The sequence below is a fragment of the Streptomyces sp. NPDC006487 genome, assembly GCF_042870555.1.
Lineage (GTDB): Bacteria > Actinomycetota > Actinomycetes > Streptomycetales > Streptomycetaceae > Streptomyces.
This window is the reverse complement of sequence record NZ_JBIAHN010000009.1, coordinates 57,672-173,014: the sequence shown is the minus strand read 5'-3', so window position 1 is coordinate 173,014 and position 115,343 is coordinate 57,672. Positions and strand designations below refer to the sequence as shown.

Sequence of the window (115,343 nt, the reverse complement as noted above, 5' to 3'; positions counted from 1 at the left end):
GCTCGCGCCCGGCTCCGAGGAACTCGGCGATCTCCTGCGCGAGGAAGGTCTTGCCCGTGCCGGGCGGGCCGTAGAAGATCAGCTGCTTCTCGTCCTCGACGAGATCCCTGATCTCCTGCAGCCAGTCCACGTGATGGACGTTGAGTTTCTCCCGCAGTTCTTCCGTAGGCTGCGGCAGCTCCACCTCGCGGCGGGCGATGAGGGCCGCGGGCTCAGCTCCGGACTCGGCTGCGGTGTCCCGGGCCTCTTCTGCGAGCTCTTCATCGCTCACGCCCAGACCGTCGATGATGGCCTTGGACGTCGTCAGATCCACCACATCGTGCTTCAGCAACAGCCGCTGCCGGAGTTCCTCGGGCAGGCCATCCAGCGCGAAGCCCTCCCTGCCCCACTCCACGGGCCGCCGTAGATTGCTGCCGCCATCCTCGGCGACGCGCTGCTCGACGCTTCCGGTGACCTCTCCGATGTAGAGCCGGCCTTCGGAGACCGCGCACACCGTGTCCCCCGGCCTCATCCGGGAGAAGAAGGCATGCAGTTCGTCGACGAGCTGCACCTTCTCGTCGTAGGTCGCGGTCGACTCGTAGTCCTCGTCCACGAAGGTGCGCAATTGCTCCTTACTGACGCCCTGGACCACGTCCGGCCGCAGCCAGGGCGCGGCGAGCGTCACCCGGCCCTCGAGGAACCACACCCGCTGCACGAGGTCGGGGCCCACGGGGTGAGCACCCTTCACCAGCCACGCGCGGCTGGGGCCCGACCAGACCTGCTCGAGGAAGTCGGCGAGCGGTCGGCCGTCAGCGGTCTTCCACTCAAGCCACCCGTTGCAGCTGCGTCCCATGAGGATGTCGCCCGCGGCGGACGGCGAATTGCACTCGACGTCCTGAACGACCTCCAGCCAGCCCGGCCAGGTGCCGGTCTCGCGTATCGCCCCTTCCGCGATCAGCTTCTCCCGCAGCCTGTGCGAGGAAAGTGACCTCAGTGGAAAGGAAGGCACGACATCCGGGCGAGCCGGGGACCCGGCAAGCACAACCATCTTCTGGCTGCCATTGGTTCCCATCTCGGAGAGCAGCCGCCCGCGGGCCGTCGGCCCGCCGTGCGGCAGGCGCAGCTGGAATTCCGGGTAATCCTCGCCCATCGGGCTCCTCGTCCGTGTTGGTCTGGGTGACTCATTTGTTCGATCTTGCGAAGGGGCGTTGGCGCGGTGCCCCGGTCAGTTGGTCTTGCGTCTGCGGCCTGTACGGTCGGCGCTCAACTGGGGCAGCCAGTGATCGGGGCTTGGCTGAGAATGTGTGTCGGCCCGATCAGTTGTCGATCGGGGTGCCCAGGTCCGAGGTGCGGGGAGGTTGAGTGCAGCGCGGGCAGTATCGAGCATCGCCTCCGACGGATCGCGCACGAGCGTGTTGAGAACCAGCGGGTACCCCTCCCTGGTCCACAGCGGACTCCACGTCCGGGACGCGATCTGACAGTGGTCCCAGGCCTCGAAGATCACGCTCGCGCAGGCGCCAGTACCGTCGGCCGTATCCGCCAGCCACAGGAGTCGGTGGCCGGGTGCGAGCCGCTCCCTGCCGTTGAGGGCTCCGTTGGCAGCGCTCTGGGCCCGGTCGAGGTAGGGGACGGGATCGTCGTCGCCCCCGGGATCTCCATCGCTGAAGCCGGCCACCTCGGCAGCCTGTCCTGCCCCGTAGATCTCCAGCTGATCTCCGTCGGAATGGGCCTGCCAGAGATCGAGGACTTCCCATCCGCTTCCGGGGAGCGGCGAGGGCATCGCCAGCAGAACGAAGATCTGCCCAGCTTCCAGGGCGAGCGAAACCCGGTCGCCCCTCTTCACCAGGTGCCTGCTGGTCGGCTCCCACGCACCGATCCCGTTCACAGCGAGCACGCACTCGCGCACCGTCTCCACGGCCTCGCCGACGGAGACGGTGAAGAACTCCTTACGGGAGACCCGGTGGTCGGCGAGCTGCTGATGGACCATCCGCTCGACCTCCCTCCACCGCATGGTCAACGCCCGGAAGGAGACGCCGAACGGGAGCGGCACGCCCGTGGGTTTGGAGAGATCGTGTGCACGCTCCTCAGGCAGCTTCGTCGTGAACCCGATCTTCACCAAGTCCTGCATGGCCGCGTTCTGCATGACGTAGACGAAGCCGGTCTTATGGGTGGGCATGGAGGCAGTGTGGGGGCCGGATGATCCACTGCGGCGGGGAGTCGCCCATTTCCGGCCAACGAGGGCACCGGGGTGCCACGGGTTCCGGCCATGGATTGCCCCGGGCGGCAACCGCTGTCCATGATCTACGGCGAGAACACCGTCACGGCAAGGGGGAAACGGTGGGAATCGCAACACCCAACGGCACGGCCAGGCAGCCGCACACCGACGAGTTGGCCGCGGCCGTCTCCATGACGACCTCGCAGCTGGCGCAGGCGGTGGGCCGGTTCGACGGCGACAAGGCCGCCATGGTGCTCGCGGCCGTGCGCACGGCCGAGCGCGCCTTCACCGAACTCGATGCCTGCGACGATGTCATCGATGAGGCATGGAAGACGGGCCGTAGCATCGCTGACCGATTGAGCGAACTGCTCGCTGCCGAGGCGGTCGCCGACATCGCCCTCCAACTGGACGCGTTGGAAGCCACCTCGGCACGGGTACGGGGCACGGACGCGACGCGCACCCTGCTGAACCGCCTCCTCGGACGCGAGGAGGAAGTCGGTCAGACACCGCCGGCGGTCCCGCGTCTCACCGACGTCGACCTTCCCGACCTCCCCTCCGCCTACCGGGACGAGGCCGGTTTCGAGGACTTGATGGCCATGGCCGCCCGCGAGGAGGAATTGGCACCACGGCTGCGGGACGCGCACGCCGAGCGGCTCGACGGCGTGGCGGCCCATCTGGTCAGTGTGGTGCGACAGGCAGCCGCCGCCGGCTTCGCCGAGCGGGCGTTCGCCGTCGAGTCGGTTGCCGAGGCCCGCCGCGCGTACGAGCTCTGGCTCCAATGCCTCGCGGAACGCAGGCGGGACCTCGATTAGCCGGTCACGTCGCCGAGCGATCGTTTCCCCCGGCGGGTACGGATCCGTCCTCCGCTGGATACCGTGTCCCGTATCACCCGAGACAGACCTGTCCCGATGACACCTGGCCGAAGGCGAGGTCGGCCGTACGCGGCCCCGCCCTGGCTGTCCATTCTGTCGGCTCCGTCATCGCGCCCGAGTGGAAAGGCAACTCGTGCATATCGCACCTCTCAGCCCACACGACCCCACCGAGCTGGGCGGCTACGAGCTGCTCGGCCGGATCGGGCACGGCGGAATGGGGCAGGTGTACCTGGGCGAGTCCCCGGGCGGCGAACCCGCCGCAGTCAAGGTGATCAAACCGTCCGTCGTGGATTCCGAGACCCGGCAGCGCTTCGCCCAGGAAGTGGAGATCCTCAAGACCATCTGGGGCGCCCGGATCGCAGCGCTCCTGGACGCCGACCCGGAAGCCGACCGACCGTGGCTGGCCACCGAGTACATCGAGGGGCTCGACCTGAGCCGACACGTGACGAGCCACGGGCCACTTCCCTCCCTGCTCACGACCTCGCTTGGGGCGACCCTTGCCGAGGGACTCGCGACCGTGCACAAGCAAGGACTGCTGCACCGCGACCTCAAGCCCGCCAATGTGCTCCTGGGTCCCAACGGCCCGAAGATCATCGATTTCGGGCTCGCGGTCTTCGCCGAGTCGAGCGTGTCCCTGACCGCGCCCAACACCGTGGTCGGCACCCCGTCCTGCATGCCGCCGGAGCAGGCCAACGGGGAGAAGCCGCTGACCCCTGCTGTCGACGTGTACGCACTCGGCGCTGTGCTGCTGTTCGCCGCCTCGGGCCACCTCCCGTACCAGGCGGCCAACATCCACGTCCTGTTCCACCAGGTCACCGACCCGACCAAGGCCCCCGACCTGTCGGGGGTGCCGGACGAGCTCGTGCCGCTACTGGGAGCCATGCTGTCGCACCGAGCCCAGGACCGGCCCGCCCTCGACGAGGTGGTTAAGCAGTGCCGCGCCCTCATCGAGGCCCAGGGCTTCAAGGTCGCCCAGGCCCGACGCCGGCTGACGAGTCACACGGCTGCGCCCACGCAGCTGCTGGACGGGCTGCTCCCTCCTGCCGAGGCGGTGACCGTCCCCCTCTCCCCCGTGGGAGAGGCGAACGCCGGGACTGCCACGGCACCGCCCATGGCGACATGGGCCGAGACGACGCGCGTGCTGCCTCCCACCGGCCCAGAGCGCACCCCCACACTTATCGACTCCCCCGAGCCCGCGACCCCGGGCACGACAGATCCTGCCCAGGCCCCTCCCCCGGAGCCGCCCGTCGACTCGGACCAGGCCCCGTCCCCCCTCCCTGCGCCTGGTGCCCCGGCCAAAGGGCGCAGCGGACGCCCCGGCCCTTCCGCCCAGGCCCGGATCACCGCGCAGCGGCTGCGTGAGGTCTATGCCGCGGGCGCGACGTTCTAACACGCACGGACCCGCGATACTGGAGGACCTGCCCCATCCGCCACGAAACGCCACAGGAGGCCACGGGTGACCGTCGTCCAGACCAGCTCCGAGCAGAACGGCGGCGTGTCGGCTGAAGCAGGGCAGGAGCAGTTCCCGGCCGGCGCGCAGGTCCTCGTCCGCGACGAGGTGTGGCTGGTCAAGAGCTCCGTGCAGACCAAGGCGGACGGTGCCCGCGTGGAAGTGGTCGGTGTGTCCGACTTCGTCCGCGACCAGGAGGCGGTGTTCTTCACACGCCTGGACACGATCGAGCTGATCGACCCGCGGGAGACCCGGCTGATCGCGGACGATTCTCCGAACTACCGCCGCTCCCGTCTGTTCCTGGAGGCCGTCTTGCGCCGTACGGCGCTGCCTCAGTCGGAGCGCCGCCTGGCCCTCGCGGACTCTTTCCTGCTGGATCCGCTGCCCTACCAGCGCCGGCCCGCCGAGCTCGCCCTCTCGGGCGCCAATCTCCGCCCGCGCCTCCTCATTGCGGATGTGGTGGGTCTGGGCAAAACCCTGGAGATCGGTCTCACCCTCGCCGAGCTGATCCGCCGCGGCCGGGGGGAGCGGATCCTCGTCGTGACCCCCCAGCACGTGCTGGAACAGTTCCAGCACGAGCTGTGGACGAGGTTCGCGATTCCGCTGGTGCGGCTGGACTCGGTGGGCATCGAGCGGATCCAGCGGGAGATCCCGGCCGGCCGCAATCCGTTCACCTTCTTCAAGCGCGTGATCGTCTCCATCGACACCCTCAAGAACACCGATCAGTACCGGCACCACCTGGAGCAGATCCGCTGGGACGCGGTCGTCATCGACGAGTCGCACAACCTGATCAACCGCGGCTCGCTCCGCAACCAGCTGGCCCAGACCCTGGCTCCCCGCACGGACGCCCTGATCCTCGCCTCCGCCACTCCCCACAACGGCGACGCGAAGTCCTTCGCCGAGCTCATCAGCCTCCTGGACCCTGCGGCGATCCGCGATCCGGAGAACTACCGGGCCGAGGACATCGAGCACCTCTTCATCCGCCGTACGAAGGTCAGCACCGAGGTACGCGAGCAGATGAAGGGGCAGTGGGCAGACCGCGGCCCGTCGCAGGCGGTGCACTGCCCGGCCACCCCCGCCGAGGAGCAGGTCTTCGAAGAGCTCGCGGCGGTCTGGCTACCGCACGACGGCGGCACCTCCGTGAGCTCGGTACCGCTCTTCCCGTACACGCTCCTGAAGTCCTTCCTGTCCTCGCACGCGGCGTTCAAGGCCACCGTCGCCGCCCGCATCAAGACCCTGGAGAAGAAGGACGACCCGCGTGCCACGGCCGCCGAGCTGTCCGCCCTGCACCGCCTCGCGGAACTGGCCGCGGACATGACCGAGGCGGATTCGGCGAAGTTCGGCGCTCTGGTGGAGCAGTTGAAGGCCATCGGTGTCGGCCCTTCCTCCGATACCCGCGTCGTCGTCTTCTCCGAGCGCGTCCAGACCCTGGAATGGCTCGCCACCGTCCTGCCCGCCGCCCTCGGTTTCCGCGGCCGTACCGCGCAGGGCTGCACCCAGGTCATGCACGGCGGCCTCTCCGACGAGCAGCAGATGGACGTCGTAGAGAAGTTCGGACTCGCCGGCGCTCCGGTACGCATCCTGCTGACCGGCGACGTGGCCTCCGAGGGCGTCAACCTGCACCGCCAGTGCCACCAGCTCGTCCACTACGACGTCCCCTGGTCGCTGATCCGCATCGAGCAGCGCAACGGCCGCATCGACCGCTACGGGCAGGCCCATCAGCCGCAGTTCCGAGCACTGATCCTCACCAGCGAGGTCGAGGGCGCCAAGGACGACACCCTCGTCTCCGAGCGCCTCCTGGAGCGCGAGGACCAGGCATACCGCGCGCTCGGCACCGCGGAGGCCGTCAGCGGGCTCTACCGGGCGGAAGCCGAGGAGAAATCTCTGATCCAGGACCTGTTGCGCGGCAAGAGCGTGGACGAGTCACTGGACGGCCGGCAGCCCGGAGCCGACGCGGATGCGGCGGTGATGGACGACTTCCTCGCGGACTTCTTCGGCTCGGTCGGAGAGCACGTGGCGGAGGACGAGGACGACGCTCTGCCGGGTGCCGCGGAAGCACCCGCACTGGGAGCGCCCGCGAGCGGGACTGGCACAAGCAACGCCGTACTTCCCCGCCTCTTCGATTCCACCGCCCACTTCCTCGACGAGGCGCTGCGAGAGGTCTACCCCGACGCCCGGGAGCGGCTGCAGCTCGACCGCGACGACCAGTCGGGGCTGTTGTCGTTCAAGCCGCCCGCCGACCTTCTCCACCGTCTCAAAGCCCTGCCCGTGGACTACCTGCGCGAGCAGGGGCTGCGCGAGCGCCTACTGGTCACCTTCAACCGACGCCTCGCCCAACATTCGCTCCAGCGGGCCCGCGAGGCGGACTCCACGTCGAGCTGGCCGGAGATCTCGCTGCTGACCGATCTGCACCCGGTAGTCGAGTGGCTCACCGACAAGGTGCTGGTCCGGCTCGGCCGCCAGGAAGCCCCGATGATCACTGCCGGCGTCTCGGAGCCCACGTTCCTCGTGCAGGGCGTGTACTCGAACAGCCTGGGCAGGCCCACCGTCGTGAAGTGGATGGGGGTGACTCGGCGCGGGACGGTAAACGCGGACATGGTCTCCCTGCTGCGCAGCTCCGGCGTGGGTCCCACGATGGCGAACAAGCTCCGCTACGTCGACCCCGCCCCGCTGAAGGCCGCCATCCCGGAGGTGCTGACCGCTGCCGAATCCTTTATGGAAGAGCACCGCGACGCCTGGGACCAGCCGCTGCGCGAGTCCATCGCCCTGCACAAGGAGCGGCTCGGCGAGTGGGAGCAGCCCACCCTCGCCGGTGAACACACCAAGAAGCGGCTCACCGACCTCGCCGACGACCTGCTGACCACGGGACAGCGCCCGATGCTGCGCGTCCTCGCAGTCCTGCTTCCCGACCCCGACGCGCCACCTGCCGCGCCCGCGTCCCAGTCCGCCGCGCCCGCCGCACCGTGAGAAGAGCCCTGTCATGACGTACGACTCCCTCGTCAACCGCGGCGACTACTTCTCCGCGCACTATCTCGCCGAGGTGCTACCCAAGGACCTCAAGTCGGGCCTACTCCAGACCTGGAAGGACCGGGAGGAGGCCGCCAAGCCGTCGGGAGACGCGGCACCAGAAGCGGCCCCTGACGAACTGGGCGCGGTGCGGGAGCCCAAGGGCGTGGCGCTCCCCGTCACTCCTCGCGCGGGACTGCGCACCCTGCGCCGCGACTACTTCCGGGCACGATCCTTCTTCGCCCTCCCCGAGGACGCCGACGGCGCTGCCTCCGCACCCGACACCGAGGATGACTCGGTGACGTACGCGGACCCCGCTTGGCGGGAGCGGGTGCAAGCCCTCAACTCCGACCTGCTCCGCTCCCTCGGCTACGACGCCAAGCCGCGCACCATCACCGTGGAACGGGCCCGCCAGACCTACGAGATCCCCGTCGCGCACGCCGAGAAGGGTCTGGTCGCCGTGAACTGCGGCTGGGCAGCCGAACCCGACGCAGCCCTGGACCCCGAGGGTCCGGGCCGACTCCTGGATCCGGTGACCCTCGACAGCTCGCACACCCTGGCCACGGGTTCGAAGCTCGCCTCGTTCCTGTTCGCTTGCGAGGACGCACCGCGCTACGTACTGCTCCTCGTCGGCGGAGTCATCGTCCTGGCCGACCGCGCCGTATGGGGCGAGGGCCGCTACCTGGCGGTCTCCCTCGACACGGCCCTGCAGCGCAACGACAGCCGTGCGGGCGGCGAACTCGACACGGTCGCGGCGTTGTTCGGCGCGGACTCGCTGCGCACGCCAGAAGAGGGCGGCGAGAACCCCCTCGCCGAACTCGTCGGCAAGTCCACCAAGCACGCGGTGGGCGTCTCCAGTGAACTCCGCGACGGCCTGCGCACGAGCGTCGAACTGATCGCCAACGAGGTACTGGGGCGCCTGCGCGACCAGGGTGTAGCACCGCAGGACATCGGTGAACTCCCCGAACTCGGGAAGCAGCTGACCCGCGAGTCGCTGCGCTACCTGTACCGCATCCTGTTCCTCCTCTACGCGGAGGCCCGCCCGGAGCTCGGCATCCTGCCGTCCGACTATCCCGAGTACCAGATGGGCTACGGCCTCGGCCGGCTCGGCGAACTCGTGGCCGAGCGAGACCTCATCGACGAGAAGTCCCGCAAGGGCTTCTACCTCTACGAGTCCCTGGACCTTCTGTTCCGCAAGGTCCAGGACGGCTACCGGCCGCGGCGCACGCACGGGGCGGAGGCTGAGGCCATCGGGGGCAAGACCAGCGAGGACCTCGGTCTGCGCTTCGAGCCCCTGCACTCCAAACTCTTCGAGCGCGAATCGATCCAGCTGATCGGCTCGGACAGTGTCCCGGACCCGCGCCACGACGCCGACGAGGCCCTCGCCCGGGGCGAATCCGTCCGCTACCTCGACACCCGACTGCGCAACGCCACGCTGTACGAGGTCCTGCACAAGCTCATGCTCACCAAGGGCAAGAAGGGCGAGCGGGGCGGCTTCATCTCGTACTCGCAGCTTGGCATCAACCAGCTGGGCGCGGTGTACGAGGGACTGATGTCCTACTCCGGGTTCATCGCAGACGAGGAGCTGTACGAAGTCGCCAAGGGAGGCGACGCGAAGGACGGCTCCTGGCTGCTGCCGAAGTCGAAGGTCTCGGAGTACCAGGACTCGGTCTTCGTCAAACGGCCAGACAAAGACACCGGCGAGGAACTGCGGGTGCGGTACGTCCCGGGCTCCTTCGTATACCGCCTCTCGGGCCGCGACCGGCAGACCTCCGCGTCCTACTACACCCCGGAATCGCTGACGAAGGTCACCGTCCAGCTGGCGCTCCAGCATCGCCTGGACCAGGACGGTACGACCACCGAGGCACGGGAGCTCCTGGAGTGGAAGATCTGCGAGCCAGCCCTCGGCTCGGGCGCGTTCCTCAACGAGGCAATCAACCAGGTCGCGGCCGAGTACCTGCGCCGCAGGCAGCAGGAACTGGGCCGGCCCATCGACACGGAGCAGTACGCGGTCGAGCTCCAGAAGACCAAGGCATACATCGCCCTGCACAATTCCTACGGCGTGGACCTCAACGAGACGGCGGTCGAACTGGCCGAGGTCTCCCTGTGGCTCAACACCATGCACCCGGGCATGGAGGCCCCTTGGTTCGGCCTGCACCTGCGCCGCGGCAACTCCCTCATCGGTGGCCGGCGCGAGGTGTACTCGGCGGAGCGCCTGAAGAAGGGTGGCTGGCTGGGCACGACCCCGGAGCGCTACCCGCTGGCGGACGCGCAGGCGGGCACGCCGCTGCCCGAGGGCGCGGTGCACCACTTCCTCCTCCCGGCGAAGGAGTGGGGCGTGGTAGCCGCGGAGAAGGAAACGAAGGCACTCGCACCGGAGGCGACGAAGGCGCTGGCCACCTGGCGCAAGGCGATCACAAAGTCCCCGAACGCGAAGCAGACTGCCCGCCTGCAGGGCCTGGCCCGGCGGGCCGAGTACCTGTGGGACCTGGTGGTGCAGCGCCTGACAATCTCCGAGCGGGAGATCTCTCGGCGCGTCGACGTGTGGGAGGCGGAGGATGGCTGGCTGCGCTCCCCGAAGGAAGCGGTACCGAGGGAGAAGGTCCTGGCGGACCTGCTTGCCGTGGACACCCCCTACTGGCGGCTGAAGCAAGTCATGGACGCGTGGTGCGCGCTGTGGTTCTGGCCGGTTCAGGAGGTGGGGCTCCTTGACGGGACGGACGGACGGTACTCGCGCTCGGAGAACGTAGCCGAGCCAGGCACCGAGACCCCCGACGCGAGTGAAGTGATCCGGACATATGAGGAGATCGACCTCCTCGGCAACGTCACGGTCAAGGAGGTCAAGCGCAGCGACATCGACAGGCGCAGAAAGGGCACTCGCAAAGGAGAGCAGGCCTTCACCGAGCAACGTCGTGATGTGATCCCGCTCGCAGACCTCGGCGACTGGCTGGACTTCGCGGAAGCTCTACTCGGCACGCACGACGTGCCGGCGGAGTCGCTGGTCGCGTCGTTCGACTCGCTCGACGCACTGGAGCCGTACGAGGACCAGTTGCCCGACTGGATGGGAATGGACCGCTCGTACTGGCTGGAGAGCCGGTTCCCGTGGGTGGCGATGGCCAGTGACGTGGCCGAGCGCCTTGGGTTCTGCCACTGGGAGCTGGAATTCGCCCAAGTCTTTGGTGGACGAAGTGGGTTCGACCTTCAGGTAGGAAATCCCCCCTGGGTCAGGCCGCGGTGGCAGGAGGACGTGATTCTAGCTGAGCTAGAACCATGGTTCGTACTGACGGAAAAGCCAAGCGCGGCTGAATGGCGGCTGCGCCGGGACGAGATGCTGCAGGGGAACCTACGCGCCCAGAGGTACCTCCTCAATGAGTTGGCCACGCACGCGGGAATCGTCGCCATTCTCGGCAGCGCCGCCACTTACCCCCTACTGCTCGGCACCCAGGGCGACCTCTATCGCGCCTTCATGACGCAGGTATGGCAGCATGTCGCGCCGCTCGGCAGCGCGGGTCTGATCCATCCAGACACACACTTCGGCGGCCTGCGCGAGGGAACGATCCGGGCGGCGGCGTATCGACACCTTCGAGTCCACGCCCACTTCGTAAACTCGGCAAACTGGGCATTCGAAGATCTTTCTCGCGCTCAGGAATTCGGAATGCATATCTACGGCGAGTCGCGGGAGCCAGACTTTCTACACGTCAGCGAGCTCCGCGATGCGGAGGCCCTGCCCGAGTCACTCACACACAATGGACAGGGCGCCGCCCCCGGAATTAAGCACAATGGCTCATGGGATATCCGACCGCACCGCGAGCGCGTGGTACACGTCAACACCACTCGCCTTGCCAGTTGGCAAGCCTTGACGGAATCACCGGGCGGAGTAACGCAGACTCCTCTTCTGTACCCAGTCCTCAATGGCGAACAGGGAGCAATTGAGGCACTGGCCGCATACGACGTCAGCCTGGCCGACTATGCGCCGATGATCACCAGAGGTTACGACGAAACCCACGCCAAAAGGGAGGGGCTGATCCGCTGGGCAAGTCAGGCCGTCCCTGAACTCGCCGATGTCATTCTCCAAGGGCCGCACTTCGCATCCGCCCTCCCCCTTTCCAAAGAACCAAAGATCCCTTGCCGAAGCAACAGGGACTGGAAGTCGCTGGCGCCGACAGAAATTCACGAATCTCAGATTCCCGTGACTAATTACGTAAAGGCCGCGGACAACGCAACATATCTAGCAGCCCAGGAACTCTGGCTTGAGAGGCCGTATACAGAGTACTTCCGGCTGGCGTGGCGAGTTATGATCCCGTTTGATACAAGTCGCAGCTTGCAAGCAGCACTCATCCCACCTGGTCCCGCTCATGTCATTACGGTAAATTCAATGGCCATTGCAGATGACCGCCTGACCGTCCTAAACTCTGGTTTCTGGGCGACACTTCCACTCGATTACCTGCTACGGATCACCAGCCGCTCGCATCTCCTGGGCAGTGAGGCCCGCAAGATGCCCGCCCCTGACCCCAGCCACCCTCTCGCTCCCGCCCTCCTTCTTCGCGCCCTCCGTCTGAATGCCCTCACCACCCACTACGCCCCACTCTGGTCGGGGCTGTTCGATCCTCGCTGGGCGGGCTATGAGGACTGGGCCAACCCACACTGGCCGCATCTCAAGCCTCTTAGCGCCGGCCTGAAGCCGACCTGGGAGTACACCAGCCCGCTCCGAAACGAGCACGAGCGCCGGGCTGCGCTCGTAGAGCTCGACGCCCTCGTGGCTGTATGGATCGGCATCACCGCCGACCAACTCGTCGCACTCTTCAAGTCTCGCTATCCGCAGCTGTACGACTACGAGGCGCGGACCTGGTTCGACGCCAACGGTCGCAAGATCGCCGAGAACTTCAATACGTATGGCCACGGTCAGACCAAGCAGGACTGGCTCGACTTCGAGGCCCACCTCGACGCCCCCGGCGGCACTCCGCCTCCAGACGGCTACACCGCGCCCTTCTATAAAGCCGACCGTGAGGCCGAAATGCGGGCAGCACATGCACATTTCCAGGCGCGGCTGGAGGCTGAGATTACTGCCGGCCGGTGGACATCCCCGATTCGCGAAACGGTTGAGGCATGAGCCAGCGCAGCAAGAGCTGGTCAAGCGCGTAGCGCATAGGTCGGCCGCGGACACCGAAGCGTCCGCGGCCGACCGCCTGACCGCCTTTGGAGGAGGCCTACAGGGTCACAAATCCGACGAACGCGGTCCACGCGGACGCACCGACCGCAAGGCTCGGACGGGCTGTGCACTTCGAGTCACGGACGTGGGTGGCATGGGGGTATGCGGCCACCTCAAGGTATTCACCGCCGTCCCCAGCACTGTGGTTTGACTTGCGCCACTCCAAGGCAGTCTCGACTCATTCCCCGCCCGAGCCGGTGCTGTAGCTGCTCTTGAACCACACCAGCTGAGCGACGGTTCCGGCGGAGCTTTCTGCGTTCATGAGTCTCCCAGCAACCTCTCGACGAAGATCAGCGATGCGCGCGGAGTAAGCGCCTGAGCCCTGAGGATGCCGTACTGCTCTTCCAACTCCCGAACCGGCTTGCGGTCGGTGTGCAGCCGGCTGTCCTTGTGCCCCTCCACGTAGGCAATCCTCCGCCCGTCGTGTGTCTCGATCAAGGTGAAGTGGCCTTCAAGGCCGGCGTGCTTGTGGGCATCACCTGGAATTCGACGTTATGGCGCTGGCCGAGCAGCATGATCCGTTCGAGCTGTCCGCGCATGGCGCCCCACCCACCCAGGGGGCGTTGCAGGACCGACTCCTCGACGATGAAGCTAATTGTCGGCAGGGGTACACGCACGAAGATTTCCTGCCTGACCAGACGCGCCGCCACACCTCGCTCAACGGCCTCGTCCAGCAGGAGCGGGCGCGACATGACGAACACTGCGCGAGCGTACTCCTCGGTCTGCAGAAGGCCGGGCACGGCCTTCGTCGCGTACACGTGAAGCTCGACAGCCTGAGCCTCCAGTCCCGCCGCGTCGCGGAAGAGCGTCGGGTACTGCGCCCGCGCAACCTTCTCCTTCATCTCCTTGAGGACACCGTCCGCGTCGAGCAGCTCATCCGCCTGGTCGATCACCTCCGGCGGCTGAACCCTGCGCCCCTGTTCGTACGCGGCGATGGTGGAGACCGAGTAGCCCAGCCGCTCGCCGAACTCGGTGCGTTCCAGGCCGGCCCGCACGCGGAAGCGTTTGAGCTGACGGTCGAAGGCCCGCAGCACCCCAGCCCCTGAGCCAGGCTCAGGCCCTGGGTCCTCATCAGCCGATCGCGTCGGTTCGCTCATGCCCGGCATCACCTCCATCGGCCAACGCCGCTCCGCGTCCGCCGTCACGCTCCGCCCCGTCTACACCCGCAGACCGATCGCCTACCACTACCCGCTGTAAGCGCACCGTCCCTTTCCACGGTAGGGGCGTGGCGGAAGCGTCTACCCCATAAACAGCGAAACTTCTCCGGGGCCAAAGCCCTTGAGTTCTCGATGCACTTCGCCCCCTCACCCCGCGGCGCCCGCCTCGCCCGGCGGCTCGTTTCCCACCGGCTCGACACCTGGGGCACCCCTACACTTCCCCCGCCAACGAGACCCTGACGCTGATCGCCGCCGAGCTCACCGCGAACGCCGTGCGCCACGGCCACGTCGCCGGACGGGACTTCCACCTCCGCCTGGCCCGAACCACCGACATGCTCCGCATCGAGGTCACCGACACCCGTACCGAGCGCCTGCCCCTGCTCTCCCACCGCGAGCCGCCCGGGCACGCCGAGTCGGGGCGCGGGCTTCTGGTCGTGGCCCGACTTGCCGACCGTTGGGCGATCTCACCGCGCGCCAACGCCCCCGGTAAGACGGTGTGGGCAGAGCTGTGCGTTTCACGCCATTGACCAGCGGGTTTCAGCTACGCGCGGGATGTCGCGCGCAGCCCCCGATAGGCTCGTCGGTCCGTGTGTCCGCCACACGGGAACCAGGGGGGACAGTGAACGTGAGCACCAGCCACGCGGGCCCGGCCGGCTACCGCATCTCCATCGTCGACGAGGACCCGCTCCGCGCCCGGCGCGAAGCACGCGAGCTGCTCGCCGCCATCGCCGATACCGATCCGCAGGCCGCCCTCGACATCCCCGTCCCCCAGCCGCAGGCAGCCGACGACGGCTCCCTCAAGGGCGGGCCCGTCACGGATCTGATCGGGCTGGTGTTCAGCGGCGGTTCCATGGTCGCCGCCGGTGTCCAGATCTGGCTGGCCCGCGTACCGCAGCGGACCATCGTCGTCACCCGGCCCGACGGGGCCACGCTGAGCATCTCCGGCAAGCAGGCCCGGGCCGACGACCAGCAGATCGAGCGGTTCCTCGCCGGCGGCCCGGAGGACAGCCAGGCGGACGGACCGGCCGCGGAGTGAGTGACAACGACCGGTACGCCATGCTCATCGGTGTATCCACGTACGACAGCGACCGCTACCACGATCTGCCGCCCGTCCGGGCCGACCTGCACTACATGCAGGCAGTACTGGAGAGCACCGAGATCGGCATGTACAACGACTGCTCGATGGTCCCCGAGCCGACGCGCGCCGAGATGCTCCACGCCATCGAGGAGTTCCTGGAGGCCCGGCAGCCCAGCGAGACCGCCCTCCTCTACTTCAGCGGCCACGGCGAGTTCTGCGAAGCCGACGGCCAGCTGTACTTCCTCACCCGGGACGCCAACCCGGACAATCTGCCGGGCACCGCCGTGCCCGCCGAGTTCCTGGAGCGGATGCTCCAGTCGTGCCGGGCTTCCTCGAAGGTCGTGCTCCTCGACTGCTGCTCCAGCGGCTCGGTCGTCCAGGGATGGACGGCCAAGGGCGCGGCCGATACGACCGATCGGCCCGCGCCCAGCACCCTGCTGCGGCCGACCGGCGTCTACTTCATCACCGCATCCGACGCCCTTCAGACCGCCTCCGCCATGGCGCCGGCCGGGTCCACCCTCGGGACCTCGCGGTTCACCGGCGAGATCGTGGAGGGGCTGCGCTCCGGGCGGATCAAGGACAGCGGCTGGATCACTCCGGACGACCTCTTCGAGTACCTCACCTCGCAGATGGTGCGCAATGGTGTGCCCCAGGAACAGCGGCCGACCAAATCCACGTTCCGGGCAACGAGCTCACTGCCACTCGCCCGCTCCGTCGCGCGATCCGTGAATCTGCCCGCCCCGCGATGCCGCCGCCCAGGCTTCCCAGGCCTCGCCCGCCCTGCTGAAGGCACGGGCGCTGGCCGGGCTCGATGCCCGTGACGGCGTCGACTGGCAGCGACTACTGCGCTACTACGTGCACTGCCTGGGCACACAGGCCGCGTCGGGCATGCTGCCCGACCGGGACAGCGGCCGGGGCTCCGCGTACTTCGTGCTGGGCCAGGGGTCCGAGACGATCCAGTCCGGGCTCGGGGGCGCCCTACCCGCCCCCTCCCAGCTGCCGAAGCCCAAGAGCAGAGGCGCCCAGGCGGACGGGGCCGGGCTGCAGGAGTACTGGTACGGCTACCCGGCCATCACCCTTCCCGAGCGTGGCGGGGACGCCCGGCGTCGGACCTCCGTGCAGATCGCGCCGCTGCTGATCCAGCCTATGGAGCTGGCTCCCGACGAATCTGGGCGCGACAGGCTCCGTCCGAGTGGGGTGCCCTCCCTGCACACAGGGTTGGTCACAGAGCTGCTGGAGGACGACGCGGCCGCCGACCTCCTCGCGCGGTGGCAGCCGACCTGGCAGGAGGGCAATGGCACCCAGATGGTGAAGGCCATCAGGGAACTCCTGACCGAGCTCGGTGTTCCGGAGCTGGAGCCCCTCGACCTCTCGTCACTCAACGAGCGGTCCGTTATGGACTCGCTGCGGCCCGGTGCGCACAACGCCGCCGTCCTCCTCGCGCCCTCGGGCGTGGAGCGGGTAGCGACCGAGGCTCTCGTGGACAATCTGCTGCAGATGTCCACACGGACCGCGCAGATTTCCGGCACCGCGCTGGACGCACTCCTGACGGGCGGCGGAGACGACGACACGAACCGCGACACGCCCTACGTCCTTGCCCCGGGTCCGTGCAATGAAAGCCAGGAGCTGGTGATCTCATCGGCGATGACCCGTCCACTGACCGTCGCCACCGGGCCGCCCGGTACCGGGAAGAGCGAGGTCGTGACCGCTGTGGTCGCGACCGCGGTCGCCGCCGGTCAGTCCGTGCTGGTCGCGTCCACGAACAACGAGGCCGTGAACGTCGTGGCCGACCGCTGTGACGAGATCTCACCAGGGCTGCTCATGCGGACCGGCAATGCCGCGGCGCTGGAGCGCGAGGCCGCGAAACTGGAACGGCTGTTGGCCCAGCCCGTCGAGGCCGCGGGCCGGGGGTCGGCGACCGTGGCCGGTGAGCTGCGTAACCGCCACTCCCGGTCGGCCGCGCACCGGGCGGAGGCGGCGCGGCTGATCGGGGACGAGATGCGCCTGCTGGAGCTGCTGCGGCAGCGTGCCCGGCAGGCCGACGGGCTCGGGCTGCCGGTGGAGCTGCTGGAAGCAGCGTGGGCCGGCAACGAGGTCACGGCACTCTCACGTTGGGAGGACCGGGCCCGCAAGGCGGCCGGGGCCGGATGGTTCACCCTCGGCCGATGGCGCAGAGGACGAGCCCTTTCCGCATTCGTCGCCGCATCCAGTGCGGCTCCGGCCGCCCCGTGGCCGTCCTGGGCCTCGGCCCGGCCGGCTCCGCCCGAGCTCGTCCTCGCCCTGGCAGAAGCCGTGGCCGTGGAGGGCTCGGTGCGTGAACTCGTACCGCAGCTCCTCGGCCGGGACGAGGAAGAACTGAAGCGGGCACGGCTGGAGAGCGCCGCCGGATTGTCGGAGCTGTCCGGGGAGCTCGCCCAGGCCGCGGCAACCGAAGCCATGGCCCGAGGGCGGTCGCTCATGGGCCAGCGCCTCCAGGCGCTGCGCCAGCGTTCTGGCTTCCAGAAGAGTCAGCGCAATCTGATGGCGCACCTCAAGGGGTGGGCCATCAGCACCCACTCCGTACGCCAGCTGGAACTCGTCCCGAAACTCTTCGACCTGGTGGTGATCGACGAGGCGAGCCAGTGCTCGATTCCGTCGGTCCTGCCCCTGTTGTTCCGGGCCAAACGGGCTCTGATCATCGGAGATCCGATGCAGCTCGGGCACATTCCCGGGATCACGGCGCAGCAGGAACGTCAGGCACGGGTGCGGGCCGGGCTGAGCGCGGCGCAGCTGGAGGATCACCGGCTCGCCTACCACGTGTACGCCTCGTACCACGCGGCCGCACAACACGGTGAGGCGGCGCTGCTGCTGGACGAGCACTACCGCTGCCACCCGGCGATCGCGGACATCGTCAACGGCTATTGCTATGCGGGCCAGTTGCAGGTCCTCACCGATGTCCGGCGCCAGGTACGGGCGGTCGATCCGTTCGGCGCGGCAGATCCAGCGCCGGCACTGGGCTGGGTGGACGTGCCGCACGGCGAGTCCGCGCGGGGCGGCGGTGGCCAGTCCTGGCGGAACGCGGCTGAGGCGGAGCGAGTACGGGACACGGTGGACGCACTGCTCGCGCGGCTGCCCGAGGATGCCACGGTCGGGGTGGTGACACCCTTCCGGGCGCAAAAGGAGGCGCTGGCCCGCGTCTGGGCGGACGAGGACCGGGTCCGGGTCGGCACCGTGCACGCCTTCCAGGGCGGGCAGCGCGACGTCATGGTCCTGAGCCCGGTGGCCACCGGCAACACTCCGCCGCGTACGACGCACTGGGTGGCCGGCCAGGTCAACCTGTGGAACGTCGCTGTCACCCGGGCGAAGTCACAGCTGATCACGGTCGGCAGCCACGCATTCTGGCAGGGCCAGGCCGGACTCCCCGCTCTGCTCGCGGAACGGTCGGTCGTACTGGGTTCGGGAACGTACACCGACCAGGACACTGCCTTCAGGGCGGAGGCCGGCTCCGGGTTCCGCCAGGAGCTGTCCGACCGACTCCAGGAGTACCTGGGTGCACGCGGCATCACCGATCTGGAGCGGGCGGCCGTGGTCAGCGGCCACACTGCGGACCTGCTGTTCACCGCGGACGGGGCGAATACCGCGGTCCTGATCGACCCCGGCCCCCAGCCCGACCAGGATCCGGCACGCCACCTGCGGTTGCACCATGCGCGCGGCGACCTGCTGACGGGCCTGCCGTCGGGCGGTGCGGGGGCGAAGGCCGGGCCGGTGACACGGACGATCCGGGTCCCGGCCTGGCGGATTCTGGCCGGCGACGCGGTGCTGGATCCGCTGTTCGCCTGAGTCACGCCCCCAGGCTCCGGACGACGTACGCCATGTGCTGGACGTTGCCCACACGGAGCCAGACCGCGGCGTTGCCCGTGCCGGTCGAGCCGTGGCCGCGCGCACAGTCCCGCAGCCAGGTCTCACCTGCACTGGCCGTCGCACCGCGGAAGCCCGGCAGCTCCGCAAGCTGACGGGCTGCCGCCCGGTTGACGGCGGTACGGTCCTCGCCCCGGGCCAGCACCTTGACGAGGACGAAAGAATCCTCGGCGGTGTAGCGCAGCACTCCCCATGCCGGTCCACCGCGGCCGGACGCCGGCTCGCGGCCGATACTCCGGGCGGGCTGGATGCCGTAGTCGCCGTAGCTAAGCCAGGAGATGTAGTCGCGGCTGCCGGCGGTCAGCTCGCGCCAGACGTGCCAGTCCGTGCGGGGTTCAGCGCGCGGTCCTTGCTCCAGCATCTCGGCGGTCACCTCGGGAAAGCCGCCGCTCAATACCGCAGCGGTCCGCCAGGGTGTCAGCGGCATCAGGGCGTCGAGGGCGCGCAGTACTTCCTTCCCGGCGTCGGGCCGGTCCGCGCGGACCGCTCCCAGGTCGAGCAGGAGGTCGGTCTCAACAGCCGGGTCCACACGGGTGAGCAGGTCACGCACGGTACGGGCCGCCGCGTCGTCCCACTCACCCGGGAGCGTGACCCGTATACCGACACCACTCCCGCTGAGCCGGGCGGCCTCCAGTACCGTCGCCTGCTGGGGCTCAGGACGACCGGGACCGGTCACCGGCCGCAGCGGACTCAGCTCACCCAGATCGGACATCACTCCTGCCAGGACACCCAGTTGCGGCTCGTCCGCGAACGGGGCATCGAGCCAGCCCGGCCGATGGCGCTGCACCCTGCTCACTGCGTGCGCCTCGCGCCGTATGAGCGCGGTGAGCAGGTCCAGGGGCAACCCCGGATGCGGGGGGAGGTTCCAGAGCGGTATGACCGACCTCTGCACGGCCGGGCTTAGCTGCTGGTAGGCCGCGACAGCATGCGGACGGGTCGGCAGGACGGGAACGTACAACGGTCCGGACATGGCGGCTCCCCCTTGGCTCAGCCCGTGCCCTATCCCTCTCCCTTCAGGGTGTGCCACCTCGCTATTTCTCGGAATGATGCCTTTTCAGCCCACGTGGCTGGAACCGTCGAAGACCTGGTAGCGCTGTGACCAGCGAGGTACTGTTCGTGATGCTCGGCAGCCAAACGTTGCACGTGGGATATGTGTATGACAGTGCGTCTGCCTGGGAGACGCCTATCGATACCGGCCGCGCTGCGGTCGACCACTGCACGTTGGGGCTGGGTTGAACCACAGGATTCTCGGACTAACAGTGCGGAATTTCCGTACCTTGACCGATGTAAAGCTGCGTCTGGGCCCGCTGACGGTCATGGTCGGACCGAATGCGGCAGGCAAGTCGAACGTCCTGCACGCCCTGGAGCTCCTGGGTGACGTTTCCCGCCTGGGGATCGAGCGGGCAATCGAGGCACGGGGTGGGTTCGACGTGCTCGCCTTCCGTGGCGGCCGTAGGTCTGTGTCCCGCATCGCCATCGGCATCGAGGGCATCTGGTCGGAATTTGCCTCCGCGGAGTATCCGGACCGATACGAGCTGAGCGTGTCCCAGCGAAGGCTGCCTGAGCCGCGTGAGCACGATCGAGTTCTCTTCCGCCATGAGAAGTTCACCCAGCATCCGGGGCCGGGCGCCGCAACCTCTCTGGCTCTGGCGAGCGATCAGCTGATGTTAAACAGCTCGCTGGAGGACGATGGGAAACCGGGTCCCATAGACATTGAACGCATGACCTCAGTGCTCAACCAGCCCGCGCCTCTCCCTCGCACCAGCCCTTCCGCTCGTGCCGCGGCAGAGGTGACACGGCATCTTGAGCAGGTCCGGGTCTTCGACCCCGATGTTCGTCTTGCGCGGAGGCCGTCCCCTATCACCAGGTCGGGGCAGCGCCTTCACAACGACGCCTCCAATCTGGCCGATTTCCTGAAGAGCCTCTGGGAGCACAGAAGTACGCGCGAGGGCGAAGAAGGCCGTCGGTTCGTCTGGGAGGCGCTGCTTAGAGATGTCAGGGCAGTAGTGCCTCAGATCCACGACATCCATCTCGTGGATGCTCCAGGCCGGGCGGACTATATCTCGGTCGAGCTAGAGGAAACGAGCCTACGCGGACGCACTCGGTTGGAAGACGCATCCTTCGGAACGGTGCGACTCCTTTCCCTCTTGGCCATCTTTCACGACCCTAATCCCCCTCTCCTGACCTGTATTGAGGAGATCGACCACGGCATCCACCCACATGCGTTGGAGCTACTGGCGGGAAGACTGCGTGAAGCCAGCCGTCGGGCTCAGTTCCTGGTGACCACGCATTCACCGGCGTTCGTCAACGAGCTGGAACCCGATGAGTTCGTCGTTTGTGAGCGTGGCGAAGACGGAGCATCTGTCATCCCCGCCCTCACGGCGGATGAGGTCCGGCAAGTAATCGAAGCATCCGAGGGCATGCCCATGGGAGACCTCTGGTTCGCCAACACCCTTGGAGGCGGCCTGTGAGGCCCAAGGTAAGGGGGGCCAAGGGTAAGAGCCCGGTCATAGTCGTCGCGGGTGAAGGCGACAATGACCGGCAGGTCCTTCGGCACCTCATCGCTGCCGTCCACCCAGGGGCGAAGATCGTCGACGTCAAGAAGAAGACTGCCCTCAGCCAGGCGGACACGTCGCTCAGTCCCCGCGTAGCCGAGCTTCGCCGACTGTCTCAGGCGCGTTCGGTGGGGGCGGAGTTGGCCGGGATCGTCGTCCACGTCGACCTCGATGCCGTGGACGACGCAAAATACATCAGGGTCCGTCAGCGCATCAGCGCCGAGCTGCGCAAGGAGTTCAACTGCCCATCGGCGCTGGCTCTTGCCGCCTTCGAGATGGAGGCATGGCTGATGCAATTTCCCTCTGCATTCACCAAGGTCAACTCCCGCTGGATCCTCCGAGAAAGATACAGAGGCTGCGATCTCACCAAGGTGGACACGCCGAAGGAAAAGCTAAGAGATCACGGCTGGAACCCTCCATACGAAGAATCCTCCGCCCCTGAAATCATGGGGCACGTCTTCGGATCGAAGGACGGGCACATGGAACCGGATGGCAAGAACCGCTCCTATGAGGAGTTCATGGCCGAGCTGCGCTCCTGGTAGTCGGCTGTTCTGCCCTCCGCGCAGTGGCACAACGACTGGTCTCGGCGCCATCGCCCCACTTCACAGCACGTATACGGTGGTACCGATCATCAGGGCATAGGCAAGACAAAGGGGATCGTCGTGAAGCCCACCATGGCCGCCGCCCAGCTGCGCGGCAGTCTGACGCAGTACCTCACGACGACGTACGCCCTCGCCGACGAGGACACCCGCCGGGCGCTGGAGCGCTTCCTCGGCCACCCCGAGACGGGAATCTTCCGAGGCCCTTACCTCCGGATCAGGACCCCGTTCCACCGTGCCGACGACGGCTGGCAGCGTGAGCTCGATTCGACGGCCGGCTTCCCCGGCTTCGCGCCGTACCGGCACCAGGCCAAGGCATGGACACGGCTGTCCACCCTGCACGGCCCTGCCCAGCCGACGCTGGTCACCACTGGCACCGGCTCCGGCAAGACCGAGTCGTTCCTCATCCCCGTCCTCGACCACTGCCGCCGTCAGCGGGCTCAGGGCCACCGCGGCATCAAGGCGGTGCTGCTCTATCCGATGAACGCACTCGCCACCGACCAGGCCGGGCGTATCGGCGAGTACCTGAGCCGGCCGGAGCTCGCGCAGGTCACCGCGGGCCTCTACATCGGCGACCGACCCGACACCGACTTCCGACGGGTAATGACCCGGCGCGAGGAAATGCGTGTCACGCCGCCCGACGTGCTGATCACGAACTACAAAATGCTTGACCTCCTCCTGCAGCGCGGTGAGGACCGCTCGCTGTGGGAGGGAGCCGACCTCGCCTACGTCGTGCTCGACGAGTTCCACACCTACGACGGCGCCCAGGGCACCGACGTGGCGATGCTCCTGCGCCGCCTGGCCTCCGCGACCGGTGCGTCTCGGCCGGGCAGGCCGCTCGGGTCCATCTGCCCGGTGGCGACGTCGGCCACCCTCGGCGAGGGCACGGCGGGCAAGGAGGCCGGCGGCATTCTCGATGTCGCCGCGCGCGTGTTCGGAATGCCCTTCCCCGCCGACTCGGTCGTCGGGGAGGAACGGATGTCGGCCGAGGAGTTCACGGGCGCCGTCGACTACGAGCTTCCGGAACCGCCGACGCCCCAGGAGGTCATCGCGGTCTCCGGCGGTCCCGGTGTGGAGGCGCAGCCCGATCTGTTGGACCTGGACGGTCTGGCCGCCAAAATGCTGGGCCGCTCCGGCCTCGACGCATTCCGTATCGGCCGGCTCCTCAAGCGGCACGACTTCACGCACGGCGTCCTGTCGCTCCTGGGCGGGGAGCCGTTGGACGAGTGGGGGCTACGGGACCGGCTGGCCCGGTTCGGATACGCCTGGGGGCGTACCGCACGGGAGAATCCGCAACTGGTGCTCCAGGCCCTGTCTCGGTTTGTCGCCCTGCTGTCGGCCGCCCGTGACCCGGATTCCGATGAGCGCAACCCTCGCCCGCTCCTCCACATCGAAGCGCATCTGTGGGTGCGGCCCGTCACCCGCGTCCTGCGCGGCGTAGGGCCGTCCCCTGAGTTCCGCTGGTACGAGGACAACCGCACCGCAGCACGCCGGGCCGCTCTAAGCGCCGCTCCGCTCGCAGACGAGGAGCCCGACGGACCCTCCGGCGGCTGGCCGTCGACGATCCGGCCGCAGCCGCTGCCGGGAACGGACACGGCCATCCGCCCGGCCGAGGTGCACCTGCCTGCCGTGTACTGCCGCAACTGCGGGCGCTCCGGCTGGGCAGCTCTGTCCCCCGAGACGGATCCGCAGCGGCTGGTCATGGCGCAGGACCGGATCTGGCGGGCTGCCGTCGGGCGGGACAAGCGGCGCATCCGCTATTTCATCTCCGCCACACGGCGGGATCGGCAGCGGGTACTCGACGCCCTGACGGGAGCCCGGCCGTCGGACGGCGGAGTCGATCCCCTGTCGGTGGTGGTCCTGGACGGCGGCCAGGGCACGTACCGGTTGCCGGTGGCCGCGGACGCCTCGGAGCTGGTCGATGCCTGGTTCGCGCTGGCCCTGCTCGACAAGAAGACGGCCGACGGGGCTGCGAAGGACGACCGCTGCCCGGCCTGCCACACTGACAACAGCATCCGCTTCCTCGGTACCGCGCAGGCAGCCCTCGCGTCGGCGACGGTCACGCAGCTGTTCACCGGGGGTGACATCGCGCTCGTTCCCGAGGAGCGCAAGACGCTGCTCTTCAACGACTCCACGCAGGACGCGGCACACCGGGCCGGCTACGTGGCCAATGCCTCGTACAAGTTCTCGCTACGGTCCCTCCTTGCGCACAACCTGGATGAGTCGGGCGCACCGACCGCGCTCAACGACCTCATCGGTCACGTGCTGGAGTCCGTGGACGATCCCGAAGCACTGGCCGCCGTCGTGCCACCCGACCTGCACGACGAGCCGGGGGTCGACCGGCTGCTGTCAGGGCGAGGAACTGGCGATGCCCGCACGTGGAAGCTGATTGGCGAGCGCCTCGCCTTCGCCACCGTGATGGAATTCGGGCTGCGCAGCCGGATGGGGCGCACCCTGGAGCTCACGCGGACCGCCGCAGCCGAGGTCGTCGTGGAGGAGCCCGACCGGGTCACGGACATCGCCCGCGATCTCCACCTGTCCCTGCCGGGGCAGCTCCTCGCCACGGGCGGGCTGCCCACGCCCGAGCGCTACCTCGCCTACGTACGGGGAATCCTGGAGCGGCTCCGGTTGCGCGGCGGGGTGCACCACCGCTGGCTCGATACCTGGATGAAGGAGGCCGGCACCAACCGCTACCTCATCTCCGGCCGCAGGCCCGACGGCATGCCCGCCTTCCCCAACGGCGTCGCTCCGCCGCGCTTCCTCCTGGACGGGCAGAAGGACAAGTCCGAGTTCGACGCCATCACCGGGCGGCTGGGCTGGTACCAGGACTGGACGCGCCGGTGCCTGAACCTGGATGCGGCGGGCGCCACCGAGTACTTGCGCAAGCTGCTTCCCGCCCTCGCGGACGGAGGCGTTCTCGCGGCACGGACCACGAAGGACCGGCAGAGCAGGATCTACGGGCTGCAGCCTGGGCACATCCAGGCTCAGCTGCTCGACGACTCCGTCGTCAACAAGGCGTTCGTGAGTTGCGAGGACTGCGGCTGGCAACAGGTCGTGCCACCCGAGCGCTGCACCCGCTGGTACGGGCACCCTTGCCCCCGCTACCGGTGCAGGGGGCTGTTGACGGCACCCCAGCCTGGCATGCCACGCAGCGGATCCAGTTCTTCCGGCTTTGGTTCGTCCGTGCGCGAGCGTGACTACACCGGTGACTACTACCGCCGGCTCTACTTGACCGGCGGCACCTTCCGAGTGGTCACGGCAGAGCACACGGGCATGCTGAGCAGGCCGGAACGGGAGCGCGTCGAACGCAGTTTCAAGGCGGGCACCCACTACACCGACCCCAACGTCCTGTCGTGCACGCCGACGCTGGAACTCGGCATCGACATCGGTGAGCTATCCGCCGTCCTGCTCGGCTCGCTGCCCGCCGGGCCCGCCAACTACGTGCAGCGGGCGGGCCGGGCCGGACGCCGTACGGGCAACGCGCTCGTCGTCGCCTTCGGTGGGCGCAGGGCCCGCGATCTGTACTACCTGGACGAACCGCGCGAGATGATCGCCGGTACGATCCTGCCCCCGGGCTGCTACCTGTCCGCTGTCGAGATCCTGAGGCGGCAGTACACGGCACGGCTGCTGGACCTCGCGGCACGAGGCGAGCTGCTCACCTCCGATGGTGAAACGCTCGCTCCGGTCCCTCGGCTGTCCTCAGCGCTCTTCGGCACCACGGGCTGGTGCCAGGACCTCGCGGACGCGGCGCAGACCCACGGCGCCGTATTGGTCGAGGAGTTCCTCGGTCTCTTCCCGGACGGCGGCGGCCCCGAAGCCTCGGACGGCGCGGGGGTCTCCACGTATGCCGCCGCAGAACTGAAGGCTTACGCCACCGGCGGGATCGTCAGGACGCTGCAGGAGGCCGAAGAGGACTGGACGGGGCGGCGCGAGGAACTCCGCCGCAGGATTGCGGCGATCGACGAGGCCGCCGACCATTTGGTCCGTACGGACACCGTGCAGGACCGCGAGCGCCGCGAGCTGCTCGCGGAGCGGCGCAGCGCCGGGGACCTGCTCAGGGAGCTGAGCCAGTCGAGTGCCCACGGCACCCTGGTCGAGCTGGGCCTGCTGCCGAACTACAGCCTCACCGACACCACCACCCAGCTAGAAGCGACCCTGTACTGGACGGAGACTCCGGACGACGAGGAGGGCGCGCGGGCGGAGAATCCTGCTGCGGATGCAGCCGGTCGGGTTTACCGCAGTGAGACGCGCGACTACGAGCGCTCCCGAAAGCTGGCCCTGACCGAGCTCGCTCCCGGCAACAGCTTCTACGTCAACGGCTACCGGCACGTCGTGCGCGCGCTCGACGTCGGCACCCCGGACCGTCGGGCATGGTCGGTGTGGCGGCTCTGCCCGTCGTGCGGCTACGCCCGTACACAGGACGCTAAGGAAGATACGAGTCCGTGCTCCCGGTGCGGTGGTCGGGAAATCGCCGATGCCGGATGCGTGCAGTACGTGCTCCAGCCGAGACGGGTCATCGCTCGTGACAAGCGGGACGACGCCCGGGTGCGGGACGACCGCGACGAGCGGGACCGCCGGCACTACGCGGTGCTGACCACGGTCGACATCGACCCCGAGCGAATCGCCCCCGGCTCCTGGCGCCACGAGACGGCCGTGTTCGGCGTCGACTTCACCCGCCAGGCGAAGATCCGGACGTTCAATCTGGGGCTCGACCGCGAGGAAGGCAGCAGCACGGCGCCGGTCGCAGGTGTGGACGTACGGCTCAATCCCTTCTATGTCTGCACCAGTTGCGGAGGAGCAACGGCAGAGGGACGTCCCGTGGTGGACGTGCCTCAGCACGCGCTGACGGAATCCGGGGCAACAAGCACCCCGGCAGCAGCACACCATTTGCTGTGGTGCCCGCGCCGCCGGGCCAAGGGAACGTCCACCAGCGAACAGCAGGGCAAAGGCCAGGATGTCCCCCTGCTCCTGGCCCACGAGCTGAGCACCGAGGCCGTGCGTGTCCTGCTACCCGCCTCCGTAGCCCGGGTCAAGGAACGTCTGGCCTCGTTCACCGCCGCGTTGTTCGCGGGAATTGCCGCCCAGTACGGCGGCGACCCGGACCACATCGACATCGCCGAGGCGACGATGCCCGATCATGCAGGCGCTGACAGCTCGGACTGGCCCCGCCGGTTCCTCGTGGTCTACGACCGCCTGCCCGGAGGCACGGGCTACCTGCACCGGCTGGCGTCCGCCGAGGGCTTCCGGGACGTGCTAGTCAAGGCTCGCGAAGTCATCGAGAGCTGCACTTGTCGGGAGAAGGGGCTCGACGGCTGCCACCAGTGCCTGCTGCGACGCGTCCCGGCCGCCGACTACGACAAGGTCAGCCGCAACGAGGTGCGGCAGATGCTGGACGATCTACTGGGCGCGGACGGTGAGCGGTGGCAGACCGCTCCGGTCGAGACGACCCGGCACATTCCGCTGGAACGCCAGGCGGAGAGCGACCTCGAAATCATGTTCATCGACACGCTCCAGGACTGGGCCAGACTGTCCGAATCCCAGGCCTCAGCCGACGCGTACACCACGTCGGCGGGCACGTACGCGCTGGACCTGCGGCTGACGTCGGCCGAGGGTACGACCGTGAGCTGGCGTGTCTCGCAACAGCGCGCACTGGACGGCACACGGCCCGACATACTCCTCGAACGCCTCGATGCGCCGAGCCCGCGTGTCGCCTTGTACCTCGACGGATTCGCCTACCACGCGACCCCCGTACACAACCGGTTGGCCGACGATGCCACCAAGCGGACCGGGCTGCGCAGCGAAGGTCTGCGGGTGTTCCAGTTGACGTACGACGACGTCAAGGAATGGCGGGAGCGCGTACGCGACACCGGATATGCGGGGGCGGGCCCGGTAGACCCCGTCTGGGAACCGTACGGGTCGGATGCGCAGAAGCGGGCACGCGACTACTACAGCCGTGTCGGCAAGGGGCTGCCCGGCGAGCTGTCCGACACCGTGTGGGTCAACCCGGCCAGGCTCCTGCTCGCCTATCTCCGGTCGCCCGACGCTCTGCGCTGGCAGCGCCGTGCCGAAGCAGCTGCCGCTGGCCTGATCGGAACGGGGGGCATCAGCGGTACCGCTCTTGGCGCTGACGCCGTCGGTGCGGGCATCCGGGAAGCACTGCGCGCGAACACCATCGCCGTCCCTGCAGGGCCCATCCGAGTGGTCCACGGGCCAGACGCCTCCGGTTGCCACCTCGTGCTGGCCGCAGACGGCCGGCGCACACCGCCGGTGTGGAGCGCACTTGCGGTCCTGGACGACAGCGCGGCGGCCTTGGCCGACACGAAGCCGCATCGGCGCCGCTGGCGGGGCTGGCTGTACTGGAGCAACGTGCTGCAGTTCCTGGACCATGGCGGTGGCGACAGCGCGCAGCTCACCAGCAGTCTGCTCGACGGATTCTCCACCGACGTGCTCACCGTGACCGGTGGCGAGGGATGGCTGCCCTCCGCCCGGACCAGGATCCCGGAAACCGAGCCCACGGTGGTCGTCACCTCGACGACGGCTGCCGTCGAGGTCGGGGCTGTCCGCGACAGCGAACTGCGGATCGTCGAACCCGAGTCGCTCTCTGCCCCGTCATTGGGAAGGGATCCGGCGTGGGATCAGGTGCTGGAGTATCTCGATGAGGAGGAGGACGGGCTCGTCGACCTCTCCCGGGTGCTAGCCGATGCGGGAGTGTCCGCCCCCCAGGCCGGCTACGAACTCAACGAGCGCGGCTGGCAGGCTGAGCTGGCCTGGCCCGCCCTCCGCATCGGAGTGGTCCTGGCCCCGCGCAGCGGCGGCGGCCCTGATGCCACGGATCCCGACTACGAATCCGCCGACCGGGACGAAGCATTCGCGGCGGCCGGCTGGGACACCCGTCCTGCTACGGCTTGGTCGGCTGCCGAGCTGATTGCCGGGTTGACCGAACCGGACGAGAACCACAACAGCACCGACAACGGGGAGCACGGGCGATGAACACCTCGGGCGTGACGCTGCGCCTGCTCGACAAGGCCGACAAGGAGATCCTCAAGCTCCCCCGCACGGTCAAGGGCGCATTCTTCGACTTCCAGCACAGGTTCAAGGCGAATCCGCACACCACTGGGCTCAAACTCCAGCAGCTCAAGGGCGACAGCCGCCTGTGGTCGGCGCGCGTCAGTGCCGACTACCGGGCGCTGTTGCTGAGACTCGCCGAGGACGACTGGCTGATCGTCTCGGTCAAAGACCGCAAGGACGTCTACGACAGGCTGTCCTACGGGGTCAACCACATCACAGGCGGCATCGAGTACGTCGACCTGGAGGTGGTGGAGGAGAGCGTGCTGCGACGCCTCACCCCCGCACCCTCGACCCCTGCCTCCGCTCCCGAGCCGGTCAAGGCCCGCGAGCTGTTCTCCGACTGGTCGGATACCCAGCTGTCGGATCTCGGCGTCGCCGAACCACTGCTGCCGGTCATCCGGACTCTCACCACCGAAGACCAGTTGCTGGGACTGATCGAGTACGCCCCCCAACTCACGGGGGAGGTTCTGCTCGCGCTTTTCGACGGCAAGTCGTTCGACGAGGTGCTCGACCAGGTGACGGCTCCCGTCGCCGCTACCGAGCCGGTCGATACGGAAGACTTCCAGGCCGCTGCCCAGCGTCCGTCCACGGTGGTGACCACCTCTGACGAAGCCCTCCGAGAAGCACTGGAGGGTGGAGACTTCGGCCGCTGGAAGGTCTTCCTTCACCCGGCGCAGGCCAAACTCGTGGAGCGGCGCTACTCGGGGCCGGCCAGGGTCGGGGGCGGCCCCGGCACCGGCAAGACGATCGTCGCCCTGCACCGGGTACGCCATCTCGTACGGCAGCTGCCGCCCGGGCGTGACAAGCCGGTCCTCTTGACCACGTACAACAAGAACCTCGCCGCGGATCTACGCTCCCGGCTGCTGGAGCTGGGCGGCGAGGAACTCGTGGCCCGGGTCGATGTGAGCCATGTCGACCAGCTTGCACTGCGGACCGTGCGGGAGGCCGAACCCGGCAGTGGCAAGCAGGCGATAGACGACAGCCAGGCCGTGCGCGAGTGGCGTGCCCTCCTGGACGAGTTGGGGGCGGACGGCTGGGACCCGGAGTTCCTGCACGACGAGTGGACGCAGGTGATCCTCGGCCAGGCCGTCGCGACCCGGGCCGACTACTTCCGTGCCCGCCGTGCCGGGCGCGGCCGCAGCATCACCCGCGGCGAACGCGCCGAGATCTGGCAGCTCACCGAGCGCTTCGCTCAACGGCTCGACCGCCTCGGACGGCAGACCTGGGACCAGGTGGCGGAGCGTGCCGCGCGGCTGGAGATCGGGCGCGAACAGCGCATCCTCTCGATCGCGCGTCAGCGGGAAGAGGCGGGCGGCCTGGACAACATCCATCTCCAGGACGGCTCAGGAGGCTGGCTGCGCTACCGATACCGGCACGTCGTCGTCGACGAGGCGCAGGACCTGCGTCCCGCGCATTGGAAGATGCTGCGCGCGATGGTTCCCCACCAGACCGATGACCTATTCCTCGTCGGTGACACGCATCAGCGCATCTACAAGAACCAGGTGACGCTGGGAAGCCTGGGAATCAACATTCGGGGCCGGTCTTCGAAGCTGAGCCTCAGCTACCGCACCACGCGCCAGATCCTGCGCTCCGCTCTCGACGTACTGGGCGAGACGGAGTACGACGATCTCGACGGCAGCGAGGAGACACTGGCCGGCTACCGGTCCGTGCTCAGCGGTAGGCCTCCGGCGGGGCACTCGTTCGCGGACTGGGCACAAGAGCGCGAGGGTATCGCTGCGCTCATCAAGGAGTGGGATGACAACCCGGAGTTGACCATCCCACACGAGCAGATCGCGATCTGCGTTCCGACGAACCAGATGGCAGCCGAGGTCGGTTACACGCTCGGACTGCACGGCATCCGTCCGGTGGAAATCCGCGCTGATGGGCCCAACGGCGACGGCGGAGTGCACATCGGCACGATGTTCCGGTTCAAGGGGCTGGAGTACCAGCGAATGATCATTGGCGGCGTCACGGACGGTTTGGTCCCGCGGGATGCAGTCAACCAGCTGCGGACCAGTGATCCAGTCCGCTTCCGCCACGAGATGCAGCGAGCCCGGTCCCTTCTGTTCGTGGCAGCCACACGGGCCCGGGACAGTGTGGACGTTTTCTGGCACGGCGCACCCAGCCCGTTCCTGGGGTCCTCGCTGACGAGAGAGGGGTAGAGGCCGGACGGAACCCAGCGGGCGAAGCAACCACCGAAAGATCGGCGCCTGCAAACCCCTTGAACGACTTCTACCCCCGCCAGGCGGAGTGCGGCTGAGAGCATGCCTCTGAGGCATTTCGCACGGTGGGGAGTTCAGGTGCCACGAGAGCTAAACGAACGGCAGCAACAGGTACTGCAATGGGTCGGTCAAGGCTGCCCTGACGGCGTGTGGGAGGGGACCGCGCACAAACTCAGCTGCCAAGCCCTTCACAGCCGCGGAATGGTCAAAGTCTCCAGGCGTCAGGGGCGGTGGTCCGTCGCCCTCACCAAGGCCGGCCAGCAATACCTGGACGACGTATCCCCTCCCCCTGAACAGCCTCGCAGCGGAGACACCGTGCCCGCGCCACGGGCTGGAATCCAGTCACCTGATGTAGCCGAGGGGGAGAAGTCCAGCGTCAAGGCAGCCCCGCCTGTGGCATCGTCGAGAACCAGCCCCCTCCCGCGGAAGAAGGCCAAGACCGTCACGGAGCAGCTCCTGGAGGAGCTTGCCGAAGCCGGCGGCCGAATCGTGAAACGCGAAGCCACCGGTCGGGAGACCGAGAAATGGCCGATCCGTGTTGCCGCAGCACGGCGGTCAGGAAAGATCCCTGCGACCAAGGAACTGCACGCAGGCTGGTGCCGCGACGGATACGAAATCCGGCTGGTCGACACCCCAGCCTGGCGGTTGGCCGTGCTGTCACCCGTTTCGGTACCGGCACGGCTCCCCACTCCGCACCCCGTGGTGAGAGCTCTGCAGGCGCACCCCCAGCCCATGGCACTGACCAAAGCCGTGCAGGGCAGAGCCTTCCGCCTCATCCACGCACTGCTCACCGCAACGCAGAAGCTGGGGTATGTCAGCGCGTTCGGTACCGCCGAGAGTGCACCTGCCCCTCATCGCCGGCGCGGCGGCTCTCCCCACTTCACCATCACAGCCCAGGGCCAGCGATGCGATTTCCTCATCCTGCAAGAACAGGACCGGACCGACCACATTCCCACGAAGAAGGAGCTCTCGGACGCTGAGAAGCACTCCTGGGTGCGGATTCCTCGGTACGACTACTCCCCCGCTGAACGCCTGAGGATCTGCATCAGCGGCGGGTCACGACACAGGGCCGACGAGTGGGCTGACACGGCCGCACGCCCTCTTGAGCACCAGCTCGCCGAAATCGTGCAGGAAGTGGGGCTCAGGGGTGAGGCTGCCGAGCGCAAACGGCTGGCCGACCTGGAGGCCGCACGGGAGAAGCGGCTCCGGTGGGAAGCCGCTATGGACCAGGCAAAGATCGACTACGCCGAGGCAGTCCGTGTCCAGCGACTCGAAGGGCAAGAAAGGGCATGGCGTCGCGCAGCGGACCTGGCCGAGTACATCGACGCCCTCCGCCTCCACACGCAGAACCTGCCGACTGGTACGGAGAGGGACGGAGCCGAGGCATGGATCGCTTGGGCCTCGGGCCATGTGCAGCGGCTGGACCCACTCAACGGGACGCTCCGCCTGCCGGACATTCCCGAACCTCGCGCCGACGATCTCCAGCCGTTCCTGCACGGATGGAACCCCTACGGGCCCGGCTTCTAGAAGTAAGACACCTTGACAATGTCACGGAACGTGTTTGGCGCGGTCGGTCAGAATCTGGTTCCAACACGGACCGACTCGACTGCCCAACGCCAAGAAGGACACCTCCCTCGGCAAGATCACAAGCTGCCGCGGGAGGTACCCATCCATTACTGACGGAGCGTCAGGTTTTTCCGATCACGTGCGTCAAACGTGCGTCACGAGCGTCAAATCTGCGTCAAGATATCGCCCACAACGCCTACAACGCCCATAACGCACACTGCCCTAACCTACAGGTCAGAGACCCTTTCCAACGGGCTCAAGGATCGCGACGCACTCGACATGATGGGTCATCGGGAAGAGGTCGAAAGCGCGCAGGGTGCGGACCTTGTAGCCCGCCTCCTGGAAGTAGGCCAGGTCTCGGGCCAGGGCGGCCGGGTCGCAGGCCACGTAGGCGATGCGGCGCGGGGTGAGGCCTGCGACCTGGCGGACCGTCTGCTTGCCCGCGCCCGCGCGGGGCGGGTCCAGGACGACCAGGTCGCACTCGGTGATGCCGGTCTTCGGGAGGATCTGCTCGACCTTGCCCTGCTCGATGCGGACGCGGGGGAAGTCCGTGAGGTTGTGCCGGGCGTCCTCGACCGCGCGCTTCGTGGACTCGATGCCCAGGACCGCGCCGGTGTCGCCGAGGCGTTCCGCGAGGGCGCCCGCGAAGATGCCGACGCCGCAGTAGAGGTCGAGGGCCATCTCGCCCTTGCGCGGCATCAGGCCCTGCATGACGGCCTTGATCAGGGTGTCCGCGGCCTGCGGGTGGACCTGCCAGAAGCCGCCCATGCCGACGCGGTACGTACGGCCGTCCGCACGCTCGCGCACGAAGGGGCGGCCGTGGACGCGGTGGACCCCGCCGTCCTTCTCCTCGACGCGCAGGACCGAGACCGGCTTGTCGAGCTCGACGAGGGGGAGGCGGCCGCCCGGGCGGGGGGTCAGGACGACCTGGCGGTCGCCCGAGCCCGTGGCGGCGATGGCCTCGACGGTGGCCATCTGGGGCCAGTCCTGCTGCTCGATGCCGAGCTCGGTGACGCCCGGGGCCGCGATCATGCAGTGCTCGACCGGCTGGATGTCGTGCGAGCGGTGCTTGCGCAGGCCCACGACGCCGTCCTCGTCGATCGCGTACTGCACGCGGGTGCGCCACTGCGGGACCTGCCCGGCGGGCACCTTGTCGCCCTCGGCCGGCATGACCGTACCGTCCCAGCCGGCCTGCTCCGGGGTGAGTCCGGCGAGCCGCAGCAGCTGCTCGGCGATGACCTCGCCCTTGAGCCGGCGCTGGGCGCCCGGCTTGGCGTGCTGCCAGTCGCAGCCACCGCACGCGCCGGGGCCGGCGTAGGGGCAAGGGGCCTCGACGCGGTCCTTGGAGGGGTCGAGGACGGTGATGGCGTCGGCGCGCAGGAAGCGGGAGTCGACGTCGCCCTCGGTCACGCGCGCGATGATCTTCTCGCCGGGCAGCGTGTGCCGGACGAACAGGACACGGCCCTCGGCGGTCCGGGCGATGCAGTGCCCGCCGTGCGCGACGGGGCCGACCTCGACCTCGTACTCCTCCCCGACCAGTGACTGCTTCTCGTTCTGCTCGCTCGTCATGGTGGGGAGACTCCAAGGAGATGTGGATCAGAAGATCAGAATCGAAAAGGAACGGCCGGACGACCGACCCACCAGTTTACGTGGATCTCGTCCGGCCGTTCGCCAACCCGATGAGCGGGCTGCGGGACCTACTTCCCCGCCGGGTCCTTCGGACGCGGACGCGGGGTGTCGACCGGCCCGCGGCGCACCGCGCCCGGGGCGTTCCACTCCGCACGCTTCTTGGCTCGCTTCTTCGCCAGCTCCGAGGACTCCAGCTGGTAGGGCACCGAGGTGACCATCACGCCGGGGGTGAAGAGCAGCCGGCCCTTGAGGCGCAGCGCGCTCTGGTTGTGCAGCAGGTGCTCGTACCAGCGTCCGACCACGTACTCGGGGATGTACACGCTGACCGCGTCGCGCGGGTTCTCGCTGCGCAGGCCCTTCACGTACTCGACGACCGGGCGGGTGATCTCGCGGTACGGGGAGTCCAGGATCTTGAGCGGGACGTTGATGCCGCGCCGCTCCCATTCCTCGCGCAGTGCCTTGGTCTCGGCCGGGTCGACGCTGATGCTGAGCGCTTCCAGCCGGTCCGAGCGGGTCAGCTTGGCGAAGGCCAGGGCGCGCAGGGTGGGCTTGTGGACCTTGGAGACCAGGACGATGGAGTGGACCCGCGAGGGGCGCACGCTGTCGTCGCTCGGGCCCTCGGCGGCGGCGATCTCCTCGGAGACCCGGTCGTAGTGCTTGCGGATCGCGGACATCGTTCCGTAGAAGATGACCATGCCCAGCAGGGCGACCCAGGCGCCGTGGGTGAACTTGGTGGCCAGGACGACCACCAGCACCATGCCGGTGAAGAAGGCGCCGAAGGTGTTGATCGCCCGGGACCGGTGCATCCGGCGGCGGGCGGCCGGGTCGCGCTCCGCGCGCAGGTGGCGGTTCCAGTGCCGGACCATGCCGATCTGGCTCAGCGTGAAGGAGACGAAGACGCCGACGATGTAGAGCTGGATCAGCTTCGTCGAGTCGGCGTCGTAGATCCACACGAGCAGCATCGCGGCGCCCGCGAGGAGCACGATGCCGTTGGAGAAGGCGAGGCGGTCGCCGCGGGTGTGGAGCTGGCGCGGCAGGTAGCGGTCCTGGGCGAGGATCGAGCCGAGCAGCGGGAAGCCGTTGTAGGCGGTGTTCGCGGCGAGGAAGAGGACCAGCGCGGTGGCCGCGGCGAGCACGATGAAGAGGAAGCTGCCGTTGCCGAAGACGGCCTCGGCGACCTGGGAGATGACCGGGTGCTGGACGTAGCCGGTACCGACCGGGACGCCGTTCTCCAGCAGGTCGGTGGCGGGCTTCTCCGCCATCTTGACGTTGGTGGCCATGGCCAGGGCGATGATCCCGCAGAACATGGTGACGGCCAGGCCGCCCATGAGGGCGAGGGTGGTGGCCGCGTTCTTGCTCTTGGGCTTGCGGAAGGCGGGTACGCCGTTGCTGATGGCCTCGACGCCCGTCAGCGCCGCACAGCCGGAGGAGAAGGCGCGCAGCAGCAGGAAGACCAGCGCGAAGCCGGCGAGTCCCTGGTGTTCGGGTTTGATCTCCAGGCCGGCCGTCGGGGCCTCCATGGTGTCGCCCATGACCAGGCCGCGCCAGGCGCCCCAGGCGATCATCACGAAGACGGCGCCGACGAACACGTAGGTCGGGATGGCGAAGAGGTTTCCGGATTCCTTCACACCGCGCAGATTCATCAGCGTGAGCAGCAGAATCATGATCATCGCGGAGAGCACTTTGTGCTCGATGACGAAATCGACGGCGGATCCGAGGTTCTCGACTCCGGAGGAGATCGACACGGCGACCGTGAGGACGTAGTCGACGAGGAGTGCGCTCGCGACGGTGAGACCGGCCCTGGGCCCGAGGTTGGTGTTGGCGACCTCGTAGTCACCGCCGCCGCTGGGGTAGGCGTGGACGTTCTGCCGGTAGGAAGCGACCACCGTGAACATCAGCACGACGACCGCGACGGCGATCCAGGGGCTGAAGTGGTACGCCGACACGCCCGCGATCGACAGGACCAGCAGGACCTCGCCGGGGGCATATGCCACCGAGGAGAGCGGGTCGGACGCGAACACGGGGAGGGCGATCCGCTTGGGAAGGAGGGTTTCCCCGAGGCGGTCGCTGCGTAGCGCCCGGCCGATCAGGATCCGTTTGGGCACGTCGGTCAGTTTGGACACGCAGAGGATCGTAAGCGTTCGAAATCAGCCTGACGAACCCCCCACCCCTATACGCCGGGAAGTCCCACCTCATCCAGGGCGAAGGAGCGCCGCATCCAGGGCAAAGGAGCCCCGCCTCCCGCGCAAATGGTCACAGTGGTGACCGCCCGTGTGTAGCTTGGGCCATGGTCTGAGACCCTGTTAAGCCAGAGCAGCAATGAGGCTGGAATCCAGCGAGCCGCTGACAGCCGGAAGGACGGCCGTGCACATCGTCATTATGGGCTGCGGAAGAGTGGGCTCCGCCCTCGCGCAGACCCTGGAACAGCAGGGGCATACGGTCGCGGTCATCGACCAGGACCCCACCGCATTCCGCCGGCTGGGAGCCGGATTCGGCGGCCGTCGCGTCACCGGAGTCGGCTTCGACCAGGACACCCTGCGCGAGGCCGGCATCGAGGAGGCGGGCGCCTTCGCCGCGGTGAGCAGTGGTGACAATTCCAACATCATCGCCGCCCGGGTGGCCCGTGAGATGTTCGGCGTCGAGAACGTCGCCGCCCGCATCTACGACCCCAAGCGCGCCGAGGTCTACCAGCGCCTGGGCATCCCCACCGTCGCCACCGTGCGCTGGACGGCCGACCAGATGCTCCGCCGGCTGCTGCCTTCGGGCGCCGAGCCGCTGTGGCGCGACCCGAGCGGCGGTGTCCAGCTCGCGGAGGTGCACACCTCCACCGCCTGGATCGGCCAGAAGGTCAGCCGGCTGCAGGAGGAGACCGGCGTCCGCGTCGCCTTCCTCACCCGGCTGGGCGAGGCCATGCTGCCGACATCGGCGACCGTCCTCCAGGAGGGCGACCTCGTCCACGTGATGATGCGCACGGACGAGATCGACAAGGTGGAGGCCGCCTTCGCCGAGGGGCCTGAGGAGGCACACGCATGAGGGTCGCGATCGCCGGAGCCGGTGCGGTGGGCCGTTCCATCGCGGGCGAGCTCCTGGAGAACGGCCACGAGGTGCTCCTCGTGGACAAGGCCCCGACCGCCATCTCGGTGGAGCGGGTACCGCAGGCCGAGTGGCTGCTGGCCGACGCCTGCGAGATCACCTCGCTCGACGAGGCGGCGCTCCAGCGCTGCAACGTGGTCATCGCCGCGACCGGTGACGACAAGGTCAACCTGGTCGTCTCCCTCCTCGCCAAGACCGAGTACGGGGTCCCCCGGGTCGTGGCGCGGGTGAACAACCCGAAGAACGAGTGGCTCTTCAACGAGTCCTGGGGCGTCGACGTGGCCGTTTCCACGCCGCGCCTGATGTCGGCGCTGGTCGAGGAAGCCGTCAGCGTCGGCGACCTGGTCCGGCTGCTGCGCTTCAGCCACGGCGACGCCAACCTCGTCGAGCTGACCCTGCCCGCCGACTCCCAGGTCGCGGGCAAGCAGATCAGCGAGATCACCTGGCCCGAGGACACCTCGCTGGTCACGATCATCCGGGGCAACCGGGTGCTCACGCCGCACGGCGAGGAGACCCTGGAGCCGGGCGACGAGCTCCTCTTCGTGGCCGCCCAGGCCCGCGAGGAGCAGCTGGAGGACCTCCTCCAGGCCGCGGACTGACCGCGGTCCCGCCGAACCGCCGAAGGGGCGGCTGACCATCACGGTCAGCCGCCCCTTCTCGCATCCCGCCTACGAGGCTGCGCGCCGGTCCGGGCCGGCCGCGCCCGGGCTTCCGGGGCTCCGCCCCGGGCCTCGCGCCTCAAACGCCGGCGGGGCTGAAACGGCCCCGCGCCCGCAGCGGCGTACCGCTCAGACCCCCCGGCCCTCCGCGGCCTTCGCGGCGGCCTTGGCCGCCTTCTCCGCGGCCTCCTCCGCCTCCCACTCCGCGATCACGTTGATCGGCGGCGGCGCCTGCGCCAGGAAGAGCCAGGTGAAGTACACCGCGAGCACCATCGGCGGCAGCTTCAGGGCGATCAGCACCCAGCCGAGCTGCGTCGCGTCGCCCCACCAGTACAGCGGGAAGAGGATCGCGTACTTCGCGAGGAAGATCAGGCCCCAGGCCAGGCTGGCCTTGACGTACGCCTTCTTGCGCCCGGGGTTGCGCGTGCGCCAGGACAGGTTCTCCTTGAAGACCGGTCCCAGGATCACGCCCAGCAGCGGGAAGCCCACCAGCGCGGAGAGCGTGAAGGCCACGCCCAGGCCGGCGCCGTAGATCATGCCGGGCAGGTAGAACCCCTTCGCACTGCCCGTGAACAGGGCGAAGGCCACACCCACGCCCACGCCGAAGACCCCGCTGAAGGCGTGCTTGACGGTGTCCTTGCGCAGCAGCCGCACGATCACCAGCAGGACCGCGACCGCGCCCGCCGCGATGGCGGACAGCTTCACGTCCTTGTTGATCGTGTAGATCATCACGAAGAGCAGGCCGGGGAGCATCGTCTCCACGGTGCCCCGGATGCCGCCGAAGGCGTCGAAGAGAGCCGCCTGCGTGACGGCCTTCTGGTCCGCCGTCGGTTCCGCGGCGGGGTCCGTACCGGGCGTGGTCGGTTTGTCGAGTGACGTCACCGTCAGTGCTCCTGTCCGAGCGGTCGGAGTTCGTACTTCGGGTTGAAGAGCACCCGACGGCCGTGGCTCATCGAGATCCGCCCGGAGGCGATCATGCGACGGCCGGGTTCGATTCCCACGATCGAGCGACGTCCGAGCCAGACGACGTCCAGCGCGGCCGAGCCGTCGAACAGCTCGGCCTCCAGGGCGGGGACGCCCGCGCGCGGCCGCAGGGTGACGGTCCGCAGGGTCCCGGTCACCTTCACTATCTGACGGTCGTGGCAGTCGCAGATCCGCGTGCACCCCGCGGCTTCTGCGTCCTCCTGCAGCTCCGCCGAATGCAGCTCCTCCTGCGAGGTGGACAGCCGCTCTATCATCCGGCGGAACCTGCCCGCAGGCCTGGCGGGCTTCGCCGGCTTCGCGGGCTTCTCGGGACGCGGTTCAGCACTCATACAGGAAGCGTACCGGCGCCCCCGCTACCTCTCGAAGCGGTATCCCATGCCCGGTTCGGTGATGAAGTGCCGCGGGTGCGAGGGGTCTGCCTCCAGTTTGCGCCGCAGCTGGGCCATGTAGACCCGCAGGTAGTTGGTCTCGGTCCCGTACGAGGGTCCCCAGACCTCCTGGAGGAGCTGCTTCTGGCTGACCAGTTTGCCGCCGTTGCGCACCAGCACCTCCAGCAGGTGCCACTCGGTGGGCGTCAGGCGTACGTCGCGGCCGCCGCGCGCCGCCTTCTTCGCCGCGAGGTCCACCGTGAAGGTGTCGGTCTCGACGATCACCTCGTCCTCGCCGGCCCCGGCGCCCGGTTCCGCCCGCCGGACGGCGGCGCGCAGCCTGGCGAGCAGCTCGTCCATGCCGAAGGGCTTGGTGACGTAGTCGTCGGCGCCCGCGTCCAGTGCCTCGACCTTCTCGTCGGAGCTGTGCCGCGCGGAGAGGACCAGGATCGGGACCCTGGTCCAGCCGCGCAGCCCCTTGATCACCTCGACCCCGTCCATATCGGGCAGCCCGAGGTCCAGGACGACCACGTCGGGGTGGCGGGCGGCCGCCAGTTCCAGGGCGCTCGCCCCGTCGGCGGCCGCGTCGACCTCGTACTTGCGCGCCTTCAAGTTGATCACGAGGGCTCGGACGATCTGGGGTTCGTCGTCCACCACGAGCACCCGGGTCATTGAGGTCCTGCCTTCTGTCGTATCGAATCGAGATCAAAATCCGCGGGGTCCTCGTCCAGGCGGTCCCCGGCCCCGTCCGGCGCGCTGTGCCCCTCGCCGTCCACGCTCACGTGGATCCGCTGCCGCCCGCCGGTCACCGCCCGCAGCGTGAGCACCATCGTGAGCCCGCCCCCGGGGGTGTCCTCGGCCTCCAGAGTGCCGTCCATGGCCTCGGCGAAGCCGCGCGCGACGGCCAGCCCGAGCCCGACCCCGGCGCCGCGCGGGGCGTCGCCGTGCCGCTGGAACGGGGCGAAGATCCGGTCCTTGGCCTCGTCGGGCACGCCCGGCCCGCGGTCCACGACCCGCACCTCGACCCGGTCGCCGAGGAAGCTGGCCGCCACCAGCACCTGCTCCCCGGGCGGGCTGTACTTCACCGCGTTCTCCACCACGTTGGCCACGGTCCGCTCCAGCAGTCCCGGATCCACCGCCACCATGGGCAGGGTCTCGGGGACGTCCAGCAGCACGCTGCCCTCGGGTACGCCGCCCAGCGCCATCGGGACCACCTCGTCGAGGTCGATCTCGCGGATCAGCGGGGTGACGGTACCGGTCTGGAGCCTCGACATGTCGAGCAGGTTGCCCACGAGGTGGTCGAGCCGGTCGGCGCCGTCCTCGATGCCCTCCAGGAGCTCGGCGCGGTCCTCCTCGGACCATTCCACGTCGTCGGAACGCAGGGAGCTCACGGAGGCCTTGATGGAGGCCAGCGGGGTACGGAGGTCATGGCTGACGGCGGCCAGCAGCGCGGTCCGGATCCGGTTGCCCTCCGCCATCCGGCGAGCCTCCTCCGCTTCCCCGACCAGCCGCTGCCGGTCGAGCACGACGGCGGCCTGTGCGGCGAAGGCGCCGAGGACGCGGCGGTCCTCGGCGGGCAGCACCCGCCCGGACAGGGCCAGCGCCATGTGGTCGCCGATGGGCATGTCCACGTCGGCGTCCTCGGGGCGGGCGACCGGGTTCGGGCCGACGCTGCCGGCCGGCCGCCAGGGCTCCACGTCGCTCTCGCGCTCCAGCAGGGCCACCGACTCCATGGCGAAGGTCTCGCGCACCCGCTCCAGCAGCGCGTCCAGGGTGGTCTCGCCGCGCAGCACGCTGCCGGCGAGGAAGGAGAGGATCTCGGACTCGGCGCGCAGCCGGGCTGCCTGGTGGGTGCGGCGGGCGGCGGCGTCGACGACGGAGGCCACGGAGCCCGCGACGCCGAAGAAGACCGCGATGGCGACGATGTTCTTGGGGTCCGAGATGGTGAAGCGGTGGAGGGGCGGGGCGAAGTAGTAGTTCAGCAGCAGGGAGCCGACGGCGGCGGAGGTCAGCGCCGGCCAGAGCCCGCCGAGCAGGGCCGCGGCCACGGTCAGGGCCAGGAACAGCAGCATCTCGTTGGCGAGGCCGGGGTCGCTGTCGACGTGCGTCAGCGCCGCCGCGAGCAGCAGCGGCAGGACCACCCCGGCCACCCAGCCGGCCACCAGCCGGGTCCGGCCGAGCCGGGCCGCCGAGCGGGCCACGGGCCGCAGGCCCCGGCCCTTGGCCACCTCCTCATGCGTGACGATGTGCACGTCGAGGTCGGGCCCCGAGTCGCGGGCGACGGTGGCGCCCACGCCGGGGCCGAAGACGTACCTCCAGGAGCGGTGGCGGCTGGAGCCGAGCACGATCTGGGTGGCGTTGACCCCGCGGGCGAATTCGAGCAGCGCCTCGGGCACGTTGTCGCCAATGACGTGGTGAAACGTTCCGCCGAGGTCTTCGACCAGCGTCCGCTGGACCGCGAGCTCCTTGGGCGAGGCCGCGGTCAGCCCGTCGCTGCGGGCGATGTAGACGGCCAGGATCTCGCTGCCGGACCCCTTGGCCGCCACCCTGGAGGCGCGCCGGATGAGGGTGCGTCCCTCGGGCCCCCCGGTGAGGCCCACGACGATCCGCTCGCGCGCTTGCCAGGTGGAGCGGATGTTGTGCTCGCCCCGGTACTGCTGGAGGTACTCGTCGGCCCGGTCGGCGACCCAGAGCAGCGCGAGCTCGCGCAGCGCGGTCAGGTTTCCGGGGCGGAAGTAGTTGGACAGGGCCGCATCGACCTTGTCCGACTTGTAGATGTTGCCGTGCGCCATCCGGCGGCGCAGGGCCTGCGGGGACATGTCGACCAGCTCGATCTGGTCGGCGCGGCGCACCACCTCGTCGGGGACGGTCTCCCGCTGCCGCACGCCGGTGATCGACTCCACCACGTCGCCCAGGGACTCGAGGTGCTGGATGTTGACGGTGGAGATCACGTCGATCCCGGCCCGCAGCAGCTCCTCCACGTCCTGCCAGCGCTTGGCGTTGCGCGAGCCCGGCACGTTGGTGTGCGCCAGTTCGTCCACCAGGGCTATGGCGGGCCTGCGGGCGAGCAGGGAGTCCACGTCCATCTCGGTGAAGGCGGCGCCCCGGTACACGAGCTCCTTGCGCTCCACCTGCTCCAGGCCGTGCAGCATGACCTCGGTGCGCGGCCGCCCGTGGTGCTCGACGAAGCCCACGACGCAGTCGGCTCCGCGCTCGACGCGGCGGTGGCCCTCCGAGAGCATGGCGTACGTCTTGCCCACTCCGGGGGCCGAGCCGAGATAGATCCTGAGCTTGCCGCGTCCCATGCGCCCATTCTCCGGGACGTCCACCCCGTTCACGCGCCGATGACCGGGCCGCGGGCTGATCCCTGACGGTTCCCTGACACCTGACACCTGACACCTGGCACCTGGCACCTGGCACCTGACACCGACGCCCCCGGGCGCGGGCAGGGCCGTACGGCCGCGGACACGGCTGTGGGCCGCACCCCCGGAGGGGTACGGCCCACGACAGCGATCGATCGAGCCGGGGTCAGCGGACCTCGGTGATCTCCGGACCGCGCTCCAGCTGGCCCATGCCACCGCCGAAGCGGGAGCCCTCCTGGTCACCGGCGTCGTCGGTCTGCACGCCGTCCGGCACCATCTGCGCGTCGTTCGGCAGCTTCAGGACGATCGGGTCGCGCGGGGCCATCGGGCCCTCGCCACGGACCACGACGGTGTCCAGGAAGATCCGCTCCAGCACCCCGGCCGACTCCGGACGCACCGCGCCCTGGCCGGAGATGACACCGCGCAGGAACCAGCGCGGGCCGTCCACACCGACGAAGCGGACCAGCTGGGCGCCGGTCTGCCCGTCCGGCAGCGGTACGGGGACCTGCGCGCGCAGCTCCCAGCCCAGCGGACCCTCGACCTCGTCGATGATGCCGCCCTGCTTGGTGATGCCCTCGGCGATCTCCTCGCGGACCTCGCCCCAGATGCCTTCCTTGCGGGGCGCGGCGAAGGCCTGCAGCTGCACGGCACTGTCACCGAGCACCACGGTCGCGGCGACGATCGCGTCCCCGGCGACCTCGACCCGCAGCTCCATGCCCTCGACACCCGGTACGAGGATGCCGCCGAGGTCGACCCGGCCTTCCTCGGGGTTGCCGGGGACCTCGGAGATGTCCCACGGGCCGTCGGGACGCGGGGCCGGCGGCAGGTTCACCCTGCGCGGCTGAACCGCGTCGTTCTCCGTGCCGTCCTGCTCATCGGCACCGACGCCGTCGACGACCTGCTCGGCCGCGCCGCCGTCCTTGACGGAGTCGTTCTTCTTGCGACGTCCGAACACGTCACTGTCCTTCCCGGTCGGATACGACCGAAGCGTAGCCATTCCCACCCTGCTGACCAGCGCCGGATCCGGCCACGGCCGCATGACCACCGGTGGAGCCGAAACCCCCCTCGGCCCGCGCCGAGTCGGGAAGCTGCGCCACCTCGCGGAAGCGCACCTGCTCGACTCGCTGGACAACCAGCTGGGCAATGCGGTCGAAACGCTCGAACCTGACGCTCTCGCGAGGGTCGAGGTTGACCACGATCACCTTGATCTCCCCACGGTACCCGGCATCCACCGTCCCGGGGGCATTCACGAGTGCGAGCCCGCAGCGGGCGGCCAGGCCCGAGCGCGGGTGCACGAAGGCGGCGTACCCCTCGGGCAGCGCGATGGAGATCCCGGTGGGCAGGACCGTCCGCTCCCCCGGCTCCAGCTCCGCGGCCACGGTGGTGACCAGATCGCAGCCGGCGTCGCCGGGGTGCCCGTAGGCCGGAATGGGCACCTCCGGGTCGACGCGCCGGATGGCCACGTCCACGCCGGTGTTGTTGTCAGACATCAGGGGTTCACCTCGAAGGCGCGTGCGCGCCTGACCTGGTCCGGGTCGGCCATCGCCGCCCGGATCTCCTCGGGCCGTCCGTTGTCGATGAAGTGGTCGACCTTCACTTCGATGAAGAGGGCGTCGGCGCGCAGTGCGACCGGCCCCTGCGGTCCGCCTATTCGGCCGACCGCGCTGGAGTAGATCTTCCGGCCGGCGACGGCGGTGACCTCGGCCTCCAGGTACAGCACCGTGTCCACGGGCACGGGCCGGACGAAGTCCGTCTCCAGCCGGCCGGTGACGGCGATGACGCGCAGCAGCCAGTTCAGGGAGCCCAGGGTCTCGTCGAGCGCGGTGGCGAGGACGCCGCCGTGTGCGAGGCCGGGCGCACCCTGATGGGCCGCCTTGACGGTGAACTCGGCGCTGACGCGCACGCCCTCCCCCGCGCGGGCCTCCAGATGGAGTCCGTGCGGCTGGCCGCCACCGCAGCCGAAGCAGTGCTCGTAGTGCGCGCCGAGCAGTTCGCCGGGGGCCGGGGCATCGGGGTGCCGCACCGGCGCCGTGGCATCGGCGGGGGGCGTCAACGCTGTGTTTCGTCCACTCACAGCCGCAGACCTTACCCGCGCGGCTACCCGCCGGTCGCCTCGTGGCAGGCTTGGCCGCATGCAGCCCTCCCCCGCGCACCACGACGAACGCCTGACAGCCCCCCGTTCCTGGTGGGCCGTGGTCGCCCTCACCGGCCTGGCCTGCGCCCTGATGCTGTTCCCGCTGGGCACTCTGCCCCTGCTGGCCGGGCTGGTCGGGGGCACCGCGCTGACGGGGCTGATGGTGAGTTCGTACGGTTCCCAGCGGGTGCGCGTGGTGGGCGGCGCGCTGGCCGCCGGGGAGGCCCGGATCCCGGTGGCCGCGCTCGGCGACCCGGAGGTGCTGGACGAGGAGGAGGCCCGCGCCTGGCGCACGTACAAGGCCGACACCCGTGCCTTCATGCTGATGCGCAGCTACGTGCCGACGGCGGTGCGCGTCGAGGTGACCGACCCGGCCGACCCGACCCCGTACGTCTACGTCTCCACCCGCGAGCCGCAGGCCCTGGTGGCTGCCATCCGCGCGGCGCAGGGCCGGGACTGACCCCGGCCGGGCTCAGTCCCGGGGGTCGACGGCTCTCGGGTCGACGGCTCCCGGGCCGATCGCCCGCGGGTCGGTGGTACTCGGGTCGATGGCACGCGGGTCGAACACCCGGCCTTCGACGGCCGCCCTGGCCGCCTCGGGAAGGGCCTCGGCGGGCCGCTCCAGGGGCGGGAGCTGCGGCAGCGCGTTCCAGTGCACGGCGCGGGCCCGCAGGTCCGCACGCACCTTCTCGGCGAGTTTGCGGGTGTCGCGGCGGTTCATGACCGCCCCGACCGCGGCGCCGACCATGAACGGCATCAAGTTGGGCAGGTTGCGGAACATCCGCTTCATGATCTGCTGGCGCAGTTCGCGCTTCATCTGACCGCCGAGGGCCGCGTTCAGCGTGGTCGGCTTGGTCAGGTCGACCCCGCGCTCCTCCGTCCACGACGTGAGGTAGGCGACGCTGCGCTCCTTGAGGCCGCCGGGCGGTCGCAGGCCGTAGACCTCGTGGAGCTCGGCGATGAGCTTCAGCTCGATCGCGGCGACCCCGGTGATCTCGGCGGCCAGCTCGGCGGGCATGGCGGGGGGCACGGGCAGCATGGCGGCCGCGCCGATCCCGGCGCCGACCGTGGAAGTGGCGTTGGCGGCGCCCGAGATCAGCTTGTCGGCAAGCTGATCGGGCCCGAGGCCCGGGAACTGCGCGCGCAGGGTCGCGAGGTCCCGAACCGGAACGCGCGGTGCGTTCTCGATGACTCGGTCGGTGAGGTAAAGGGCGGCGGCCCTGGCATTTTCGCCGCCCTTGCGCACACCGTTCTTGACGGCTTGCAGCCGACGGACCCCGGAGTGTTTCCGGGGCCCCTCGCCGGCCTCGGAGGCCGACGGCACCGCCTCGGCGGTGTCGGGGAGCACGGCGGGTACGCCGGGGGCTCCAGGGCCCGTTTCCAGGCCCTCGGTTCCCTCGCGCGTCTCCGCCGGATCACCAGCTTTTCGGAAGCGCCGCTTCCTAAAGGGTGTCGAGCCAGTCACGGCCGACGCCTCTCAGTCGCATTCGCGGCAGATCGGCTGACCGTTCTTCTCGCGTGCCAGCTGGCTGCGGTGGTGCACCAGGAAGCAGCTCGTGCAGGTGAACTCGTCGGCCTGCTTCGGCAGGACCCGTACGGCCAGTTCCTCGTTGGAGAGGTCTGCGCCGGGCAGGTCGAGGCCCTCCGCGTTGTCGATTTCGTCCAGGTCGACGTTCGAGGACGACTTCTCGTTGCGACGAGCCTTCAGCTCTTCGATGCTGTCGTTGTCTACGTCGTCGTCGGTCTTGCGCGGGGTGTCGTAGTCCGTTGCCATAGTTCGCTCTCCCCCTCTGGGATTTAGCGGGTGTCTCAGCGCACGTAACGCGCGAGAGGCCGGACTTGTGCCCGACCTGAGGCGGAGATTTTGCCTCACATCAAGGTCTGTTACTCAATCGACACCCAGCCGCACATTCAGAAGAGCGATTGGCTGGGATGACGACCGGGACCGTACACGGTCCGGGGGCCGTCTTGCACAAACGCCACCCCATGTATTTCCCGCCGCTAGGGGGGCCGGAAACCCGGACTTCCCGGGCTTTCCGGCTCCCCCAAGGTCACCGAACGCATACGACCGGACACTCGACACTGTGATCGATCGCACAGAAGTCACTGCCTTCATGACCCAAGCATTCAGCCAGCAGCGAACACGGGGTGGTCGCGCTCACAAGGGCAGAGTGACGCGCATCACGAGGCCACCGCCCTCGCGCGGCACCGCCTGGATCCTCCCGCCGTGTGCGCGCGCCACGGAGCGCGCGATCGAGAGGCCGAGCCCGACACCCTTGTCGCTGCCCGTGCGCTCCGTACGCAGCCGCCTGAAGGGCTCGAAGAGGTTGTCCACCTCGTACGCGGGAACCACGGGACCCGTGTTCGATACCAGCAGGACCGCCTGCCCGTGCACGGCCTCGGTGGTGACCTCCACCCAGCCGCCCTCGGGCACGTTGTAGCGAACGGCGTTCTGCACCAGGTTGAGCGCGATCCGCTCCAGCAGCACGCCGTTGCCCTGGACGACGGCCAGCGCGCGCTCTCCGCGGATCTCCACGCCCTTGGCCTGGGCCTCCCCGCGCGCCTGGTCGAGGGCGCGCGAGGCCACCTCCGCCAGGTCCACGGGCTTGCGCTCGATGATCTGGTTGTCGCTGCGGGCCAGGAGCAGCAGGCCCTCGACCAGTTGCTCGCTGCGTTCGTTGGTGGCGAGCAGGGTCTTGCCGAGCTGCTGGAGCTCCACCGGAGCCCCGGGGTCGGAGAGGTGCACCTCCAGCAGCGTCCGGTTGATGGCCAGCGGGGTCCGCAGCTCGTGCGAGGCGTTGGCCACGAACCGCTGCTGGGCCGTGAAGGCCCGCTCCAGCCGGTCGAGCATCTCGTCGAAGGTGTCGGCGAGCTCCTTGAGCTCGTCGTCGGGGCCGTCGAGCTCGATCCGCCGGGTGAGGTCGGAGCCGACCACCCGGCGGGCGGTCCGGGTGATCTTGCCGAGCGGCGAGAGCACCCGGCCGGCCATCGCGTAGCCGAAGGCGAAGGCGATGATGCTCAGGCCCATCAGCGCCATCAGCGAGCGGCTCAGCAGATCGTCCAGCGCGTGCCTGCGCTGTTCGAGGATGCAGGTGTTGATCGCGGCGTTGAACTGGTCGGGCATCTGGCCCGTCCCGCTCACGCCGGGACAGCTGCTCGTGACCTGGATCGGGCCGCCGCCCACGATCGTGAACGGCAGCGCGTTGCCCTGCCGCAGCGCCTGGGCCGCCAGCAGGTAGATGATCGACAGCAGCAGGATCCCGGCGATCAGGAACATCCCGCCGTACAGCAGCGTGAGACGTATCCGGATGGTCGGCCGCAGCCAAGGGAAGGGACCCTCGGGCTGGCCGGGGTCCCAGGTCGGTTTCGGTGGCGCCGCCGGTGGCGCCGGGGTCGCGGCCACCCGCGTCAGATCCGGTAGCCGGAACCGGGGACGGTCACGATGACCGGCGGTTCCCCCAGCTTTCGGCGCAGCGTCATCACCGTCACGCGCACCACGTTGGTGAAGGGATCCGTGTTCTCGTCCCACGCCTTCTCCAGGAGCTGCTCGGCGGACACGACCGTGCCCTCGCTGCGCATGAGGACCTCCAGCACCGCGAACTCCTTCGGCGCCAGCTGCACCTCCTTGCCCTCGCGGAACACCTCGCGCCGGTTCGGGTCGAGCTTGATGCCGGCACGCTCCAGCACGGGGGGCAGCGCGACCGTGGTCCGGCGGCCGAGGGCCCGTACGCGGGCGGTCAGCTCGGTGAACGCGAAGGGCTTGGGCAGGTAGTCGTCCGCCCCGATCTCCAGGCCCTCGACCCGGTCGCTCACGTCGCCGGAGGCCGTCAGCATGAGCACGCGGGTGGGCATGCCGAGCTCGACGATCTTCCGGCACACGTCGTCGCCGTGCACGAGCGGGAGGTCCCGGTCGAGCACGACCACGTCGTAGTCGTTCACTCCGACGCGCTCCAGGGCCGCGGCGCCGTCGTACACGACGTCCACGGCCATGGCCTCCCGGCGCAGTCCGGTGGCCACCGCATCGGCGAGCAGCTGCTCGTCCTCGACGACGAGTACGCGCACGTCGTTTCCTTCCTCAGAGCCCGTCAGGGCAGGGGTGTCATGTGGCCTCCATCCTGCCCCTTTCGCCGGTAAACCGGCTGTAAGACGCCGCTCGGCGGTGGCCGGGGGGCGACTCGGGGAGTGACTCCGGGGGCGGAGGTGAGGATTCCCTCGTCTTACGAGGTTTCTGGGGCCAAGGCGGCGGGGAGGACGACTTCACACCCCGAACACCTCCCTGACGGCGCACTGCCACGTGCCGCCGCCGACCCACGAAGAGGGGGCGAACCCATCATGGACGCATTCACCGCGGGTCTCCTGCAGCGCATCAGGAGCACACAGTCGGACCTCAGGCAGGCTCGCGAGACGGGCGACGACTTCCTCGTGGAAGTGGAACAGGCGGAGCTGGAAGACCTCCAGCGCATCGCCGCCGATCACGGCGTTCCGGTCACCGTCTCCGCCTGCTGATTCCAGCCGCCGTACCCACACCCCCGGACCCCGGAGGCCGCCACCCGGCCGCCGGGGTTCCTTCATGTCCTGTGACGTGCCCCGGAGCGCCCTGGAACCCGTCCCCGGGGGCCTCGGGCGCCCGCTCAGTCGTGCCAGGCCCCGGCTTCCTCCAGCAGCGGCCGGAGCGAGGCGAACACCGCGGGGGTCGCGGCCAGCGCCAGCTCGCCCGAGGCGGGCTCTCCGGGCCTGCCGCCCGTGACCGCGCCGGCCTCCCGCGCGATCAGCTCGCCCGCCGCCAGGTCCCAGGGGTTCAGCCCGCGCTCCCAGTACCCGTCCAGCCGTCCGGCGGCCACGTCGCACAGGTCGATCGCCGCCGAACCGCCGCGCCGGACGTCCCGGACCAGCGGGATGATCCGCTGCGCCACGTCGGCCTGGTGCGCCCGGCGGCTCTGGACGTACGCGAACCCGGTGCCGATCAGCGCCTGGTCCAGCGGGGCGGCCGGCCGGCAGACGAGGCGGACCCCGCCCAGCCAGGCCCCTCGGCCCAGCACCGCGTGGTACGTCTCCCCGCGCATCGGCGCCGCCACGACCCCGGCCACCGTCTCGCCGCGGTACTCGGCCGCGATGGACACGCCCCAGGTCGGCAGTCCGTAGAGGTAGTTCACCGTGCCGTCGAGCGGGTCGATGACCCACCGCACGCCGCTGGTGCCGACCGATTCGGAGCCCTCCTCGCCCAGCAGCCCGTCCTCGGGCCGCCGCTCCCCGAGGATGCCGGTGATCAGCTTCTCGGCCGCGATGTCCATCTCGGTCACCACGTCGATCGGGCTCGTCTTGGTCGAGGCGACCGCCAGATCGGCGGGCCGCCCGTCCCTCAGCAGCGCGCCCGCCCGGCCGGCCGCCTCCAGGGCCACGTCCAGCAGTTCGGTCTTCAGCTCTTCGGAGATCACGCCCGGCTCCCGTTCATCGACTTCTGCGGACTTCTCGTACGGACTTCGCTGCACACACCGGCGGCTACGCGTACGGGCTGTCCACGCCCGCGGCCGCCGGCCGGGGTCCGCGCGCCGGGCAGCAGCCCACCGCGCACAGGTCGTGGCTCGCGCCGAGCAGGCCGAGCGCGCAACGCTCCACGGCCTCCCCGCGTTCCGCCGCCGCCCGCTCCAGCACGAGGTCCCGTACCGCCGCCGCGAACCGGGGGTCGGCGCCGACCGTGGCCGAGCGGGCGACCGGCAGCCCCAGCTCGGCGGCCTTCGCCGTCGCCTCCGTGTCGAGGTCGTACAGCACCTCCATGTGGTCCGAGACGAAGCCGATCGGCACCATGACCACCGCCGGGGCGCCCGCCGTGTGCAGGGCCTCCAGGTGGTCGCAGATGTCCGGCTCCAGCCACGGGACGTGCGGGGCGCCGCTGCGCGACTGGTAGACCAGCTCCCAGGGCAGCTCGGTGCCGGTCTCCGCGCGGACGGCGTCGGCGATCAGCTTCGCCACGTCCAGGTGCTGCTTGACGTAGGCCCCGCCCTCACCGTCCGCCGTGTGCTCCCCGACCGGACCCGAGGTGTCCGCGGCCGCGTTCGGGATGGAGTGCGTGGTGAAGGCCAGGTGCGCCCCGGCGCGGACCTCCTCGGGCAGCGCGGCCAGCGAGGCCAGCACCCCGTCGATCATGGGCTGCACGAAGCCGGGGTGGTTGAAGTAGTGCCGCAGTTTGTCGACCTTCGGCAGGTCCGCCTCGGCCACGCCCTCCTCGACCAGCAGGGCGAGCGCGTCCGCGAGGTTCTCGCGGTACTGCCGGCAGCCCGAGTACGAGGCGTACGCGCTGGTCGCGAGCACGGCGATGCGGCGCCGCCCGTCGGCGGCCATCTCGCGCATCACGTCGTTCAGGTACGGGGCCCAGTTGCGATTGCCCCAGTAGACCGGCAGGTCCAGCCCGTGCCCGGCGAAGTCCTTGCGCAGCGCGTCCAGCAGCTCGCGGTTCTGGCCGTTGATCGGGCTGATGCCGCCGAAGCCGAAGTAGTGCTGCCCGACCTCCTTGAGCCGCTCGCGCGGGATGCCGCGCCCGCGCGTGACGTTCTCCAGGAACGGCACGACGTCGTCGGGCCCCTCGGGGCCGCCGAAGGACAGCAGCAGGAGGGCGTCGTAGGGGGCGGCGGGGCCTTCGGCCGGGCCGGGGGCGAAGGCACGGAGCTGGTCAGACATGCTTCGAATCCTGCCACCCGCCGCCGCCCCGCGGAAAACAGGCCCGGGGTACGGGACCGCCCGGCCCGGGGTACGGGCCCCTCCGGCCGCTGTCCGGTTCCTCCCCGCGCGGGCGGCTTGGGTGCGGCCGTAACCTGTATGGGCCAATGACGTCCCTTACGGAGGGCACCTTGCCCAGTCCCTACCGCGCGATCTTCGCCGCCCCCGGCAGCCGGGGCTTCAGCGCGGCCGGCCTCATAGGCCGGCTGCCGCTCTCCATGGTCGGCATCGGCATCCTGACGATGATCTCCGAGCTCACCGGCCGCTACTCGCTGGCCGGCGCCCTCACCGCCACCCTCGCGCTCTCCGCCGCCGCGCTGGGCCCGCAGGTCTCGCGCCTGGTCGACCAGTACGGCCAGCGCCGCGTCCTGCGCCCGGCGAGCCTGCTCGCGGTCCTCGCCGTCTCCGGGCTGCTGCTGTGCGCGGCCAACCACGCGCCCGACTGGACCCTGTTCGTCTTCGCCGCGCTCGCGGGCTGCGTACCCAGCGTGGGCGCGATGATCCGGGCCCGGTGGACGGCCATCTACCGGGACTCGCCGCGCGAACTGCACACGGCGTACTCCCTGGAGTCCGTCCTGGACGAGGTCTGCTTCATCTTCGGGCCGATCCTGGCCATCGGACTCTCCACCACCTGGTTCCCCGAGGCGGGCCCGCTGGTCGCCGCGGTCTGCCTGCTGGTGGGCGTGTGGTGGCTGACCGCGCAGCGCGCCACGGAGCCGGCCCCGCACCCGCGCGGCGAGGACGCCGACCGGACATCGGCACTGCGCTCCCCCGGACTCCAGGTGCTGGTCGCCACCTTCGTGGCCACGGGGGCCATCTTCGGCTCCATCGACGTGGTCACCCTGGCCTTCGCGGAGGAGCAGGGGCACAAGGCGTGGGCCAGCTTCATCCTCGCCGTCTGGGCGGTCGGTTCCTGCCTCGCCGGCATCGTCTTCGGCCTGCTGCACCTCAAGGGCAAGGCCGAACGCAGGTGGGTGCTGGGCATCTGTGCGATGGCCGTGAGTATGATCCCCCTCCTACTGGCCGGGAACCTTCCGTTTCTGGCCGTGGCGCTCTTCGTTTCGGGCCTCGCCATCGCTCCCACGATGATCACCACGATGGCCCTGATCGAGGCGCACGTACCACGCGCGAAGCTGACCGAGGGGATGACCTGGACGGGCACCGGGCTCGCGGTCGGGGTCGCGCTCGGGTCCTCCGTGGCCGGCTGGGTCATCGACGCCGCCGGCGCGAAGACCGGGTACGTCGTCTCCATCTCGGCGGGGGCCGCCGCGGCGGCGGTTGCGTTCGCGGGTTACCGCCGGCTGACGAGGCCGGCGCAAGGGGAGGAGCCTTCCAACGATGGCGACGACGGGGACAGCAGGCAGCAGCGGGACACGGACCGCCGCGTGGCATAACTGGGCGGGCAACGTCAGCGCCACGCCCGCGCGCGTGGTCACCCCGGCATCGGTCGGGGAGCTCCGGGAGGCGGTCCGCCGGGCCGCCGGGGACGGGCTGAAGGTGAAGGCGGTCGGCACCGGCCACTCCTTCACCGCGGCCGCCGCGACCGACGGCGTACTGGTCCGGCCGCAGGCGCTGGCCGGGATCCAGGTGATCGACCGGAACGCCGGGACGGTCACCGTGGCGGCGGGCACGGTCCTCAAGGACCTCAACCTGGCCCTCGCCAAGGAGGGCCTGTCGCTCACCAACATGGGCGACATCATGGAGCAGACGGTCTCGGGCGCCACCAGCACCGGCACCCACGGAACCGGCCGTGACTCGGCCTCCATCGCCGCCCAGATCCGCGGCCTGGAGCTGGTCACGGCCGACGGCGGGCTGCTGACGTGCTCCGAGAAGGAGAACCCCGAGGTCTTCGCGGCGGCCCGCCTCGGCATAGGAGCGCTCGGCGTCGTCACCGCGATCACCTTCGCCGTGGAGCCGCTCTTCTTCCTGACCGCCCGTGAGGAGCCGATGACCTTCGACCGGGTGACGGCCGAGTTCGACCAGCACCACGCGGAGAACGAGCACTTCGAGTTCTACTGGTTCCCGCACACCGGCAACTGCAACACCAAGCGCAACAACCGCAGCCAGGGCCCGGCCGCCCCGCCCGGAGCGGTCTCCGCCTGGGTCGAGGACGAGCTGCTGTCCAACGGCCTCTTCCAGGCCGTCAACTCCTTCGGCCGCGCCGTCCCGGCGGCCATCCCCTCCATCGCCCGGATCGCGAGCCGCGCCCTGTCGGCGCGCACCTACACGGACATCCCGTACAAGGTGTTCACCAGCCCGCGCCGGGTGCGGTTCGTGGAGATGGAGTACGCCCTTCCGCGCGAGCGCGTCGTCGAGGCGCTGCGGGAGCTGAAGGCCATGGTGGACCGCTCCGGCCTGCGGATCAGCTTCCCGGTGGAGGTGCGGACGGCCCCGGCGGACGACATCACCCTGTCGACCGCCTCGGACCGCGAGAGCGCGTACATCGCGGTGCACATGTACAAGGGCACCCCGTACCAGGCCTACTTCACGGCCGCCGAGCGGATCTTCACCGAGTACGGCGGGCGGCCGCACTGGGGCAAGGTGCACACGCGCGACGCGGAGTACTTCGCCCGGGTGTATCCGCGCTTCGGGGAGTTCACCGCGCTCCGGGACCGGCTGGACCCGAACCGGGTCTTCGGCAACGACTACCTGCGGCGCGTTCTGGGGGACTGAGCTCGGGGCCCGGGGCCGGGGCCGGTTCAGGGGGTCGGCGTGGAGCCGGAGCCCGAGCCGGTGCCGCCCGCACCGCCGCCCGGTGTCGGCTGACCGCCGTCCGGCGCCGGGGACTTCGAGGGCGTGGTGCTCGGCGAGGGGTCGGGCTTCGGCGGAGTCGGGCTCGGGCTCGGGTTGGAGGACGGACTGGAGGACGGATCCGGGGACGGCGAGGCGTCCGGGTCGGTCCGGGGGCTCGGACTCGACTCCGGGTCCGGGTCCGAGGCGCTCGGAGAGCTGCCGGTCCCCGGCGTCTTCCCGCCCCTGCCCTTCTCGCCGGTCCCGTCCCCGTCCGGGGCGGGCCTGGCGTTGCCCGCCTTCTGGGTACCGCCGGAGAAGACGGTCCCGCCGCCCTTGCTGACGGAGGTGTCGGCGATGGCCTCGTAGGTCCCGATGCCGCCCAGGGCGATGGCGAACGCCAGGCCGGAGGCGATCGCGGTGCGCTTCCAGCCCCGTACCCGGCTGCCGTGCACGGTGGCCGCGCCGAACTCCTCCGAGGTCTCCGGGGGCGGGACCTGGCGCAGCATCATCGTCCCGTCGGGCGCGCGCACCTCGTGAGGCGCCTCGTGGGGACCGTGCACGGGGACCTGACGGAGCTTCGGGCGGGCCGTCTCGCGGAGCTGGTCGCCGGTGCGGCGGAAGAAGTGCTGGATGACGGGGCCGCCCGCGGTGGCCACGACGCTCACGACGCCGGCGCCGAGGATGGTCCCGTAGACGCCCATCTGCGAGGCCAGCAGGGCCGCCGCGACCGTGGCGAGGGAGGAACCCGCGACCTGAGCCGCACTCAGATCGAGCTTCTTCTCCTCCTTCTCCCGCTCCGGTTCCACGTCCAGCACCGTCTTCTGACCCATCGCCATCCCCTGCGTGTCCTGCCCCTCGCGCTCCAACGCCTTCTCCTGTTACTGACACATCAGCGAAACGGATAGTTCCGTTTCCGGAGATTCTGTGAAGCAGGACACCCGAAATCGGGCGCACACGCAGGTCCGGCCGGATGCGGACCCGATCCGGGGCAGCCCAACTCCCGCCGTCCGAGACAAGTTCGGCGGCGCGGCGGTCCACCCAGGTGGCCCGAATGGAGTACTGTGGCGAGCCCTGGGGCCGTCCTTCCTTTCGGATGTCCGGACTCGGGAGAGGGGGCCGGTTGATGGAAAAACGGCACTCGAGACCGGTGATGCCGCGGTGTTGCACGGGATCCTGCTGCGCACAGTAATCGTTCGGTCACTGTGCGTGCCCAACAGGTAACCGTGCCATAACAGCGATCAAGGGCGCATGCCCGACACGCCGGTTTAACTCGGCAAGGTAGTGGCAGGCTGCACCCGGGCAGGCCACACTCGACTAGCGGAAGCAGCGACGCACGTGACGTCGGCAGGCACCACCCGGGAGGTCCCCATGCCCGAACTGCGTGTCGTGGCCGTCTCAAATGACGGCACACGACTGGTGCTCAAGGCTGCGGACAGCACGGAGTACACGCTTCCGATCGACGAGCGTCTCCGGGCTGCCGTGCGCAACGACCGTGCGCGCCTGAACCAGATCGAGATCGAGGTGGAGAGCCACCTCCGCCCCCGCGACATCCAGGCCCGCATACGGGCCGGTGCCTCCGCGGAGGAGGTCGCTCAGCTCGCCGGCATCCCCGTCGACCGCGTACGCCGCTTCGAGGGCCCCGTGCTCGCGGAGCGCGCGTTCATGGCGGAGCGGGCCCGCAAGACCCCCGTGCGCCGGCCCGGCGAGAACACCGGTCCCCAGCTCGGCGAGGCCGTGCAGGAAAGGCTCTCCCTGCGCGGGGCCGAGAAGGAATCCGTCCAGTGGGACTCCTGGCGCCGCGACGACGGCACCTGGGAGGTCCTGCTGGTCTACCGGGTCGCGGGCGAACCGCACTCGGCGAGCTGGACGTACGACCCGCCGCGCCGGCTGGTCGTGGCCGTGGACGACGAGGCCCGCTCGCTGATCGGCGAGTCGGACGACCTGCCGGCGACCCCGGAGCCGAGCTTCCCGTTCGTGCCGAGGATCGCGCGGCTGCCCCGGGACCGGCCGCTGGACCGGGCGCTCGACCGTCAGATGGAACGCCCCGCGCCGCCCCCTCCGCCGGAGCCGGAAGCCGAGGAGGAGCGGGACACGCTGACGGCCCTGCTGGAGGCGGTACCGAGCTTCCGCGGCGACCTGGTGGTTCCGGAGCCGGTCACGGAGCCGGAGGTGGAGGAGCCGCCCGCCGCCTCGGCGTCGGCCGGTGCGGGTTCCGCGTACGCGGACGTCCTGATGCCGCGCACCGTGGCGGGTCACCGGGACCGGCTGACGGGCACGACCGACCGGCAGGCCGAGGCCGACGGGGTCCGGCCGGGCCGCCGCGCGGCGGTGCCGAGCTGGGACGAGATCGTCTTCGGCACCCGCCGCAAGAAGCAGGAGTAACACGGAGCGGCACGACCGGGCCCCGGCGGCGCAGGCCGCCGCCGGGGCCCGGGGCTAGCCCGGCAGTTCGCCGACCGCCACCTCGCGCGCCGGGTCCGCGGACCATTCCGACCAGCTGCCCGCGTACAGCGCCGCCGGGATGCCCGCCGCCGCCAGGGCCAGGACCTCGTGGGCCCCCGAGACGCCCGAGCCGCAGTAGACCCCGACCGGGATGGCCGTGTCGGCGTGTACGCCCAGGCCCTCGAAGCGGGCCCGCAGGGCGTCGCGGTCCAGGAGCAGCCCGTCGGGTCCCGTGTTCTCCGTGGTCGGTGCCGACAGCGCCCCCGGGATGTGGCCCCCGACCGGGTCGATCGGTTCGACCTCGCCGCGGTACCGCTCGCCCGCCCGTGCGTCCAGCAGCACACCCGTCCGGGCCAGCGCCGCCGCCCCGTCCGCGTCCAGCAGCCCGATGGCACCCGGATTTGGCTTGAAATCACCCTCGCTCACAGGAGTGACTTCGGCCGACAGCGGACCGTCACCGGCCGTCCACGCGGCCAGGCCCCCGTCCAGGACCCGTACGCGCGGGTGACCCGTCCAGCGCAACAGCCACCACGCGCGCGCCGCCGCCCAGCCCTGGCCGCCGTCGTACACGACCACCGGCACGTCCGCGGAGACTCCGGCCCGCCTCATCACCGCCCCGAACTCCTCCGGATCGGGCAGCGGGTGCCGGCCGCCGGAGCCCGCCGGACCTGCCAGTTCCGCGTCGAGGTCGACGTAGACGGCGTTCGGGAGGTGTCCGGCCTCGTACGCGGGCCGCAGGTTCGGGCCTCCGAGCTGCCAGCGGACGTCGAGGAGCACCGGCGGCAGCGGGCCGGCCAGCTCCTCCTTCAGGTCGGCGGCGGAGACGAGCGGGGAGCGGGGCGGGTTCGCAGTCATGCGGGCCATTTTGCTCCCCGCCACACACCCCGCGTAACAAGCTGTACATCGACGGGCCGGGACGGGCCGCACTGATCCGGTCATCTCTCCCGGCTCCGCCGAAACCCGGCCGGTCGGGGCGCGCCGGGCCCCCCGGAGTGGAAGCATCAGCTCCGGGAAAGGTCACGAGCGTGACGACGGAGGAGACGGCTGACATGACCGAGGCATCGGAAGCAACGCGGCGCACGCCCGGCACGCCGTGCTGGGCGAGCCTGATGGTGCACGGCCTCGGGACCACCGAGGAGTTCTACGCCGACCTGTTCGGCTGGGAGTACGAGCCCGGCCCCGAGCAGCTCGGCCCGTACGTCCGGGCCATGCTCGGCGGGCGGGAAGTGGCCGGCATCGGCGAGATGCCGCCGGACCGGCAGCTCCCGGTGGCCTGGACCACGTACCTGGCCACGGACGATGCCGATGCCACGGCCGAGTCCGTCCGTTCCTGCGGCGGCACGGTCGCGGTGGGCCCGCTCGATGCCGGGATCGCGGGACGGGTGGCGATCTGCTCGGACCCGCTGGGCGCGATCTTCGGGCTCTGGCAGGCGGCGTCCCACCTCGGCACCCGGCTGGCCGGGGGGCCCGGCACCCCGGTGTGGCACGAGCTGGTCACGCAGGACACCTCGACGGTCGGGAAGTTCTACGAGCACGTCTTCGGCCACGAGGCCCTTGCGCATCCCGGCGCGGGCGATGCCGCCGACGAATTCGACTACCTCACCCTGTCCCTGCAGGGCCGGCCGGTGGCCGCCGTGCACGGGGTCGGCCGCTCGCTGCCCCACGCCCGGGGGCCGCACTGGATGACCTACTTCGAGGTGGAGGACACCGACGCGGCGGCCGCCCTGGTCCTGCGGCTCGGCGGCCGGATCGTCCAGCCGCCGCGCGAGGGTCTGAGCGGCCGGCTGGCCGTGGTCACGGACCCGGAGGGCGCGGTGTTCACGCTCGTGCGCGGCCGGGGCTGATCGGCTACTACCGGGACGGCCCGACGGCCTGCGGAGCGTCGCTCCGCGAGGGCCTGGCGTTGACCATCAGGCCGGCGAGCAGGGCCGCGAGCAGCACTCCGCCGAACGCCCACCAGAGGGTGGCGGTGTAACCGCTCACCAGGTAGTCGTTCACCTCGTCGTACGACCGGGCCTGCTGGCGGCCGGCGAAGACGGCGGCGAGCACCGCGCCGCCGATCACCTCGCCCAGTTGGAGGGCCGTCATGACGGCCGCCGAGGCGGCCCCGATGTGCCGCGGGGCGACGCCGGTGGTCGCGGTGGCCAGGATCGGGGCGAAAGCCAGGCCGGTGCCGAGGCCGGCGAGGATGGTGCCGGGCAGCACCTGGGCCTCGTACACGCCGTTGACCTCCAGGCCCGTCAGGAGCAGCAGTCCGGCGGCCGTGAGCACCAGCCCGGCCGCGATCAGGACGTTGGGCGCGGCGCGGTGGAGCAGTCGGCCGGAGATCTGGGTGGATCCGATGACGACTGCCGCGAACATGGGGAGCAGGAGCAGCCCGATCACGCTCGGGGCGTAGCCGAGGACGTACTGCAGGTAGAAGCTCACGGACAGGAACAGGACCAGGAGGCCGGCCCCGGCCAGGAGCAGGGCGAGGAGGCTGCCGGCACGGTTGCGGTCCCCCAGGACGTACGGGGGCAGGAGCGGGTGCGCAGACCTGGTCTGCCGCTGCAGGAAGACCGCGAGCAGGACGGCGCCGACCGCGACGGGGAGCAGCACCAGGGGGGCGCCCCATCCGTGCGACTCGCTCGCGCCGAGGCCGTAGACGAGGGCGGCGACCGCGCCGGAGCCGAGCAGTACGCCGGGCACGTCGGGGCGGGCGCCGCCGGGGGCCGGGCGGTCGTGCGGCAGGGCGAGTGCGCAGATCAGGGCGATCACCGCGAGGGGGACGGCGGCGTACAGCGCCACCTCCCGGGCCAGGCCCTCGACGAGCCATCCGCTCGCGAACAGCACGAGCGCGGAACCGCCGCCGACGAGCGTGGCGTAGATCCCGAACGCCTTGCCGCGTTCCTTGGGGTCGGTGAAGCCCGCGGCCACCAGGGCGAGTCCGGCCGGTGTCACCAGCGCGCCGAAGACGCCCTGCAGGACGCGGGCCGCGACGAGCACCCCGCCGGAACCGCCGGACGCACCGCCGAGCGCGCAGGCCGCCGCGAATCCGACCAGGCCGATGAGCATCGTCCGCCGCCGCCCCAAGAGGTCCGCGAGGTGCCCACCGAGCAGGAGCACCGCGCCGAAGGCGACCGCGTACGCGATGAAGAAGGGACCCGGGCCGTCGATGCGGAGGTCCCTGTGAAGACCCGGCAACGCCGCGCTGAAGAGCGTCGCTTGGAACACCACCATCAGCTGCGCGAGGGCGGCCACCGCCAGGCCCCGCCAGCGTTTGGAGTGCGGGGAAGCGGACTCCCCGGAGGCCGTGGAGGGCGTCGCGGTCCAGGCACCGCCGGTGGGTACCGGGGGCGGCCCGAACCCCCGCGCGGGGCCGAAGTCCGCGGGGGCCGTGGGGGCGTACTCGGGCGGCGGGGGCACGGGGAGCCAGGGTTCGGGGCGCGCGGACGGGACGCGGGGGTCGGCCTGCGCGGCGGGGGGCCCGGCGGGCATCGCGGGGGCGAAGTCCAGCAGCTCGGCGGCGTGGCGGCCGAGTTGGGCGAGCACCGTGCCGGGAAGCCATTCCCCGGCCCGGTCCGGCGACGTGCGTTCGGCCACCTGCTGGGGCGTGGGCCGCCGGGCCGGGTCCTTGTGCAGGCAGGCGCGTACGAGCTCGACGAGCTCCTCCGGCACGCCGGTCAGGTCCGCCTCCTCCTCTGCGACCCGGAAGAGGTGGGCGTTCAGGCCGGTGTCCGCGGCGCCGAAGAGGAGCCGTCCGGTGGCGGCGTAGACGAGGACGGCCCCGAGGCAGAAGACGTCGCTGGCGGCGGTGAGTTCGAGGCCGCGGACCTGCTCCGGCGACATGAACCCGGCCGAGCCGATCAGCATGCCGGTGTGGGTGAGCAGGCTGTCCCCGGCGAGGCTGTCCATCGCCCGGGCGATGCCGAAGTCGATGACGCGCGGGCCGTCGACGGTGACCAGGACGTTGGAGGGCTTGAGGTCGCGGTGGATCAGACCCGCCTCGTGCACGGCCTGCAGGGCGAGGGCGAGCCGGTTGGCGAGGGTGCGCACCGAGTGCTCGGGCAGCGGCCCGAAGTCCTTGGCGACCACGGCGTGCAGGTCGGGCCCCGGGATGTACTGGGTCGCCACCCAGGGCACGGCGGCCCCGGGGTCCGCGTCGAGCACGGCCGCGGTCCAACTCCCGCCCACCCGCCGCGCGGCGGCCACTTCCCGGGCGAAGCGCCTGCGGAACTCCGGGTTCCCGGCGTACTCGGCCTGCACGACCTTCACGGCGACGGTGCGCCCGCCCTCGGAGCGGCCGAGGTACACCAGGCCCATGCCGCCGGCGCCCAGCCGGGCGATCAGACGGTACGGGCCGATACGGGTCGGGTCTTCGACGATCAGCTGATCCACGCGATGAGGATAGTGCGGCTATCCAATGCGTGCAGGCGCATTGACGGAATCGGCTGGGACCGCCGCCGCAGCCGCAGTGCGCCCCCCACCGCGCCGCGCGAAGCCCCGGACCGCAAGGGGATGCGGGACGCCGCGCTCGAACTCCGCCTGGTCGGCGGGCGCACCCACTGGTGCCCGGCGGACAGTGCCACGTGCACGGGCGGAAGAAGGGGCGACGTCCCGTCAGTCCTCGGCGCTGGGGCTGCGCTCGCCGTGCAGTCTCAGGACGTCCGCGTCGCTGCGGAAGCGGTGGGCCCACCGGCGGCCGTCGAAGACGCTCAGGCCCGGGATGTGGCGGGTCTCCAGCGCCAGGATCACGAAGGCCGTGGCCGCGGCGGCCAGCGCGAGGCGGCCCTGACCGGCGGCCGCGCCGATCGCGGCCGCGGCGAAGATCGCTCCGGCGGTGGTCACCCCGTGGACGAGGTCGCCCTCGGTGCGGCTCTGCCGGAAGACCAGGCCGCCTCCGATGAACCCGACGCCGGTGACGACTCCCGCGAGGGCGTTGGGTGCGCCGTCCAGGGCGAGGACGGCCACGAGGGCGGCGCCGACGCCGATCATGGAGAAGGTCCGGTTGCCCGCGGCGGCCCCCCTCAGGGTGCGCTCGAAGCCGAGGAGGTAGGTGAGGACGAAGGCCACCGTGAGGTGGCCGATCGTGACGAGGGTGGAGGTGTCCGCCTGCCGGTAGTCCATCGGCCGCCCTTCCCGGAGTCCTCCGCACGCGGAGGCACGGCTGTCCGTGCCAGTAGAGCGCGCGGGGGCAGGCCCGGGGCGCCGGGCGCGCCGCCGCGGGGGTCAGTTGTGCGGGGCCGTACCGCTGACCCGGTGGTCGGCGTGGCTGAGGGCTTCCAGGACGAGTCGGCGCAGATGCCCGTCGCGCAGGCTGTAGTGGATGCGCCGGCCCTCGCGGCGGGTGTCGACGAGGCCCGCCAGCCGCAGTTTCGCCAGGTGCTGGCTCACCGCGGTCCTCGACGCGGCGCAGCGCTCGGCGAGGGAGCCGACGTCCGACTCCCCCTGGGCGAGCAGCCACAGGAGGTGCAGCCGGGTGATGTCCGAGAGCATCGCGAAGACCTCGGTCGCCTCGGCGAGACGCGCCCTGTCGGGATCCCGTAGGTGCGCATCGGGTGCAGGTGGCTGAGGTTCGCGAGCTGGCATACCCCACAGGGTAGGTCGCTCCGGGGAGGCGCAGAGGGAGGGCGGAGTCGCAATCCACCAGACATGTGCGCAGGTGCGCATGTGTGGATACATTGGAGGCCTCGACCTCGTCCGTCACCCGGCCCGGAGGGAACCGCATGCCGAGCGTGCTGCGCGACCGCACCTACCGCCACCTGTTCGGCGCCCAGGTCATCGCCCTGACCGGCACCGGCCTGGCCACCGTGGCCCTCGGCCTGCTCGCGTACGACCTCGCGGGCGCCGACGCGGGTTCGGTGCTCGGGACGGCGCTCGCGATCAAGATGGTGGCGTACGTCGCCGTCGCCCCGGCGATCGCCGCGGTGGCCGACCGGCTGCCGCGCCGGGCCCTCCTGGTCGGCTCCGACCTGGTCAGGGCTGGGGTCGCACTGTTCCTGCCGTTCGTGGGTCAGGTATGGCAGGTCTACGCCCTGATCTTCCTTCTGCAGACCGCCTCGGCCGCCTTCACTCCGGCCTTCCAGGCCCTGATCCCCGACGTCCTGCCGGAGGAGCGCGCCTACACGCGGGCCCTGTCCCTGTCCCGGCTCGCCTACGACCTGGAGAGTCTCTTCAGCCCCGCACTCGCGGCCGCGCTGCTGTCGGTGGTCAGCTACGACCGGCTGTTCCTCGGTACGGCGGCCGGCTTCCTCGCCTCGTCCGCGCTCGTGGTGTCCGCCGTCCTGCCCCGGCGGGCTCGGTCCGTCTCCGCGTCGGGGCCGGGCGCGTACGCCAAGGCCACCGCGGGGACGCGGCTGTTCCTCCGCGCCCCGCAGCTGCGGTCCCTGCTGGCGATGAACCTCGCGGTCGCGGCCGCCGGAGCCGTGGTCACGGTCAACTCCGTCGTGTACGTACGGGACTTCCTCGGGCTGTCCGCCGAGTCGGTCGCCCTCGCCCTCGGCGCGTACGGAGCCGGGTCCATGGCCGTGGCGCTGACACTGCCGCGGATCCTGGAGAACCGCCCGGACCGGCGGGTGATGCTGACCGGCGCCCTGGTGCTCCCCGCGGCCTTCGGTGCCCTCGGCTTCATCACCTCGGCGCACACCGGCGGTTGGCGGTGGCCCGCGCTGCTGGGCACGTGGGCGGCGTTCGGGGCGGCCTGCTCGATGGTGCTCACGCCCGCGGGCCGGGTGCTCCGGCGGGCCGCGCCGGAAGGGGACCGCACCGCGGTGTTCGCCGCCCAGTTCTCCCTGTCGCACGCCGCCTGGCTGCTGACCTATCCGCTCGCGGGCTGGGTCGGCGCGAAGGCCGGGCTCGGGTGGGCGACGGCGGCCCTCGGCGCGATCGCCCTCGCCGCCGCGGCCCTCGCCGCCCGGCTGTGGCCGGCCGGGGCCGGGCGGCCCGGCGCCGCGGTGGCGGAGGCGGAAGCGGAGGCGGAGGCGGAGGCGGAGGCGGAAGCGGGCCGGGGGCACGTACACGAGCACGAGCACACCGGTCTGACGCCCGGGCATCCCCACCTTCACGGAGCCCGCCGGGCGGGGGCGGGGTGGCGGCACAGCCACCACCACTTCACCGACGAGCTGCACGCCGCCCACGGCTGACCTGGGAACGTACGACCGATGGACTGAATTCGATCACCCATTGGTCATAAAGGATCACGCCCGGTGCACCCTTCCTGACTATTTGTGTGAATAGATCACCACACTGGTCCTCCTTGGGCGAGTCGTCTCCCCCGAAGGGCACCCGATGCGACGTGTGGTGAGAAGCCGCGCCGAAGGCCTGTACCGGCACCGGCGCACGGTGACCGCCTTCTCCGTGGTGGCGGCCTGTTGCTTCCTCTCCGCGGCGCCTTCCGCGGCATCGGACCCGGCTGACCCCGGAACCGCCGCGTCCCCGTCGGAGTCCGCGCCCGAGTCCGCGCCCCCGGAACCTTCCGTGTCCGCCGTACCGCCGGCGCCTGCCGGCGGCACGGGGCAGCCTTCCCCGGGAACGGGAACGGGACCGGCCGACGGCACAGGGCGGGCGGACGGGCCCGGGCCGGGAACCGGATCCGCTGCCGGCTCGCGGCTGCGGGAGAGCGCGGACCTGGCGGTGTCGGGCGCGCTGCGGCCGGCGGCGGACGACGGCCCGGACGACCGCGACAACCGCGAGAACGCCGCCGCGGCGGGCCGGGAGACGTTCGACTACGTCGTGACGGTGACCAACCGGGGACCGTCCACCGCCCGGCAGGTGCGCGTCACCGACCGGTTGCCGCTCGCCCTGGAATTCGTCTCGTCCCGCGACGGCTGCACCGCGATCGGCCGGACGGCGGTGTGCGGGCCGTTGGCCACGCTCGCGGTGGGCAGCTCGCACGCGTGGGTCATCACGGTGCGGCTCGCGGCCGGCTACCGCGGAGACGGTACGGACATCGTCAACGAGGCGGTCGTCGACGCGGCCACGTCGGACCCGGACTCCCGGAACAACACGACCTCCCTGACCGGCCTGGAGATCCCGCCCAGTGCGCGGACCGCGGATCTGTCGCTCCGCAAGACGGCGGCGCTCGGAGAGGGACGGGAACACGTCCGGCCCGGCGAGAAGTTCACGTACCTGATCACGGTGCGCAACGCGGGCCCGGCGACCGCGCGACAGCTCCAGGTCACCGACCTGCTGCCGTCCTCGCTGACCCTGCTCTCCTCGCCCGACGACTGCGCGGTCGCGAAGGAGGGGGACCGGCTGGTGGTGTGTCCGCCGCTGGCGCGCCTGGCGGCCGGCGAGAAGGCGGAGTACCGGATCACGGTCCGTGCCGTCACCCGGGACCGGGCGGCCCAGCCCCCGCCCGAGAAGTGCACGCCCATCGAGAACGTCGCCCGTGTCACCTCCGCGAGTTTCGACCCCGACCTCTCGGACAACGCCAACCGGCCGGGGACCACCGGGCCGGGCGGCGGACGGCTGTGCCTCGTACCGGAAGGCCGCGGGGACCAGCACGACGGGCACGACGGCCGGGAGGACGGCCGGGAGGACGGCCGTGTGGACGGCCACGGGGACGGTCGTGGTGACGGACACCACGGCCGCGACGACCACCACGACGGCCGGCACGACGGCCGGGAGGAGCACGGCGGCCGCGGCGACCTGGCCGACTCCGGGGCCACGGTCCCCGCCTGGCTGCTGTGGACCTCCACCGCGCTGGTGGCCGCGGGAGCGGCGCTGCGGACGGCGTTCCGGGTGCGGCGCACGTGACCGGCTGTTCGCCGCGGCCCCCGCGGCGAACGACCTCCGCAAGCCCCACCGCAGCGCGAGAAGACGAGGAACGTTCGGTATGACGATCCCCCGGAGTGCCCGCACTGCCCGGTGGCGCCGGGCCGCCGCCGCCTTGCTGTGCACGGCGGTACTGGCCTTGCCGGCAGCCCTCGCCACGCCCGCGACGGCCGGCACGGCCGCCTCCACCGGCCCCTCCACCGGCCCCGCCGACGGCCCCCGTCCCCGCGCGCTCGCCTTTCCCGTCAACGAGACCTTCGACAGCTCCACCAACCTGGGCGGCACCAGCGGCAACGCGAGCTATCCGGACGGCGGCGGCTGGCTGCGGCTTACCTCCGCGAGCTCCGCCCAGGCCGGCACCTGGAAGCTGAAGGACTCCTTCCCCACCACGCTCGGCATCCTCGCCGAGTTCAGGTACGCCGGCTACGGGGGAACCGCCTTCGAGGGAAAGCGCGGTGACGGGCTGTCGTTCTACCTCGCCGACGGCGCGGCGGCCGACGGGACCGGCGCTTCCGGCGGAGCGCTCGGCTACGCCTGTTCGGGTGCGGCGGACACCTGTGCGGCATCGGGCGTACCGGGTGCCTATCTCGGCATCGGGCTGGACGAGTTCGGCAACTTCTCCTCGAACTCGGTCGGAAACGGCGGCCCGGGCGCCCAGCCCAACAAGATCGTGGTGCGCGGCGGAGGCACCGGCCGGACGGGGTACCGCTTCGGCACGTCCGCCGACGGGCCGGGCAAGACCGTGGAGACGGGCAGCCGCGCCAAGGAGCGCACGATCCGCGTGTCCCTGCTGCCCAGCGGTACGAAGATGCTGCTGTCGGTGTGGTCCGACAGCGGCCCCGGCACGGCCATGACCCAGCTGATCACCGACTTCGACGTCACGGGCATCACGGGTCAGCCGAAGCTGCCGGCCACTTTCAAGGTGGGGTTCTCCGGGAGCACCGGCGGTGCGACGAACATCCACGAGATCGACGACCTGCGCATCAACGTGCCGGCCGACCTGACCATCGCGAAGACGGGCTCACCCGCGAGCGTGCCCGCCGGCGGTGGCCCCGTGACCTACACCCTGACCGTCTCCAACAGCCAGGCCAACGAGGTCACCGGCGCCGCCGTGCGCGACACCGTTCCCGGGCTGACCGACGTGACCTGGACCTGCCGCGCCAACACCGGCGGGACCTGCGGGAGGGCCTCCGGCAGCGGGAACGCCCTGGACACCACGGCCGACTTCCAGCGGGGCGGCTCCGTCACCTACACGGTCACCGGTACGGCGCCCGCCCAGCCCGTCACCCTGTCGAACACGGCCACCGTGACCGCCCCGGCGGACCGTACGGACACCAATCCGGCGGACAACAGCTCCACCGCCGCCGCCACGGTGGTGACGGCGCGCGCGGACGTGGCCGCGGAGAAGGAGGGGGTCGGCCCCGGACCGGTGGTCCCGGGGCAGGAGTTCGCGTACCGGCTCACCGCACGGAACCTGGGGCCCTCCCACACGACCGCGATCCAGGTCTCCGACACCCTTCCCGGGCCGCTGCGGTTCGTCTCCTCCGCCGACGGGTGCACCGCCTCGGGGCAGCAGCTGTCCTGCCCGGTCCGCGAGCTGCTGGGCGCCGGGGCTCGCACCTCGTGGACCGTACGCGTACGGCTCGACCCGGCCTATCAGGGTGACGGCTCGGACCTCGGGAACGTCGCCTCCGTCCGGCACGCCCTCCCCGATCCGCAGCCCGCGAACGACACCAGCGCGGCCGCCGCCCCGCCGGGCGGAGTGGCGGCCCCCCAGGCCGACCTGTCGCTGGTGAAGGCCGCCGAGACCCGCTCCCCCGTGGCGCCCGGGGAGACCTTCACGTACACGGTGACCGTGCGCAACGACGGCCCGTCCGTGGCCCGGAAGGTCACGGTCGTCGACCCGCTGCCGACGGCGCTCGCCTTCGTCGCGTCGGCCGGGGGCTGCACCGCCGTCGGCCGGGACGTCACCTGCGGTACGGCGGCGACGCTGGACCCGGGCGGGGTCCGGTCGTGGACCTTCACCGTGCGCCTCGACCCGGCGTACACCGGTGACGCGACGGGCCCGCGGAACACTGCGACCGCCCGTGCGGACACGGCCGATCCGAACCCGCTCGACAACAGCGGCTCCGCCGGTGTGCCCGACGGGCGCGTCCGCCCGCCGAGCGCCGACATCGAGCTCGCCAAGCGCGCGACGGCGGGCTGACCGGGCGCCCGCCCGCTGCCCGCCCTCCCCCGAACTCCCGTACAGCTCTCCCTGTACGGTCCTCCCGCACGAAACGGAAACGATGCGCGATGACGACGACACCAGGCCGGCGGCCGGCGGTGTGGGCCGTGGCTCCGCTGCTCTGCGCCGCGGCCCTGTGGGCCGGACCGGTCCCCGGGGCCGCCGCCCTGCCCGGCGGCGGGTCTACGGTCGAGGTGACCACGTTGCGGGCCAAGGCCCCCGGTGACCTGATCACCTACACGCTGACCGCGAGGAACAGGGGCCCGTCGGTGGCCCGGAAGGTCATCGCCACGGACAAGCTCCCCAACGGGATCTCCTTCGTGGGCTCCTCCGACGGCTGCACCGCCGTCGCGCAGACCGTCACGTGCGGGCCCGAACCGCAGCTTGCCGCCGGGGAGACCAAGAGCTGGAGCTTCCAGGCCCGGCTGAGCCCCTCGTACCAGGGCGACGGTTCCGACCTCGGCAACAGCGCGACGGGCAGCTCCGAGGCCACCGATCCCGACCCCGCCAACAACAAGCCGGATCCGGTGCTGCCTCCGGGGCCCTTCGATCCCGTGTCGGACCTGGCCACGGTCAAGACCCCGCTGGGCGCGGGGCCGACGGTCCCGGGCCAGGAGTACGAGTACGAGGTCCGTACGACCAACAAGGGCCCCTCGGACGCGCGCAACGTCGTGGTGACCGACGCCCTGCCCGTCGGGCTGGCCTTCGTCTCCTCGGCCGACCCGTGCACGGCGTCCGGACGGACCGTCACCTGCGGTCCGCTGGCCCGGCTCGTCCCCGGCGGCGAGGTGGTGTGGACCTTCAAGGTGAAGCTGGACGCCGCCTACTCCGGTGACGGAAGCGACCTGCGCAACACGGCGACCTCCGCCTCCGCGTCCAAGGAGCCGGAGCCCGCCGACAACACCTCGCAGGCCGTGCTGCCGCCGGGCGGGGTCACCGCCCCGCAGGCCGACGTGTGGCCGACCAAGCGGACGGCCGACAGCACTCCCGTCGCCCCCGGACAGACCTTCGACTACGTGGTGAGCACGACCAACGAGGGCCCGTCCCGGGCCCTCGGCACCACCATCACCGACAAGCTGCCCGCGCAGCTCGCCTTCGTCTCCTCCCCCGACGGCTGTGCGGTCACCGACGGTACGGTCAGCTGCGGCCCGGTGGCCGTACTGGAGCCCTCGGCGTCCCGGACCTGGCGGTTCACCGTCCGTCTCGACAGCAACTACACCGGCAACGGATCCGACATCCGCAACACGGCGACCGCCGGCTCGCGGACCAAGGACCCCAAGCCGGAGAACAACACGAGCAGCCCGGCGGGCCTGCCCGGCAGCACCGTCAACAAGCCGACCGCGGACCTGGAAGTGGTCAAGGAAGCCGTCGGTACGAAGCCTCCGGTGCCGGGCGAGACCTTCGACTACCGGATCCGGATCTCCAACAACGGCCCGTCGGCCGACGCCTTCAACGTCAAACTCACCGACGCGCTCCCCGAGGGCCTCTCGTACGTGACGTCCTCCCCGGCCGGATGCACCGCCGCCGGACACCTGGTGGCGTGCAAGCGCACCAGCCCGCTCAAGGTCGGCGAGACGATCGAGTACCTGCTCACCGTCAAGGTGGACCCCGCCTACGCCGGAGACGGCAGTGACCTGAAGAACACCGCACAGGTGACGGCCGACAACATCGACCCGGCGAGCGGGAACGACAAGAGCACCGCGACCGTGCCCGGCGGGCACGTCACGGCGCCCGCCGCGGACCTCGCCATCACCAAGAAGCCCGTCCAGACCATCCCCGTGGCCCCGGGCGAGACCTTCGACTACGCCCTGACCATCACCAACAACGGCCCCTCCCAGGCCGAACAGATCACGGTCTCCGACACGCTGCCGACCGCGCTGAGCTTCGTATCCGGCGACGCCACGTGCACCTCCGGACGGACCGTCACCTGCGGCGCGCTGCCGCGGCTGGCGTCCGGAGCATCGATGACCTGGGTGATCAAGGTGAAGCTGGACCCCGAGTACACGGGGAACGGCTCCGACATCCGCAACACCGCCACCGTCGACTCCCTGACCGGCGACCCCAAGCCCGCGAACAACACGAGCGCGGCCGCCGGCCCGCCCGGCGGCACGGTCAAGGACCCGACCGCCGACCTGGAGGTCGGCAAGACGACCCCCTGACCCCGCAACCCGTACGGAAGGCCGGCAGGGCACCCCGCCCCGCCGGCCTTCCGGCGTACGCCCTCCGCGTCGGCCCCGCGGGGCCGGGCCCACCGCGGGAATTCACCCGAATGGCGGCGCTCGAATGTCCCCGTGCGCCCCCGCCACGGACGCTGGGCGCAGCGCAGGACCCTCGGCGTCCCGCCCGACGAAGGAGCCTCCCGTGGCACAGGCAACGCCCCCCAGCAGGGCCCCCAACAGCAGGTACACGGCCGACGAGAACCCGTGGGCGACGAGCGGCACCGTGTTCGCCGGTGTGCTGATGCTCGTGGAAGGCGTCCTCGGCATCCTGAAGGGAATCGTCGGCATCGCGAACGACGACGTCTACGCGAGGGTGGGCGACTACACCTTCAAGTTCGACGTCACGGCGTGGGGCTGGATCCACCTCATCCTGGGCATCGTGCTCGTGGTCGTGGGTGCCGGCATCCTCAAGGGCGCGGACTGGGCCAGGGTCACGGGCGTGGTGATCGTCGCGCTCGACATCATCCTCAACTTCCTGTGGCTGCCCTACACGCCGCTCTGGGCCCTCATCTCGATCGCCATCGGCGTCTTCGTCATCTGGGCCCTGTGCACGGACAAGAACCGCTTCACCGCCTCCTGAACGACCTACCGGGCGTCCTTCACGATCCGCTTGCCCGCAGGCGGTCGGGCGGGGTGGACGGGAAGGACGCCCGGGGAGGGCGCCTGGGAAGGGCGCCCGGATTCGGCGTCCCCGCCTCAGACGCCCGCCGAGTCCCCGGCGGGCGTCGGCCGCGCGCTCAGGGCGGCCTCGGCGGCGGTGTAGGAGGAGGCGAAGGTGAACGCGCGCGGGGACGGGCCGTGCGCCCGTAGGTCCGCCAGTTGCTCCAGGGCCTCCCCGACGGTCGGGAGGTGCCCGGCGGGAACCCACCAGAGCACCATGTGCGCCTCGACGTGCCGTTCGAACCATTCGCGGCGCCGCCGCATCACCTCCAGGTGGCCGCTGCGGTAGGCGAAGTCCCACAGGGCCTCCTGGGTCTCCCACACCGACAGGTTGACGATGACGTTCTCGCCCGCCGGGCGCAGGCCGGTGGCGTCGGCCTCCCCCTCCTCCGCGAGCCGCCACACGAAGCCGGGCGCGCCGTCGGCGGCGGTGTTGACCGGGTCGAGCATCTCGACGAAGGGCGCCACGCGCGGGTCGTCGAGCGGGTGGCGGAGGGTCGCGACGTTGAGCTGGGCGAGGTGGGCGGCATGCGGGGGCGGGGATGCGGTCATGGCCTCATCCCAGCACGAGCCGTTTTCTATGTCAATGATCATTAGTTTTAGAAGCTTCGACCACCACGCAGCACTCCCCCGGCCGGGCGTCCAGGCGAGCGCGTACGGGACCGTCCGCACCGAGCAGCCCCTCCAGCAACGCGAGGTTCATGCCGCACACGAGGGGCGGAAAGCGTTCGGCGACGGCGTGAAAGGGGCAGTTGCGCATGCGGACGACGCGGGCGGCCGCCCCGGGCCCGCCCTCGGCGCCCTCAGCGCCCTCAGCGCCCTCAGCGCCCTCAATGCCTTCCAGGTGCGGTTCGTAGCCGCGGGCGGCCAGCATCCCCATCGCCTCCTCGAGGCCCCCGCAGGGCGCCGCCGAGCCGCGCAGGACCTCGCCCCGGCGGCGGGCGGCCGCGCAGAGCCCGGCGTCCAGCCCCGCCTGCTCGGCGGCCTCGGCGAGCAGCTCGGCGACCGTGCGGTAGTCACGGGCGGGCAGCGACACCGACAGCTCGACCCGCGCCCGCGTGTACACCTTGGCGGGACGGCCCGCCCCCGGCCCCGAACGGCCCGTCAGCCGGCGGCTGCCACTCTCCAGCAGCCCGGCCTCGGTCAGCCTGTCCAGATGGTGCGCGGCGAGCGTGCGCGCCACCCCGGCCGCCTCGGCGGCCTCGTTGCGGCCGACCTCACGGCCCTGCGCCACCACGTACTCGTACAGGCGGCGCCGCACCGGATCCTGCAGCACCGCGATCACATCGATGTCCTCCACCCGGCCATTCTAGGAACAACGCAGGTTGGAGATAGAAAGGCGGACCGGCGTCCCGGGGCTGGTCGGGCCGGGCGATGATGGCCCGATGAAGCGATGGTTCCGCAGCTACTGGGGCGAGGAAGACACCTGGTTCTACTTCGAGACCGGCGCTGACGGGTGGGTGACCCGGCAGGTCGAGCTCCAAGGGGCCGAGCGGCGGCCCGTCGCCGCCGCCCGGGACACGGACTCCGACGCGCGGTACGGATTCACCGCCGAGTCCCCGGTGTCCGAGTGGGAGGGCTGCGTGCCCGAACCACTGACCGCGGAGCAGTTCGAGAGCACGTGGGCCGCGGCGCGGCATCAGCTCACGGCACGCTTCACCTGAGCCGGAGTCCGCCCCCGCCCGCCCCCGCCCATACGGAGGCGATCCGGGATGCGTTCATACCTCTGAGTGAGGTCGGCGGAGATCACGGGGGCGGGAGCGGACTTCTGCCTAGGGTGGCTTCCGGCGGCGCGCAGCCGCTCCGATCGGCGCGTCGACTCATACGGGAGCTTGTGTGGCGCAGCAGCACACGACGTCACTCCGGCTCCGTCTCCGGTACCGCTTCGACCATCTGCTCTCGGGCGGGACGACCGCACTCATCGGCTGGCTCGCCCTGGCCTGCCTCGCCGTCGTCGTTCCGGCCAGCGCGGTCCTCGTCTGGTCCGACCGGGCCGCCCCGGCCACGCTCTCCGGCCGGCTCACCGCCGTGTGGGTCAGCGTCGGCCAGACCCTGAAGATCGGGGGTGCGGTCGGCTCCCCGCCGTACGTGCTGGCCTCCGTATCGCTCGCGCTCGTGGCGCTGCTCTTCGTGTCGACCCTGGTCAGTCTGATCACCACCGGCATCAACCGGCGCATCATGCTGCTGCGGCGGGGCCACTCCACCGTGCTGGAGACCCGGCACACCGTCGTACTGGGGTGGTCGGACCAGGTGTTTCCCGTGATCGGGGAACTCGTGGCGGCCAACGCGAACCAGCGCCGCTCCGCCATCGCCGTGCTCTCCCCGCAGGACAAGGTGTGGATGGAGGAGGAGATCTCCGCCCGTGTCGGCGACGGCGGCAGGACGCGGATCATCTGCCGCAGCGGGAGCACCACCGACCCGGCCGAGCTGCGCCGGGTGAGTCCGCGCACGGCGAGGTCGGTGCTCGTACTGCCTCCCACCGGGGACACCGGGGACGCCCACGTGGTGAAGACCCTGCTCGCCCTCGACGCGGCCGTCCACGGCTCCGGGCAGGCGGAGGGAGAGCCGAGGGGGGCGAAGGGGGAGGCGGTGGTGGTCGCCGCCGTCCGTGACTCCCGCAACCACCTGACCGCCAGGCTGGCCGCCGGGCCGGCGGGGCACGTCCTGTGCGTGGACGACATCGTCGCCCGGCTCCTCGTCTCGACGGCCCGGCAGCCCGGTCTCTCGCTGGTCTACTCGGAGTTGCTGGACTTCGCCGGCGACGAGTTCTATCCGGTGGCCCCCGGGGACCTCGTGGGGCGTCCGTTCGGCGAGGCGCTGCTGTCGTTCGACACCTCCTCGGCGGTCGGCCTGCTGCACGGTGGCGGGACCGTCACCCTCAATCCGGATCCGGGGGCGATGATCGGCCCGGCCGACCGGATCATCGTCATCTCCCGTGACGACGACACGGCCGTACGCGCGGACGTGGCCGCCCACGTCGAGGACGACGCGATCGTGACGGCCGCACCCGCGACCGCCCGGGCCGAGCGCCTCCTCCTGCTCGGCTGGAACCGCCGCGCCCCGCTCGTCATCGAGCAGCTCGACCAGTACGTGGGCCCGGGGACCACCCTGGACGTCGTGGCGCTCGGCGTGCACGCGGCCACGGGCGGCGCCCGGGGCGTCACGGCCGCGCGGTCCCGCCTCGAAGTCTCCTTCCACGAGGGTGACATCACCGACCCGCTCACCCTGGCCAAGCTGGACGTGCCCTCGTACGACGGCGTGATCGTGATCGGCGAGACGGAGCCCGAGGCCGAAGCCGTGGCGGGGGCCGCGCCCCCGCCCTCCCTCGCTCCGGTGACGGATCCGCAGGCGCGGGCGGACGACAGGACACTGGTCACCCTGTTGCACCTGCGGGCCGTCGGGGAGGCCGCGCGGCGGGACATCGCGCTCACCACCGAGATGTCCGACGACGGCAACCGGCTCCTCGCACCGGTGCAGGACGGCGCCGACTTCATCGTGAGCGGCAGGCTGATCAGCCTGCTGATGACCCAGATCTCCGAGAGCCCGTACCTCGCCGCGGTCTTCGAGGAGTTGTTCGACGCGGAGGGGCACGAGTTCCACCTCAAGCCGGCCACGGACTACGTACGGGCCGGCCATGAGGTCTCGTTCGCCACCGCCGTCGAGGCGGCACGGCGGCGCGGGGAGTGCGCGGTGGGCTACCGGCTGCGGGCCCGGAGCACGGCGGGCCCCGACTACGGGGTGCGGATCAACCCCGACAAGCGCCTGCGCGTCAGCTTCCGCGAGGAGGACTCGCTGATCGTGCTCGCCGAGAGCTGACGCCGCCGTCGGGGCCGCCGCTACGCCGTGTGCACTTCCAGGGCGGTCCGCACCGCGGATTCCAGGGCTCCCTCGATCCACGCGGGCTTGATGGAGGTGTGGCATCCGGCGAAGTGCAGGCTGCCCTCGGCCTTGCGGACGTGCGGGAAGAGCTCGGTGTGCTGGCCGGGCAGCAGGACGGACGCCTCACCGTAGGCGTACGGGTCGCGCATCCAGGACTGGGTGCGGCCGACGCCGGTGTAGAACACCTCGACGCGCTGCCCGAACACCTCCTGGACTCCGGCGAGGGCGCGCGGGTAGCGCTCCTCGTCGTCCAGGGAGTCCCACTTCAGGGCGTCGTCCGCCCAGCTGTAGGAGGCGAGGATGACACCGCCGGCGCTGCCCTCGACGGGGTAGGAGGGCTGGAACATGAAGCGGTTGGGGTTGTCGGTGACCGAGCCGCCGCCGACGACGCGGGCGGCCTCGGGCTGATCGCGGGTGACCACGCGGCTGGCGGCGTAGTGGGAGCGCTGGCCCGCGGAGATGTGGCCCTCGGGCACGGAGGGGTGGGCTCCCAGCAGGGTTCCGTTCGCCGGGCTCTGCCCGGTCTGGTACTTGCGGTAGAGGCCGGGCTGTACGGCCTCCAGCTCGCGCTTCCAGTCGGCCTCGTCGAACTCCCACCAGCGGCGGCTGAATTCGAGCAGCACCTTGGTGGCGGCGTCGTAGTGCAGCTCGGTGACCGCGCGCCGCTTGCCGTACGAGAGCGCCGGGGTGACGGGGATGTGGCGCAGCCCCGAGAAGGGGACGGTGATGATGGCGATGTCGGCGGTGAAGGTCTCGCGCCGCACGGGGCTGCCGCCGCGGCCCTCGGAGACGGTCTCGACCGTGACCTTGCCGTCGCCGTGGACGATCCGGGTCGCCCGGCGGTCGAGGCGTACGAGGTCCTTGACCCGCGCGTACATCGCGTCGGCCAGGGTGGCGGTGCCGTCGGGCAGTTCGTAGAAGGCGGTGTCGGGGCTGATCAGCGAGGCACCGATGAAGCTGTGCACGAAGGCGAGGTGCAGGCGGGAGGTGAGGTTCTCGACCGTTCCGATCAGGTCGATGGTCCGCTCGTCGAGCTTGGCCTCCTCCGTCAGGAAGCGGTACATCGACATGTGTCCGTAGCGCTGGATGACGCGCGCCCAGCCCTCGACGAGGTCCCTGTCCTTCTTGCCCTCGATCTCCCGCCGCACGGGGGCGAAGGCGTCGCGGACGATCTGCGAGGCGGGCACGGACTCGTACGCCTGCGGCACTCCGAAGGAACGATTGAGCGCCTGCGGGGCGCGCGCGTAATCGGCCCGGCGGACGCGGAGGCCGTTGACGTGGATCCAGGTCCGGTAGGCGGGACGGCCGGCCGCGTCGACGTCGACCAGGTGGAAGCGCCTGCGCTTGAGGCCGAGACCGTCCATCAGCCCCGTGACCAGCGGGTGGCTGTCGGGGATGCGCATCGCGCCGGCCTCGGCGTACTGCTTCGGGTCGGCGAAGGCCGGTGCGGCGTTCTCGTGGCCGCCGGTGCGGAAGGTCTTGATCCGGCCGCCCACCCGGTTGGCGTTGGCCTCGATGACGGTGACCTTGTGTCCGGCCTCGCGCAGGAGGTGCGCGGCGGTGAGTCCGGCCGGCCCGGCGCCGACGATCAGCACCTTCTTGCCGGGCCGGCGCGAGCGGGGCAGGCCGTTCCTCAGCAGGATGTCGGCGTAGCGCGGTGCGAGCGGCTGGTCCTCCTCGTCCCGTACGAGGATGGCCCGGGCCACCGTCAGGCAGGTGTCCCAGTCGGCGACGGCGGCGCCGGGGACGGCCTGTGAGGTCTCGGCGGAAGTGACGGCCACCGTCAGCCCGCCGGCCGCCGCGACGGCGGCCGCGCCGGCGATGACGGTACGGCGGGAGGGCCGGCGGGAGGACGCCGGCGCGGGCTCGCCGGAGGTTCCGGAAGCTTCGGGGGCAGGGGAGTTGGCATCGGGATCCATGATCATGACTCAACTCTTGCCGCCCGCCCGGGCCCGAACGACCAGAAGGGGCCCGCACGGACAAGGACCACCCGGACGTGCGAAGCGCTTCGCCTCGCGCTGACGAACTGGGTTTCGTACGGACAACCGGCTGCCATCGAAGGGGTATCGGGGCGGGCGGTGACGGAGGCATAACGGATCGAAGGGGCGGGTTCCTAGGTTTCTCGTTGCCGGCCGAGAACGACCGGTTCGAACAGGCGAGACAGGGGCCGGCCGCAAGGGTCGGGACCGTGTGCCGCCGGTGACCCGAAGGAACCGAACGTGCGCAGAATCGCGCTTCCCGCAGTGACAGCACTGTCACTGGCCCTACTGCTCCCGCAGTCGGCCATCGCCGAGGACCTCCCCTCCCCGGCGCTGGAGGCCGGGGAGACCCGGCTGATCGGCCCGGGTACGTACCAGTCGGTCGACGACACCTTCCAGATATCCGAGAACGACGTGTCGTACGGCCTGATGAGCCGGACCCACACGGTGGACGGGAGCGGGGCGGGCGTCGCCCAGGCCCAGGACGCCCCGGCCGCCCGCGCCGACCTAGGAGTGTTCGGTCCGAGCTGGGAGGCCGAGTTCGTCGGCGGCCAGCTGAACCGCAAGCTGGTCCCCGGCTCCGGTTCGATCACCACCACCGACCTGGACACCGCCGAGTCCGTCCGCTACGACCTGACCGACTCGGTGGCCGGCGCCAACGGCGGCAGCACCAACTCCTACAAGGCGTCCGACGGTTCCACGCTCGTGGAGAGCGTGCAGTGGGACGACCTCGCCGGGGTGCTGAAGACCACGGTCACCGAGACGCTCAACGTCAACCTCACCCAGGCCGCCTCCGGTGACGACGTGCCGCTGGACTCCTCCGGGAACCCGATCCCGGCCGCCTCCCTGAAGCCGTCCTACACCTGGAAGCAGGTCGGCGGCAGCGGCGACCACTGGCGGGTGACGGCGGTCGGCAGCGCCGCCTTCAAGCAGACGACGGTCACCTACGACAGCACCGGCCGCGTCTCGACCGTCAAGGATCCGGCGCGCGCCGACGTCCCAGCGCAGACGGTCAAGGTCAACTACGCGGCGGCCACCACCGCCTCCGGACAGACCCTCGGCGATGTCGCGGGCCAGGTCAAGGACATCACCGTCACCGTCGGCCAGACCGTGCAGACCCTGGCCCGCTACTCGTACGACGGCTCCGGCCTGCTCCGCAAGGTCGACGACCCGGCGGCCGGCAGCCAGCTCAACACCTACAGCTACGACGCCTCGGACCGGGTGGTCGCCGCCTCCGCCGAGGACGGCGCGTCCTGGCAGCTGACCTACTCCGGTGACGTGGCCGCCCCGCAGTCGGTGGAGACCACCGGGATCCGCCCGGAGGCCGGAAGCACCATCCAGGGTTCCCCGAGCCTGGCCCAGCCGGAAGGGATCGCCCCGGCCGCGGAGGACTTCGCCGGCAGCGAGATCACCTCCCCGCAGGCCTACCCGAGCTACTGCTCCCGGCCCGAGTCGTGGATGTGGTACCAGTACAGCGGCTGCGCGACGAAGGTCGCCCACTACGGCTGGCACAACCCGATCTGGCGCAAGACCCCGACGGGCGCCTGGATCGTGGGCATCGACAACGACCACTGCAGCAACAGCCCCGACAAGCCCGGCGGCTGGGACTTCCGTGCCGCCTGCGACTCGCACGACTACGGCTACGGAACCATCGGCAACGCGTACAAGGGCTACCGCTACTACCTGGACACCAACAAGGGCATAGCCACCGACGTCGCGTTCTACAACATCCTGTACAACAACACCTGCCCGGCGTACTTCTGGAAGAGCGCCTGCCGGTCCACCGCGTACACGTACTACACCGCGGTCTTCTACAAGGGCCGCCCGAAGAACGGTGCCAACGCCACCTGACGGGCAGCGCCACCGCAGGGGGACCGGGCAGCGCGGCGAGCGACGCCGCCGCCCCGTCCCCCGCCCCCGGGGCCTGAGCACACGGCCCCGCCCCCTGAACTTCCGGCCTTTGACTCGCAGACCTCACGAGCGAGTTGCCACCACCGAACTTCCAGCCCTGAACTCGCGGGCTTCACATGCGAGTTGCCCCCTCCTCTCTTTCTTTGCCGCCGCGGCACCGCCCGCTCGGTGCCTACTCCCTGGAGCCTGTCGTGAAGAGATCTGTTGTGGCCGTCGCGATGGCCTCGGGCCTGCTGCTCGGTGCAGTGCCCGCAGGCCTGGTGCCCCTGGTCGGGACGGCCCCGGCGGCGGCCGCCGGCGAGGTCCCGGTGGACCCGGCGCTGGAGACCGGGACCGCGGGCGGCGGCACGGTCCGGGTGAACGTGGTGACCCAGACCCGCTCCGACGTGGCCACGGCCGCCGCGGCGGGCGAGACGGAGGTGGCGTACGACAGGCTGCCGATGGTCACCCTCACGGTGGGCCAGGCGGGGCTCACCCAGCTCCGCTCCAACCCGGACGTGGTGAGCGTGACGGAGGACGTCCCGGTCCCCGCGATGCTGGACAGCTCGACGGTCCGGATCGGCGCGGACAAGGCGTTCACCGCCGGCGCCACCGGGGCGGGCACCGCGATCGCAGTGATCGACACCGGTGTCGCGAAGAACCACCCCTTCCTGAGCGGCCGGGTGACGGCCGAGGCCTGTTTCTCGGTGAACGACGAGAGTTACGGCGCGACCAGCCTCTGCCCGAACGGCGAGGCCTCCCAGGAGGGCGCCGGCAGCGCCGACGCCGACACCGGCAGCTGCGCGGAACTGGGCGCGGCCTGCTCCCACGGCACCCACGTGGCGGGCATAGCCGCCGGCAACGGGACCGGCCTGAGCGGCGCCCCCAAGCGCGGGGTGGCCCCGGCCGCGAACATCGTGGCGATGCAGGTGTTCTCCCGCTTCGACTCCGACGACTACTGCGGCGCGGGCAACAGCCCCTGCGTGCTGAGCTTCACCAGCTCGCAGATCAAGGCGCTGGAGAAGGTGTACGCACTGAAGCAGGCCGGCACGGACATCATCGCGGCCAACATGTCGCTGGGCGCCGGCCGTTGGACCACCGGCTGCGACACCGACCCCCGCAAGTCCGTGATCGACAGCCTGTACTCGGTGGGCGTGGCGACGGTGGTCGCGGCCGGCAACAACGGGTACGGCGACGCGGTCAACGCCCCCGGCTGCGTCCCGTCGGCGGTGACGGTCGGCGCGACCACCAACGACGACCAGGTGGCCTCGTTCAGCAACCGCGGCCCGCTGCTGGACGTGATGGCACCCGGCGCGGCCGTGGTGTCCTCCGTCCCGGGCGGCGGCTACGCGGCGAAGAGCGGCACCTCGATGGCGGCCCCGCACGTGGCGGGGTCCCTGGCGGTGCTGCGCCAGAAGTACCCGGCGCAGAGCCTCCCGAACCTGGTGGCGATGCTGGGCACCACCGGTACGCCGATCACGTACACCGGCGCCGTCACCCCCCGGCTCGACCTCGGCAAGGCCGTCGTCGGCACGGCCGCCCCGGAGCCGCAGCCGGCCGCCCGGCCGCGTCCCTCCCAGGTCTTCGACGACACCGACCGGCCCATCCCGGACCCGGGCACCGTGGAGGCCCCGCTGACCGTCACCGGGGTGCCCGGCAACGCGCCCAAGGCGCTCCGGGTCGAGCTGGAGGGCACCCACCCCTGGCGCGGCGACCTCAAGATCGACCTGGTGGCCCCCGACGGGAAGCTGTACCGCCTGAAGTCCACCTCCGGCACCGAGGGGGCCGGCGCGCTCGGCGGCTTCACCGTCGACGCCTCCGCCTCCCCCGCCTCCGGCACCTGGAAGCTGCAGGTCCAGGACACGTCGGCCGGATCCAAGGGCACCCTCCTCGGCTGGTCGCTGAACTTCCCCACGCCCTTCGCCATGACCGGCAACCTGAGCGTCCCGGACGGCGGTTCGGTCACCTCCGGCCTCACCGTGGCCGGCATCGGAGGCCAGGCCCCGGCCGCCCTCCAGGTCGCCGTGGACATCACCCACGAGTGGCGCGGCGACGTCCGGATCGACCTGCTCTCCCCGGACGGGCGGACCTACCCGCTGCGTTCGGACTCCACCGCCGCCACCGAGAACGGCGGGGTGCTCCGCGAGACCTACCGGGTGGACGCCTCCGCCTCGCCCGCGGACGGCACGTGGACGCTGAAGGTCTCCGACCCGTACACCGGCTCCGTCGGCACCCTCAACGCCTGGTCGATGACGTTCCCCGCGTACGAGGTGCAGACCCCGCACTCGGTCCCCGACCCGGGCACCATCGAGGTCCCGGTCACCGTCACCGGCATCGCGGGCAACGCGCCGAAGAAGCTCCAGGTCTACCTGCACGCCACCCACACGTGGCGCGGTGACCTGGACGTCCACCTGGTCGCCCCGGACGGCAAGGTCTACCTGGTCAAGGAGTCCGTGGAGGAAGAGGGCAACGGCGTGATCCAGCAGGTCTACACGGTGGACGCCTCCGCCTCCCCGGCGAGCGGGGTGTGGAAGCTCCGGGTCGAGGACATCTCGGCCGGCTCCTCCGGGACGCTCGACCACTGGACCCTGAAGTTCTGACCGGTCCTGCCCCCGCACCACCGGAACCGCTCCCGAACGCCCGGCCCCCGGCTTCCACAGCCGGGGGCCGGGCCCGTTTCCGCAGGTGGGAGGGGCCGGGAAGGAGGAGCGATAGCGGTCCGATAAGGATACGAAGTCCCCCTCCCCTAACGTCTGTTGATGTCAGAGCGAGTCGCCCGGGGAACGGACCGGCAAGGGGCCGGAGTCCGGTGGGCGAGGGGTGAGAGGGAGTGGGGACATGGAGAACGGGCGTCTGGTCAAGGTGGTCGTGACGGTCGCGGCGGTCATCGCGGGTGTCGTGCTGGCAGCCGGTACCGCGGTGGCCGGCGGGACGACGGTGACGGCCGCGGCCGGTGGGACGACGGTCGTCGTGCAGACCGAGCCCTGGGACTGAGCGGCGGCCGGGTCAGGCCTCCTGCGGGAGCTCCGCGCCCGGTGCCCGCGACTCCTCGAGTTCGACCCGGAGCAGGTGCAGACGGTTCAGCAGGACGGCGCTGCCGGTCTCCTCGGCCAGGGCGAAGGCGGCGGCGAGGTCCTCGTCGGCCCGTTCGGCCCGACCGGCCCTCAGGCGGGCCTCGGCCAGACCCAGCAGGACGTAGGCCATGCCGAGCCGGTCGTGCTTGGCGCGGACGATCCCGGCGGCCTCGGTCAGGGCCTGCTCCGCCTCCGGCAGCCGCCCGGCCGCGAGCAGGGCCCGCCCCAGTCGGTGGAAGGCCTGGGCCGCGCCCCGGGTCGCGCCCAGCCCCCGGGCCAGCGCGACCGCCTCCCGGCCCAGGCGCACGGCCTCCTGCGGGTCCCCCGCGTCCAGGGTGATCTGGGCGAGGTTGTTGAGCGCGTGAGCCTGCGCGGAGAGGTCTCCGGCGGCCCGCAGCGCGGGCAGTGCCCCGTCCAGGAGCGCACGTGCCGCGCCCGCGTCGCCCCGCTGGCGGACCACGACGGCCAGCTTGCAGGCGTTCAGCGCGGCCCCGTAGACCTCGCCGCCGTCCCGCAGTACGGCGTCCGCCTCCTCCAGGAGCCGTACGGAGGCCTCCGACTCGCCCCGGTACAGCAGTGCGGCGCCCAGCTCGCCGAGCATCACGCCCTCGCCCTGGCGGTCCCCCGCGGCCCGGGAGGCCGCCAGGCCCTCCTCGCAGAGGCGGCGCCAGTCGTCGGTGTTGCTGCGGATCTCGCAGAAGCCGACGGTGGAGGCGGCCAGGTCCCAGGCGAGCGCGGCGAGTCCCAGCCGGGCGGACTGGGTGACGGCCGCCACCAGGCAGTGGCGTTCGGAGTCGAACCAGTCCAGCGGGCGGGCCAGCAGGTCGTCCAGGAGGTCCCGGTCGACGTGCGGACGGGGGGCCGGTCCGTGCACCACGGAGTGGTCGCCGCCGTACTCGCGGCGGTGGGCGGCCTCGGCGACGGTCAGCCAGCTGTGCAGCGCCCGGTCCCGGGCCGCCTCGGCGGCCGGGCGGTCGGGATCCTCCTGGGCGCGTTCGCGCGCGTAGAGGCGGAGCAGGCTCTGGAAGCGGTAGCGGTACTGGCCGGTGGCGTCCGGGCCGGAGACCTCCAGGAGGTGGGCGTCGGTGAGTTCGTCCAGGTACTGCTCGGCGGTCTCCACCGGGCAGTCCAGGAGGGCGGCGACGGCCCAGGCCGGCACGTCGGGGACGTCCAGCAGGGACAGTCGCCGGTACACGGAGGCGAGGACCGGCGACAGGCAGCCGTGGCTCAGTTCGAAGCTGGCCCGGACCCGGCTTCCGCCGATGCTGAGTTCGTCCAGGCGCCGGTGCTCGTCGGCGAGCCGGTCGGCGAGGCGGCGCACGGTCCAGTGGGGGCGGGTGGCCAGCCGTGCGGCCGCGATGCAGAGGGCGAGCGGCAGCCCGTCGCAGAGTTCGGCCAGCCGCGCCGTCTGGGCGGGGGAACCGGCGGTGCGGCCGCCGGTGACGATCCGGTCGAGCAAGGCGGTGGAGTCGGCCTGGTCCAGCACCCCGAGCGGCACCCGCACGGCGCCGTGCCGCAGCACCAGCTCGTCCATGTTCTCCCGGCTGGTGACGACCACGCAGCAGCCGCCGTTGGCCGGCAGCAGCGGGGCGACCTGCGCGAACGAAGAGGCGTCGTCCAGGACGAGGAGGACCCGGCGGCCGCGCAGCAGCCTGCGGTAGAGCGAGATCCGCGACGCCTCGCCGTCGGGCAGCCGGTCGTCGGCGCCGAGCGAGCGCAGCAGACGGCCCAGGACCTCGCCGGGGGTGGCGAGGTCCGAGCCCAGGTCCACGTGGAGGCAGCCGTCCGGGAAGGAGGCGGCCGCGCGGTGCGACCAGTGCACGGCCAGCGCGGTCTTGCCGATCCCGGCCACCCCGGTGACCAGGGCGACCCGGGGCGGCGCGCCGTCGGGGCGGCCGTCCAGCAGGGCGTCGAGGACCTCGGTCTCGCCGGAGCGGCCGGTGAAGGAGGGGATGTTGGGGGGCAGGTCGGACGGGGCGAGGGACAGGGCGGGGCGGCGGTCGGCGGGGGCCGCGAGAGGGGAGTCCGCGGGCTCGGTCTCCGGCTGGTCCTGCTGCTGGTCCCGCTGCCGGTCCTGCCGTTGGCCCTGCGGCTCCGGGTCCGCAACGGGTGCGGCGGGCGCGGCCGGTGCGAGGGCCGCGAAGGACTCGGGCACGGTCGTCGGGGCCGCGATGGCCGGGTCCTCGCGGAGGACGGCGTTGTGCAGCTCCCGCAGTGCGCTGCCGGGTTCGAGCCCCAGCTCGTCGACGATCAGCTGGTGCCCGGCGCGGAAGGTCTCCAGGGCGTCGGCGCGGCGGCCGGAGCGGTACTGGGCGAGCATCAGCGAGTGCCGGGTGCGCTCCCGCAGCGGATGCTCCCTGACCAGGGCCGCCAGTTCGGCGGTGAGCTCCTGGTGCCGGCCCAGGGCGAGCCGCAGTTCGGCGTGGCCGTCCAGCGCGGTCAGCCGCTGCTCCTCCAGCCAGCACGCCTCCTGCTCCAGCGCGTAGCCGGGCAGACCGTCCAGGGCGGGGCCCCGCCACAGGGCGAGGGCCCGCCGGTAGGCGTCCGCGGCCTCCGCCGGGCGGCCGGCGCCCGCCAGCGCGGAGACCTGCCCGGTCAGCGAGAGGAAGTCCACGAGGTCGAGTCCGTGGCCCTCGGTGCCGAGCCGGTACCCGGGGTGGGAGGTGACGATGACCTCGCCCTCGACGCCCGCCTCCCGGAACAGCTTGCGCAGCTGGGCGACGCAGATGGAGATCTGGGTCCGGGCGGTGGGCGGCGGCGAACCGTCCCAGACGGTCTCGGCGAGCTCGTCCACCGAGACCGTTCGGCCGTGCCGCAGCAGGAGCAGGGCGAGCACCGCACGCTGACGGGCCCCGCCGAGCCGGATCTCCCGGTCTTCGCAGGTCACCCGGAGTGTCCCGAGCAGACCGAACCGTATCGACGCCACCCCCGGGCCCTCCCCCTGAAAGTTGTCATGATCATAATCGGTGGGGCGCGGATTGGGCAGAGGAACGGACCGTCCGAATCGGGGGTACGGACCGCCGATAAGCAGCCGATATCAGGAGGATGCACCGCCCGCCTACGGTCGCTCCCCATGACGCACTTCCTGGAGACGACACTGCTCGGACCGGTCCGCATCCGGGCCGCGTCCGGGGACACGGAGAACGCGCTGGGCGGCGCGAAGCCCCGCACGGTCCTCGCCGCACTGCTGCTCGCCGAGGGACGGACCGTCCCCGACGGCCGCCTGATCCACGCCCTGTGGGGCGAACGCCCCCCGGCCCGCTCCGTCGCCCAGCTGCACACCTACGCCTCCCGGCTGCGCGCCCCGCTCGACGGGGCCGCCCGGCTGGAACGGGTGGGACGCGGCTACCGCCTGTCCACCGCCCCCGGACAACTGTCCTGCGACCACCACCTGTTCGCGGAGCGTGCCGCGCTCGGCGGCACGCTGCTGCGGCAGGGGGACGCGCGACGGGCCGCCGCCGTCCTGCGTTCGGCGCTCGACCTCTGGCAGGGCGAGGCCTTGGCCGACACCACCGAGCTGCTGGCCCAGGAGGAGCGCCCCTGGCTGGAGGAGGCCCGGCTGACGGCCCTGGAGGACCGGGCCGAGGCGGAGCTCGCCGCCGGGATGCCGCACGGCCTGGTCGCCGAACTGACCCGCCTGGTGGCCCGGTACCCGCTGCGGGAGCGGCTGCGCTGCCTGCTGATGACCGCCCAGTGCCGTGCGGGCCAGCCCGCGGCGGCCCTGCTCCAGTTCCACTCCGGCCGGGAACTGCTCGCCGACCGGCTGGGCGTCGGCCCCGGTCCGCTGCTCACCCGCACCTTCCAGCAGGCTCTGGCGGGTGAACTCGCCGCCTGAGCAGGACCGTTGACGCCTCTCAGCCGGGGATCAGGGCGAGTGCGGCCGGGGCGTCCGGCACGTGGGCGGGGTCTTCCAGCGCCGCCAGGACGGCGTCCACGGCCTCGTACGCCCACTCCGGGCAGCTCTCCCCGCCCGCCCGCCACAGCCAGAGGAGGGCGGCCCCGGCGTAGCAGAGCGCGTACCGGGCGGCGAAACGCCCGGCGGCAGGGCTCCCGGGGAGGTCCCCGAGCTCGGCCAGCTCCCAGTGCAGCCGGTCGGCGGCCCCGGTGAGCCGGTCCGCGCGGGAGGCCATCGCGCTCCCCGCCGACTCCCGGCTCAGCGCGGGCAGGGACTGCACCAGGGCGCAGCCGCGCCCGTCGTCCGCCCCGCCATCCGCCCCGCCATCCGCCTTATCGGCCGGGCCCGGGACTGCCGCCTCCCCGGGGAGTCCGGCCGCCGCGCGGAACAGGGCCCCACCGTCGGTCCGTTCGCCCGCGAAGCCGCGCACCAGCTGCGGAATCCGTTCCAGGAGGGCGGCGGGCGGCCCCTGAAGCACGGCGGAGGTCACCGCGGCCTGGCCGGGCAACAGCCGTACGGTGCCCGCGGCGTACTCGAATAAGGCGTCCCGCGCCGTCCCCATGCTCGCTCCTCCCACGGGCCCCGGGGTGCGGGGCCGAAGGACCAGCGTCGCGGAGAAGGCTGCACGGGTTCTGTATTTCCTCCGCACTCCCTGCTCCCTGCCTTCTCGGGCCGGTCCGCACCCGATGCCTCAGGGGGCGGGGACGGGGACGGCGGCGGTCAGGACGGCACCCTCCCCGGGCGCCGACTCGATGGTCAGGGTCCCGCCGAGCTGGCGCATCCGGGCCCGCATCGCCGGGACGCCGTGTCCGCGCCCGCCGGACGGGGCGCCGGGCAGGGCAGTGGGGTCGAACCCGTGCCCGTTGTCGGCCACATCGAGGACGACCTGGTCGTCGAGCCGGGTGAGGGTGAGCGCGGCGGTGGTGGCACCGGAGTGCTCCCGTACGTTGGCCAGCGCGCCCTGGGCGATGCGGAGCAGCGCGGACTGCACGCGTTCGGGCAGCGGGGCCAGGCGCCCGCCCGCGTCGATGTGGACGCGCACCGAGAGCCCCGCGCCGGACTCCCGTTCGGCGAGGGCGTGCAGCGCGGCGTCGAGGCCGCCGCCGTGGGCGAGGTCGGCGGGTGCGAGGTCGTGCACGAAGCGGCGGGCCTCGGCGAGGTTGAGCTCGGCGATGGACGCGGCGGTGCGGAGGTGACCGCGGGCCTTGGCCGGGTCGGTTTCCCAGGTCCGGTCGGCGGCCTGGAGCAGCATCTGCTGGCTGGACAGGCCCTGCGCGAGCGTGTCGTGGATCTCCATGGACAGCCGTTGGCGTTCGGCGAGGGTGCCTTCGCGGCGCTCGGTGGCGGCGAGCTCGCGGCGGGTGCGGACGAGGTCGCGGATGAGGGCGTGCTGGCGGACCGCCTGCCGCTGCATGTGGAGGAAGACCGCAGTGGTCAGCGCGGCGACGGCAGCCGGCCCGATCACCAGGTCGAGGTTGAAGCGGGGGGCCAGCGTCAGCTGCGCGAAGATCACGAAGAGCGTGAGGAAGGCGACGAGGACGTACGCGGCGACGGGCGGCAGCGTGCGCAGCACGGAGTAGAAGAGGGGAACCGCGACCCAGGCGAAGCTGGGCGCGAGAAGGACGAGGACGGCCCACGCGGTGACGACCATCCCGAGCCAGGCCAGCCGGGGGGCCGGAGGCCAGGGCACGCCTCCACGGCCCGGGTGCGCCTTGCCCTCCGTAGCCGGGCCCAGCAGGTAGAGGACGGCGAGCACGACGGCGAGGGCGATCACCCAGGGGGCGCGGGCCTCCTGGGTGTGCCGCTGAACGAAACGGACCATCGACGTGCCGATCAGCACGAAGAAGGTGACGCGCATGACCAGGGCCAGCCGCCGGTCGTCCGGATCGCTGCCGGAGTCGGAGGGATCGCTGGGGTCGGGCCGCACGTGCACCTCTTGACATCGGATCCCTGAACCGGACAAACAGTCACATTGTCGCCGACCGGGATCGTGCCGGGGTAAACCGATCGGATGACCCGCGTGTCCCCCCACCTACCCGCCGCACGCAGCCGGCCAGCCGACAGGTCGGGGCCGCCGCCGGGCCCAGGATGGATGTCAGAGCGGGGCGGCCGGAACGGACGGCGCCGCCCTCACCCCTCACCCCTCACCCCTCACCCCTCATCAAGGAGTCGGCACACATGAAGCAGGTCAAGATGGTCTCCCGGCGCACCCGTGCGATCACCGGCGGCGCCCTGGTCGCGGCCCTCGCCCTCGGCGGCTTCGGCGCCTACGCCGCCAGCGCCGCCCCGGCCCAGGCCCCGGCCCAGGCCCCGGCCGCCCAGGCCGGCGCGAAGACGGATGCCAAGAACAAGAACCTGACCCAGTCGACCCACCTGACCATCGACGCCGCCACGAAGGCCGCCCGGACGGCGCTCGACGCCGCGAAGAAGGAGAACCAGCGCGTCACCGTCGCAGTGGTGGACCGCAACGGCGACACCATCGTCACGCTGCGCGGCGACGGCGCCGGCCCGCAGTCCTACGAGGCCGCCCAGCGCAAGGCCTACACTGCCGTGTCCTGGAACGCCCCCACCTCCGTGCTGGCCGGCCGCCTCGCCCAGACCCCCGCCCTCAAGGACATCCCCGGCACCCTGTTCCTCGGCGGCGGCGCCCCGGTCACCGCGAAGAACGCCCCGATCGCGGGCATCGGTGTCGCGGGCGCACCCTCCGGCGACCTGGACGAGAAGTTCGCCCAGGCCGGTGTCGCGGCGCTGAACAAGTAGCGCCGGACGAGTCACGCCGGACACGCAACGGCCCCCACCCGAGGCGTGCGTACGAGGACGATGACGATGACGATGACGGCCCTGGCCGCGCTACGCGCCCTGACCCACCCGAGGAGCACCCTCATGACACCTGCCGACCGAGCCCTGCTGGCTGCCGCCGGCGAGGGCGACGCCGACGCCGTGAGCGCGGCACTCGCCGCCGGCGCCGGCATCGAGGCCCACGACGAACACCGCCGCACCCCGCTCCTGCTCGCCGCCCTCGGCGACCACGTGGCGGCGGCCCAGGTCCTCGTCGCCGCCGGCGCCGACCCGAACGCCCAGGACGATCGCGACGACAGCCCCTGGCTGGTCACCGGTGTCACCGGCAGCGTCCGCATGATGCGCACCCTGCTCCCGGCCCGCCCGGACCTCACCCGGCGCAACCGCTTCGGCGGCATCGCCCTGATCCCCGCCGCCGAACGCGGCCACGTCGACTACGTGCGGGCCCTGCTCCGGGAAACCGACATCGACGTCGACCACGTCAACCGGCTCGGCTGGACCGCACTGCTCGAAGCCGTCATCCTCGGCGACGGCGGCCGCGCGCATCAGGAGATCGTGGAACTGCTCATCACCGCCGGCGCGACGGCGCACCTTCCGGACGGCGACGGCGTGACCGCGCTCGAACACGCGGAACGCCGCGGATTCACCGGGATCGCCGGCCTGCTCAGGTCCGTGCGCCAGGCAGGGCGCTAAGCCGGGCGCGGTCAGCCGTGGTTGACCGGGAGTGAAGATCACGCCCTGCAGGAGAGAAGTGTGGCGCGCCTCGAACGGCTACTCGACCTTACGGAGGCAAACCTGCCAGTCCCCGGCCGGGTCGTCCACGTGGTCGAGCTTCCAGGGCTCTCCCCGGACCGAGAAGGTGTCGCCCGGCTCAAGGGTGTACTTCCGCTCCTCTCCGTCGTCCACCACCAGGCGGACCGTGAGGGGAAAACCAGGACGGGATTCCACCCGGATCACGCCGAAGAAGGCGAGGGCGGTTGGCGTCGGAACTCCACGCAAGACAAAGATCTCAGTAGTCACCTGATCACTCCAAGGTGGTGTATCGGGGCCGGATGTTGGCCTTGAACTGTGAAATTGTCAGGGGCTCGGGATGGTTCCTGTTCCAAGGATTGCGCAGGTGAATCCTTCCCCGGTCGTCCACTCTGGTCACTTCATACGCATGGGCCGGTTCCAGATCGTGCGACAGTGGGCCACCGATCTCCTTCTCGGAATGCGTACCGACCAGCACGGGCTTGTCTTCGGCGAGCCGCTGCCTGAGATCCCCCATGAGCTGCTTGTCGGGACTGACCCCGTAGCGGTCGTACTGTTGGGGAAAATCCCAAACGGCTGCGGGCCGGCCGGTAAGTTGAGTGAGAAGTTCAGCACGGCCCGAAGCGCCGCCCCCCTGGTCAAGCCGGACGTAGCCCTCGGGGACCACAGAGGCCCCCCGCATCTTCTGCCCCTCGGCCCATCGGTCGCGACGCTCTTCGCTCCAGGCCTGATCGCTACCCGCGATCGCCTTCTCCAGTACGGGCGCCCACGCCACCCCGGTGGCCGCGGAGTCCGCGAAGGCAGGTCGGTCAGGGCTGGAGTCGAAGACCGGGAGGTCGGGCTGTCAGCCTTGATTGACCGGGAGGACGTCCGGGGAGAGGGCGCCCGCCTGGGCGGAGGCCGAGGTCATCTGCTTGCGGTGGTGGCGCCGGCACAGGACCTCGTAACCGATCTCCTCCGCCGGGCGGTTCACGTCGCCGACCACGACCTGGGCGCCCTCGACGACCATCTCCCCGCCCACCGTGCGGGCGTTGTGCGTGGCGCGGGCCCCGCACCAGCACAGGGCTTCGACCTGGAGCTGCTCCAGCCGGTCCGCCAGCTCGATCAGGCGCTGGGAGCCGGGGAAGAGCTTGGTGCGGAAGTCGGTCGTGATGCCGAAGGCAAAGACGTCGAGGCCGAGGTCGTCGACGATGCGGGCCAGCTGGTCGATCTGGTCGGGCGCCAGGAACTGGGCCTCGTCCACGATCACGTAGTCCGCCTTGCCGCCCTTGGAGAGCTGGGCGACCAGGTACGCGTACAGGTCCATGCCTTCCGGCGCCTCGATCGCCTCCGTCACCAGGCCGAGGCGGGAGGAGAGCTTGCCCTCCCCCGCCCGGTCGTCACGGGTGAAGATCACGCCCTGCAGGCCACGCGCATCGCGGTTGTGGGCGATCTGGAGAGCCAGGGTGCTCTTTCCGCAGTCCATCGTTCCGGAGAAGAACACCAGCTCGGGCATGGGGAGTACAGGGCCTTTCGAAGGGAGGGGAAGGGGGGACGGCTGCGGCGTCAGGACCGGATCTCGAGCAGCGGGACGAGCTGTTCGGCCGGGGTCATGGAGCCGTGCATGCCCGCGAGGGCCGATTCGTTGGGCTCGGCGCGGGAGGCGGTGATCGCCACGTCGGCCTGGGCGGCGGCGATCACGTCGCCGATGCGGCCGAGGACCCGCTCGTCGCATTCGCCCGGTGCCCCGAACCAGCCCAGGTCCAGGGCTTCCGCCCGGCTCGCGACCCAGAAGCGGTCGCCGAGCACCTCGCGCCAGACGGTCAGGACGTCGGCCTCGGCGCCCGGTACGGCGTACACGTGCCGGGCCCGGCCCTCGCCGCCCAGCAGGGCCACGCCCGCGCCGAGTTCCCAGTCGTCGTCGTAGTCGATGCGGGAGTCCTCGTCGAAGGGGACGTCCACCATGCCGTGGTCGGCGGTCACGTACAGCGCGGTGCGCGGCGGCAGTTGCTCCGCGAGTCGTTGCACCAGCCGGTCCACGTACATGAGCTGGCCGCGCCAGGCGTCGGAGTCGACGCCGTGCCGGTGGCCGGCCCCGTCGAGCTCGCTGTAGTACGTGTACACGAGCGAGCGGTCGCCGGCCGCGAGCCGCTCGGCCGCGAGGTCCATGCGCTCCTCGCCGGTCATCCGGCCGAGGAAGGTGCCGCCGCTCAGCGCGACCTTCGTGAGCGGGGTGGTCTGGAAGGCCGGCGAGGACACCTGCGCCGTGGCCACCCCGGCCGCGTCCGCCTGCTGGAAGACGGTGGGGTACGGCTGCCAGGGCTTGGGCGGGGTCCACGGGTGCCAGCGGAGCTGGTTCATCAGTTCGCCGGTGGCGGGATTGCGCACGGTGTAGCCGGGCAGGCCGTGCCGTGCGGGCGGCAGGCCGGTGCCGACGGAGGCCAGCGACGTGGCGGTGGTCGCCGGGAAGCCCGCGGTGATCGGGCGGCCGGTGCCGCCGCGCGAGCTGCCGAGCAGCGAGGTGAGGTACGGGGCCTCGTCCGGGTGGGCCTTGATCTGCTCCCAGCCCATGCCGTCGACGAGGAACACGCAGTTCCGGTCGGCCGGGGTCAGCTCGGCGATCGAGGCTTCGAAGCCGGGTACGCCCTGGCCGGCCACGAGGGTGGGCAGCAGGTCGGCGAGCGAGCCGGTGCCGTAGTGCGGCACCGGGGCTCCGGCCAGGTCCAGCAGCTCGGGCTCGTCCTGCCAGCTCTGCGCGGCGGGGTACGACGCCATCAGCGGGCGGGGGTGGAGGTGGCCGCTGTCGCTTCGGAGAGCGCCTGGGCGAAGACCAGGGTCTGGCGGACCGCCTCGGGGCCGTCGCCGGCTTCGCTGACGCGCAAGCTGAGGTCGTCCGCGGTGGAGTTCCCGGTGTAGCCGTGGTCGGCGTCGCAATTGGCGTCGCCGCAGGCGGCGGGCTCCAGGTCGATGCGCGAGACCGCGCCCCAGCCGATGGTCAGGACGACCTCGCGGGGCAGGGTGCCGGGGGTGTAGGACTCCGGGTTGGCGACGACGCGGCTGAGCACCACGGAGGAGATGCTGGCCAGCTTGACCGACTCCGTGGAGGTGGTCGCGTACGGGGAGGGGGACCCGGCGTCGGCGGCCTGCTCGTCGGTGTGGCTGACGATGAAGCGGTTGCCGGTCAGGACCAGCACGGTGACGTGCCGGCGCACCTCGTTGGAGTCGAAGGTCGTCTCCTGGTGGACCAGGTACGACGAAATCGGCTCGCCGCCCACCGCGGCCTCCACGGCCTCGGCCACGAGGGCCGGGTAGTAGCCGCTGCGCTCGATCGCCGTGCGCAGCCCCTGGGTCGTCGTACCGGATTTCGCCATGAGGTCCATCCTAAGGCCCGTATGGGGCACCTCGGCCGCCCTGGGGCCCGTCCCCGGACCTCAGTAGCTGGGCAGGGTCCGCGGGCCGAGGTCGCCGCGGGCGGGCGGGTGGGCGACGCGGACGCTCGCGCTGAGCACGGACAGCCCCTCGGTGGCGACGACGACGGGCTCCAGGACGACCCCGACCACCTCGGGGTGGTCGTCGACGAGGCGGGAGAGCCGCAGGAGCAGCTCCTCCAGGGCGGGGGTGTCCACGGGGTCGCTGCCGCGCCAGCCGAAGAGCAGCGGTGCGGTGCGGATCGAGCGGATCAGGCTCGCCGCGTCCTTGTCGGTGGCGGGAACCAGCCGGTGGGCGGTGTCGCCGAGCAGTTCGGAGGCGACCCCGGAGAGCCCGAACGACAGTACGGCGCCGGCGGCGGGGTCGATGACGGAGCGGATCACGGTGTCGACGCCCCGGGGGACCATCGACTGGACCACCGGGAGCAGCTCCTGCGGCTTGCCCAGCGCGTGGGTCAGCTCCTCGTACGAGCGGCGCAGCTCGGCCTCGGTGGTGAGGTCGAGGCGGACCCCGCCGAGGTCGGCGCGGTGGCGCAGGTGCGGGGCGGTGGTCTTGAGCGCGACGGGGTAGCCGAGGACCGCGGCGGCGCGGACCGCGGCGTCCGCGCTGGGGGCCGGGAGGGTGGAGAGCACGCGGATCCCGTACCGGGCGAGCAGCTCGCGGGCATCGGGGTCGTCCAGGGTCGCCACCTCCTCCTCCCCCACGCCGGCCAGCAGGCGGGCGATCTGCCCGGCGGCCCCGGCCTCGTCGATGTCCTCGAACTCGGGCACCTGCCCGACCTCGGCGATGCCCCGGCGCCACTGCCCGTAGCGGACGGCTTCGGCGACCGCTTTGACGGCCCGCTCGGCGGCGGGATAGCTGGGGATCCGGGCGGTTCCGGGAGCGGGCGCGGCCGGGCTCCCCGCGGCGCCGGAGGCCGGCTCCGGCTCGGCGGCGGGGGGCGCGGGCGGCGCGGGGGCGGACACGGCGGCGGCAGCGGACACGGAGGCGGAGGCCGGGTCCCGGTCCGGGGCGGCCCCGGAGGCCAGGGCCGCAAGGGCCGTCGCGGGGGTCGGCAGCGTGGCGGGCGGCGCGGCCGCGAAGGCCGTCGCGGCGTCCGGTGCCGTGGCCGGTGCCGTGGCCGCCGAGAGGGCCTCCGCCAGGGCGCCCAGCTCCACGTGGACCACGGCGACGGGCTTGCCCGGATGCCCGGCGGCGGCCGCACGCAGGGCTTCGGCCAGGTCGTCGGCGAGCGCGTGCTCGCTCACCCACGGGATCGCGGTGACGACGACGGCGTCGGTGTCCGGCGAGGCCAGCGCCGCGGAGACGGCCGTGCGGAAGTCCTCCGGCGAGGCGGCCGTGGTCAGGTCGAGCGGCGCCAGCGGCCGCAGCCCCTCCGTCAGGCAGGCGTCGTAGGTGAGGACCCCGAGCGATTCGGAGTTTCCGAGGATGGCCACCCGCGGCCCGGCCGGCACGGGCTGCGAGGCCAGCAGCAGGCCGACGTCCACCAGGTCGGTGACCGTATCGACCCGGATGACGCCGGCCTGTCGCAGCAGCTCCGAGACGGTCGCCTCGGGCAGCCGCGTGCCGGGGACCACGTGTCCGGCGGGGGTGTGCCGTCCTCCCTTGGCGACGACCACCGGCTTGACGGCCGCGGTGCGCCGGGCGAGCCGGGTGAACTTCCTCGGGTTGCCCAGGGTCTCCAGGTACATGAGCGCGACGTCGGTGGCCTCGTCGTCGTACCAGTACTGGAGGATGTCGTTGCCGGAGACGTCGGCCCGGTTCCCGGCGGAGATGAAGGAGGACAGCCCCTCCCCGCGCCGCAGCAGCCCCGAGAGCAGCGCGATGCCGATCGCCCCGGACTGGGTGAAGAGGCCGACCCTTCCGCGCGCGGGGGCCGGAGCGGGGGCCAGGGAGGCGTTCAGCTCCACCTCGGGGGCCGTGTTGATCACCCCGAAGGCGTTCGGCCCGATCAGCCGCATCCCGTACGAGCGCACTTGCCGCACCAGTTCGCGCTGGCGGGCCAGGCCCTCGGCCCCGCTCTCCCCGTATCCGGCGGACAGGACGACCAGTCCCTGCACCCCGTGTTCGCCGCAGGCGGCGACCGCGTCCGGGACCCGGTCCGCCGGGACCGCGATGACGGCGAGGTCGACCGGGGCGCCGACGGCGCCGAGCGTGGGGTAGGCCCGTACGCCGTCGAGCAGATCGCGGGTGACGGCCTCGTTGACGGCGTAGAGGTGGCCGTGGAAGCCGCTGTCGCGCAGGTTGCGCAGGGCCGCCGCGCCCACGCCCGCGAGGGAGCGGCTGACTCCGATCACCGCCACCGAGCCGGGGGCCAGCAGCCGCTGGACGGAGCGGGCCTCGGCGCGCTGTTCGCGGGCGCGCTGGACGGCGAGGGACTCGGCGGTCGGTTCGAGGTCGAGGGTGAGGTGGACGGAGCCGTCCTCGAAGCTGCGCTTCTGCTGGTAGCCGGCGTCGGTGAACACCTTGATCATCTTGCTGTTGGCGGGCAGCACCTCGGCCGCGAAGCGGCGGATCCCGCGTTCGCGGGCCACCGCGCCGATGTGCTCGAGCAGGGCGGAGGCGACTCCGCGGCCCTGGTGCGCGTCCTGGACGAGGAAGGCGACCTCGGCCTCGTCGGAGGGTCCGGTGGCCGAGCGGCCGTCGGCGCCGATCCGGTCGTAGCGGACGGTGGCGATGAACTCGCCGCCGATCATCGCGGCGAGGCCGACACGGTCCACGTAGTCGTGGTGCGTGAAGCGGTGCACGTCGCGGTCGGAGAGCCGGGGGTAGGGGGCGAAGAACCGGTAGTACTTGGACTCGTCCGAGACCAGCTCGTAGAAGCTGACCAGCCGGCCCGCGTCCTCGGTGGTGATGGGCCGGATCCGGGCCGTTCCGCCGTCACGAAGGACCACGTCGGCTTCCCAGTGGTCCGGGTACGAGGGGTCGGACTCGGTCGTCATGGGGTCACCTTAAGGCTCGAACGGTTCGAGTGGCCTGGGCGCGGCGCACCGGGCAGGCTGACTCGAACCAGGGCAAGCTGGGGTAGGTCGAATGGCGGGAAACTCGGGCCGAAGGTCGGTTCGACCATTCCGGACGCCGTGAGAGACTGGTCTAGACAACCGTAAGAACCTGAAGGGCATCACCATGGCAGAGCGCCGCGTCAACGTCGGCTGGGCCGAGGGCCTGCACGCTCGTCCCGCCTCGATCTTCGTCCGCGCGACGACCGCTTCCGGCGTCCCGGTGACCATCGCGAAGGCCGGCGGCGACCCCGTCAACGCCGCCTCCATGCTGGCGGTTCTGGGCCTGGGTGCCCAGGGCGGCGAGGAGATCGTCCTCTCCTCCGAGGCCGACGGCGCCGAGGCCGCGCTCGACCGCCTCGCGAAGCTGGTCGCCGAGGGGCTCGAGGAGCTTCCCGAGACCGTCTGACCCTTCGGGTTCGACCCGCGGGACTCGCAGACTCGCAGGACTTGCACGGCGAAGCCGTTGCCCCCGACCGCCAGGGTCGGGAGCAACGGCTTCGCTGCGTTTCGCGCGGGAATCGGGAATCCGGCCGGCCCGCGGGTTCATCGGTTCGTCCGTGCGGGCGGAAATTCGGAAATGCGCACACCAATATTCCGGCACACCGAATCCGGCGGACCCGAATCCGGTGGACCAGATTCCAGTGGATCCAATTCCGGTGGACCCGATTTCGGTGGACCCGATTTCGGCGGCAGAACAAAGCGCAGGGCGCAGGGCGTCAATCACCCGCCCGGATATCCCACCTTTGTATACGGGGTTTGTTAATGCGGAACGCTTGCCGTGTTTACGGCAGGTTGCAAAGTCCTCACGCGCAGCCGATGAGCCCCCGCCGCCCGGTCCACGTGCACCGCGGTCAGCGCCCGGGCCCGCTCGGCGTCGCCCCGGGCCACCGCGTCCACGATCGCGCCGTGCTCCGCCCAGGACTCCACGGGCCGCACCGGGGCCTCCACCACGTACATCCACGCCACCTTGTGGCGCATCTGGGTGAGCAGTGCGATCAGCCCGGGGCTGCCCGAGGCCTGGGAGAGCGTCTCGTGGAACCAGCCGCCCAGGGAGCGCAGGTCCTCCCCCTGCCCCCTCCTGGCCCGCTCCTGGCCCAGCCTGACCAGGCCGCGCAGCACCTTGAGGTGAGCCTCGCTGCGCCGTCTGGCCGCCCGGGCGGCCGCGAGGGGCTCCAGGAGCATCCGCAGCTCCAGGAGGTCGGCCGCCTCCTGTTCGGTCGGCTCGGCCACGCAGGCGCCGGCGTGCCGCCTGGTGGTCACGAACCCCTCGGACTCCAGCGTGCGCAGCGCCTCGCGCACCGGGACGCGCGAGACTCCGTACCGGCGGGCCAGCACTTCCTCGGTCAGCCGGCCGCCGGGCCCGAACACCCCGGAGACGATGTCTTCGCGGATCGCTGTGCATACCGTGTGCGCGGGAATACGCAAGACCGGACCTCCGCCTTTTTCGTATGGCTGTGCGCGTCGCAACTCTATTGCAACACACGATAATTTCCGAGAGCGGCCGGAAATACGAAACATTCACACGGCGCGGAGCACGAAGCCCTCGGCGAGAAGGCCGCGGCGAGATGCACGAAGGCCCCGGCTCGAAGAGAGCCGGGGCCTTCGCGGAAGACGTGCGGTGGGGCGAGCCGGTCAGACGGTGACGCCGTGCGAGCGCAGGTACGTGACCGGGTTGATGTCCGAACCGTAGTCGGCGCCGGTGCGGGCCTCGAAGTGCAGGTGCGGGCCGCTGGAGTTGCCGGTGGAGCCCGACAGGCCGATCTTCTGGCCCGGGGTGACCTGCTGGCCGACGGAGACGCTCAGCGAGGACATGTGGCCGTACTGGGTGTACGTGCCGTCGGCGTGCTTGATGACGACGTTGTTGCCGTAGGCGCCGCCGTAGCCCGCCTCGACCACGGTGCCGAGGCCCACGGCGTGCACCTCGGTGCCGGAGGCGGCGTGGAAGTCGATGCCGGTGTGGCTGCCGGAGGACCACATGCCGCCACCCGCGTGGTACTGGGTGCTGACGTAGGTGTTGTCGAGCGGCGACACGAAGGTGTTGAGGCGCTTGCGCTCCTCTTCGCGGGCGGCGCGCTCGGCGGCCTCGCGCTCGGCCTTGGCCTGCGCTTCGGCCTTCGCCTTGGCCTCGGCGGCCCGCTGCCGTGCGTCGGCCTCGGCCTGCGCCTTGGCGGCGGCGGCATCGGCCGCGCGCTGCTGGGACTGGGCCTGGGCCTCGACGTCACCGGCGAGCTCGTCGGCCACGACGATGGTGTTGAGGGCGCCGGTGTCCTCGACGGAGGGGGAATGGTCCGCGGCGAACGCGGGACCGGCCAGGGAGCCTACGACGCCGGTGGCGGCGAGGGCGGCTATGCCGGCGTAGCCGGCGGTCCTGCGGCTCATACGGCTCGAACCACGGTGCTTGCCGGCGGCACTACTGCCAAACGCCATGAAGGGGCTGATCCTTTCCTTCCCTCTCGCCTACCGGGTTAGCTGACGGGTTCGGAGCAGGAAGGTCTCCTACGGGCCCCCTCTTGCGAGGCGGTCCGATTCACCCCAGGGACACAAGTGGGTCCCCGGCTCCCCAGGCTCGCGCCTGACGGGGACTCGGCGATCGCTGTCCGGTGCCGCGGACGCGGCGGTTACAACTGACGAACAGCACGGCCGACGCTAGGCGGATCATCAGCCAATCACCAAACAGACACGCCCTTTTGTTGCGTACGCCACACCGCATACAAGCAACCACAGCACTAAACGGACAATGCAGACGAAAGGAGCCCTGGCGGACAATCCACCAGGGCTCCTTGCCCGAGACCCATGTACGGGAGGTCAGTTGGCGACCCGCCGGCAGTCAACGGACGGTCAGTTGGTGACCACGGTCACTTCGCCGATCCCGAGGGCCCGCACCGGCTCCTCGATCTGCGAGGCGTCACCGACCAGCACGGTGACCAGCCGGTCCACCGGGAAGGCGCTGACGACCGCCGAAGTGGCCTCAACGGTCCCGGTTTCGGCGAGCCGCGCGTACAACTGCGCCTGGTAGTCGTCCGGGAGCTCCTGCTCCACCTGGTCGGCGAGCGTGCCCGCGACGGAGGCCGCCGTCTCGAACTTCAGCGGGGCCACCCCCACCAAGTTCTGCACGGCCACGTCCCGTTCGGCGTCGGTCAGGCCGCCCGCCGCGAGGGTGCGCAGCACCGTCCAGAGGTCGTCCAGGGCCGGGCCGGTGTTCGGGGTGTCCACCGAGCCGCTGATGGCGAGCATCGAGGCGCCCTTGCCGTCGGCGGTGGAGCGCAGCACCTGGCCGAAGGCGCGCACGCCGTACGTGTACCCCTTCTCCTCGCGCAGCACCTTGTCCAGCCGGGAGGTGAGGGTGCCGCCCAGGCAGTACGTGCCGAGCACCTGGGGTGCCCAGACCCGGTCGTGCCGGTCGGCGCCGATGCGGCCGATCAGCAACTGCGTCTGGACCGCGCCGGGCCGGTCCACGATGACCACGCGGCCCGTGTCGTCGGCGGTGATCGGCGGGACCGGGCGCGGGGCGGTGGTGTCACCGGTCCACGCGCCCAGGGTGTCGGCCAGGACGGCGTCCAGGTCGATTCCGGTCAGATCGCCGACGACCACCGCGGTGGCGGTCGCGGGGCGCACGTGGGCCTCGTAGAAGGCGCGTACGGCCGCGGAGTCGATGCGGGCGACCGTCTCCTCGGTGCCCTGGCGCGGGCGGGACATCCGCAGGGAGGCCGGGAAGAGCTCCTTCGAGAGCTGCTTGGCGGCGCGGCGCTGCGGGTTGGCGCTCTCGTGCGGGATCTCGTCGAGCCGGTTGCGCACCAGCCGGTCGACCTCGGCGTCGGCGAAGGCCGGCGCGCGCAGCGCCTCGGCGACCAGGCCCAGCGCCTTGTGCAGGCGGGAGGCCGGGACCTCCAGGGAGACCCGCAGGCCGGGGTGGTCGGCATGTGCGTCGAGGGTGGCGCCGCAGCGCTCCAGTTCGGCGGCGAAATCCTCCGCGGAGCGCTTGTCGGTGCCCTCGGACAGGGCGCGGACCATGATCGTGGCCACTCCGTCGAGGCCCTCGGGCTCCGCGTCGAGCGGGGCCGCGAGGTTGATCTCGACCGCGACCACCTGCTGGCCCGGCCGGTGGCAGCGCAGCAGGGTCAGGCCGTTGGCCAGTGCCCCGCGCTCGGGGGCCGGGAAGGCCCACGGCTGCGGCTCGCCGGCCTCGGGGCGCGGGTGGAAGGTCATCGTGACGGCTGCGGTGTCGCTCACTGCTCCGCCCCCTCGTTCTCGTCGCTCGCGTCGGTCTCTTCGATGTCATCCGCGGCGATGGGCTCGTAGACGAGCACCGCGCGGTTGTCGGGGCGCAGTCGGGCCGCGGCCACGGCCTGCACCTCCTCGGCGGTGATGTCGAGGACGCGCTGGACGGCGGTCAGGGCGAGCTGCGGGTCGCCGAACAGCACCGCGAAGCGGCACAGTTCGTCGGCGCGGCCCGCCACCGTGCTCAGCCGGTCCAGCCACTCGCGCTCCAGCTGGGCCTGCGCGCGCTCCATCTCCTCGGCCGTCGGGCCCTCGGCGGCGAACCGCGCGAGCTCCTCGTCGACGGCCGCCTCGATGGCGGTCACCTCGACCCCGCTGGAGGTCTTGACGTCCAGCCAGCCCAGCGAGGGCGCGCCGGCGAGGCGCAGCATGCCGAAACCGGCCGCTACGGCGCTCTGGTCGCGGCGCACCAGGCGGTTGTGGAGCCGGGAGGACTCGCCGCTGCCCAGGACCGTCAGCGCCACGTCGGCGGCGTCGCATTCACGGGTGCCGTCGTGCGGGAGCCGGTAGGCCGCCATCAGCGCACGGGCCGGGACCTCCTCGACGACCTCCTCGCGCAGCTGCTCCCCCATGATCTCGGGCAGCGAGCCGTCGCGCGGCGGCTGCTTGCCGTCGTGGCCGGGGATGGTGCCGAAGTACTTCTCGACCCAGGCGAGCGTCTTCTCGGGGTCGATGTCGCCGACGACCGAGAGCACCGCGTTGTTGGGCGCGTAGTACGTACGGAAGAACGTGCGCGCGTCCTCCAGGGACGCGGCGTCCAGATCGGCCATGGAACCGATCGGGGTGTGGTGGTACGGGTGGCCCTCCGGGTAGGCCAGCGCCGTCAGCTTCTCGAAGGCCGTGCCGTACGGGACGTTGTCGTACCGCTGGCGGCGCTCGTTCTTGACGACGTCCCGCTGGTTCTCCATGGACTCGTCGTCCAGGGCGGCCAGCAGCGAGCCCATCCGGTCGGCCTCCAGCCACAGCGCGAGCTCCAGCTGGTGGGTCGGCATCGTCTCGAAGTAGTTGGTCCGCTCGAAGCTGGTGGTTCCGTTGAGGGAGCCGCCGGCCCCCTGGACCAGTTCGAAGTGGCCGTTGCCGGAGACGTTCTGCGAGCCCTGGAACATCAGGTGCTCGAAGAGGTGAGCCAGGCCCGTACGTCCCTTGACTTCGTGGCGCGAGCCGACGTCGTACCAGAGGCAGACCGCGGCGACCGGGGTCAGGTGGTCCTCGGACAGCACCACGCGCAGGCCGTTGGCCAGCCGGTGCTCGGTCGCTGTGAGGCCGCCGGAGCCTGCGTGAGCTGTGGCCGTGTGACCCATGGGCATGTGGTCCCTTCGATCGCGATGCAGAGATTCCTGTCAGACCTGCCACTGTATGCAAGCGTGTCGGGGCGCGGAGAAGTTCCCGGCCCAGTCCTGGGTCGGAGTCGGCGTTGTCGGTGCCTCGGGCCACAATGGTCCGCGTCACCCCTGTCCGAAACCGCCCGCCCCCGTCCCAGCCCAGTCCCATCCCCACCCCGTGAGAGCTCAGCTCATCCCGATTCTTGGTTAAGGAGCCGCGCAGCGATGGCCCGCCGCAGCACGAAGACCCCGCCGCCGGAGGATTTCGAGGAGAAGATCCTCGACATCGACGTCGTCGACGAAATGCAGGGCTCCTTCCTCGAGTACGCGTACTCGGTGATCTACTCCCGCGCCCTGCCCGACGCCCGCGACGGCATGAAGCCGGTCCACCGGCGCATCGTCTACCAGATGAACGAGATGGGCCTGCGCCCCGACCGCGGCTACGTGAAGTGCGCCCGTGTCGTCGGCGAGGTCATGGGCAAGCTGCACCCGCACGGCGACGCGTCGATCTACGACGCCCTCGTGCGCATGGCGCAGCCCTTCTCCATGCGGCTCCCGCTGGTCGACGGCCACGGCAACTTCGGCTCGCTCGGCAACGACGACCCGCCGGCCGCGATGCGGTACACCGAGTCGAAGATGGCCGACGCCGCCTCGCTGATGACGGACGGGATCGACGAGAACACCGTCGACTTCGCCGCGAACTACGACGGCCAGGAGCGCGAACCGGTCGTCCTGCCGGCGGCGTACCCGAACCTGCTGGTCAACGGCGCGTCCGGGATCGCGGTGGGCATGGCCACCAACATGGCCCCGCACAACCTCGGCGAGGTCATCGCGGCCGCCCGCCACCTGATCCGCTACCCGGAGGCGGACCTGGAGGCGCTGATGCGCTTCGTACCGGGTCCCGACCTGCCCACCGGCGGCCGGATCGTGGGCCTCTCGGGCATCAAGGACGCCTACGAGAACGGCCGCGGCACCTTCCGGATCCGCGCCACGGTGGCCCTGGAGGACGTGACCCCGCGCCGCAAGGGGCTGGTCGTCACCGAACTGCCCTTCACGGTCGGTCCCGAGAAGGTCATCGCGAAGATCAAGGACCTGGTCGGCTCCAAGAAGCTCCAGGGCATCGCGGACGTCAAGGACCTCACGGACCGCTCGCACGGCCTGCGCCTGGTCATCGAGATCAAGAACGGCTTCCACCCCGAGGCCGTGCTGGAGCAGCTGTACAAGCTGACGCCGATGGAAGAGACCTTCGGCATCAACAACGTCGCGCTGGTCGACGGGCAGCCGCTGACGCTCGGCCTCAAGGAGCTGCTGGAGGTCTACCTCGACCACCGCTTCGAGGTCGTGCGCCGGCGCAGCGAGTTCCGCCGCGGCAAGCGGCAGGGCCGCCTGCACCTGGTCGAGGGCCTGCTCGTGGCGCTCCTCGACATCGACGAGGTCATCCGGATCATCCGGGACAGCGACAACTCCGCGCAGGCCAAGGAGCGCCTGATGGAGCGCTTCTCGCTGAGCGAGATCCAGACCCAGTACATCCTGGACACCCCACTGCGCCGGCTCACCCGCTTCGACCGGATCGAGCTGGAGTCCGAGCGCGACCGGCTGGCCGGCGAGATCGACGAGCTGACCGGGATCCTCGACTCCGACAGCGAGCTGCGCAAGCTCGTATCGGCGGAACTGGCCGCGGTCTCGAAGAAGTTCGGCACGGAGCGCCGTACGGTGCTGCTCGAGTCGGCGGGGACGCCGGTCGCGGCGGTGCCGCTGGAGGTCGAGGACACCCCGTGCCGGGTGCTGCTGTCCTCCACCGGGCTGCTCGCCCGCACGCCGAACGCCGACCCGCTCCCCGAGGAGGAGGGCGGCGCCCGCGCCAAGCACGACCTGATCGTCTCGCAGGTCGCCGCCACCGCGCGGGCGGACGTCGGCGTGGTCACCTCGTACGGGCGGCTCCTGCGGCTGGCGGTGATCGACCTGCCGCAACTGCCCGACACCCACGCCGCGCCGAACCTGGCGGGAGGCGCCCCGGTCACGGAGTTCCTCTCCGCGCTGGAGCCCGACGAGAAGGTCATCTGCCTGACCTCGCTGGACGAATCCGGGCAGGGTCTGGCGCTCGGCACCGAGCAGGGCGTGGTCAAGCGGGTCGTGCCGGACTATCCGGCCAACAAGGACGAGCTGGAGGTCATCACCCTCAAGGACGGTGACCGGATCATCGGAGCGGTCGAGCTGCGCACGGGCGAGGAGGACCTCGTCTTCGTCACCGACGACGCCCAGCTGCTGCGCTACCCCGCGGGCCAGGTCCGCCCGCAGGGCCGCCCCGCGGGCGGCATGGCGGGCATCAAGCTCGCGGACGGCGCCAAGGTGATCCACTTCTCGGCGGTGGATCCGGCGCGCGAGGCCGTGGTGTTCACGGTGGCGGGCTCGCACGGGACGCTGGACGACTCGATGCAGTCCGGGAAGCTGACCCCGTTCGACCAGTACCCGCGCAAGGGCCGGGCAACCGGCGGCGTGCGCTGCCAGCGCTTCCTGAAGGGCGAGGACATCCTGCTGCTGGCCTGGGCGGGCACGTCCCCGGTCCGCGCGGCGGCGGCGAACGGCACTCCGGCCCTGCTGCCGGCCGTCGACCCGCGCCGTGACGGCTCGGGCACGGCGCTGCCGTCCGTGGTCGCGGCGCTGGCGGGTGCGGCGCTGTAGGAAGGCCGCAGGCAGTACGGGGCCATTCGGGTGGTACGTCCGTGGGACGTACCACCCGAATGGCGACTAGTGTTTTCCCTCTTGGCACTGGTGGGTGGGGCGGGAGAACAGAGCTGATGAGCCGTCGATCGAGCAGCGGACTGATCGGGAACTGGGCGGAGGCGCAGCGCCGGCATCAGCAGACGCAGCTGATCCAGCAGCGCGAGGCCGATCGCCGGCAGCGGGCGTACGAACGGGACGTGGCCCGGGGGCAGCGCGAACAGCAGGCCGCCTACAAACAGCACCGCGAGGCCGAGGCACGGCGTGCAACCGAGCAGCTCGACGCCCAGGTCGCGGCCCTGCAGGGGCTGTTGGCCGCGGGTTGCCGGGCTCCGGCGTTCCGGCTGGCCGCCCTGGCCAGGACCGAGCGGATCGAGCCCTTCGATCCGGGGACCCTGGCGCACCCCGTGCCACTGCCGCAGCTGCACCACTTCCAGCAGCAGAGCAGCGGCTGGACGCTGGGCTCGAACCGGCGGGCGCAGGCGGAGAGGGAGGCGCACGCCCGATACACACAGGCTTGGCAGGCGGCGCAGGCCGCGGAGGCACAGCGGCAGCAGCAGCTCGCGGCGTACCGGCAGCAGTACGACCGCTGGGCGGCGGAGCAGCTCGCCGGAATCCGCGGGCACAACGGCGGGCTCACCGAGCTGGCCGGGGCGCTGCGCGCGGGCGACGCGGAGGCCGCGGTGGAGTACTTCTCGGCAGCCCTGTACGCCTCGGACGGCTGGCCGGAGAACCTCCCGCGACAGGTGTCGGCGGCCTACGACCCGGCGCGGCGCCAGCTGGTGCTGGACTGGGAGCTGCCCGGCTACGAGGTGGTGCCCGAGACCAAGTCGGTGCGGTACGTGCCGGGCACGGACCAGGACAAGGAGACGGCCCGCCCGGTCACGCAGCGGCGGGCGATCTACCGGGACCTGCTGGCGCAGTGCGTGCTGCTGGTGATGCGCGATCTGTACGCGGCCGACGAGTTCGAGGTACTGGAGTCCGTCGTCGTCAACGGTTTCGTGGACGCCCACGATCCGGCCACGGGTCGGGAAGCGCAGCTCGTGCTCGCCTCGGTGTCGGCGGCGCGGTCCGCTTTCACCGGGCTGCGGCTGGAGCTGGTGAGTGCGGTGGACTGCCTGGTGGAAGGGCTGGGCGGGCAGTTGTCGCCGCGGCCGGACCAGCCGGCCGCCGTGCGCCCGGGACGTCGGCCCGGTGAGGTCGGCGGCGTCGTCAGTCACGGAGTGCACGCGGGCCGCGACGAGGACGAGCCGGACCTCTTCGCGATGGACCCGATCGCCTTCGAGAACCTGGTCGCGGAGCTGTTCCGGGCGATGGGCATGGAGGCGGTGACCACGCAGCGTTCGGGCGACGGCGGGGTGGACATCGAGGCGAACGACCCGTCCCCGATCACGGGCGGACGGATCGTGGTGCAGGTCAAGCGCTACCGCAACACCGTGTCACCGACGGCGGTCCGGGATCTCTACGGCACGGTGCAGGACAAGGGGGCGAACAAGGGAGTGCTGGTCACCACCGCGACCTTCGGCCCCACGTCGTACACCTTCGCCAACGGCAAGCCGCTGGAGCTGGTTCCCGGGGCCGCGCTCGTGGAGCTGCTGCACCAGCACGGACTGCGCGGCCGACTCGGCCCGGGCACTGTGGCCTCGGTCCCGGCCCAGCGGACGGCCGAGCCGGAACCCGCCGCGGACCACAACGTGCTCGGCATGTCCTGGGCGGGGCCAGTCGCGCTGGACGTGTGCGCGCTGGTCTGCGAAGGCAGCCGGGTGCTCAGCGAGGACCACTTCGTGTTCTTCAACAACCCGAACACCCCGGACGGTTCGGTACGGACCCACGCGCACGCGGCGCCCGACAAGGCCGCACTGCGGGTCTCCTTCGACACGTTGCCGCAGCGTTCCGACCGGCTGGTCCTCGTCGCCGCGATCGACCCCGAGGTCAATCCGCACGCCGATCTGGCCGGCTTCACCGACGCCCGGATCCGGCTGCTGGGGCCTACCGGCGAGGAGTTGGGCCGACTGGAGGTCTCCGACGGCCGCGCCGGCGAAACCGCCCTGGTCCTCGGCTCCTTCCGGCGCCGCCCGGGCGGCGACTGGGACTTCGTCGTCGGCGGCAAGGGCTACCCGGGCGGCCTGGAACCCCTCCTCGGCGACTTCGGCATCGAGGTCGCCTGAGCGGCACCGGCTGTTCTCAGAAGCCCTCGGGGTCGGCGTCGGGCTCGAGCTCCGGGTCCGGTTCGAGCTCCGGGTCCGGAGCCATCTCCGCCGGGCGGTGTACGTAGCGCAGGACACCCCACATGCTCTCCGGGGTCCCCCGCCACGGCTCCGGTTCGCGGCAGGCCTCGAGCTCGCGGAGCAGGGCGGGGCCGTCGGTGCCCGAGCCGATCAGGACGAGCTGCGTCAGGCGCGGTTCGCCCCGGCCCCAGGGGTGCGGGGCGAAGCGGAGGAAGCGGCCGACCGCTTGGACCTCGTAGCGCTCCTCGTGGCCGGGGACGCCGAAGTAGACGGAGCCCTTGATCCGGTAGAGGCCGGCCGGGCGGCGGTCGAGGAACTCGATGAACCGGCGCGGGCCGAGGGCCTGCTCGGACACGAACTCCGTGCTCGCGTAGGCGGCGTGGACGTGGCCCGAGTGATCGCCGTCGCCGTCGTGGCCGTCGGAGTGGTCGTGCGCCTGCGCCAGCAGGTCCTCGAAGGAGAGCTGGCCGCGCGTCTCGGTCCACGGGCGGCGGTCGAAGAGCAGTTCCGGGTCGATCCGTCCGTGGTCCGCGCCGACGACCGGGATCCCCGGTGCGCAGAGCGCGGCGAGCGCGCCCTCGATCCGGGTGCGTTCGGCGGCGTCGATCCTGTCGGTCTTGTTGAGCACCACCAGGTCGGCGACGGCCAGGTGCCGGTCGGTCTCCGGGTGCTTGGCCCGGGTCGCCTCGAACTCCGCCGCGTCGACGATCTGCACCATGCCGCCGTAGCGGACGGCCGGATTCTCGTTGGCGACGAGCATCCGGACCATCTCTTCGGGCTCCGCCAGCCCGCTCGCCTCGATGACGATGACGTCGATGCGGTGGACGGGGTCGGCGAGCTTCTCCAGGTACGCGTCCAGCTCGCTGCCGTCCACCGCGCAGCACAGGCAGCCGCCGCCGAGGGAGACCATCGAGTCGCCGACCTGCCCGGCCACCGACATCGCGTCGACCTCGATGGAGCCGAAGTCGTTGACGACGACCCCGATGCGGGTGCCGCCCCGGTTGCCGAGGAGGTGGTTGAGGACGGTCGTCTTGCCCGATCCGAGGAAGCCGGCGAGGACGATGACGGGGATGCTGTTCACCCGGTCGATCGTAGCCAGTGCTTCGGCCGGGAAACCTTCCCGGCCACAGCACTGGAGTCAGCCGATCACCGGGACCGGCTGCGGCGGGGTCGGGCCGGTGTAGCGGGCGGCCGGTCGGATGATCTTCGAGTCGCCGGCCTGCTCCAGCACGTTCGCGCTCCAGCCGACCACGCGGGCCGCGCAGAAGGTCGGCGTGAACATCTCGCGCGGCAGCCCGCACAGCTCCATGACCACGCCCGCGTAGAACTCCACGTTGGTGTGCAGTTCCCGGCCCGGCTTGAGCTCGGCGAGGATCTCCTCGACGTGCCGCTCGACCTCCACGGCGAAGCCCACGAGCGGGCCGCCGAACTGCAGCGCGATCTCGCGCAGCATCCGCGAGCGGGGGTCCTCGGTGCGGTAGACGGGGTGCCCGAAGCCCATGATCCGGTCGCCCGCGAGGACCCGCTCGCGGATCCACGGGTCGATCCGGTCGGCCGTGCCGATGGCGTCCAGGGTGTCCAGGGCCCGGCTGGGTGCGCCGCCGTGCAGCGGGCCGGAGAGCGCGCCGACCGCCCCGGTGAGGCAGGCCGCGACATCGGCGCCGGTGGAGGCGATCACGCGGGCGGTGAAGGTGGAGGCGTTGAAGCCGTGGTCGATCGTGGAGATCAGGTACCGCTCGACCGCGCGGGCCCTGACCGGCTCGGGTTCCCGGCCGGTCAGCATGTAGAGGTAGTTGGCGGCGTGGGGGAGGTCGTCCCGCGGCTCCACCGGTTCCAGTCCCTGGCCGAGCCGGTACAGGGCGGTGAGCAGGGTCGGTACGGCGGCGCAGGCCGCCAGCGCGTCCGCGGCACGGCGTTCGGGGGTCAGGTCGTAGACCGGGCGGAAGCCGGCGCTGGCGCCGAGCAGCGAGAGCGCCGTGCGCAGTCCGGCGAGCGGGCCGGACAGGGCGGTGGCGCGGGCCAGCGCGGGCAGGGCGTCCCGGACTTCGTCGGGGAGCCGGCGCAGCGGGGCGATCTCGGCCGCGAAGGCGGCCCGTTGGGCGGCGTCGGCCGGCAGGGTCCCGCGGAACATCAGGTGCCACACGTCCTCGAAGGTGCGGCTCCCGGCGAGCTCGACGGCCGAGTACTGGCGGTAGTGGTAGAAGCCCTCACGGCCTCGGACGTCACCGAGCCGAGTCTCGGTGACCACGACTCCCGCGAGTCCGCGGGGGCTTTCGGCGGGTACGACGGTGCTGTTCATGGATCGACCATCCATGATGGACTCAATCACTGTCAATGTTGATCGGATCAATATATGTAGGGTGTGCGTCATGAACGACGAGTCCGGTGGGCGAAGGATCGGCACCCAGGAGGCGGCCCGGCTGCTGGGGGTGAAACCCGCGACCGTGTACGCGTACGTCAGCCGCGGCCAGCTCACGAGCCGCCGCGATCCGGTCGGACGCGGCAGCAGTTTCGACGCCCGCGAGGTGGAGGCCCTGGCCCGGCGCAGCCGGCGCGAGGCGGCCGGGCCCTCCGGCTCCGCCGCCTCCGCCGGAGAGCTCTCCGTACGCACCGCGCTCACCCTCATCGAGGCCGACCGCTACTACTTTCGCGGCGTGGACGCCGTGGAGCTGTCCTCGCGGTACCGCTACGAGGAGGTCGCCGAGTGGCTCTGGACGGGGACCCTGGTGCACGGGGCCCGCTTCACCGCTCCCCCGGAGTCCCTCGCCGCGGCCCGGCGGGCCGTCGCCGCGCTGCCCGAGCACAGCGGCCCCATCGACCGGCTGCGGGTGGCCGTCGCCGCCGCGGCGGTCGCGGACCCGCTGCGCTTCGACCTGTCCGCGGCGTCCGTACTGGGCTCCGCGCGCTCCCTGATCCCCACCCTGGTCGGCGCCCTGCCCGAGGTGGGCCCGGCGCAGTGGGGCGGGGACGGCCGCCTCTCCCGGCAGATGTGGCCCCGGCTCTCCGCCCTGGACCCCGATCCGGACGCGCTGGCCGTGCTGGACCTGGCCCTGGCCCTGCTGACCGACCACGATCTGGCCGCCTCGACCCTGGCCGTACGGGTGGCAGCGTCGGCGCGCGCACATCCGTACGCGGTGGTCTCGGCAGGGCTCGGCGCGCTGGAAGGCCCCCTGCACGGCGCTGCCGGGCGGCTCGCTCACCGGATGCTGACGGAGGTGCTGGAGCGCGGCGGCGCCGCCCCGGTGGTGGCGGAGTACCTGCGGGCCGGGCGCCGCGTACCCGGGCTCGGGCACCGACTGTACGAGGCCGAGGACCCGCGGGCGACGGCGCTGTTCGCGCGGCTGGAGCCACTGGCGCAGGCCGGTCCGGCGCTGGGCGCGGCGCGCGAGGTGGCCGGGGTGATGGCCCGGCACGGCGGCGGCCTGTATCCCAATGTGGACCTGGCGCTCGCGGTGCTGACGGTCTCCTGCGGTATGGCCCCGGAGGCCGGGGAGACCGTCTTCGCGGTGGCCCGTACGGCCGGGTGGATCGCGCACGCCCTGGAGGAGTACGAGGAGCGCCCGCTGCGGATGCGACCGAGCGGGCAGTACCACGGGCCCCGCCCGCCACAGCCGTTGCCGTGACGGGCGAGGTGTTCCCGGGTGTTCGGGGCGGCCGCCGCCGCCCGAGAACGCGGGGACAGGATGTTCCGGCGGTCCGGCTGCGGCGTCAGGTCCGCAGCCAGACCGCCGCGTCCTGACCGAGCAGCCCCTCCGCATCCAGGGCGGAGCTGCTCAGCAGGAGGCTCGTGTGGGCCGGCAGCGGGACCGGCTCCGGGGACAGGTTGGCCACGCAGACCAGCCCGTCGGGGCGGCCGAAGGCCAGCACCCCGGGCGGCGTGGGCAGCCACTCCAGGGATCCGCCGCCGAACCCGGCCGCGGCCCGGCGCAGCCCCAGGGCCGTCCGGTAGAGGGTGAGCATGGAGTCCGGGTCCCCGGCCTGGCGGTCCGCGGCGTACGCCGGCCAGTCCGCGGGCTGGGGCAGCCATGGCTCGCTCCAGGGCTCTTCGGTCCACGGCAGCGGGACCCTGCACCCGTCCCGGCCGGGGTCGGTGCCGCCGGACCGGAAGTGCATGGGGTCCTGGATCCGGCCGAGCGGGATGTCGGCCTCCGGAAGCCCCAGTTCCTCGCCCTGGTACACGTAGACGGCGCCGGGCAGGGCCAGGGTCAGCAGGGCGGCGGCGCGGGCCCGCCGGGTGCCGAGCGCCAGGTCCGCGGGGGTGCCGAAGGCCTTGGTGGCGAAGTCGAAACCGGTGTCTGCGCGCCCGTAGCGGGTGACCGTACGGGTCACGTCGTGGTTGCACAGCACCCAGGTGGCCGGGGCTCCGACGGGCGCGTGCTCGGCGAGGGTCTCCTCGATGGAGGTGCGCAGCCGGCCCGCGTCCCACGGGCAGCTGAGGAAGGAGAAGTTGAAGGCGGTGTGCAGCTCGTCGGGGCGCAGGTAACGGGCGAAGCGCTCGGAGTCCGGCAGCCAGACCTCACCGACGAAGATGGCCCCGTACTCGTCGGCGATGGCCCGCCACGAGCGGTAGATGTCGTGCAGGTCGTCACGGTCGATGTAGGGGTGGATCTCACCGGGCCCGGGCGGCCACGGCTCAGCCGAGCGGCCGGCCAGGTCGGGCAGGGCCGGGTCCTTGGCGAGCAGGGCCGCGGAGTCGATCCGTACGCCGGACACTCCCCGCTCGAACCAGAACCGCAGGACTTCCTCGTGTTCCCGGCGGACGGCGGGGTGGTCCCAGTTGAGGTCGGGCTGCTCGGGGGTGAAGAGGTGCAGGTACCACTCCCCGTCCGGTACCTGCGTCCAGGTGGCCGCGCCGTTGAACTGCGAGGGCCAGTCCCCCGGAGGCAGTTCGCCGTTCTCGCCGCGGCCGGGGCGGAAGTGGAAGAGCTCCCGCTCGGGACTGCCGGGGCCGGCGGCGAGGGCGGCCTTGAACCAGGCGTGCTGGTCGGACACGTGGTTCGGGACGATGTCGACAATGGTGCGGATGCCCATCTCACGGGCTTCGGCGATGAGCTTCTCGGCTTCGGCGAGGGTGCCGAAGGCGGGGTCGATGGTGCGGTAGTCGGCGACGTCGTAGCCGCCGTCGGCGAGCGGGGAGAGGTACCAGGGGGTGAACCACAGGGCGTCGACGCCCAGTTCGGAGAGGTAGGGGAGGCGGGCCCGGACGCCCGCGAGGTCACCGGTGCCGTCCCCGTCGCCGTCGGCGAAGCTCCTTACGTACACCTGGTAGATGGCGGCCGAGCGCCACCAGTCGGCGGCGTTTTCGGGCAGGGGAAAGTCAGCCACGGAGGGGTCCTTTCACGGCATTCTTTTCACAGCGGTCTTTTCATGGGGGCGACCGGGCACGGCGGCGGTGCGGGGTGGTGCTCACCCCTTGAGGGAGCCTGCCGTCAGGCCGCTCATGATGTTGCGCTGGAAGATCAGGAAGATGATGAGCGTGGGCGCCGAGGCCATCGCGAGCGCGGCGACGAGATGGTTCTCGGGCACTCCCCTGGAGAGCGAGTAGATGCCGACGTTGAGCGTCTGCAGGGCCGGGTCGGGGAGGGTGAGCATGGGCCAGAGGAAGTCCTTCCAGACCCCGACGATCGCGAAGATCGACACGACGCCGAGGATCGGCCGGGACATCGGCAGGACCACGGAGCGCAGGGTGCGCAGGGAGGAGGCGCCGTCGATGGACGCGGCGTCGAGGATCTCGCCCGGGATGGAGTCGAAGAATCGTTTCAGAAGGAAGATGTTGAAGGCGTTCGTGACCGAGGGCAGCCAGATCACCCAGGGCGTGTTGAGCAGGTTCCGCTCGATGAGCGGCATGTCCAGGACCGTGAGGTACTGCGGTACGACCAGGACGGTGGCCGGGATCATCAGCGTGGCCAGCATCATGCCGAGGACGGCCTTGCCGAAGACCGGCCGGAGCTTGGACAGCGAGTAGGCGGCGGCCACGTCGAGGACGAGCTGGAAGGCCAGGGCGCCGAACGCGTAGTAGAGGGTGTTGAACAGCAGCTTGGCGAGGTCCATGACCTCCCAGGCATCCGAGTAGTTGCCGGGGTGCAGGGAGTCCGGCACCACGGTCGGCGGGACCTGGGTGAACTCCGCGGTGCTCTTGAGGCCGTTGGCGACCATCCAGTAGAGGGGCCCGAGGAAGACGACCGTGAACCCGATCACGACCACGGCCAGAACGGTCCAGTAGGCGGCCTTGCCCCGGGGGCGGCCGAGTTGGGCCGGCGATATGAGCGTGCGCTCTGACATGTGAGGTGCTCCCGTCAGTTCTCGTTGTCGCGGCTCAGCCGGACGTACACGGCGGAGAAGCCGGCGAGCAGGACGAGCAGGCACAGGCCCAGGGCCGCGGCGCCGCCGTACTGGTTGAAGCTGAAGGCGTACTGGTAGATGAGGACGACGACGGTGGTGGTCGACCCCTCGGGTCCGGCGCCGCCCGTGAGCATGAACGGTTCGACGAACACCTGCATCGTCGCGATGATCTGCATCAGCAGCATCAGCGAGAGGATGAGCTTGGTCTGCGGGATGGTGACGTACCAGATCTTGCGCAGTACCCCGGCTCCGTCGAGCTCCGCCGCTTCGTAGAGCTCCCCGGGGATGCCCTGGAGGGCTGCCAGGTAGATCAGGGTCGCGCCGCCCATGTTCATCCAGGTGGAAGCGATGACCACGGAGAGCATCGCGGTATCGGTGGATTGCAGCCAGTCTTGCGCCGGAAGGTGCAGGAATTCCAGAATCCTGTTGAAGACCCCGTAGCCGGGGTCGTAGAAGTACTTGAAGAGCAGGATCGAGGCTACCGGCGGCAGCATCACCGGGAGGTAGACCAGCAGGCGCAGGTAACCCTGCGCGTGCCGGAATTCGTTGAGCACGATCGAGACCACGAACGGCACGGCGAAGCCGAGTACCAGCGCGAGCCCGCTGAAGAGGAGGGTGTTGCGCCAGGCCTGCCAGAACGCCGGATCGTCGAAGACGTAGCGGAAATTGTCCCAGCCGACCCAGTGGACGGCTCCGCCCTCGGTCTTCTGGAAGGCCAGCAGGAACTCCCGGACCATCGGGTACCAGGAGAAGAAGGAGAAGCAGAGGACGGCGCCGATCAGAAAGCCGTGGGCCGAGAGGTTCCGCTTGAACGCCCGGACGAATTCCTCGCGAGAGGTACCGGGCAGGGTGGGAGCCGACATCGCCGCTCGCTCCTTGGTGGGTCGTCGCCATCGATTTGCGGTGTACGGAACTTGCGGGCGGGCCCGGGCCGGGGAGGCCGCCCGGACCTCCCCCGGCCGGGACCGCTACTGGTTGGCCAGCACCTGGTTGACGGCCTTCTCGGCTTCAGCCAGGAGCTGCGCCGGGTCGGCGTCCTTGTTGGTCAGGACTCCCGACATCACCTTGTCGAGGACCTTGTAGACCTCCTGGGCCTTCGCCGGCTCGGCCTTGCCGGCCACCGGGTTGTCCAGGAAGGACTTGAAGTTGACGACCGGCATGGTGGCGCTGGCGGCCTTCAGCCCGTCGTCCTTGGCCTTGCTGGCACCGGTGAAGAAGGCGGGCTGCGGAAGCCCGACCGGCAGGCCGTCGGTCTTGGAACGGTCGTACTGGAACTGGCCCTTGCCGACCGAGAGCGTCTTGAAGTTCAGCCAGGCGATCGCGGCCTTGATCTTGTCGGGCGAGCTGCCCTTCTTGATCATGTAGCCGTTGCCGCCGGCCAGCGTCGCCGCGCCGCCGGGGATGGGGCCCATCCCGAAGTTCTCGTACTTGCCCGCGAGCTGCTGGACCATGTAAGTGATGTCGTCGGGCGCGGCGAGGAACATGCCGAGCTTGTCCGAGGCCATCTGCTTCTGCAGGTCACCCCACTTGAGCAGCTGGGTCTTGCCCATGCTGTCGTCTTCCCAGCGCATGGCCTTGAGGTTGTCGACGACCTGCTTGCCGGTCGCGTTGTTGAAGGCCGCCTTGCCGTCGGCCCCGACGACGTCGCCGCCCAGGCCGTACATGGCGGCGGTGAAGTGCCAGCCGCCGGTGTTCTCCACGCTGTACTCGCCGTAGCCGGCGGTTCCGTTGCCGAGCGCCGCGATCTTCTTGGCGGCCGCGCGGACCTCGTCCCAGGTGCGCGGCGGCTGGTCGGGGTCGAGGCCCGCATCCTTGAAGAGCTTGCGGTTGATGAGCAGGCCCATCGTGTAGTTGCTGGTGGGCAGCCCGTAGAGCTTGCCGTCCTGCTTCAGCGTGCCGACGACGTTCTTGTCGATGTCGTCGATGCCCGGAACCGTCTTGGCCGTGACGTACGCGGAGATGTCCTCGGCGCCGTCGTTGTCCAGCACCTGCTTGAGGTCGGTGAAGTACGCGTAGAAGACGTCCGGCTGCGACTTGGCCTTGAGCATCGCGGTGAACCGCGGGGGCTCCAGGCACTGGCCGGGGGTGGAGCGGCCTTCGATCGTGACGTTCGGGTAGGTCTTGTTGAACTCCGCCACGTCCTCCTTCCACTGCTTGAGCTCCGCCTTCTTCGCGGCGGGCGGCATGCAGTCCATGGAGATGGTGACCTTGGTCTTGGGGTCGAGCGGCGCGGATACGTCCGTGGAACCGCCGGACGGCTGGTTCTTGGGGTCGTCCCCGTCGCTGCTCGTGCCGCAGGCCGCGAGGGCGGTGACGGCGAGCGCCGAGACGAGGGCGGTCGCGGTGGTGCGGCGGATGTTGGTTCTCATCGGTGGTCCCCTTCGAGCATCGAGCAGGAGGCGTGGGGCGTGTAAGGAGGCGAGCGCGGCACACTCAACCACCACCTACAGATGAACGCAATATCTCGCGCAGATTTCGCAAGAGATTGGCAGACAGGCGCCGGACAGCTCGGTCCACGAACGCAAAACAGGGCCCCGAAACGTCAGCGGGACGTTTCGGGGCCCTGTGGGCGGGGGCCGGACTCGGCGGAGCCCGGTGGGGAGTTACGCCGGACGGGGGCGCGGGACCTGGCCGGTGGAGCCCCGCACGACGAGCTCGGGCTCGAAAAGCAGCTCACCGGGCTGCACCGCGGCCCCCTGGATCTGCGCGGTGAGCAGTTCCACGGCCGCCCGCCCCATGGCCTCGATGGGCTGCCGGACGGTGGTCAGCGGGGGTTCGGTGCAGTTCATGAAGGCCGAGTCGTCGTACCCGACGACGGAGACCTCCCGAGGCACGTCGAGCCCGCGCCGGCGGGCCGCCCGGATGGCCCCCAGGGCCAGGGGGTCGCTCGCGCAGATGATGCCGGTCACCCCGCGGTCCAGCAGC

At 71.1% G+C, this 115,343-nt stretch carries 85 protein-coding genes, 2 pseudogenes and 1 riboswitch (2 of these 88 cut by a window edge); of the genes and pseudogenes, 39 read left to right on the top strand and 48 right to left on the bottom strand.

Features of this window, described 5'->3' with window-relative positions:
* Both ACFYM0_RS17450 and ACFYM0_RS17445 read right to left on the bottom strand, forming a co-directional pair.
* Positions 1-1,129: the 5' portion of a DUF4357 domain-containing protein gene (locus ACFYM0_RS17450; RefSeq protein WP_388501988.1), read on the bottom strand. The gene continues 719 nt to the left of window position 1, outside the view; the window shows 1,129 of its 1,848 coding nt (coding positions 1-1,129); the start codon lies at positions 1,127-1,129; its stop codon lies beyond the left edge, outside the window.
* A 75-nt stretch (positions 1,130-1,204) separates the two neighbouring features.
* Complete coding sequence (locus tag ACFYM0_RS17445) at positions 1,205-2,155, bottom strand: GIY-YIG nuclease family protein (RefSeq protein WP_388501985.1); 951 nt, start codon at positions 2,153-2,155, stop codon at positions 1,205-1,207.
* Between the two features lie 161 nt (positions 2,156-2,316).
* On the opposite strand from ACFYM0_RS17445, the gene ACFYM0_RS17440 reads away from it, so the two are divergent.
* The 4 genes from ACFYM0_RS17440 to ACFYM0_RS17425 all read left to right on the top strand — a co-directional run bounded on the left by ACFYM0_RS17440 (position 2,317) and on the right by ACFYM0_RS17425 (position 12,632).
* Positions 2,317-3,006: a hypothetical protein gene (locus ACFYM0_RS17440; RefSeq protein ID WP_388501983.1), complete on the top strand. Its 690-nt coding sequence runs from the start codon at positions 2,317-2,319 to the stop codon at positions 3,004-3,006.
* A 193-nt stretch (positions 3,007-3,199) separates the two neighbouring features.
* Positions 3,200-4,456: a serine/threonine-protein kinase gene (locus ACFYM0_RS17435; protein WP_388501981.1), complete on the top strand. Its 1,257-nt coding sequence runs from the start codon at positions 3,200-3,202 to the stop codon at positions 4,454-4,456.
* Between the two features lie 66 nt (positions 4,457-4,522).
* Positions 4,523-7,483 (top strand): DEAD/DEAH box helicase, encoded by a 2,961-nt coding sequence (locus tag ACFYM0_RS17430; RefSeq protein ID WP_388501979.1) that lies wholly within the window; start codon positions 4,523-4,525, stop codon positions 7,481-7,483.
* 13 nt (positions 7,484-7,496) lie between these two features.
* Positions 7,497-12,632, top strand: a complete 5,136-nt coding sequence (locus ACFYM0_RS17425; protein WP_388501978.1) for a class I SAM-dependent DNA methyltransferase — start codon at positions 7,497-7,499, stop codon at positions 12,630-12,632.
* A gap of 97 nt (positions 12,633-12,729) precedes the next feature.
* Here the strand turns inward: ACFYM0_RS17425 and ACFYM0_RS17420 are convergent, their stop codons facing one another.
* The gene (locus ACFYM0_RS17420; protein WP_388501975.1) at positions 12,730-12,897 is read right to left on the bottom strand and encodes a DUF397 domain-containing protein; all 168 of its coding nucleotides are present in this window, start codon (positions 12,895-12,897) and stop codon (positions 12,730-12,732) included.
* A 92-nt stretch (positions 12,898-12,989) separates the two neighbouring features.
* Positions 12,990-13,828: pseudogene (locus ACFYM0_RS17415) on the bottom strand (helix-turn-helix domain-containing protein).
* A 332-nt stretch (positions 13,829-14,160) separates the two neighbouring features.
* On the opposite strand from ACFYM0_RS17415, the gene ACFYM0_RS17410 reads away from it, so the two are divergent.
* The 5 genes and pseudogenes from ACFYM0_RS17410 to ACFYM0_RS17390 all read left to right on the top strand — a co-directional run bounded on the left by ACFYM0_RS17410 (position 14,161) and on the right by ACFYM0_RS17390 (position 18,785).
* The gene (locus ACFYM0_RS17410) at positions 14,161-14,415 is read left to right on the top strand and encodes an ATP-binding protein (protein ID WP_388501974.1); all 255 of its coding nucleotides are present in this window, start codon (positions 14,161-14,163) and stop codon (positions 14,413-14,415) included.
* Between the two features lie 98 nt (positions 14,416-14,513).
* Positions 14,514-14,924: a hypothetical protein gene (locus tag ACFYM0_RS17405; RefSeq protein WP_388501972.1), complete on the top strand. Its 411-nt coding sequence runs from the start codon at positions 14,514-14,516 to the stop codon at positions 14,922-14,924.
* Positions 14,921-15,787 (top strand): caspase domain-containing protein, encoded by an 867-nt coding sequence (locus tag ACFYM0_RS17400; RefSeq protein ID WP_388501970.1) that lies wholly within the window; start codon positions 14,921-14,923, stop codon positions 15,785-15,787. The genes ACFYM0_RS17405 and ACFYM0_RS17400 overlap by 4 nt, the downstream gene beginning before the upstream one ends.
* Positions 15,788-15,854: 67 nt before the next feature.
* Positions 15,855-17,603: pseudogene (locus tag ACFYM0_RS17395) on the top strand (AAA domain-containing protein); the annotation flags it as partial.
* 51 nt (positions 17,604-17,654) lie between these two features.
* Entirely contained in the window at positions 17,655-18,785 is a 1,131-nt protein-coding gene (locus tag ACFYM0_RS17390; protein ID WP_388502375.1) for a DEAD/DEAH box helicase, read from the top strand.
* Between the two features lies 1 nt (position 18,786).
* Here the strand turns inward: ACFYM0_RS17390 and ACFYM0_RS17385 are convergent, their stop codons facing one another.
* Positions 18,787-19,833, bottom strand: a complete 1,047-nt coding sequence (locus ACFYM0_RS17385) for a beta family protein (RefSeq protein ID WP_388501968.1) — start codon at positions 19,831-19,833, stop codon at positions 18,787-18,789.
* A gap of 289 nt (positions 19,834-20,122) precedes the next feature.
* Between ACFYM0_RS17385 and ACFYM0_RS17380 the strand changes: the two genes are divergently transcribed.
* The 5 genes from ACFYM0_RS17380 to ACFYM0_RS17360 all read left to right on the top strand — a co-directional run bounded on the left by ACFYM0_RS17380 (position 20,123) and on the right by ACFYM0_RS17360 (position 32,834).
* Positions 20,123-21,334: an AAA family ATPase gene (locus tag ACFYM0_RS17380; RefSeq protein WP_388501966.1), complete on the top strand. Its 1,212-nt coding sequence runs from the start codon at positions 20,123-20,125 to the stop codon at positions 21,332-21,334.
* On the top strand, positions 21,331-21,960 hold the full coding sequence (locus tag ACFYM0_RS17375) for a hypothetical protein (protein ID WP_388501963.1): 630 nt from the start codon (positions 21,331-21,333) through the stop codon (positions 21,958-21,960). The genes ACFYM0_RS17380 and ACFYM0_RS17375 overlap by 4 nt, the downstream gene beginning before the upstream one ends.
* A 120-nt stretch (positions 21,961-22,080) precedes the next feature.
* Complete coding sequence (locus ACFYM0_RS17370; RefSeq protein ID WP_388501962.1) at positions 22,081-29,007, top strand: DEAD/DEAH box helicase; 6,927 nt, start codon at positions 22,081-22,083, stop codon at positions 29,005-29,007.
* Positions 29,004-31,247 (top strand): UvrD-helicase domain-containing protein, encoded by a 2,244-nt coding sequence (locus ACFYM0_RS17365; protein WP_388501959.1) that lies wholly within the window; start codon positions 29,004-29,006, stop codon positions 31,245-31,247. The genes ACFYM0_RS17370 and ACFYM0_RS17365 overlap by 4 nt, the downstream gene beginning before the upstream one ends.
* A gap of 453 nt (positions 31,248-31,700) precedes the next feature.
* A complete protein-coding gene (locus ACFYM0_RS17360) occupies positions 31,701-32,834 on the top strand; it encodes a hypothetical protein (RefSeq protein WP_388501957.1) in 1,134 nt (377 codons plus the stop codon).
* 273 nt (positions 32,835-33,107) lie between these two features.
* Here ACFYM0_RS17360 and ACFYM0_RS17355 read toward each other — a convergent pair whose 3' ends face one another.
* Both ACFYM0_RS17355 and ACFYM0_RS17350 read right to left on the bottom strand, forming a co-directional pair.
* Positions 33,108-34,442, bottom strand: a complete 1,335-nt coding sequence (locus tag ACFYM0_RS17355) for a class I SAM-dependent RNA methyltransferase (RefSeq protein WP_388501954.1) — start codon at positions 34,440-34,442, stop codon at positions 33,108-33,110.
* A 128-nt stretch (positions 34,443-34,570) separates the two neighbouring features.
* Complete coding sequence (locus ACFYM0_RS17350; protein WP_388501952.1) at positions 34,571-36,625, bottom strand: APC family permease; 2,055 nt, start codon at positions 36,623-36,625, stop codon at positions 34,571-34,573.
* Between the two features lie 241 nt (positions 36,626-36,866).
* Between ACFYM0_RS17350 and ACFYM0_RS17345 the strand changes: the two genes are divergently transcribed.
* Entirely contained in the window at positions 36,867-37,535 is a 669-nt protein-coding gene (locus ACFYM0_RS17345) for a TrkA family potassium uptake protein (RefSeq protein WP_327255350.1), read from the top strand.
* A complete protein-coding gene (locus tag ACFYM0_RS17340; RefSeq protein WP_214953432.1) occupies positions 37,532-38,194 on the top strand; it encodes a TrkA family potassium uptake protein in 663 nt (220 codons plus the stop codon). The genes ACFYM0_RS17345 and ACFYM0_RS17340 overlap by 4 nt, the downstream gene beginning before the upstream one ends.
* Positions 38,195-38,383: 189 nt before the next feature.
* Here the strand turns inward: ACFYM0_RS17340 and ACFYM0_RS17335 are convergent, their stop codons facing one another.
* From ACFYM0_RS17335 to ACFYM0_RS17305, 7 genes are all read right to left on the bottom strand, one after another.
* Positions 38,384-39,136 (bottom strand): DUF3159 domain-containing protein, encoded by a 753-nt coding sequence (locus ACFYM0_RS17335; protein ID WP_327255349.1) that lies wholly within the window; start codon positions 39,134-39,136, stop codon positions 38,384-38,386.
* A gap of 2 nt (positions 39,137-39,138) precedes the next feature.
* Entirely contained in the window at positions 39,139-39,567 is a 429-nt protein-coding gene (locus tag ACFYM0_RS17330) for an OB-fold nucleic acid binding domain-containing protein (protein ID WP_112451269.1), read from the bottom strand.
* A 24-nt stretch (positions 39,568-39,591) separates the two neighbouring features.
* Positions 39,592-40,278, bottom strand: coding sequence for a response regulator (locus tag ACFYM0_RS17325; protein ID WP_388501948.1), 687 nt, complete (start codon positions 40,276-40,278; stop codon positions 39,592-39,594).
* Entirely contained in the window at positions 40,275-42,911 is a 2,637-nt protein-coding gene (locus ACFYM0_RS17320; RefSeq protein WP_388501945.1) for an ATP-binding protein, read from the bottom strand. Before ACFYM0_RS17320 ends, ACFYM0_RS17325 begins: the two co-directional genes overlap by 4 nt.
* A 223-nt stretch (positions 42,912-43,134) precedes the next feature.
* The gene (locus tag ACFYM0_RS17315; RefSeq protein WP_327255346.1) at positions 43,135-43,923 is read right to left on the bottom strand and encodes a DUF3710 domain-containing protein; all 789 of its coding nucleotides are present in this window, start codon (positions 43,921-43,923) and stop codon (positions 43,135-43,137) included.
* A 1-nt stretch (position 43,924) separates the two neighbouring features.
* Positions 43,925-44,458, bottom strand: coding sequence for a dUTP diphosphatase (dut, locus tag ACFYM0_RS17310; protein ID WP_327255345.1), 534 nt, complete (start codon positions 44,456-44,458; stop codon positions 43,925-43,927).
* Entirely contained in the window at positions 44,458-45,042 is a 585-nt protein-coding gene (locus ACFYM0_RS17305) for a PaaI family thioesterase (RefSeq protein WP_327255344.1), read from the bottom strand. The genes dut and ACFYM0_RS17305 overlap by 1 nt, the downstream gene beginning before the upstream one ends.
* A gap of 58 nt (positions 45,043-45,100) precedes the next feature.
* On the opposite strand from ACFYM0_RS17305, the gene ACFYM0_RS17300 reads away from it, so the two are divergent.
* The gene (locus ACFYM0_RS17300) at positions 45,101-45,562 is read left to right on the top strand and encodes a DUF3093 domain-containing protein (protein WP_388501942.1); all 462 of its coding nucleotides are present in this window, start codon (positions 45,101-45,103) and stop codon (positions 45,560-45,562) included.
* A 12-nt stretch (positions 45,563-45,574) separates the two neighbouring features.
* Here the strand turns inward: ACFYM0_RS17300 and ACFYM0_RS17295 are convergent, their stop codons facing one another.
* From ACFYM0_RS17295 to ACFYM0_RS17280, 4 genes are all read right to left on the bottom strand, one after another.
* Entirely contained in the window at positions 45,575-46,567 is a 993-nt protein-coding gene (locus ACFYM0_RS17295) for a hypothetical protein (protein ID WP_388501939.1), read from the bottom strand.
* 12 nt (positions 46,568-46,579) lie between these two features.
* The gene (locus tag ACFYM0_RS17290) at positions 46,580-46,876 is read right to left on the bottom strand and encodes a DUF4193 domain-containing protein (RefSeq protein ID WP_112451146.1); all 297 of its coding nucleotides are present in this window, start codon (positions 46,874-46,876) and stop codon (positions 46,580-46,582) included.
* 384 nt (positions 46,877-47,260) lie between these two features.
* Complete coding sequence (locus tag ACFYM0_RS17285; RefSeq protein WP_243331627.1) at positions 47,261-48,505, bottom strand: HAMP domain-containing sensor histidine kinase; 1,245 nt, start codon at positions 48,503-48,505, stop codon at positions 47,261-47,263.
* A gap of 5 nt (positions 48,506-48,510) precedes the next feature.
* Positions 48,511-49,164, bottom strand: a complete 654-nt coding sequence (locus ACFYM0_RS17280) for a response regulator transcription factor (protein WP_112451148.1) — start codon at positions 49,162-49,164, stop codon at positions 48,511-48,513.
* Positions 49,165-49,434: 270 nt separating this feature from the next.
* Between ACFYM0_RS17280 and ACFYM0_RS17275 the strand changes: the two genes are divergently transcribed.
* Positions 49,435-49,608 (top strand): hypothetical protein, encoded by a 174-nt coding sequence (locus tag ACFYM0_RS17275; RefSeq protein WP_204357838.1) that lies wholly within the window; start codon positions 49,435-49,437, stop codon positions 49,606-49,608.
* Between the two features lie 125 nt (positions 49,609-49,733).
* Here ACFYM0_RS17275 and ACFYM0_RS17270 read toward each other — a convergent pair whose 3' ends face one another.
* Together ACFYM0_RS17270 and ACFYM0_RS17265 are read right to left on the bottom strand one after the other, a co-directional pair.
* On the bottom strand, positions 49,734-50,537 hold the full coding sequence (locus ACFYM0_RS17270; protein ID WP_388501936.1) for an inositol monophosphatase family protein: 804 nt from the start codon (positions 50,535-50,537) through the stop codon (positions 49,734-49,736).
* 64 nt (positions 50,538-50,601) lie between these two features.
* Positions 50,602-51,777, bottom strand: coding sequence for a ferrochelatase (locus ACFYM0_RS17265; RefSeq protein WP_388501933.1), 1,176 nt, complete (start codon positions 51,775-51,777; stop codon positions 50,602-50,604).
* 170 nt (positions 51,778-51,947) lie between these two features.
* On the opposite strand from ACFYM0_RS17265, the gene ACFYM0_RS17260 reads away from it, so the two are divergent.
* Positions 51,948-53,210 carry an MFS transporter gene (locus ACFYM0_RS17260; RefSeq protein WP_388501930.1) on the top strand — a complete coding sequence of 421 codons (1,263 nt, stop codon included), beginning with the start codon at positions 51,948-51,950 and terminating at the stop codon, positions 53,208-53,210.
* Positions 53,155-54,489, top strand: a complete 1,335-nt coding sequence (locus tag ACFYM0_RS17255) for a D-arabinono-1,4-lactone oxidase (RefSeq protein WP_388501928.1) — start codon at positions 53,155-53,157, stop codon at positions 54,487-54,489. Before ACFYM0_RS17260 ends, ACFYM0_RS17255 begins: the two co-directional genes overlap by 56 nt.
* A 26-nt stretch (positions 54,490-54,515) precedes the next feature.
* Here the strand turns inward: ACFYM0_RS17255 and ACFYM0_RS17250 are convergent, their stop codons facing one another.
* A complete protein-coding gene (locus ACFYM0_RS17250; protein ID WP_388501925.1) occupies positions 54,516-55,379 on the bottom strand; it encodes a hypothetical protein in 864 nt (287 codons plus the stop codon).
* A 538-nt stretch (positions 55,380-55,917) separates the two neighbouring features.
* Between ACFYM0_RS17250 and sepH the strand changes: the two genes are divergently transcribed.
* On the top strand, positions 55,918-56,931 hold the full coding sequence (sepH, locus tag ACFYM0_RS17245; protein WP_388501924.1) for a septation protein SepH: 1,014 nt from the start codon (positions 55,918-55,920) through the stop codon (positions 56,929-56,931).
* Positions 56,932-56,985: 54 nt separating this feature from the next.
* On the opposite strand, the gene ACFYM0_RS17240 is transcribed toward sepH, so the two are convergent.
* Complete coding sequence (locus ACFYM0_RS17240; protein ID WP_388501921.1) at positions 56,986-57,846, bottom strand: sulfurtransferase; 861 nt, start codon at positions 57,844-57,846, stop codon at positions 56,986-56,988.
* 194 nt (positions 57,847-58,040) lie between these two features.
* Here ACFYM0_RS17240 and ACFYM0_RS17235 point away from each other — a divergent pair, with 194 nt between their 5' ends.
* Entirely contained in the window at positions 58,041-58,835 is a 795-nt protein-coding gene (locus tag ACFYM0_RS17235) for a VOC family protein (protein ID WP_388501919.1), read from the top strand.
* A 7-nt stretch (positions 58,836-58,842) separates the two neighbouring features.
* Here ACFYM0_RS17235 and ACFYM0_RS17230 read toward each other — a convergent pair whose 3' ends face one another.
* The 3 genes from ACFYM0_RS17230 to ACFYM0_RS17220 form a co-directional block, all read right to left on the bottom strand.
* The gene (locus tag ACFYM0_RS17230) at positions 58,843-61,368 is read right to left on the bottom strand and encodes an MDR family MFS transporter (RefSeq protein WP_388501917.1); all 2,526 of its coding nucleotides are present in this window, start codon (positions 61,366-61,368) and stop codon (positions 58,843-58,845) included.
* 222 nt (positions 61,369-61,590) lie between these two features.
* Positions 61,591-62,097, bottom strand: a complete 507-nt coding sequence (locus tag ACFYM0_RS17225; protein WP_388501915.1) for an MgtC/SapB family protein — start codon at positions 62,095-62,097, stop codon at positions 61,591-61,593.
* Between the two features lie 102 nt (positions 62,098-62,199).
* Positions 62,200-62,559 (bottom strand): ArsR/SmtB family transcription factor, encoded by a 360-nt coding sequence (locus tag ACFYM0_RS17220; protein WP_388501913.1) that lies wholly within the window; start codon positions 62,557-62,559, stop codon positions 62,200-62,202.
* 137 nt (positions 62,560-62,696) lie between these two features.
* Between ACFYM0_RS17220 and ACFYM0_RS17215 the strand changes: the two genes are divergently transcribed.
* The 5 genes from ACFYM0_RS17215 (at position 62,697) to ACFYM0_RS17195 (ending at position 70,771) form a co-directional block, all read left to right on the top strand.
* Positions 62,697-64,112: an MFS transporter gene (locus ACFYM0_RS17215; protein ID WP_388502372.1), complete on the top strand. Its 1,416-nt coding sequence runs from the start codon at positions 62,697-62,699 to the stop codon at positions 64,110-64,112.
* A gap of 334 nt (positions 64,113-64,446) precedes the next feature.
* Entirely contained in the window at positions 64,447-65,727 is a 1,281-nt protein-coding gene (locus tag ACFYM0_RS17210; RefSeq protein ID WP_388501911.1) for a hypothetical protein, read from the top strand.
* A gap of 79 nt (positions 65,728-65,806) precedes the next feature.
* The gene (locus tag ACFYM0_RS17205) at positions 65,807-67,951 is read left to right on the top strand and encodes a hypothetical protein (protein ID WP_388501908.1); all 2,145 of its coding nucleotides are present in this window, start codon (positions 65,807-65,809) and stop codon (positions 67,949-67,951) included.
* A gap of 89 nt (positions 67,952-68,040) precedes the next feature.
* A complete protein-coding gene (locus tag ACFYM0_RS17200) occupies positions 68,041-70,131 on the top strand; it encodes a DUF11 domain-containing protein (protein WP_388501906.1) in 2,091 nt (696 codons plus the stop codon).
* A 202-nt stretch (positions 70,132-70,333) separates the two neighbouring features.
* On the top strand, positions 70,334-70,771 hold the full coding sequence (locus tag ACFYM0_RS17195; protein WP_388501903.1) for a hypothetical protein: 438 nt from the start codon (positions 70,334-70,336) through the stop codon (positions 70,769-70,771).
* 116 nt (positions 70,772-70,887) lie between these two features.
* On the opposite strand, the gene ACFYM0_RS17190 is transcribed toward ACFYM0_RS17195, so the two are convergent.
* Positions 70,888-71,403 (bottom strand): DUF3291 domain-containing protein, encoded by a 516-nt coding sequence (locus ACFYM0_RS17190; RefSeq protein WP_388501901.1) that lies wholly within the window; start codon positions 71,401-71,403, stop codon positions 70,888-70,890.
* A gap of 31 nt (positions 71,404-71,434) precedes the next feature.
* Positions 71,435-72,151, bottom strand: coding sequence for a helix-turn-helix transcriptional regulator (locus ACFYM0_RS17185; RefSeq protein ID WP_388501898.1), 717 nt, complete (start codon positions 72,149-72,151; stop codon positions 71,435-71,437).
* Between the two features lie 85 nt (positions 72,152-72,236).
* Between ACFYM0_RS17185 and ACFYM0_RS17180 the strand changes: the two genes are divergently transcribed.
* A complete protein-coding gene (locus tag ACFYM0_RS17180; protein ID WP_388501897.1) occupies positions 72,237-72,515 on the top strand; it encodes a hypothetical protein in 279 nt (92 codons plus the stop codon).
* Positions 72,516-72,687: 172 nt separating this feature from the next.
* A complete protein-coding gene (locus ACFYM0_RS17175) occupies positions 72,688-74,667 on the top strand; it encodes an NAD-binding lipoprotein (protein WP_388501896.1) in 1,980 nt (659 codons plus the stop codon).
* Positions 74,668-74,687: 20 nt separating this feature from the next.
* On the opposite strand, the gene ACFYM0_RS17170 is transcribed toward ACFYM0_RS17175, so the two are convergent.
* Positions 74,688-76,649 (bottom strand): FAD-dependent oxidoreductase, encoded by a 1,962-nt coding sequence (locus ACFYM0_RS17170; protein ID WP_388502369.1) that lies wholly within the window; start codon positions 76,647-76,649, stop codon positions 74,688-74,690.
* A 300-nt stretch (positions 76,650-76,949) separates the two neighbouring features.
* On the opposite strand from ACFYM0_RS17170, the gene ACFYM0_RS17165 reads away from it, so the two are divergent.
* The 3 genes from ACFYM0_RS17165 to ACFYM0_RS17155 all read left to right on the top strand — a co-directional run bounded on the left by ACFYM0_RS17165 (position 76,950) and on the right by ACFYM0_RS17155 (position 81,593).
* Positions 76,950-78,560: a phospholipase A2 gene (locus tag ACFYM0_RS17165; RefSeq protein WP_388501894.1), complete on the top strand. Its 1,611-nt coding sequence runs from the start codon at positions 76,950-76,952 to the stop codon at positions 78,558-78,560.
* Positions 78,561-78,811: 251 nt separating this feature from the next.
* The gene (locus ACFYM0_RS17160; RefSeq protein WP_388501891.1) at positions 78,812-81,199 is read left to right on the top strand and encodes a proprotein convertase P-domain-containing protein; all 2,388 of its coding nucleotides are present in this window, start codon (positions 78,812-78,814) and stop codon (positions 81,197-81,199) included.
* A 238-nt stretch (positions 81,200-81,437) separates the two neighbouring features.
* Positions 81,438-81,593: a hypothetical protein gene (locus tag ACFYM0_RS17155; RefSeq protein WP_388501890.1), complete on the top strand. Its 156-nt coding sequence runs from the start codon at positions 81,438-81,440 to the stop codon at positions 81,591-81,593.
* Between the two features lie 12 nt (positions 81,594-81,605).
* On the opposite strand, the gene ACFYM0_RS17150 is transcribed toward ACFYM0_RS17155, so the two are convergent.
* A complete protein-coding gene (locus ACFYM0_RS17150; protein WP_388501888.1) occupies positions 81,606-84,560 on the bottom strand; it encodes a BTAD domain-containing putative transcriptional regulator in 2,955 nt (984 codons plus the stop codon).
* Positions 84,561-84,746: 186 nt separating this feature from the next.
* On the opposite strand from ACFYM0_RS17150, the gene ACFYM0_RS17145 reads away from it, so the two are divergent.
* A complete protein-coding gene (locus ACFYM0_RS17145) occupies positions 84,747-85,508 on the top strand; it encodes a BTAD domain-containing putative transcriptional regulator (protein ID WP_388501885.1) in 762 nt (253 codons plus the stop codon).
* Positions 85,509-85,527: 19 nt separating this feature from the next.
* Here ACFYM0_RS17145 and ACFYM0_RS17140 read toward each other — a convergent pair whose 3' ends face one another.
* Together ACFYM0_RS17140 and ACFYM0_RS17135 are read right to left on the bottom strand one after the other, a co-directional pair.
* Positions 85,528-86,130, bottom strand: coding sequence for a hypothetical protein (locus ACFYM0_RS17140; protein WP_388501882.1), 603 nt, complete (start codon positions 86,128-86,130; stop codon positions 85,528-85,530).
* 129 nt (positions 86,131-86,259) lie between these two features.
* Positions 86,260-87,495 (bottom strand): sensor histidine kinase, encoded by a 1,236-nt coding sequence (locus ACFYM0_RS17135; protein ID WP_388501881.1) that lies wholly within the window; start codon positions 87,493-87,495, stop codon positions 86,260-86,262.
* Between the two features lie 251 nt (positions 87,496-87,746).
* On the opposite strand from ACFYM0_RS17135, the gene ACFYM0_RS17130 reads away from it, so the two are divergent.
* Both ACFYM0_RS17130 and ACFYM0_RS17125 read left to right on the top strand, forming a co-directional pair.
* Positions 87,747-88,328: a heme-binding protein gene (locus tag ACFYM0_RS17130; protein WP_388501879.1), complete on the top strand. Its 582-nt coding sequence runs from the start codon at positions 87,747-87,749 to the stop codon at positions 88,326-88,328.
* Between the two features lie 123 nt (positions 88,329-88,451).
* Positions 88,452-89,060, top strand: a complete 609-nt coding sequence (locus ACFYM0_RS17125; protein WP_388502367.1) for an ankyrin repeat domain-containing protein — start codon at positions 88,452-88,454, stop codon at positions 89,058-89,060.
* Between the two features lie 78 nt (positions 89,061-89,138).
* Here the strand turns inward: ACFYM0_RS17125 and ACFYM0_RS17120 are convergent, their stop codons facing one another.
* From ACFYM0_RS17120 to ACFYM0_RS17095, 6 genes are all read right to left on the bottom strand, one after another.
* Positions 89,139-89,387, bottom strand: a complete 249-nt coding sequence (locus ACFYM0_RS17120) for a DUF6406 domain-containing protein (RefSeq protein ID WP_388501876.1) — start codon at positions 89,385-89,387, stop codon at positions 89,139-89,141.
* A 4-nt stretch (positions 89,388-89,391) separates the two neighbouring features.
* Positions 89,392-89,892 (bottom strand): hypothetical protein, encoded by a 501-nt coding sequence (locus tag ACFYM0_RS17115; protein ID WP_388501875.1) that lies wholly within the window; start codon positions 89,890-89,892, stop codon positions 89,392-89,394.
* A 69-nt stretch (positions 89,893-89,961) separates the two neighbouring features.
* The gene (locus ACFYM0_RS17110) at positions 89,962-90,612 is read right to left on the bottom strand and encodes a thymidine kinase (protein ID WP_388501873.1); all 651 of its coding nucleotides are present in this window, start codon (positions 90,610-90,612) and stop codon (positions 89,962-89,964) included.
* A gap of 50 nt (positions 90,613-90,662) precedes the next feature.
* Positions 90,663-91,871, bottom strand: a complete 1,209-nt coding sequence (locus ACFYM0_RS17105) for an alkaline phosphatase family protein (RefSeq protein WP_388501871.1) — start codon at positions 91,869-91,871, stop codon at positions 90,663-90,665.
* A complete protein-coding gene (locus ACFYM0_RS17100; RefSeq protein WP_250746479.1) occupies positions 91,871-92,467 on the bottom strand; it encodes a DUF5998 family protein in 597 nt (198 codons plus the stop codon). The genes ACFYM0_RS17105 and ACFYM0_RS17100 overlap by 1 nt, the downstream gene beginning before the upstream one ends.
* A 60-nt stretch (positions 92,468-92,527) precedes the next feature.
* Entirely contained in the window at positions 92,528-95,467 is a 2,940-nt protein-coding gene (locus tag ACFYM0_RS17095; RefSeq protein WP_388501868.1) for a GNAT family N-acetyltransferase, read from the bottom strand.
* Positions 95,468-95,651: 184 nt separating this feature from the next.
* Between ACFYM0_RS17095 and ACFYM0_RS17090 the strand changes: the two genes are divergently transcribed.
* Entirely contained in the window at positions 95,652-95,933 is a 282-nt protein-coding gene (locus tag ACFYM0_RS17090) for an HPr family phosphocarrier protein (protein ID WP_250746483.1), read from the top strand.
* 353 nt (positions 95,934-96,286) lie between these two features.
* Here ACFYM0_RS17090 and ACFYM0_RS17085 read toward each other — a convergent pair whose 3' ends face one another.
* From ACFYM0_RS17085 to ACFYM0_RS17070, 4 genes are all read right to left on the bottom strand, one after another.
* Positions 96,287-96,952 carry a GntR family transcriptional regulator gene (locus tag ACFYM0_RS17085; RefSeq protein WP_388501865.1) on the bottom strand — a complete coding sequence of 222 codons (666 nt, stop codon included), beginning with the start codon at positions 96,950-96,952 and terminating at the stop codon, positions 96,287-96,289.
* A 207-nt stretch (positions 96,953-97,159) separates the two neighbouring features.
* Positions 97,160-97,954: a M23 family metallopeptidase gene (locus ACFYM0_RS17080; RefSeq protein WP_388501862.1), complete on the bottom strand. Its 795-nt coding sequence runs from the start codon at positions 97,952-97,954 to the stop codon at positions 97,160-97,162.
* Between the two features lie 12 nt (positions 97,955-97,966).
* Positions 97,967-98,126, bottom strand: a riboswitch (cyclic di-AMP (ydaO/yuaA leader).
* Positions 98,127-98,365: 239 nt separating this feature from the next.
* Positions 98,366-99,733: a M16 family metallopeptidase gene (locus tag ACFYM0_RS17075; protein WP_388502364.1), complete on the bottom strand. Its 1,368-nt coding sequence runs from the start codon at positions 99,731-99,733 to the stop codon at positions 98,366-98,368.
* A gap of 20 nt (positions 99,734-99,753) precedes the next feature.
* A complete protein-coding gene (locus ACFYM0_RS17070) occupies positions 99,754-101,106 on the bottom strand; it encodes a M16 family metallopeptidase (protein WP_388501860.1) in 1,353 nt (450 codons plus the stop codon).
* A gap of 246 nt (positions 101,107-101,352) precedes the next feature.
* Between ACFYM0_RS17070 and ACFYM0_RS17065 the strand changes: the two genes are divergently transcribed.
* Together ACFYM0_RS17065 and ACFYM0_RS17060 are read left to right on the top strand one after the other, a co-directional pair.
* The gene (locus ACFYM0_RS17065) at positions 101,353-103,809 is read left to right on the top strand and encodes a DNA topoisomerase (ATP-hydrolyzing) subunit A (RefSeq protein WP_388501858.1); all 2,457 of its coding nucleotides are present in this window, start codon (positions 101,353-101,355) and stop codon (positions 103,807-103,809) included.
* Between the two features lie 116 nt (positions 103,810-103,925).
* A complete protein-coding gene (locus ACFYM0_RS17060; RefSeq protein ID WP_388501857.1) occupies positions 103,926-106,016 on the top strand; it encodes a restriction endonuclease in 2,091 nt (696 codons plus the stop codon).
* 16 nt (positions 106,017-106,032) lie between these two features.
* Here the strand turns inward: ACFYM0_RS17060 and ACFYM0_RS17055 are convergent, their stop codons facing one another.
* Positions 106,033-107,157, bottom strand: a complete 1,125-nt coding sequence (locus ACFYM0_RS17055) for a CobW family GTP-binding protein (RefSeq protein WP_388501854.1) — start codon at positions 107,155-107,157, stop codon at positions 106,033-106,035.
* Positions 107,158-107,214: 57 nt separating this feature from the next.
* A complete protein-coding gene (locus ACFYM0_RS17050) occupies positions 107,215-108,390 on the bottom strand; it encodes a citrate synthase/methylcitrate synthase (RefSeq protein ID WP_388501853.1) in 1,176 nt (391 codons plus the stop codon).
* A gap of 55 nt (positions 108,391-108,445) precedes the next feature.
* Here ACFYM0_RS17050 and ACFYM0_RS17045 point away from each other — a divergent pair, with 55 nt between their 5' ends.
* Positions 108,446-109,699 carry a citrate synthase gene (locus ACFYM0_RS17045; protein ID WP_388501851.1) on the top strand — a complete coding sequence of 418 codons (1,254 nt, stop codon included), beginning with the start codon at positions 108,446-108,448 and terminating at the stop codon, positions 109,697-109,699.
* A gap of 85 nt (positions 109,700-109,784) precedes the next feature.
* On the opposite strand, the gene ACFYM0_RS17040 is transcribed toward ACFYM0_RS17045, so the two are convergent.
* From ACFYM0_RS17040 to ACFYM0_RS17020, 5 genes are all read right to left on the bottom strand, one after another.
* Positions 109,785-111,401, bottom strand: coding sequence for an alpha-amylase family glycosyl hydrolase (locus tag ACFYM0_RS17040; protein WP_388501849.1), 1,617 nt, complete (start codon positions 111,399-111,401; stop codon positions 109,785-109,787).
* Between the two features lie 81 nt (positions 111,402-111,482).
* Positions 111,483-112,358: a carbohydrate ABC transporter permease gene (locus ACFYM0_RS17035; RefSeq protein ID WP_388501847.1), complete on the bottom strand. Its 876-nt coding sequence runs from the start codon at positions 112,356-112,358 to the stop codon at positions 111,483-111,485.
* Between the two features lie 14 nt (positions 112,359-112,372).
* Positions 112,373-113,281 (bottom strand): carbohydrate ABC transporter permease, encoded by a 909-nt coding sequence (locus ACFYM0_RS17030; protein WP_388501844.1) that lies wholly within the window; start codon positions 113,279-113,281, stop codon positions 112,373-112,375.
* Between the two features lie 105 nt (positions 113,282-113,386).
* Positions 113,387-114,787: an ABC transporter substrate-binding protein gene (locus tag ACFYM0_RS17025; protein WP_388501843.1), complete on the bottom strand. Its 1,401-nt coding sequence runs from the start codon at positions 114,785-114,787 to the stop codon at positions 113,387-113,389.
* A 234-nt stretch (positions 114,788-115,021) separates the two neighbouring features.
* Positions 115,022-115,343 carry the end of a LacI family DNA-binding transcriptional regulator gene (locus ACFYM0_RS17020; RefSeq protein WP_388501840.1) on the bottom strand. The gene runs 698 nt beyond the window's last position, so only the last 322 of its 1,020 coding nucleotides appear in the window; its start codon lies off the right edge, out of view; the stop codon is at positions 115,022-115,024.

Coding starts and splice junctions, on each gene's coding strand:
- ACFYM0_RS17445 (WP_388501985.1), bottom strand. CDS start 2,155: ATGCCCACCCATAAGACCGGCTTCGTCTACGTCATGCAGAACGCGGCC.
- ACFYM0_RS17425 (WP_388501978.1), top strand. CDS start 7,497: ATGACGTACGACTCCCTCGTCAACCGCGGCGACTACTTCTCCGCGCAC.
- ACFYM0_RS17390 (WP_388502375.1), top strand. CDS start 17,655: ATGCAGCTCGGGCACATTCCCGGGATCACGGCGCAGCAGGAACGTCAG.
- ACFYM0_RS17385 (WP_388501968.1), bottom strand. CDS start 19,833: ATGTCCGGACCGTTGTACGTTCCCGTCCTGCCGACCCGTCCGCATGCT.
- ACFYM0_RS17365 (WP_388501959.1), top strand. CDS start 29,004: ATGAACACCTCGGGCGTGACGCTGCGCCTGCTCGACAAGGCCGACAAG.
- ACFYM0_RS17355 (WP_388501954.1), bottom strand. CDS start 34,442: ATGACGAGCGAGCAGAACGAGAAGCAGTCACTGGTCGGGGAGGAGTAC.
- ACFYM0_RS17340 (WP_214953432.1), top strand. CDS start 37,532: ATGAGGGTCGCGATCGCCGGAGCCGGTGCGGTGGGCCGTTCCATCGCG.
- ACFYM0_RS17330 (WP_112451269.1), bottom strand. CDS start 39,567: ATGAGTGCTGAACCGCGTCCCGAGAAGCCCGCGAAGCCGGCGAAGCCC.
- ACFYM0_RS17325 (WP_388501948.1), bottom strand. CDS start 40,278: ATGACCCGGGTGCTCGTGGTGGACGACGAACCCCAGATCGTCCGAGCC.
- ACFYM0_RS17320 (WP_388501945.1), bottom strand. CDS start 42,911: ATGGGACGCGGCAAGCTCAGGATCTATCTCGGCTCGGCCCCCGGAGTG.
- dut (WP_327255345.1), bottom strand. CDS start 44,458: ATGTCTGACAACAACACCGGCGTGGACGTGGCCATCCGGCGCGTCGAC.
- ACFYM0_RS17300 (WP_388501942.1), top strand. CDS start 45,101: ATGCAGCCCTCCCCCGCGCACCACGACGAACGCCTGACAGCCCCCCGT.
- ACFYM0_RS17290 (WP_112451146.1), bottom strand. CDS start 46,876: ATGGCAACGGACTACGACACCCCGCGCAAGACCGACGACGACGTAGAC.
- ACFYM0_RS17275 (WP_204357838.1), top strand. CDS start 49,435: ATGGACGCATTCACCGCGGGTCTCCTGCAGCGCATCAGGAGCACACAG.
- ACFYM0_RS17265 (WP_388501933.1), bottom strand. CDS start 51,777: ATGTCTGACCAGCTCCGTGCCTTCGCCCCCGGCCCGGCCGAAGGCCCC.
- ACFYM0_RS17255 (WP_388501928.1), top strand. CDS start 53,155: ATGGCGACGACGGGGACAGCAGGCAGCAGCGGGACACGGACCGCCGCG.
- ACFYM0_RS17250 (WP_388501925.1), bottom strand. CDS start 55,379: ATGGGTCAGAAGACGGTGCTGGACGTGGAACCGGAGCGGGAGAAGGAG.
- sepH (WP_388501924.1), top strand. CDS start 55,918: ATGCCCGAACTGCGTGTCGTGGCCGTCTCAAATGACGGCACACGACTG.
- ACFYM0_RS17240 (WP_388501921.1), bottom strand. CDS start 57,846: ATGACTGCGAACCCGCCCCGCTCCCCGCTCGTCTCCGCCGCCGACCTG.
- ACFYM0_RS17235 (WP_388501919.1), top strand. CDS start 58,041: ATGACCGAGGCATCGGAAGCAACGCGGCGCACGCCCGGCACGCCGTGC.
- ACFYM0_RS17225 (WP_388501915.1), bottom strand. CDS start 62,097: ATGGACTACCGGCAGGCGGACACCTCCACCCTCGTCACGATCGGCCAC.
- ACFYM0_RS17220 (WP_388501913.1), bottom strand. CDS start 62,559: ATGCCAGCTCGCGAACCTCAGCCACCTGCACCCGATGCGCACCTACGG.
- ACFYM0_RS17215 (WP_388502372.1), top strand. CDS start 62,697: ATGCCGAGCGTGCTGCGCGACCGCACCTACCGCCACCTGTTCGGCGCC.
- ACFYM0_RS17205 (WP_388501908.1), top strand. CDS start 65,807: ATGACGATCCCCCGGAGTGCCCGCACTGCCCGGTGGCGCCGGGCCGCC.
- ACFYM0_RS17200 (WP_388501906.1), top strand. CDS start 68,041: ATGACGACGACACCAGGCCGGCGGCCGGCGGTGTGGGCCGTGGCTCCG.
- ACFYM0_RS17190 (WP_388501901.1), bottom strand. CDS start 71,403: ATGACCGCATCCCCGCCCCCGCATGCCGCCCACCTCGCCCAGCTCAAC.
- ACFYM0_RS17180 (WP_388501897.1), top strand. CDS start 72,237: ATGAAGCGATGGTTCCGCAGCTACTGGGGCGAGGAAGACACCTGGTTC.
- ACFYM0_RS17170 (WP_388502369.1), bottom strand. CDS start 76,649: ATGGATCCCGATGCCAACTCCCCTGCCCCCGAAGCTTCCGGAACCTCC.
- ACFYM0_RS17155 (WP_388501890.1), top strand. CDS start 81,438: ATGGAGAACGGGCGTCTGGTCAAGGTGGTCGTGACGGTCGCGGCGGTC.
- ACFYM0_RS17145 (WP_388501885.1), top strand. CDS start 84,747: ATGACGCACTTCCTGGAGACGACACTGCTCGGACCGGTCCGCATCCGG.
- ACFYM0_RS17140 (WP_388501882.1), bottom strand. CDS start 86,130: ATGGGGACGGCGCGGGACGCCTTATTCGAGTACGCCGCGGGCACCGTA.
- ACFYM0_RS17130 (WP_388501879.1), top strand. CDS start 87,747: ATGAAGCAGGTCAAGATGGTCTCCCGGCGCACCCGTGCGATCACCGGC.
- ACFYM0_RS17125 (WP_388502367.1), top strand. CDS start 88,452: ATGACACCTGCCGACCGAGCCCTGCTGGCTGCCGCCGGCGAGGGCGAC.
- ACFYM0_RS17110 (WP_388501873.1), bottom strand. CDS start 90,612: ATGCCCGAGCTGGTGTTCTTCTCCGGAACGATGGACTGCGGAAAGAGC.
- ACFYM0_RS17105 (WP_388501871.1), bottom strand. CDS start 91,871: ATGGCGTCGTACCCCGCCGCGCAGAGCTGGCAGGACGAGCCCGAGCTG.
- ACFYM0_RS17100 (WP_250746479.1), bottom strand. CDS start 92,467: ATGGCGAAATCCGGTACGACGACCCAGGGGCTGCGCACGGCGATCGAG.
- ACFYM0_RS17095 (WP_388501868.1), bottom strand. CDS start 95,467: ATGACGACCGAGTCCGACCCCTCGTACCCGGACCACTGGGAAGCCGAC.
- ACFYM0_RS17090 (WP_250746483.1), top strand. CDS start 95,652: ATGGCAGAGCGCCGCGTCAACGTCGGCTGGGCCGAGGGCCTGCACGCT.
- ACFYM0_RS17080 (WP_388501862.1), bottom strand. CDS start 97,954: ATGGCGTTTGGCAGTAGTGCCGCCGGCAAGCACCGTGGTTCGAGCCGT.
- ACFYM0_RS17075 (WP_388502364.1), bottom strand. CDS start 99,733: ATGACCTTCCACCCGCGCCCCGAGGCCGGCGAGCCGCAGCCGTGGGCC.
- ACFYM0_RS17070 (WP_388501860.1), bottom strand. CDS start 101,106: ATGGGTCACACGGCCACAGCTCACGCAGGCTCCGGCGGCCTCACAGCG.
- ACFYM0_RS17065 (WP_388501858.1), top strand. CDS start 101,353: ATGGCCCGCCGCAGCACGAAGACCCCGCCGCCGGAGGATTTCGAGGAG.
- ACFYM0_RS17060 (WP_388501857.1), top strand. CDS start 103,926: ATGAGCCGTCGATCGAGCAGCGGACTGATCGGGAACTGGGCGGAGGCG.
- ACFYM0_RS17050 (WP_388501853.1), bottom strand. CDS start 108,390: ATGGATGGTCGATCCATGAACAGCACCGTCGTACCCGCCGAAAGCCCC.
- ACFYM0_RS17045 (WP_388501851.1), top strand. CDS start 108,446: ATGAACGACGAGTCCGGTGGGCGAAGGATCGGCACCCAGGAGGCGGCC.
- ACFYM0_RS17035 (WP_388501847.1), bottom strand. CDS start 112,358: ATGTCAGAGCGCACGCTCATATCGCCGGCCCAACTCGGCCGCCCCCGG.
- ACFYM0_RS17030 (WP_388501844.1), bottom strand. CDS start 113,281: ATGTCGGCTCCCACCCTGCCCGGTACCTCTCGCGAGGAATTCGTCCGG.
- ACFYM0_RS17025 (WP_388501843.1), bottom strand. CDS start 114,787: ATGAGAACCAACATCCGCCGCACCACCGCGACCGCCCTCGTCTCGGCG.